We start from the raw sequence: 81,597 nt of genomic DNA, 5'->3' as shown, positions 1-81,597 counted from the left end.
GGCTACGCCCTCCACCGCTGCCGCAACGCCCGTACTCTCATCCTGATTGACACGTGCTCTCATCTTGTTTGACGCGCGGCTGATAGCGGCCCCTCCGCGCATCAGCGGGAGTCGTGCAATGCTGGCCGGGAAACGCGACCGGGTCGGCCTGCCGCCCCCTGCGCTATTGTCCGTAACTCAACGTCGCAGGGTTACTGGTCTTGAAAACCAGATACCACGGTGAACGAAGTCCTCCCCCCATGGAGTGCGGTTGAATCAGGACCGGACACTGATGGGTCGTGGGGTCGCACTGCAGCACCTCTCCTGCCGTACTCGAATCGGTACCAGAGATGGGTACGAACAGGTCACCCCCCGGCCCGAGAATGATTGCCTGCGCAGGGGCTCGGGGAGGATTGGGATGCGGCTTGTTCGCTTTGGCATCCAGTTCGATTTCGTCAAGAAGGCTGCCCATCTGCCCGTCAATTTTCAGCAGCTTGTCGGTATCGGTCGGGGCAGCCGGGTCGATGCGAAAACTCGTAACCCAGAGGTTGCCCGTGCTGTCGATGACGAGGCCCTCTGGGCGATGCAAATCAGAAACGGTGTGATGGGATGCAAGCACCTTGTGGAATATGAGTTTTCCGTCAACATCAACATCGGGGCCAAAGGTCAAGATGTAACCGGCGACCGGGTCATAAGGTGAGTCTTTTGGGTCGAGGCAACCGACCGCCGAGACGTACAGCGTACCGTCGGGGCCGAAGACCACGCCGCGCGGATGAAACACACCGTCGTCGAACACCTGCGGGTTCGCCGTCAGAGTGTGCTGAAAGGCGCCCGAATCACTGTATACGTTGATGCCTCCTGCATCGGCACATTTGCCTGGCTTGCCGAGCAGACTGGCCACGTAGAAGCTATGGTTCGTCGCGCCGCGCACAATGCCGCGCGGTGCGAAGGGTGCATTGTTATCGCTTGATGCGACCAGCTTGCCGGAAAAGGTGCCCTTATCGTCGAACACCAGAACTTCACCGTTTTGCCCGGTACTCACGTTCTGGTTCACGACCACGAGCTGATTGTTCACAAAAATCATTCCCCTTGGCCCGTTTAGTCCGGCGCTCTTCGGCGCAACGAAAACTGACGTTGAGATTCCGCTCGGGGAGAAACCGACCTGCTTGATGGAATCATCACCAACATCGCCAATGAACAGTGCGCCCGTGGTTGGCGGAGGCGGAGGCGGTTGATTGACGACTTGAGCTTTAACGCCTGTCTGGCCGGCCGACGTACTCATCGCAACAACTGCCGACAGCAGCATGGAGCGCAGCACATTACGGCATTCGGGCCAGCGTTTCGCTTGCAGGGAGCCACAGCGCGAAGAAGTCAGAGAACTTGCAAACATTTGATGCCTCCATTCGTATTTACTACTTGGTGTGGACAGCAAAGTCATGCAGGGCCGGGCTCACCTAAGGTGCCCTATCCTCCGTTTGCCGACGTCGAGGATGCCGAATTGTCGACGGCGGAACCGGCGGGACCTGAGTTGTCACCGCCACATGCAGTCATTGTCGTGGCGACAAAGAGAGCGATTGCCGTTGCGTGCAAGGCTCTTTTGATAAATGAGAGCAAATCATTCATAGCGGACTCTTTCGGGCAGATGAGACGAGTTGCACGTTGCTATCCACTGCAGCAGCCCCACTTGCGTTCTTCTCAGAAAATACAGGTGCGGGCCTTCGCAACGCGCATGTTCACTCACCGGCGCACGGGTAGGAGCGCGCGGGACGCGGATTCACGGCGTGACAGTCAGCGTATACATCACGTTGACCGTAAAGCCGGCGAACGGGCCAGAGCTCAAAGCGCCTCCGAATTGCACCGTGTGCGTGCCAGGCGGTAGCGGCTTGAGCATCACATAGTAGCCATCGCTGGTGGAAAAGCCCGTCCCGCCTCCGGGAGCTTTAAGAATATTGTTCGGGGGTAACGTAAAAAGGAAAAAATCGGGAGATTGGAAACGAAAGTTTTGCAGCCCATTGGCCGCCACACCGTCAATCGAGACGTTCAGGGTATCTACCCCAATCTCGTTGGCGAAGCTCTTTGCGCACGCGCGGCACGACGCTTCATCTGTGCAATGAAATGGCGGGTCATCGCGCGTCGAACACTCGACGTTGATGAGCGGAAAGAAAATTGAATTTGTCGACGACACGGTGCAGCTGCGCGTAACCGGTTGTCCGCTACTAGAGCCAGCGAGGTACCATACAGGGACAGGGGTGGGTGATTGGTTAGCTGGTTGGTTAGTGGCGCAAAACTGACCCGACGTGTCGTTTTGCGGATTTCTGTTGGCCGGTATTGCTAACAGCCATTGCCACCAAGCCTGAGACCATTGCGCATAGCTAGAGCCGGAAATTTTCTGACCCGGCGCAAAAACCGCTGAATTCGCGCCTTGAGCGAAGACCGTTGGTGGGCAGGAAAGGCCGAGGATGAGAGCGGCCATCGATAAGGCGAACGTGAGTCCTCGATACTTCGGGTTACGGTTCATGCGTACCTCCATTGGACACTCAAGCAAGTGTGCGCGACGCCCCGTTGGGCGAGCGGGCTGCGGGTGGGTCAAACCCAGGAACCGACTCCTTCAAGGCGACCTCCATCATTCCCAAAGCCTGTTCTTTGAGGAAGGCCGGAAATCGTGTGGACGGTGCTCGAAGAGGCTAATCGTCTGAGCCATCCAGTCCAACGCTTCGAGCATCTGCGGCGTTTCATTTTCCTGGGCTAGCTGACGAGAAGGGTGTATGCGATGCCATGAAGGAACGCGCTGCCATTGGCTGTGCCACCAAACTTGCCTCCGCCACATCCGGTTAACGCGGTCGCAGACAGGATGAGTGTTGATACAAGCAATGTTGTCCTGATGACATGGATTAAGCCTTTCATGGTGACCTCCGTCATTCGTAATCCTGATATTGAGGAACGCCGGAAATCGGTCGGGACGTTGCTCGAAGGCAGCCGCGGGCAACGCGATACCGGCAGGCAGCGGCGCAACAGGTTGGCCGGAAGGGGTAGCCGGACTACTGTGTATTCGAGCAGAAGCAGACTTCCACGTGCCGTCGGCTCAGGTTGAGCGGAAGACAGAGCTTGAGAGCATTGGCCCGATGTGAAAATCGACAGGTCGAGCAGCGCATGCCCTGAAAGAGAAGTAGGCCCTCGAAATTAGTCTTGGTAATTCCGTTGACAGCAGACTGTTTAATCTGAAGTCGTTCACCAGGCACACAGTATAGTTCGCGCGTGTTACCAAAAATTACCGTCCTTATCTTTTTCCGATAGTCGCTGGGTCATGGCGGAGGATTACTACCAGGACTGGCCTGAAGGGCGCCGCGTGAGTCGCGTGCCTTCCAAAAAGTGCCTGGTGTTTGCAAAGCTGGAAGGAATAGGGACGTCGAATGTGCTAGGGAACATCGCTTTTGGTCGCGTGTTTTATCTAAAAATCCCTGATGCAAGGTTCTATAACGTTCTTAAGGACTGCGACCCGTATCGGGGTTTCGAACCGGTTTATGAAACGACGTCAATCATTGTTGCGCTGTATGTGACCGGTCTCACGCGAAGCGATAAGCACATGTCCGGGCAACAAAATGCGTCATCTGCATCGACCTCGACGAGTGCCTCTCCGGGCACATCGACCAATGCCGCTCCCAGTCTTATTTCTCTCCTGACTAACAACACACCGGTGGCGCCCGCTACCGCTTATCAACTGCGTGCTACCCACGCTGTCATCATCCCGCCTCAAAACTGACGCTTTCGCCGCCTATGCTCTCAACGTTGCCCCAGCAACGTTCCATACGCATCGCACGCCTTCACATGGAGAGAGACATGTCGACGAAATGCATCGCGTTTTCAAACAATGACGTGATTCTGGTAGCCTGGTCGTTCGGGGCAGAAGCTTGAGAATTGTGTCGGCTGCGACGTCCGGCGGATTGCGGCCGAGGCGGCAGACATCCGTAGCGGTGAACCGCGGGGCCAGTCGCTCCCCGCCATGGCGGCTTCGCCGGCGACCCGAACGCAGGCAGGAGCGGGCGGACCACCGCGCAGGCGCCTATCCAGAAACTTTTCTGGAAGGACCTGTCCGTGACCGACCTCGCACCAGTCGACCAGATAGTCATAGGTGTCGATGTCGTGCGCTTTCACGAAACACTGGATGTTCTGCTGGACCGAACACCAGGAACTCCATCGATCTCTATGGTCTGGTCGGGGCAGGCTTCTATCCCTAATAGCCCCTTTAGCACAATCAAGAATTCCGTTTCGGAACATCGCATGCATGTGCGTAGTTGCAGCGATCCATTGCCGCAGCGGCGCACCGGGACCAATGGACCGATCACGCGACGCGGAGGATTTTGGCAAAGGTCCGCTATCTGAGTGGACCCGACGTTTCAGTGTCCGCCTGAGCGCTCCGGCGAAGGGCCGTTTGTGGCCGACCAGCGCCCGACGACCGGGCGCGACGATCATGTCGGGCGCGTGCACGATGCAACAGGCATAACCGACCCTGAGTTGCCGTTCGATTCTCGCGAAAGCTGCCGTTCAGTCAGACACTCTGGTTACTGGAGCCCCGCTCGCAGCGGCGCCCAGGTAGGCGCCGCCCGCCGTGTAGCGCCGGTATTCGAGGATCCGGCGAGTGAAATGGCCGCTGCGGCCTCACTGAGCCGAGGTCTCCGTATAAGGTTAGGTCAGGCAATCTAGCGAAGTTACTTCAGGTGAATGAGGACGGATCCCTCCAATAGCTCCGGTGCGCCCACGCCCGTGCTTCCGGCGTTTTTCGCGATCCAGTCCTTCGCCTTTTGCACGCTTTCATCAGTGCCTGCCTTGTCCTGGCAAACAGTCACTGAGAATCCGCCATCGCCGCTGCGTGCGAGCGTGTAGCTGACAAAGCCTTTGATCGAACGCATCAGCTCTTCGACCTCAGCCGTGCGCTTCTCCAGCAGATCGAACAACTCTTTTGCGCCCTTTCCGGAAAATCTCCTTACAACAGTTTGCATGATTGCATCCTCCTGTTTGATGGACCAGCGGGACGAGCATGCCGCACGAACCATATGTACAGCGTGCAATTGCTCTTTCCGGCAGCGTGTAGCGCGTGGAAGTCATTGCGAAGGCCGTGCATCTGATTTCCCCGATCCATACAAAGTGTAGTAACTGTGTCGTCGTAGTAAGCTTGGGAAGCGGTGCAAAATCCAGGCGCCTTCAGCCAGCGTCCGCAATTGGCCGGTCCTGCCCGCTGGCGAACGCTGGCTCCTGGCCGCCGCCGCCCCGTCGGCGAATGCGCCAAACCGACCCATTCGAGCCATTCAGTCATCGTTGGCGTCGGTCCGCTTTCCCGCCGGTGCGAGACGTTCGCATGTAGCGCTGCAATCACTAGCATCAGTACCCTCCCAGCAGCGAGATGGAGCGGTCCGGCAGTTCGTCGGGCTCGCAGGCTCGCCTTCGACCCGTAGCCGCCTTTGACATCTCCTCCCCCTCGACCTTCGGTCCACTTCCCGGGGTCACCGGTTATAGAACCTACCTTGCTCCGGCGATTTCGCGCCGGGGCGAGGAGGGCTTCTCCAGTTGCTTGGCATGTCCTTGTCATCGTGCCATCGCTTTCACCCCGCCGAAGTGGAGTAGTCGTATCGGTCAGTTTTCGGCTACCCATGCTGCCTTCACCCAAGACATGAGGGCTCGGCCTTCGGAGTCTGATGTTTTCGAGGCCACAACTGCGTTCACTTTTGTTACGGCCCGATGACTCGCGTGGCCCCCAAGGGGTCACCAGTCGATAGGCTTCAGGGTCTTGGTTTCCCGCCACCCCGCTATCCTGGCTACGGGGCGCCTGACTTTTACCCCGGCAGGACTGACTCCTGCTGAACACGCCAGCCTTAGCTGGACGCACATGCCTTGCCATCGATGGCAATGAATTGCCGACCGGGTGGCGGCGATACCTGCCGGTGTGCGTGCTTCCGAAACGCGCGCTCAAGCTCCTGCTCGTCCAGACCCAACAGAAAATCCCGGATCGCGACCCAGCACGGCGCCTTGCGCCATCTTGTCCCGAACAGCTGGTTCAGGTTGGCCAATTGCTCCTCGATAAACGCTTCAATTGTCCGGAGCGATTGCGATCCGGCCAGCATCGACATTACGATCGCACAAAGCAACGGTTCCAGCGCATAGCGCTTGCCCTGCGCTCGCCGAACGTCCCGCAACTCCGAAAATACGCCACCGAACATCATCCGCGTTTTGCCCCCTTGTTTCGAAGGGCGACGTTAACACGGCGCAGCAGTTAACAACCCTGCCCCCCCGTTTAGCGGCTTGATTTTTCGACACCGACATGTCCAGCCTGAAAGGTCGAAGCCGTTAGTCAGACCGTTTGACCATCAACAGGAAGCGTTCATTGTGATCGCCAGCGCGTCCGCCTTGCCAGATTTCGCGCCAACCGGCAGGCGTCGTAAGGCGAGCGTTGGCCTTGTCGAGCAGCAGAAGCACGCTGCAGCGCGAGGCTTGCGAGAGATCGGCAAGCTGCACTGGACGCAGGTTGATGAAGTAGTCGAGCATTGCGCGTTCAGAAATCGCCGACACCGTACGACCCAACGCAGGAATAGGGTGCGCGGCCGGGTGTCGGGCGGGGCAAGGCCTCGCGTAGTTCGGCAAATGGCGTGCGGTAGCTGCGCGCCTCGTTGATCCAGGGCAGAAGCAGCGTCGTGAGCGTCCCCCACACGAACGTCAGGCCAGCGAACCCGAGCGTCAGCGCGCCAAGTTCGCGGCGAAGCGCGATCGCGGCAATCCACAGTGCCGAAAGCAGAAGTGCAACAAGCACCAGCCAGGGCGAAAAAGCCAGTTGATAGTCCAGCGGCAGCCATGTACCGATCGGGCCGGCGGCGACGCGACCATAGCCGGTCAATTGCAAGCCCCAACGTACCCAGAGGAACACACCCAGCGTGCTCATCAACACAATAGCTAGCGTCCCGCACGTCTTGCCTATCCGGCTCGGCAGAAGCACGCCTGCACCCAGGACGGCCAGCGCCGGCAAAATTGGCAGCGCATAGACATCGCGATATACCGAGGAGATGAGGAGCGTCGCGACGAAGAGCAAGACGTAGCACCAGAGCAGCGCGAACTCCGGGTGCCCGCTGCCATACCGGCGCCATCCCTCGGCGCGCAAGGTGGCGATCAGTGCCGCCACGGCAAGCCATCCTGCCGGGAATGTCACCACGATCAGACCAGCCAAATCTTCCAGACGCGCTTTGCGTTCCCCCCCCAGATGCGCGAAGCCGAAGAAGCGTCCGAAATTGTTGTTCCAGAGCCATTCGATAAACAGCGGATGCGATGTGTGCCATAGCAGCGCCGGCCAGATCACCACCCAGGGCAGCGCGGCCAGCACCGCACACGCGAGCGCCGCGGCGTAGCGTCGCGTGCGATATGCGGGCAGCATCAGCGCAGCAAGGCATGTCAGCGAGAGCACGCCCACCACGAGCAAACCCTTGCTGAGAAAGGCGATGCCAGCGCCGGTGCCGAGCAGGAGGCCCAATAGGCGGACCCGATTTTCGACGCGCGCGAGCCTCGCGAGCGCCGCCAGCGCGAGCGCGGCGCCAGCCAGTTGCGGCACGTCTGCCGTGAGTTTGTGCACGGGCTCGATGGCGCCCAGACTGCCGAGCATCAGCATGGGCGCGAGCCAGTCGAACGATACCTTGCCGTGCATCTCCTGAGCTAGCCGACCCACGCACGCGCAGGCCAGGAGCATCCACGCCAGCACGGCGATCTGCGCGCCCGGGAAAATGGGCAACACGCCCGAGGCAAGGCGCGCGGCTAAAGCACCGCTCCAGTACATCAGGGGCGGCTTTTCGACGAACGGATCGGCCGCCACGTGAGGCACGATGAAGTTGCGTCCCCGAAAAAAATTAAGCACCATGCCGACCGAATAGGGTTCGTCGGCTTTCCACGGGTCGCGGTCGAACATGCCGGCAGCCAGAAACGCAAACAGCAGCGCGGCGCAAAGCCAGTAGACCGCGCGACTACGGGGCGACGTCAGGGATATGGACATGGACATCTGGGCAGACCGTCGGACGGGTCGGTACAATCTCGAGACGGGCAGCCACAGAAGAAGGCGGAGCAGGAAATGACCTGCGAGCGCTGTAACTGCGAGCGACTGTCTCCAGCATAGAACAGATCATGCACGGCAGAGCATCAACGCCATCAGCAGCAACAGGTCGGCACGCAATTGCATGGCACCGTTGCGTTGGTGATCAAAGGCGCGGTCAACGCGGAGGTTGCGATCACCGCAATAGCGCGGACTCGGCTCCTCCGGGTCCATTGTGAAGCTGCGCGACAGGCGACGGCTCGGCCGGCCTGCGGGCGAATTGACACGGCCAAACCCACCAGCCATGCGCGACATCTTCCAATCGCTACGCGCCCGGTTTGTTGCCCCGTTCGGATCAGCTTCCGTCGGTGAAACCGAGGATACGGTCGGCGCGCGAAGGTCTGTAGCCAGGTGGCAACCTGACGCTTGAGTGTCAGTGCAATCGTGCGGACCATTGACTGCTTGTGGCCGATCGCGGAAGCCGCAATCAAGCGGTGAGGCCTGCTTTCGCCTCCGTCAAGCCGGGTGCAGTAGTTTGCCTCGGGAACAGCGCCGCCAAAGCGGCTCAATTCTGGATGTTTTCCTCGCAATCGTTCCAGTACCGCAGCGGGTCGCGATGTTGTGGATAGCGTAAGTTGAGCCACGCTGACAGCCTGGTCCAATCTGGATGATTGGTACCGGTCTGAGCGGACCAGATCGATGACCGCTCAAGAATTTGACCGTTCCCGCGATCACGGACAAGCAGGCTGCCTAGTCCGCTTGAACTGTTCGCTTGTGACTCAATAAGATACCGCGGCAGAATTTTGAGTTCAGCGTCCGCAGCCCAACCGTATAAGGCGCGGACCACGCCAGACGGATCTCTCAGCTCTATGGGGCCGCTTTCCGGGCGAACGGCTGTCCATCCTTCGGGAAACTCGGTGACAACCTCGTTTTTACCTTCCCTCACCCACTTCACGCGCCATGCCCGGACCATCGCCTCGCGCATGCGAGACACCGACTCGTAGCCAACAGGCAACTCGATCGCCATCGGAAGCGTAATGAGGTTGTCTTTCCAGAGTTTGGTTTCGTCGTCGACGCGCTCGACCACGTCGAATGCTCCTGCTTCGAATGGGTTCTCGGGCCGGCCCGATACTCTCACGTTGCCACCGGGCAATCCCTCGAAAAGGCGCTCAGCATCATGGCGGGTAAGTTTTGTCTTTCCTTTCTTCATGGGTCTTCCTACAGCAAGGTTGTTGTCTCGCTGACGCCTGGGCCCTCATGATTCGGCCACTGCCGGCCGCGCGTTTCCCGCCGACTTCGTCAGGGGTTCGCATCCTCCGGCTTGGGGCTCCAGGCCGCAGCCAAGCGGCTTTGTACAGCGACGAGTTGGACATCGGTGGTCGCCACCAGCCACAAACGTGAGTGCTCTGCGATTTGGCGGTTGTGGTCCTTCAACGGTCCCATTGTGGCAGCGGACTTCCAGGCCACCGGGCCAATTCGGCTGCTCCGGCCCGACGGCGCACCCACCAGCAGGCAGTAAGGTCCAAGAGGAAGCGAGACGAACGGAAGGGCCGGACTGGCGCGCACGCGCCAGTCGATGAACGGCGCCTCGTTGATGAGCAACGGAGTGGGCAAGCCGTAAAGCACACTGAAATCGTACAGCGACAGTTGCTCGCGCGCGCCCGCGTAGATACGCCGGATATCGTCGACAACCGCAGCGCGGATTTCATCGTCGAACATGGGCTCCTGCGCATAGCGTGCAGAGGCTTCCTGAGCGTCAATCTGATATGAGCTGAACAGGCCAAGTTCCACGCAGTCGTGCACTGCGCGCTGGACCTCCACCATAGAGCCGGCTTCCTCCGGCTTGCCCAACTGCGCTGCCCTCAAAAACCGCGCAAGACCCGCCTCCTGGATCGGAGGACCCTCCACGGACGCATCGTCGTCAGCATCCTTGTCGAGCGGCACGAAAATGTATTCTTCGGCCGCGAAGCGCGACTTCTTGCCTTCGTCAAACTTGATTTCGCCATCGATGCAGTCCAGATAGCGAGTACCGATTCGGCCATGCTCCCAGACCCAATTCTTCAGGAGCGGACGTAGCGGATGCAGCCTGTCGTGATTAGCCATGGGTGTCTCCAACTGCCCAAGTATAGATCCAAGTGGCCGATTGCTCCGTTGGGATCTAGTCTGGCAACGTTCGAACTAGACGGACAATCCAGAGATACTTTGCGCCTTCGTGTCATGGCCAGCGGCGTCGCGAACGACAGCAATCAGCCGAGCAACGGCCGTTCATGCACCTTCCGCGTACGGCTCTAACTGGCCGAACCCGGGCCGATGGATAACGCGCCAAGCCGACCCATCCAGCCGCACGGGTAGTTGCGACCTCAAGGCAACTTCCACGGGTCAAATGGTCCTTTCGTAGTGGCGTCAAGGTTTACCGGTTGGTTGGAAACCTTGGTACCAGACAGCGACACATCACCCATCAGCCCGGCGTTGGTCATCACAATTGCTTGAACCGGTGCGGTAGCCGTTGTCGTATCGATCTGGCCGTTTGCCCTCGCCACCAACTGACCAGCCTTTCGAGTTGCAGACCTTCAGCATCGCAACCGTAAGCTGTTAAGCGAATCATGGGTCATGAAGAGGAACATGACTGCCTTGAATCCCGCGCCTGCCTGCAAGCCGAATGAGCCCGCCGCCGTGCTGTAGTAGCCAACCGTTTCCCGCCTACACGCAAAGCGCCTTGACCATATTCTCCCCCGGCGACGAATTCGGCCTTGATCACAGCCGGGAATACCAGTACGCAGCGTTGACCTTCGCGTCGATTGCATGACGCTTCGCTGCATTGGACTCTGCGGCAACCGCCTCACTCATTGTCGCTGGCAATCTGGACAGCGACAGTCCCACGATCGGTAGCGCTGCAGCACCTGTCATTGCCGGTCCACCCGGGGGGCATCGGGTCGGTCATCCTGGGGGTGCAGAGGGTGTCGCCTCTCAACGCAGCGCGGTGAACGTCGGCGGCGAGCGTTCCCTCGGTTACTGTTTCTCCTCCATATACCGGCGCCGCCACTCGCTTGGCGGCATGTTCTGCCATCGATTGAATGCGCGGGAAAAGGCGCTAATTTCAGAATAGCCGAGAAGAAAGGCGAGTTCAGAGATCTGAATAGCAGGATCGCACAGATACTCGAGCGCCAAGGTCTTGCGCACTCGGAGCAGAACTTCCTGATAAGTGTAACCCTCGATTCTCAGTCTGCGCTGCAAAGTCCAGTTCGGCAGGTTCAGAGCTTGTGAGATTTCATCGAGTGTAGGCTCATGGCCGTTCAGCCGCTGACGGATTGCGATACTTGTGCGCTCAACAAGCGTCTGTGCCTGTAGTGTCGCTAACCCGAAGTGTTGGAGATTGTGCTGCATCAGGGTGAGCAGGCGTGCGTCATGCGCGGGCATCGGCTGGTCAAGGACGGCACGCGGGAATACCAACGCGTTGACCGCTTGTGCGAACTGCACCGGGGCGCCGAACTCCGCTTCATGCGCACGTGCGCCTTCAGGGCGCGCATGTTCGAACATCACGAGTTCGGGTGTCCAACCTGCGCCGTGTGCGCGGCGCAGGATGTTGACGAACATGCCGAGCGACAATTCCGCATCCTGACGTCGCGAGACGATGCCAGGATCAACGATCCGGTATTCGAGGCGTGCCCACTTGCCTTGCTCGGTGAGACGGAGCATAGACCGTTGCTGATGGTGGTGGAACATGTCGCTGACCTTCATGAACGCGTCGCCGACGGTTGCGGACGCGAGCGCCATATACCCGAGCATTCCAAGTTCTTCGGGTTGGAACTGCTGCCCGTAACACAGGCCGAAGTTGTCGTTGCCTGTTGCGTTGGCGGCTTGCTCGAAGATCGTGCAGTACTGTTCAAGCCGCATACTCGACACCGGACCATCGAGCGTGGCACTGTCCGTGCCTGCAATGCCGAATACCCGATCCGGATCGCCGCCCTCCCGTTCGATGAACGACGCGAGGCCACTGGCCGCCGCCGACAGGATGGCCGCGCCACGAGTGGGAGGAGAGGAGGCAGATAAGTGGACCATGGACACTTCTCGTGTCGAGAGGTTTTTAAGTTCCGTCGCCCCCTTATTTCACGACAAAAAATCCCAGTCAACCCATCGTATTCAGGAAGTCCCGGCCCAGTTCAGCGGTTTCGGCCACCCACTGATCGCCGAGGCTGCGCGCGAGATCCGTTTCTGCGTGCGAGCCCATCCATGCGAGCAACTGCAGGCGGCGTTGCATCAGAAAGGTCGGAAATTCATCGCGTTCCGTCTGGCCAAGCGTTCCGTGTGCCACATAACCCTCGGCCCACTCGTCCATGAGCCGGTGGCGGTCCACTCGATGCTCGATAAAGCTCAGTCCGGTTGCCATGTCGTGCAGAAACCAGCCGAGGCCGCTGTCGTCGAAGTCGATGATTGTCGTGCGCTCGCCATCGACGAGCAGGTTGGCGATTCGCAGATCAGCGTGAATCAGGCCGAAACGGTCCGGTGTGCGGCCGAACGCGTTGAGTCGCAACCTTAGCAGGCGCTCGGTGTGGTCTAGTACATCGATGTGCTCGGGCAGCAGCCCAGGTGCGGCGCGCCAACGCCCCCATCGCGCGCGGTCTCCGACCATATCGTCGTGATCCCAGGTGAAGCGCTCGAAATACGCGGGACGGCACCATTGCTTCGATTGCGCGTGCATGCGCGCGCTCAGTTCGCCGAGCCGGCGCATCGATGGTTCCAGTTCGCGCTCGTCGGGAAACTCGCCGTTGATCCATTCGAACAGTGCGACCGAGCGGGGGCCGATCGGTGTTCCGGCGATGTCCTGCAGTTCTTCTCCATCAAGGCCGGTGACCGCGCATGGCGTATCGATGCCGGCGTCGCCGAGCGCCGCCATCCAGTCGAGTTCCGACTGCAGCGCGTTACGCGTCTGGTAGTTCGGACGATGGATACGTAGCGCGCCGCGCCAGACGGAACGCGGATCGACGATCTCGAACACCGTGTTCTCGGAGTGGCTCAGCAACCGGATACGGCTATCGGCGGGAAGGCCATAGCGGGGCAGGGCGGCGCGGGCGATCTCTTTAAGCGTTGCAATCAGGGTCAAATATTCTGCATCGGTACGTGCGTTCACGGTTTCGAACTCCAGTCCAGGAACATGCGTGCATCTTCCCGTCGGTTCCGCGTGATCCGTTTGACTTCAATAAGCAATCCGTTGACCTTTGAATGCAGACGCGCCGCCATCTGTCTTGAGCGATCAAGCAACTGTATTGCGATGTCAAGCCGTACCGTGACCCAGCGCGCGATGATGCATCCACGAACAGATTCAAGGAGATTGCTGTGCTTAGTTCGGTCGAAGGCAAAGTTGTCGTCGTGACAGGGGGGACCCGTGGTATCGGGAGGGGAATTTCGGAACTTTTCGCGGGCAAGGGCGCGAAGGTCGCCGTGCTCGCCCGTCAGGCAGAGGCGGCACAGGCGTGTGCCACTGCGCTGCGCGATCGTGGCGGGAAGGCTGAGGGCTTTGCCGCGGATGTCGGGGATCGCGCGTCGATGGATGCAGCGATCGCGCAAGTTGTCGAGCGCTTCGGCGGCCTCGACATTCTTTGCGCAAATGCCGGAATCTTTCCGAGCGCGCCACTCGCCGGGATGACGGCCGGGCAATGGGACGAAGTTCTCGGCATCAACGCGCGAGGCTCGCTTTTTTCGGTCCAGGCTTGTCTGCCGTGGCTCAAGCGTAGCGAGGCTGGCCGCATCGTGCTGACTTCGTCGATCACCGGGCCGGTGACAGGCTATTCGGGATGGTCGCACTACGCGGCGAGCAAGGCAGCTCAACTCGGCTTCATGCGCTCGGCCGCGCTCGAACTGGCACGCGATCGCATCACGATCAATGCGGTGCTGCCAGGCAATGTCTTGACTGAAGGTCTGCAGCAGATGGGAGAGGACTATCTGCGCGGGATGACGCGCTCGGTACCACTTGGCCGGCTCGGCAGCGTCGAAGATATTGCAAATGCGGTGCTTTTCCTCGCGTCGCGCGAAGCGGCGTTCATCACCGGACAGGCACTGATTGTCGACGGCGGGCAGACTCTGCCGGAAAGCCTGGATGCCTTCTGATGAAGGCGGCTGCACAACGATGCCTGGCGGAGTCCGTATGAATTCCCCCAACAACATGCTCGTGCTCAACGCGTTCGATCCCAACGCGACGCGAGCACTGAAAGATGCTGAGCGCGTCATGGTCGAGCGTCGTCGCAAGTCGTTTGGCGATGCGGTTCCACTGTTCTACCAGGAGCCGGTGCATTTTGTTCGCGCATCGGGTGTTTGGCTCTACGACCAGGAGGGTCAGCCTTACCTCGATGCCTACAACAACGTGCCGTCCGTCGGCCACAGCCATCCACATGTCGTGCAGGCGATTGCGGAACAGTCCACGCGGCTCAACACGCATACACGCTATCTGTCCGAGGTGGTGACCGGCTACGCGGAACGCTTCCTCGCGACCTTTCCCGCCGATCTGTCGAATGTGCTGTTCACGAGTACCGGCACGGAGAGCGTCGATCTCGCGATGCGCATCGCGCGCTATCACACGGGGGCCGCCGGTTTCATCGTCACGCGCTTCGCGTATCACGGCCACTCAAGCGCCGTTGCGGAGATCACGCCGGCTTTCGGCCCTGGCGTTGCGCTGGGTGCGCACGTGCGCACGGTGCCGGCGCCGGACGGCTACCGCGGCGATCCGGACGTCGGCACGACGTTCGCGCGACATGTCGAGGAGGCGATCGCCGATCTGGATCGGCACGGCTTTGGCTTCGCCGGGCTGGTGCTCGATTCGATCTGTTCGAGCGACGGCCTGTTCGTCGATCCGCCGGGCTTCCTGCGGGCCACGGCCGACGTGGTGCGGCGTGCCGGCGGTCTCTACATTGCCGATGAAGTGCAGCCGGGGTTCGGTCGCATGGGTAGCGGGATGTGGGGCTTCGCACGTCATGGGCTCGTGCCTGATATCGTGGTGACAGGCAAGCCGATGGGCAACGGCATGCCGATCGCGGCGGTGATCGCGCGGCCGGACGTCATGGCGTCGTTCGCGCGGCAATCTGGCTACTTCAACACGTTTGGCGGCAACACGGTGTGCTGCGCAGCGGCAGCGGCGGTACTCGACGTGATTGAACAGGAACAGCTGATCGCGCGTGCAGCGCGCGTTGGGCAATACCTGAAGCAGGGGTTCAAAAAACTGATGTGCAACTTCAACGGCATCGGTGACGTGCGTGGCGCAGGACTCTATCTCGGCGTCGACTGTGTGAAGCCCGGTACGCGCGAGCCGGACACGCAACTGGCGCTGCGCCTCATCAACGAACTGCGCCGCCGCCGTATCCTGATCAGCACTTGCGGGCCGGCAGGCAACGTACTGAAGATCCGGCCGCCACTGCAGTTCGACATCGAGCACTGTGACCTGCTGCTCGACAACGTGGCCGAGATTTTGACCTCGGGCCGAAGTGACGATTCTGGTGGCTGGACAGATTGGCGCGGCATCCAAAGCGTGCGCAGGAGAGCATTACCCTAACCTGGAGGCGGCGCGATGCCGTACGGCTTCGACGTTCGAGTGCCGCTGTATCGGTATCGCCCCGATCTGCCCGAATGGCTCGACGTGGTGCTCGAAACAGCGCTCCAGAGCGTGCCGAACCAGCGCTATCAGGACATCGGCGAAGTCAGCGTCGATATTGAGAGATAGCGTTGGAGAGCGGCGGGTCTCGGTGGCGGTTCAGCCGTTCGAACATCTTCACTATCACGACGATGAATGTCAGGACCTGGCCGGTTTCGCGCGGACGGAGGAGTGCCCAAAAGCAGCCGCACGAACTCACCAGTCCGCGCGGCATGCGCCGGTCCCGCTAGATCTCAGTCTGCTCGGAGATCTCGAGGGCATCATCGACTTCGATCCCCAGGTATCGCACTGTACTTTCCGGCTTGCTGTGGCCAAGCAACAGCTGCACGGCCCTGAGGTTCTTTGTGCGCTTGTATATCAATGTCACTTTAGTGCGGCGCATCGAGCGATACGCCAGGTTCAGATGGACCTCCTCACACAGCCGCCGTTCGGAGCGGATGCCGAAGCAGTACCCGACGATCAGCATGCGAATCATCAACTCCGGATCGATCGAAGGGCGCCCCGTATGACTGTAAAACGACGCCATGTGCTTACGGAGATCTCCGGCGTCGAAGAAATGATCTATGCCGCGTAACAGATGGCCTTTCGGAACATGATCATCAAGGTTGAACGCGTAAAACAGCTGCTCCTGATCTCCGCTTCGCTGACCCATGATGACGATCCACTCCCGTCGATTGATGGATTCCAGGATAGCGAACAATCCGACTCTCAGGGGGAGACTCTCAGGGGGAGTTTTTCAACGAAATAGGCCATCAAGGGTCATTCGTGAACACGTGTCTTCGGCCGCACATGAGTCGGCTATGCGACAGCAAGCAGCCATTCAATCAGTGACGGCAGTAGAACGTCATATCACGCGACGCCCCTCCGAAGGCGACGAGCGCCCGCTGCGATCGTTGTCAGCCACTGGCCAATATCCCTATCGACACGATCCCAACGCTTGTCGCCACGCCATCGCAACGAACAGGAGGCGCATCGATGTCCGCGTCCTCTGAGCCCTACCCGGATAGCGGCGGGGGCCTTTACCTGCGTATGATTTGATAACAGGGCAACGCATATCCTACGGGATTCGCCCAGCAGAGCAGCGCGTCGGCGGCAACGGGCCAGGCGCAGCGAAACTTCCGCATTCCTCGACCGGAGCCGTCCCGATGGACTTTAACGTCGGCCTATTCGAAGTCCTGTTGCTCGTATCGGTATTGGTAGCGATGCTTGTGCGGCGCTTGCACATGCCATACAGCGTCGGTCTGGTTATCGCCGGAATCGCCCTCTCTTTGCTGGCGTCTTCCAGGTTCCCTGCGATCCCCCTCAACGAAGATTTCATCTACAACGTTCTGCTGCCGCCGCTCATTTTTGAAGCCGCGTTCCACATGCGGTGGGGCGAAATTCGCAAAGACTTCGCGGTCGTGCAGACGTTAGCTATCGTCGGCGTCCTGGTGTCGGCTGGCGTGACGGCACTAGCCATGCATTACCTGGTGCATTGGGAATGGATTTCCGGCCTGCTTTTCGGCATGTTGATCGCTGCCACCGATCCCGTCTCTGTCCTTGCAAGCTTCAGGGAAGCCGGCGTGTCGGGCCGCTTCAGGCTTTTGATGGAGGCAGAGAGCCTGTTCAACGACGGGACCGCGGCGGCCGGCTTTCGCGTCGTGCTGGCATTCGTCGGCGGTGCGCACGTTCATCCGGGCGACGTGCTGAAGATCTCCGCTATCGTGCTTCTGGGTTCGGTCTTTTGCGGCCTGCTCATTGGCAACGTGGTGCTGTCGCTGCTACGCCGCACCGACGATCATCTGGTCGAGATCGCGTTTGCAATGATCGCGGCCTATGGTTCGTTCCTGCTAGCCGAGAACCTTCATCTGTCCGGTGTGCTCGCAACGCTGGTTGCCGGGCTGGCCATGGGCACGCGCAACGCAGTCAATCCGATGACGAAGAGGGGCCGTGAAGCGGTAGAGAACGTGCTCGAATACGCCGTGTTTTCCGCGAATTCGTTCATCTTTCTTTTCATCGGAATTCAACAGGCGCAGCGGGAATACGAAACGATGTGGGCCTCGATCGGCATCGCCATCGTGGTCGTGATCTTAGCCCGGGCGGTGGCCGTTTACCCTTGCTGCATGGTTTTCTCCCGCACGTCGTTGCGCATCGACCTGCGGCATCAACATATCCTGTTCTGGGGAGGAATGCGCGGCGCTCTTGCCCTGGCGCTCGCGATGGGCTTGCCACCCGGCGTGCCACGCCGCGAGGAAATCGTCACTGTGTCCTTTGCCGTCGTCGCCTTTTCCATTTTCGTGCAGGGTACGACGATGAGAGCGCTGCTGCGGCACTTGCATGTCGTGTGACGCCCGGACCAGGAGCAGCGCAGTCGTCAGTGGAGCATCGTCACCGGTGTGGAAGTCAGGCGCCAAAGCCTCGCGAGGACGGTCCATTTGTGGAAGAAGCCGAGATGGCTCGCGTCGAGAACCACGATATCCGCATGCCCCTTTGCCGCGCACTGCGCGATGGTCCGCTCCGCGGGCCCAAATACGCGTTTCCATGTGTACGGGACACCAGCATCATCGAGAATCGCCCGCGTCTGCATGAGCGCATCGAGCGCCGCCTCCTTTTCCCGTCTGCGCAGCATCGCCGGGGAATGAAACGCTACGGCACGACTTAGCGTCACATCATCGAGCACTTCGACGATCTCGACCTCGGATACGCATCGCTCCGCAAACAGAAACGCTCCGTGACGCGCCGCTTCGGTCGCCCCTTTGGCACCGAGCACGGGAATAAGCAGTTTCAGCACACCAACCTCCACTCCATACCTTTCAGCTTGATTGAAGCACGGACTTCACCAGGATGATGTAAAAACTCGCGGAGCAACGCATAAAAATGTCGTCAATATCGACTGGCATGCGATTCACGGCGGACTATCGGCGACATTCGGTGACCGGCTCTGTGACGCTCCTGTCCCGGGAAGCTCCGGGACTTCGGTCTCCGAAGGCGGTGCTTCGTCCGCAGGCAACATGAACCAGAAACAGGCCCCGAGCACCGTGCCCGTCATATCGGTACGATTTGACGCGCCGATCCTGCCCCCGTGCGCCTCGACGATCGCGCGGCAGATGGCAAGTCCCAGACCGATGCCCGGCAGTGCCGATTCCTTCTCCCCACGGGTGAACTTGTCGAACACCCGCGATTCCATTCCCGCGGGCAGGCCGGGCCCGCTATCCGAGACTTCGACGCGCACGTAGCGGTGCCCGTCGTCCTGCATCATGGATGCATCAATGGTTAGCGGCGTTCCTGCGGGCGTATATTTGGCCGCATTCTCGAGCAGGTTCACAAACAGCCGTTCGACGAGTACCGCATCGAGCTGCACGAGCGGAAGATCCGGGGGCACACGAGCCTGAATCTTGCGTTCCCCCAGCATGCGCCGGCTTGCGGCCAGCGCGGAGCCGATCACCTCCTCGATCGACGACCACTGCCGGTTCAGCCGCATGCTGCCTTCCTGAAGACGCGCCATGTCGAGCAGATTGATGACGAGTCCATTCATCCTCAGCGCCTCCTCGCGGATCGCGTCCGAGAGCCCCTGTGCCTTGGGGCCGCCCGCCATCGCGGCGCCCTGGTCGGCGAGCACCGATGCCAATCCCACGATCGCAGTGAGCGGCGTGCGCAGGTCATGGGAAATCGCGGAAAGCAACGAGTTGCGTAATCGTTCGGACTCCATGCTGACGAGTGCGTCCTGCGCGATTTCGACGTAGTGCACCCGCTCGAGCGCGAGCGCGATCTGCGCGACGAAGGTGTCGAGCATGCGCCGCTGCTCGGGCACCGCGAATTCCGCCATCCGCTCAGACACCAACGCGATCACGCCGCGCGTGCGCATAGGCGCCTTCAGCGGCAAGTACAGCGCAGTAGCAGCAGGAAGGGTCTCCGTGCCGTGACCGGCCTGTTTCTGCTGGTCGTAGACCCACTGGGCGATATCGAGGTCGACGTCGTCGAGCGCGGTCGCCGGATCGGGGTTCTCGACCTTGTGCCGCACCTTTTCCGTGCTATCGGGCAGCAGGATCGCCGTGCGTGCCTGGAACACTTCGCTCACGTGACGCATGCCGATCTCGATGATCTGGTCCGTCATCAGGGCGCCACCCAGTTCGCGCGTCATCGCGAACATGGCCCCCGTGCGGCGCTCGCGCAGCGTGGCGAGATGCGCCTGGCGCTTGAGGCTTGCCGTCAGGTGGCTGATCGTCAGCGATGTCATCAGCATCACGGCGAAGGTGAGCAGATATTGTGTGTCGGCGACCGTAAACGACATGCGTGGCGGCACGAAAAAGAAGTCGAACGCGGCCACGCCGAGAAACGAGAACAGCACCCCAGGCCCGCGCCCGAGCCGCGAGGCCGTGAAGACAGCGCCGAGGAGGTAGAGCATCACGAGATTGGTCTGCGCGATCCGGTCGAGCAACAGGGCAGCGATCGCTGTAATGGCCGCACAGATCGCGACGGCCCAGGCGTAGGAGCCAGGTGCGGAACGGCGAGCGCCCGTCGCTGGCCCCGCAAACCCGCGCATGTCGTCGTGGCGCTCGGCGGCTTCGCGCACCGCACCGGAGTTGACCACCGTGACGTCGATATCGCGCGCCGACCAGACCATTTGCTCTGCGAGGGACGGCCTGAGGCGGGCGCGCCATCCCCTCACCGATGACGCACCCACCACCAGCTTCGAAACATTGCGCATGCGAGCGTACGCAAGCACCGTCGGTGCGACTTCGTCGCCCTGGAGCGTGACCGTTTCAGCGCCCAGCTCGGACGCGAGCTTGAGCGCGTCGAGCGTGCGCTTGCGAACGGCATCCGCCAGCCGCTCGAGCTTTGGCGTCTCGACATAGACCGCAAGCCAGTCCGCTTTCTGGTTCGAAGCGAGGCGCGCCGCCGCGCGCACGAGATTGCTGCTTTCCTGCCCGGCGCCGACACACACGATGATGCGTTCGCGAGCCTGCCAGATCCGCTCTATCGACTGATCGGCGCGGTACTCGCGCATCTGCGCATCGACACGGTCGGCCGTGCGGCGCAACGCGAGCTCGCGCAGCGCGATCAGATTGCCCTTGCGAAAGAAGTTGCGGACCGCATGCTCCGCCTGCTGCGGCATATAGACCTTGCCTTCGCGCAGCCGGTCAAGCAGTTCCTCAGGCGGCAGATCGACAAGCGTCACCTCGTCGGCGAGATCGAATACGCGGTCGGGTACCGTTTCCCAGACGCGGATGCCCGTGATCTGCCCGACCACGTCGTTCAGGCTCTCGAGATGCTGGACATTGACCGTCGTGAACACGTCGATGCCGGCATCCAGCAGTTCCTGCACGTCCTGCCAACGCTTCAGATGCCGGCTGCCCTGGACGTTCGAATGCGCGAGCTCGTCGACGAGGATCAACTGCGGCTTGCGCGCGAGCGCGGCGTCGAGATCGAACTCGGCAAGCAGGCGGCCGCGATATTCAATGCGCGCCGGCGGGATGACCTCGATCCCTTCGAGCAGCGCGAGCGTCTCCTTGCGCCCGTGGGTTTCGACGATCCCCACGACGACGTCGGCACCTTCGTCCTTGCGGCGCCGTGCAGCCTGCAGCATCGCAAACGTCTTGCCGACACCGGCCGATGCGCCAAAGAAGATCTTGAGCCGCCCTCGCTGGCTCTTCTCCTCGTCGCGCTGCAGCCGGTCCAGCAGTTCGTCGGGATCGGGCCGGTTCATCGCACGTCTCCTTGCGAGTCATCCCTTTGGAGTCGTCCCTTAGTCCTGCTGTCGGGGCACGCGCGTTGGCTATGTACCGCCGCGCAGGCAGACACTCAATGCATCGGCTTGATCTCGTCCAGCGCGAGGTTCAGCCTCAGCACGTTCACGCGCGGCTCACCGAATAGGCCGAGCTGCCGTCCGGAGGTGTGCTGCGCGATCAGTCCGTCGACCTGGTCGAGCGTAAGCCCACGGGCTTGCGCCACGCGCGCGGCCTGATACGCCGCCGCAGCCGGTGTGATCTCGGGGTCGAGCCCGCTGCCTGACGAAGTCACCAAATCGACCGGAACAGGCGTCGTGTTCGACGGATCCGCGTCATGCAGCGCAGCAATGCGCCCCTTCACTTCGTCGGCGAGCGCGGGATTCGTGGGGCCGAGGTTCGAGCCGCCGGAGTTCTGTGCGTTGTAAGGATTCGGCGTCGTGGCCGAGACGCGGCCCCAGAAATAGTACGGTGCATCGAACTGCTGCCCGATCAGCGCGGAGCCGACCGGCTTGCCGTTCTTCTCGATCAGGCTGCCGTTGGCCTGACGCGGGAACACGGCCTGGGAGACCGCCGTCACCACGACCGGATAAACGCCGCCCGTGATTACCGTCAGCAGCAAAAACAACACCAGCACGGGACGCAGATAATTGTTCATGATTCAGACCCACCCAAATGCGGTAAGCACGACATCGATCAGCTTGATGAACGGAAATGGCAGCAGAATCCCGCCAAGCCCATAGATCAGCAGATTGCGGCGCAAGACGGCTGCGGCGCCGAGCGCACGGTAACGGACACCCTTGAGCGCGAGCGGGATGAGCGCGACGATGATGAGCGCGTTGAAAATGACCGCCGAGAGGATGGCAGACGACGGGGACGTCAGGTGCATCACGTCCAGCACGCGCAGGTTCGGATAAGTCGAAGCGAACGCCGCCGGAATGATCGCGAAGTACTTCGCGACATCGTTCGCAATCGAGAATGTCGTGAGCGAGCCGCGTGTCATCAGCATCTGCTTGCCGATCTCGACGATCTCGATCAGCTTTGTCGGGTTCGAATCGAGGTCGACCATGTTGCCTGCTTCCTTGGCCGCCTGTGTGCCGCTGTTCATCGCCACGGCGACGTCGGCCTGTGCGAGCGCAGGCGCATCGTTGGTGCCATCACCTGTCATTGCGACGAGACGCCCTGCGCCCTGATGTTCGCGGATCATCTTGAGCTTGGCTTCCGGCGTCGCTTCGGCAAGGAAGTCGTCGACGCCGGCCTCGGCGGCAATGGCTGCAGCGGTGAGCCGGTTGTCACCGGTGATCATGACCGTGCGGATGCCCATCTTGCGCAGTTCGGCAAATCGCTCCTTGATGCCGCCCTTGACGATATCCTTGAGCTCGATCACGCCGAGGACGCGCGCCGGGCCGCTGCCGGTACTGCCGTGGGCGCCCGGCTTCTCGGCCACGACCAGCGGCGTGCTGCCGCGTCTCGCAACATCGGTCACAGCCGTGTTGACTTCGCCAGGATAGCGGCCGCCGCTGGCCTCGACATACTGCTTCACAGCTTCGGACGCGCCCTTGCGGATTTCACGTTCCGGCAGGTCGACGCCGCTCATCCGCGTCTGCGCAGTGAAGCCAAGGAACGTGGCGTGCAGCGCGCCCATGTCGCGCTCCCGGATATTGAAGCGCTGCTTGGCAAGCACAGTGATGCTGCGGCCTTCCGGAGTTTCGTCGGCAAGCGACGCCAGTTGCGCCGCGTCCGCCAGGTCCTGCTCCGAAACGCCAGGAGCCGGTATGAAGGCGGCCGCCTGCCGGTTGCCCAACGTGATGGTGCCCGTCTTGTCCAGCAGCAGCACGTCGACGTCACCCGCGGCCTCAACGGCGCGCCCCGACGTCGCAATCACGTTCGCCTGCATCATGCGGCTCATGCCCGCTACGCCGATTGCAGAAAGCAGCCCGCCGATGGTGGTGGGAATCAGGCAGACCAGCAGGGCAACGAGTGCCGTAATGGTCACGACGTGGCCTGCCTGCGCGGCTGCCACGGAGAAAATCGAGAACGGCAGCAGGGTCGCCGTCGCGAACAGCAACACGAGCGTGAGCGCCACCAGCAGGATCGTCAGCGCGATCTCATTCGGTGTTTTCTGACGCTTCGCCCCTTCGACCATCGCGATCATCCGGTCGAGAAATGCCTCTCCGGGATTCACCGAAACCCGTACGACGATCCAGTCCGACAGCACGCGGGTGCCTCCCGTCACCGATGAAAAGTCGCCGCCCGATTCGCGGATCACCGGCGCGGATTCACCCGTAATGGCCGACTCGTCAACGGACGCAACGCCCTCAATGACCTCGCCGTCAGCAGGAATGGTGTCCCCCGTCTCAACCAGCACCACATCGCCTTTCCTCAGATCGGTGGAGGCCATGACCGTGACGGGCGATTTCGGATGCGGGTCGCTGAGCTTTTTCGCCGTCACGTTGTGCTTAGCGCTGCGCAGCGACGCTGCCTGCGCCTTGGAGCGGCCCTCGGCAAGCGCTTCCGCAAAGTTGGCGAAGAGCACGGTGAACCACAGCCACAACGCAATGGCGAGGATGAAGCCCGCCGGCGCCTCGGCCTGACCGGCGAGCGCGGCAAACCAGAGTATCGTCGTCAGGATGCTGCCGACGTATACGCAAAACATCACGGGATTGCGCAACTGCGTACGCGGTTTGAGCTTTATGAAGGACTCGGCGATTGCGGGCTTGACGAGCACGGGGTCGAACATCGAGCGCGCAGCCGTGCGTGCCTGACCAAGATTGTCCGGGCGATGGGCAGGCGGTTGAGTGAGCGTAGTCATGCTTTCCTCGTACTCAGTGAGCTGCAATCATCGACAGATGCTCGGCAACGGGCCCCAGTGCAAGCGCAGGCACGAACGTCAGCGCGCCGATCAGAAGCACGGCCCCGAGCAGCAGCACGACGAACAGCGGACCGTGCGTCGGTAAGGTCCCTTCTGTCACGGCAATGCGCTTCTTTTGGGCGAGCGAGCCCGCGACGGCAAGCACCGCGACGACCGGCACGAAGCGGCCAAGCCACATGGCGATAGCCAGCAGCACGTTATAGAACGGCGTATTGACGGAAAGCCCGGCAAACGCGCTGCCGTTATTGTTAGCGGCCGAGGTAAACGCGTAGAGAATCTGGGAGAATCCGTGCGGGCCGGGATTGGAGATACCCGCGGTACCCAGCGGTGACAGCACCCCGATCGACGCGCCGACGAGCACGATCATTGGCATGACGAGGACCGCGATCGACACCATCTTCATTTCGTACGATTCGATCTTCTTGCCGACATATTCAGGTGTGCGACCGATCATCAAACCGGCGATGAACACGGCGAGAAGTGCGAATACCAGCATCCCGTAAAGCCCGGATCCCACGCCGCCATAGACGACCTCGCCCAGCTGCATCATCAGGATCGGTACGAAACCGCCCATTGGCGTGAGCGAATCGTGCATGTTGTTGACCGCGCCGCACGATGCTGACGTCGTGGCGACCGTGAAGATGCCCGAGTCGGCAATACCGAACCGGACTTCCTTGCCTTCCATGTTGCCGCCGGTCTGCAACGGCGACCTGGTCTGGTCGACGCGCAACGAGGTGAACAACGGATTGCCCGCCTGCTCGGATGAGATCTCACCCCAGCATCCGATCGCGAATGCGATGGTCATGGCCGCAAGCACGGCATAGCCTTGCCGTTTGTCGCCGACCATGCGGCCAAAAACGATGCACAGCGCCGCGCCAATGCACAACATGGCGATCATCTGGATGAAATTCGCCAACGGCGTCGGGTTCTCGAAGGGATGCGCGGAGTTGCCATTGAAAAAGCCGCCACCGTTGGTGCCGAGCATCTTGATCGCTTCCTGGGAGGCCAGCGGCCCCATCGCAATCGTCTGCTTGTCCGCCTTCATGTCCTGCATCACGGGGTTGCCCTTTGCATCCTTGAGCGGGTTGCCCTGTGCGTCGGTCTTTGGCACCTGGTACGTCGTGACCTGGAGCGTCGGTACGTCCACGTATGCCCTGAAGTTCTGGATCGCCCCCTGACTCACGAACACCAGCGCAAGGACGAACGCGATCGGCATGAGGATGTACAGCGTGCAGCGCGTCAGGTCGACCCAGAAATTGCCGATCGTCTTTGTCGTGTGGCGCGCAAACCCTCGTATGAGCGCAACGGCCACGGCAATGCCAGTAGCAGCGGAAAGGAAGTTCTGAACCGCGAGCGCCGTCATCTGCGTGAGATAGCTCACCGTCATTTCCGGCGTGTAGTTTTGCCAGTTCGTGTTGGTGGTGAAACTCACTGCCGTATTGAATGCGGCATCGGGCGTCATGGGGCCGAAGCCTTGCGGATTCGCGGGCAGCCATTGCTGCAGGCGCAGGAATCCATACACCGCCAATGCGCCCAGCGCGTTGAACAGCAGGACCGCGAACGCGTAGTGCTTCCACGACATTTCTGCGTCGGGATCCACCCCAGCAAGCCGATAGAGGAGATGCTCGACCGGCCGTCCGATCTTGCGGACGACGACAGATGTGCCATCGAACACCGAGGTCATGTAGTGACCAAGCGGAATGGCGATGGCAGTCAGGACAACGATGAAAAGTACGACATGGAGTACGTTGTAGGTATTCATTCGAGTTCCTCCGCGCGCAGTAGCGCGTACACGAGGTACACGAGCAGGAGAAGCGTCGCCGCGGCGGCGAGCCAGATCATCCACGCGGTCATGGCCGGCCTCCCGGTGCACGCCCGTAGAGTTTCTCGCAACCGACGACAAGCGCGGCACTGAGCCCGAGGAAAGCGACAATGCCGACGATGTAGATCAGGTCCATTTCTTTTCCCCTGGCTGATCGGAAACGATGACGCGAAGTCAGACCTTTGTAATGGTCATGAAAAGACTAGGCAACCGGGAATAAAAAAGCTGTAAATATTGAATATATGGGAAGGGTGGCCAACGATAGGAACCTGCGCGGCAGGTGCGTGGCAAGGGGCGAATTGCGTAAGCTGTTTAATTCATCGGCTTTGGCTCTCTCTCTATGGCGGAAGAGCCTGAATGACCTTTGCGTGTGATGTACGCGACCAGCGACAGTGGGACGGAACTGGTGCAAAATCCGCGCACGGATGGCTGCGATTTGCAGTGGTTTTAAACGACCCAAGCTTGGTTAACATGTCGAACCCAACTAACGCCAGCGTCGAACCGGCTGACCAGCGCGGAAAGAACACAAGTCCTCCCCATGCGCCGCCGTCCGCCCACGCAGCCACCGCTATGGCATCGCTCGCACTCGCCGCGCTCGGCATCGTCTTCGGCGACCTGGGCACGAGTCCTCTCTACGCATTGCAGGAAGCGTTCAATGGTGCGCGTGGCGTGGCCGCGACGCCGGAAAACGTGGTGGGAATCGTTTCCCTCTTCCTGTGGTCGCTGATCCTCATGGTGAGCGTCAAGTACGTTCTCGTTCTGATGCAGGCCGACAACCACGGCGAAGGCGGATTGCTGGCACTGCTCGCATTGCTGGTGGGAGAGCGTACCGGACGAGAGACACGGCGGGCTGCGCTGCGTTGGGTGTTCCTCGCGATGTTCGGTACGGCGATGCTGTATGGCGACGGCGTCATCACGCCGGCGATCTCCGTGCTCAGCGCGGTGGAAGGGATCGAGATCGCGACACCGGCCTTCTCGCACTATGTCGTGCCGATCACGGTGGTGATCCTCGTCGCGCTCTTCGCCGTTCAGCCCCTCGGGTCGGGCAAGGTCGGGGTGGCATTCGGTCCGGTACTAGCCATCTGGTTTGTCGTGATCTTCGTCCTCGGCGTTGCATCCATTGCGGAAGCGCCCGGCATTCTTGCAGCGTTCAACCCCATCAACGGTGCCATCTTCTTCATGCACAACGGTTTCCGGGGCTTTCTCGCGCTGGGAGCCGTGGTGCTGTGCCTGACCGGCGGCGAGGCGCTGTACGCCGACATGGGGCACTTTGGCGCCAGACCCATACGTCTGGCCTGGTACGGGTTGGCACTGCCCGCGCTGACTGCCAGCTATCTCGGACAGGGCGCGCTTCTGTTGCGCAATCCCGGCGCAGCATCGCGGCCCTTCTATACGACCGTCCCCACGTGGGGACTGTATCCCATGGTGGTCCTGGCAACGCTCGCGACCATCGTCGCGGCGCAGGCACTGATTTCCGCAGTCTTTTCTCTCACGCGACAGGCGGCACAACTCGGCCTTTCGCCTCGCGTGACGGTCAGGCACACGTCGTCGAGCACGGCCGGACAGATCTACCTGCTCGGTCTGAACTGGCTGCTCATGGCCGGGACCATTGGCGTGGTACTGCTCTTCCGCTCCTCGGACAGTCTTGCGGCGGCGTTTGGCATTGCGGTGTCGACCACCATGGCGATCACGACCATGCTTTTCGCGGCATTCGCGCACGTGCGGTGGAAGTGGCCTGTGTGGCGCGTCGGACTCGTCGCCGGGGTTTTCATGGTGGTGGACGCAGCGTTTGTCGCGGCCAATGCGTTGAAGTTTGCGGACGGCGGCTGGCTACCTCTCGCGATCGGCGGCCTCACGTTTCTGGTATCGACAGCCTGGCTGGTCGGGCTACGGGCGATGCGCCGCTCACGGGGTGATTCGGGCTTGCCGCTCGACGTCTTTATCGCAAGTCTCGCGAGAGACACGCCATACCGCGTTACGGGCACAGCCGTGTTTCTGATGGCCGCCGGTGACTCGGTGCCCACCACACTGCTGCACCACCTGAAGCACAATCAGGTGCTCCACCGGCAGGTGATTCTGCTGACCTTGCTGACCGAGGAGATACCACGCGTATCGCAGGAGGACCGGTTCGATGTGCAGTGCTTCGATCAGGGCTTCATTCGCATTGTGGGGCGCTACGGTTATCTGGAGTCGCTCGACGTGCCGGACCTACTTGAACAAGCCTTGCAGAAAGCCGGACGAGAGGCGTACGACGCGATGACCACCTCGTTTTACCTCGGGCGCGAGTCGCTCACGGTATCAAGGAAGCTGAATCCCGGCCGCCGTTTGCTGTTGAGTCTCTTTATTCTGCTGCGCAAAAATGAACTGGACGCGACCAACCACCTGAAGGTGCCGCCTAACCGTGTAGTCGAGATGGGGGCGCGGCTTGACCTCGAGTGAGGGAGGCGTGTGCGATACGATCGCCGCGGGCGGTGGCAAGCGCAGTCTAACCGGCGCCCATCTGGCTTTCGGTCGCGAAAGTGCGTCACGCGCACAAGCCGTGGCGGCTGACAATAGAGCTAGCCAGGTCTCGTACGCTACCGCCGCTGATCGCGCAAATATCTGAGTGGCCGGTGTGACGTCCTGAACGGACATCGAGACTACACAAGCTTGAATGACCGAAGGGGGGCGCAAGTACGCATCCGCTGAGAGTTAGACCCGAAATTCGTGGTCGTGGAGGTTTGAATGACGGGACTGCGCCTGAAGCTGCCTCACGAGGGGCGACACCTGAGCGTCAGCAATGGCCGAATTCCGTGCGTAGCTTCTTCGTCGGGATCCGGAGTATTGCGGGCGTTCCAATGGCAGGTTTCCTCGCTTGCTGATCTGCAGCTTCGGGTTGGCAAGCGACTGCCCGTGCTGTTTGTGTGCGCAAGTCGGAAGCGACAGCGACTCATGGGCGCTTGACGAGCCTTTCAAACGTCGCTCAGCACAATTGACCGTGAAAAATACCGCTTGCAGGCCGATTATCTTGCCGCTATCTTTGCACTGTTCGATGAGCTGCAGCGGGAGAGACCGTCACTGCGAAAGCGTGTGACGGCGCCGACGGAGCAACCGCCCCGGAAACTCTCAGGCAAAAGGACCCCTGCGGCGAGAACATCTGGAGAGCGGCGCGAACGCGCCCACCGAAGGAGATTCCTGCCCGCCGGATCGAGCGCGCGGCAGGAAGAAACTCTCAGGTCCATGGACAGATGGGGCACTGGTGTCGGAAACGACAGTGCTCAATCTAATCGGGACCATGTCATGTCACGAATCGCCATCATTGGCGCCGGAATTACCGGCGTCACGACCGCTTACGCCCTTGCAAAACGTGGTTTTCGCGTTGCGGTGTTCGAACGCCATCGTTATAGCGCGATGGAGACCTCCTTCGCGAATGGCGGCCAGCTGTCCGCGAGCAACGCCGAAGTCTGGAACAGCGCCGCCACGGTCCTCAAAGGCCTGCGCTGGATGCTCACGCGTGACGCGCCGCTGCTCGTGAATCCGCTGCCAGGTTGGCACAAATACACGTGGATGGCCGAGTTCCTGCGGCAGATCCCAAACTATCGCGCGAACACGCTCGAGACGGTGCGCCTCGCGATTGCGGCCCGTGAGCACCTGTTCGACACGGCGCGCAAGGAAGGGATCGAGTTCGACCTGGAGCAGCGCGGCATCCTGCACATCTACAAGGACCGCAAGAGCTTCGACACGGCCTCGAAGGTCAACGCCATCCTGAACGAAGGCGGACTCGATCGCCGGCCCGTGACGGCAGCCGAGATCCGGCAGATCGAACCGGCACTGGAGGGCGCTTTTTTCGGCGGCTTCTTCACGCCATCCGATTCCACCGGCGACATCCACAAGTTCACGCGCGGCCTTGCGAACGCGTGCGTGCGGCTCGGCGTCGAGTTCCATTACGACACGCAGATCGATGCAATCCGGCGCGGTTCGGACGGCGCTTTCACGCTCTCCACGCTGGAACAAGGTAATTCGCATGACGAAGCGTTCGACCGAATCGTCGTCTGCGCGGGCGTGAACAGCCGTGCATTCGCGTCGATGTTGGGCGACCACGTGAACGTTTATCCGGTAAAAGGCTATTCGATCACCGTATGTCTCGACGACGAGATCAGCCAGCGCGCCGCGCCGTGGGTCAGCCTGCTCGACGAGAGCGCCAAGATCGTCACGAGTCGGCTGGGCGCCGACCGGTTCCGCGTGGCCGGAACGGCCGAGATCAACGGCTTCAACCGCGACATCCGCGCGGATCGCGTCGCGCCGCTCGTCGAGTGGACCCGAAGCCTGTTCCCGCAGATCAACACCTCGCGCGTGATTCCGTGGGCGGGCCTACGGCCGATGTTGCCGAGCATGCTGCCGAAGGTCGGCAGGGGACGCATGCCGGGCGTGTTCTACAACACGGGGCACGGGCACCTCGGCTGGACTTTGTCGGCGGCAACGGCGGAGAACGTCGCCGCGCTGATCGAGGGCGCCGCCGGCAGTTCACGGGGAGTGCGCCTCGCGGTGTCCTGAGAGCAGCCTGCGGCGCAATGGCCGCCCGCATGCCCACGGCGTGCGAGCGCCATTTCATGCGTCTTCGCGGTTGCCGGACATGCCGCGCCGCCTTTACCTGCGGCGTGCAGGCTTCGTTTCGTCCTCGTGTTTGCCCGGTCGCTCGCTCAGCCAGACTTCATGCAGATCGACCATGAACGCCTGCAGGATCGAAGGCACAGCGGAAGCCCGGCGCGTCACTGCGCAGAACGGCGACTGCATGCCAAATTGCCCGGGGCCGATTCGCCGCATTTCGTCGCGCTCGACCCAACGTGTTGCGTAGTGGTTAGGCAGGAATCCGATATACGCGCCGGAAAGGATCAAGATCGCCTGCGCCTCGACGTTGTCGACGGTCGCCGCGGCTTTGCTCGCGCTGAGCATCTTCAGATCGTGCTGCTGCAGGTAGCCGCGCGCGGCGATGCGGCTCGCGGCGATCGCTTCGGTCTGGTCGCCGCCTTCCCGTGCGCTCGCAAAGAGCGGGTTCCCCCTGCCGCAATAGAGACCGTCGGGCTCGAGATAGAGCTCGGTGTAGTTCAGGCCTGGCACGTGTATCGGGAAATGCCCGATCGCGACATGCAGCCTGCCGTCCAGCACCCGCTCCTCGAGTTCCGCTGGCATGCCGATATAGACGTCGACGTGCACGTCGTCACCGCGCGAGACGAACTTCTGCAACGCCTGCGGCAGCGGCGAAGCGGTATCCGTCACCGTGTTGTCGATGATGCCGAGGTAGAGCCTTCCCGCGATATGTTGCTTTAACGCGTCCGTTTCCATGCAGAACGCCTCCACGGCGACCTGCAGGCGCTGGGCTGCCTCATAGGTCGCGAGTCCGTGCTCGGTGAGACGGAAGCCGCCGCGGCCGCGCTCGCACAGCTTGAGGCCGAGACGCGTTTCGAGCGTGGTCATCTGCTCGCTGATGGTCGACTGGCTGACGTTCAGGGTCGCCTGGGCCGCGGAGAAGCCGCCGCATCGCACGACATGCATGAAAACCCTGATTAGCTTGAGATCCACGTCCTGCAGTTGAATCATTGCCTGCGTTCCCCCTGATCGCTTGCTTCGGAAATTCCGATATGAACATCTGATCCCTGGGATTTCTGTTCAAAAAGATTGCGCACATAGTGTCTCAAAACGGCGGCCCGACAAAAACCGGGTCGTACACCGATCCTTGGCTGGATGACCTGGCCATTCACACACGGAGACACTCATGCCGGGCAACACGTACGAAACCGGGCGGCTCGACTTACCGTTCGTGGGACATTGCACGTTCGCGAAATCACCGGTCTGCCTCGACTGGGACCGTATCGATGCCGACGTGGCGATCCTTGGCGCGCCGAACGATATGGGTACGCAATGGCGTTCGGGCGCGCGCTTCGGGCCGCGCAGCATCCGCGAGGCGTCCACGCTGTTCTCGTTCGGCCACTCGGGCGTGTACGATCACGAAGACGACGCGCTCTATCTGACGCGCGACCAAGTGCGCATGGTCGACGTGGGGGACGCCGACATCGTCCATACCGACATGGCCGCGAGCAATGCCAACATCGAAAGCGCGGTGCGCAAGATTCTCGCGAACGGCGCGATGCCTGTGACGCTGGGCGGCGATCATTCGATTCACGCGCCCGTGATCCAGGCGTTCGAGGGACGCGGTCCGATCCACATCGTGCACTTCGACGCGCATCTGGATTTCGTCGACGAGCGGCATGGCGTGCGCTACGGGCACGGCAATCCGCTGCGGCGTGCCTCGGAAATGCAGCACATCAGCGGCATGACGCAACTCGGCATCCGTAACGTTTCGTCGTCGAACCGCAGCGATTACGACGCCGCGCGCGCAGCGGGCTCCGACATTCTCTCCGTGCGCGACGTGCGCCGGCTCGGGGCGGAGGGCGTGCTGGCGCGGATTCCTGAAGGCCGGGCCTACTACATCACGATCGACATCGACGGCTTCGATCCGTCCATCGCACCGGGCACGGGAACGCCGAGCCATGGCGGCTTCACCTACTACGAAGTGCTCGAAATCATCCAGGGACTCGCGCGCCGCAGCCACGGCAACGTCGTGGGCATGGACCTCGTGGAGGTGGCTCCCGCATACGACCCGGCAGGCACTACGCCGATTCTCGCGGCACAGCTGCTGCTGAATTCCATCGGCTTCATCTTTCACGCACGCAGCGAGCATCGGCGCTGAGGCATCGACACCGGCAACGGCACGCAAACCCAAATGCGCGGTGCGCTCACACGACGCCGCGCCAGATCAGGAGACAACCTTGCAATCCATCGTTAGCAATTATCTGGAGCGCTTCGGTGTGCGCGAAGAGACCCGGCGCTTTCTCGAGCAGCCCCAGCGCATGTTCATCGACGGCGCCTTCGTGCCGGGCGGCGCGGGCGAGGTGCTCGACGTGGTCGAGCCCTCCACGGAGGGCGTCATCACGCAGATTCCGCTCGCCACCAGAGGCGACCTCGATCGTGCAGTCGCGGCGGCGCGCGCGCAGTTCGACGGAGGTGCCTGGCGGCGTCTGAAGCCGCTCGAACGCGAGCGCCTGCTGCACCGTCTCGCCGACCTGATCGAAACTCACGCGGACGAGCTCGCCGAGATCGAGTCGATCGACGTCGGCAAGTCGGTGGCGAATGCGCGCGACGTGGATGTCCAGGGAACCGTCGATACCTTCCGCTATTTCGCGGGCTGGGCCTCCAAGCTGCACGGGCGCACCGTCGAGCCCTCGCTGCCCGGCAACTACCTTGCCTATACGCGCAAGGAGCCGGTGGGTGTGATCGGCATCATCGTGCCGTGGAATTTCCCGCTGCAGACGATGGCGTGGAAGCTGGCCGCGGCGCTCGCCGTAGGCTGCACGGCCGTGATCAAGCCCGCGGAGCTGACCTCGCTCTCGACGCTGCGCTTCGCACAGCTCTTGCAGGAGGCCGGCATACCGGACGGCGTGGTGAATGTCGTAACCGGGCTCGGCAACGTGATCGGCGCCGCGATGGCGCGGCATCCTGGCATCGACAAGGTGACGTTCACGGGCTCCACGGCGGTGGGCCGAGACGTTGGCAGCGCGGCCGTCGAAGGCATCAAGCGCGTCACGCTGGAGCTGGGCGGCAAGTCGCCGGTGCTCGTGCTCGACGACGCGGACATCGAGGCTGCCGCGCGTGCGGTCGCAAACGGCATGTTCTTCAACGCCGGGCAGGTGTGCGACGCGGGCAGCCGCGTCTACGTGCAGCGCAACGTCCACGAGCACTTCCTCGCTGCGCTGATCGACTACACCCGCACGCTCAAGATCGCGCCGGGCCTCGATCGCAACTGCTTCGTCGGTCCGCTCGTTTCGGCGCAGCAGAAGGCGCGCGTGACGTCCTATGTCGAGGCAGGCCGCCGTGAAGGCGCGGAGCTGGTGTACGGAGGGCGCAATGTGGAAGGAACGGGCTATTTCGTTCAACCAACGATCTTCGCGCATTGCCGCCCGACCATGCGCATCGTCAAGGAGGAAATTTTTGGGCCTGTGCTCGTGAGCGCGCCGTTCGACGAGCTTGGCGAGGCTGTGGCGCTCGCTAACGACACACCCTATGGTCTCGCTGCCGCGATCTATTCGCGCGACCTGAACCGCGTGCACACACTGGTGCCGCAGCTGCGTGCCGGCAGTGTCTATGTGAATGCGCATGGCACGATCGATCCGGCGATGCCGTTCGGCGGCGTCAAGGAATCCGGCTTCGGCAAGGACCTCGGCGCCGAGCAGTTCGACTCCCTGATGGAGACGAAAGCCGTCTGGATCACACTGAACGACGCGTAACGCAGCGCCGGTGATCAGTCGTTGGCACGCGGCGGGGCGGCCCGGTCTCACGGGCCGCATCCCGGGCGTTCCGACCTAACGCAGCATCGTCCATTACGACATGGGGCACACGATGGAAGCAAACGACAGAGTCGCAGCACCAATCGCCGCCGCAGGCGAGCACGGCGCGATCGAGGGGCATTCGATCGACTTCATTCCGGAAAGCGAGCGGACGGACCGGCTATCGCGTCAGGGGCCGTTCTGGTTTCTCGGCAACTTCACGTTCTTCACGATGACCATTGGTTTCGTTGGGCCGAGCGTAGGTCTGAACGCGCTCTGGACCACCGTCGCCGGCACGCTGGGCATCATGTTCGGCACGTTGTTCATGGCGTTTCATGGCTCCCAGGGCCCGCATCTGGGCCTGCCGCAGATGATCCAGTCGCGCGCGCAGTTCGGCTATCGCGGCGTAGTGCTCGTGCTGCTCGCCACGCTGTTCGTGTTTGCGGGCTTCAACATCGTCAACCTCGTGCTGATGATGCAGGGCCTGAAGGCACTGTTCGGCTGGGACCCGCTCAAGGTGGCCCTGACTGTCACCGTACCCGCCGCAGTCCTCGCAATTCTCGGACACGACTGGATGCATCGCAGCTTCAAGTGGGCGCTGTATCTCTCACTGCCGCTCTATGGCATCGTCACCCTTGCTGTGCTGCTGCACTGGGTGCCCGATCTCCCGTTGCCGGCGGCTGCGCCCGGCATGCCGGCCCCCGCGCCGCTTGGCTTTAACTGGACGGGGTTCATCACGCAGTTTGCAGCCGCGGCGAGCTACAACATCGCCTACGCCCCTTATGTGTCCGACTATTCGCGCTATCTGCCGAAGAACACGCCGAGCGGCCGGCTGATTGCCGCCGTCTTCCTCGGGGCGTCGCTCTCGGGCGCCTGGATGATCGCAGTGGGCGGCTGGCTCGGAGACCACCTGCACGCCACCGACGTGCTCGTGGCGCTCAACCAGGTGGGCAGCGACCTGTCGCCTCGCCTCGGGAGCGTGGTGGTGGCGGTCACGATCGTGGCGTTCCTGCCGGTGATTGCAATGAACATCTACAGCGCCAAGCTCACGGCAATCACAGGCCTCGATTCGTTCAGGAAGATCGAGCCCACCGCCCGCGTGCGCGTTCTGGCGATCCTCTTCGTCGTGCTGCTCCAGCTTGGCGTCGCGCTCAGCATCTATACGTCCGGCAAGGGGCTCTCGGTCCTGAACATCTATCTCGTCGTGATGCTCTATTTCCTCGTGCCCTGGACCGCCGTGAACCTCACCGACTACTTCTTCGTGCGCAAGGGCCGCTACGCCATTCCGCACTTTTTCCTGCCGCACAAGAACATCTACGGCACATGGGGCGCGCGTGGCCTGATGTCGTATGCGATAGGGTTTGCCGCGATGATCCCGTTCTTCTGCATCTTCGACGGCTCCAGCGAAGTCTATGTCGGCCCGTTTGCGCGGGCGATGGGCAGCGTGGACCTCGCGTGGCTGGTTGGGCTGTTCGTCTCGGCCATTGTGTATTACCTGTTGAGCCGCTCGCTCGATCTTCGCCGCGAGGACGCGCTCATCACGCAAATCGAAAAGGCCATGCCTCAGTACACCACGGGCGACCAGCGCTTCTAGGCGCACTATCGTACGGATTACGAATCAAGGATTGATCATGGAAAGCGGGCAATACGACTACATCATCGTTGGCGCAGGATCGGCAGGCTGCGTGCTGGCCAACCGGCTCACCGAGGATCCATCGGTCAGCGTGCTGGTGCTCGAGTACGGCGGCAGCGATCGCAGCATCATCATCCAGATGCCGAGCGCATTCTCGATGCCGATGAACACGCGCAAATTCAACTGGAAATATCAGACCGCGCCGGAGCCGCATCTGAACGGACGCCAGCTGCATTGCCCGCGCGGCAAGGTGCTCGGCGGTTCGTCGTCGATCAACGGGCTCGTCTACGTCCGCGGCCACGCTTACGACTTCGACGAATGGGAGGAGCTGGGCGCGCGCGGCTGGGGCTACCGCAACTGCCTGCCGTACTTCCGCCGCGCGGAAACGTACAAATTCGGTGGCGACCAGTATCGCGGATCGAACGGCCCGCTCTCCACGAACAACGGCAACAACATGAAGAACCCGCTGTACGGCGCATGGATCGATGCGGGCGTGCAGGCCGGCTATATTCACACCGACGACTGCAACGGCCACATGCAGGAAGGGTTCGGCGCGATGCACATGACGGTGAAGGACGGCGTGCGCTGGTCCACGGCGAACGCCTACCTGCGCCCGGCGATGAGCCGGCCCAACCTGCATGTCGTCACGAATGCGATGACGCGGCATGTGATCGTCGAGGGCAAGCACGCGGTCGGCGTGGTCTACGACCGGGGCGGCGTCACGCACACGGCGCGCTGCCGCGCCGAAGTGCTGATCTCGTCCGGGCCGATCGGCTCACCGCATCTGCTGCAGCGCTCCGGCATCGGGCCTGCCGACGTATTGCGCGAGGCGGGTGTGGACGTCAGGCACGCATTGCCGGGCGTCGGCATGAATCTGCAGGATCACGCTGAGATCTACATCCAGTACGCGTGCAAGGAGCCGGTTACGTTGAATGGCCAGATGGACCCCTGGCACAAGTTCCTGATCGGATTGCGCTGGCTGCTGTTCAAGGATGGCCTGGGCGCGAGCAACCATTTCGAGGCAGGCGGATTCATCCGCTCCGAGGCGGGGCTGCGTTGGCCCGACATCCAGTTTCATTTTCTGCCGGCCGCGATGCGATACGACGGCGACAAACCGTTCAGGGGCCACGGCTTCATGGTGCTGACCGGGCCGAACAAGCCGAAAAGCCGTGGTCACCTGCGGCTCACGACGGGGGACCCTTACGTCCATCCCGAGATCCAGTTCAACTATCTGGACCGTGAAGAGGATCGCGAGGGCTTCAGGCGTTGTGTGCGGCTTACGCGCGAGATTATCGGCCAGCCGGCGATGGACCGTTTCCGCGACGTCGAACTGGCACCGGGCCCAGCCGTGCAGACCGACGACGAGATCGACGCGTTCGTGCGCGCGAATCTGGAAAGCACCATGCACCCATGCGGCTCGTGCCGAATGGGTGAGGACAACATGGCCGTGGTGGACTCCGAGTTGCGTGTGCGTGGCATGACGGGCTTGCGTGTGATCGACTCGTCGGTGTTTCCGACCGAGCCGAACGGCAACCTCAACGCGCCGACCATCATGCTCGCGGAACGTGCATCCGATCTGATGCGCGGCAAGCCGATGCTGCCGCCATCGGATGCGGAGGTGGGACTGGCCGAAGGCTGGGAGACGCGGCAGCGTACGCGTGAACCGAAGCGGCGAGTCAATGGTGTCGAGTACAGCGATATGGAGGCGTAAAGGCACGGCGCGAAGCGGCCCGGGAGGGGGCTTTCTGGCCCGGGCCCGGTCTTACTTCCGCACCACGAAAGCATCGCCGATCTGGCGCGCCCGCTTGACTTCATCGCTGTGCAGGTAGATCGAGGTCGTCGACACCGACGCGTGCCGAAGGTTGTCGCGCACGGTGGTGAGTTCCGCGCCGCGACCCAGCGCGTGCGTTGCGTGCGTGTGGCGCATCCAGTGCGGGCTCGCGCGGCGCAGCTTTTCTGCGAGGGGCGGGTGGTCGGCTTCGATGGCATCGGCCGCGAGCCGGAAAAAACGCCGCAGCACGCCCCACAGCCGCACGCTGCTGATGCTGGTGTGATTGTCGGCGCCGCTGTCGGCGCTGCTACCCCCGTCGAGACTGCCGATAACGGGCGTCGCCGGGTTCCAGCGTACGGGCAGGACCGGCAGCTCACGCTCGGCCAGATAGCGCGCGAGCGCCTCCCAGGCAAGCGGCGGCAGCGCCACGCGTGCGAGCTTGCCGCCCTTTCCCGTCACGCGCAGCCAGTGATCGCCGCGCGCGTCGGTCTCCACGTGGCCCAGCGTGGCGCTGATGAGCTCGCTCGCGCGCAGCCCCGTGGCGTAGCCGAAGTCGAGCAGGAAGCGCAGCCGCTGCGCGGCGGGTTTCGCCCAGCCGTATGACCACTCGAGGCCATCGGCGAGGGTGCGCGTCAACGCCCATTCGCCTTCGGTGAAGGCATGCGAGGCATCGAGCGCCGTTGCCGTGCTGCCGCCGCGCACCTTCACGCCCGAAAACGGATTGGCAAGCACATAGCGCTGTTCGACGAGCCAGCGGAACAGCGCGCCGAGAATCGAGAGCGCATGCGCGACCGAGCGGGCCGAAAGGCTGCCGTTGAACGGCCGCCATGCGGGCGACGAGCGCGGGCGCACCGGTCCGATCCAGCGCCCGCGAGGCGCGGGATGGCGCAGGAAGCTGCGGTAGGCGATGGCGTCTTCGGTCGTGAGCGAAGAGAGCGCCCGCCCGCGTTCGAGGATCGCCCAGAGGATGAGCCGCTCGGCCTCCTTGCGGTAAGTGCGCTGTGTGGCGGGCGATTCGTGCAGCGAGAGCCAGCTCTGCACGGCCTCATAGTCGTTGGAGGCGTCGAGCGTGCAGGTCGCGCGCGGGGCGCGGAACGTGCCTTCAGAACCGTCGACTTCGTGCGGCAGTTTCAGCGATTCCCATGGTGCGATGTCCCCGCGCTGGCTCGTCACGATGAGCGCGCTGGCCTTTTCGGTGAGTGCGGGCCATGCCGCGAAAAAGGCCTCGATGGCGCGGGCGCTCGCCATGCCGAGCCCGGGGACGGCCTTCCACCACTGGCGGCGGCGTGGAATGCGCACGGTGAGATCGGCGAGCGTGGTGATGCCGTGTGCGTGCAGCACCCGCACGGCGCGCGGCGCGAACCACTGCGCAATGTCGTCGGCGATCTGCGGCTCGGGAGGGCGCGCGGTGCGCAAGGTCTCGATGGCCTGCGCGACCGCCTTTGCGTGCTGCGCGCGTTGTTCGACAGCATGGGCGAGCAGGGCCGCGAGATCGTCGCGATGCGCGGTCCGCGCGATGGCCACGAGCGTGCGCCGGATGCGCCCGAGCACGCCGCGCGCGGACCTGCCGTCGCCAAGTGCGGAGGGCAGATAGCGCGCCACGGCCTGGCGAACCGGCAGGCCCTCGTACCATGCGCGCAGCACGGCGAGTTCATCGGCTGCGGGGAAGCCGGGGAAGGCGGCAGCGGGAGAGGGGAGGCGGTCGGGACGCGTTTTCATGCGCTGGAGTTTAGCGCATTAATGAATGCCTTGTGATAAGAAGACTTATCTAAATACTCCGCCGGGAACTCGCGCCGCGGTGCTCTGACCCGCCACGCAATTCGTCAAACTGGCGAAAGCCCTTTCCTGCTCGCTGAAATCGGAGCGCGGCTACGAGCGGGGAGATGCAAAGAGTGCCGTAAAGCTGATGCTGCTTGATGCGAAACAGAACGAGCAGATCCTGTTGCGCGCCGAGGGCGACGACGAGCGTCGAGCGGTGGGTCGCCTCAGCAACTTTCTGGCGGACACGAAGCGGCGACCGAGCCAGCATAAATGTCGAATACCCTTGAGGTCCGGCCATCGTTCAGGTCGCACTAGTCTGGATCAACGCAGAATCTGATCGATGACGCGTTGATTCCCGAGCGAGTTTTCCAGCGTGAAACGCGGCGTGGGGCGCTTCCCCAGCACCACTTCGGCGAAATCTTCGACCATGAGCTGGTATTGGTCGAAACCGTCGAAGGTTTTGGTTTCGATTGAAGCCCTCTCGTCGGTGCGAAGATGCACATCGGCCTGGCCGTAGACCCCCGGATTGAACGGCGCATCCAGCGCGAGCCAGCCACGTGTTCCGTGAAAGGTCATCTGCTGCCGGCGAGCGAGTTGGGTAGCGCAGTAAAAGCGCAGGTCGAAGCCGGGGAAGGCTATCCTGGCCGACGCGAACCGGTCGGTGCCGAAGCGAGGATCGATCTCGACCGTCGCGTGCACGCAATGCGGTTCGAGTCCCGTAGCAAGGCGCGTCGTCACAACGGGATACACGCCGATGTCCCGGACGCCACCGCCACCGAGGGCTCGATCGTTTTTCAGCGCGCTGGGGTCTTCGTTGTCACGCACGTAGCTCCATTGTGGGTGGTGTGCCACCATGAAGGCCTCGGCGCACAGCTTGCCAGTATGGTCGCGCAACGCGATCAGTTCCTCGACTTCGCTGGCCTGCATCGAGACCGGCTTTTCACAGAGCACGTGCTTGCCGGACTGCAGCGCCTGTTTGCTCCAGTCGAAGTGCAGCGAGGTGGGAAGCGCAATGTAGATGGCGTCGATATCCGCCGCATGCAGGACATCCACGTACTGCGCAAGGACGTGTTCGATTCCATGATGGTCTGCGAAAGCTGCTGCGCGTACAGGATCGCGCGCCGCAACGGCCACGACGCGGTTGTAGTCTGGTAATCATACTGAACTGGGCCGCGTTCGCAGCTTCAGGTTGGAGGGCGCGTGCATGGCTAGCTCTCGCAACGTTTGCGGTCGTTTTTGTGTTTCTGCCGCTGCAAAGTCAAAACGCGCTGATGTTGCCAAAAATGGTGATGAATGTGCTGGGCTTCGGTAACCGCCATAGCATCAGAAAGCCGATTCGACCCAATCGATGAACCCAACCGTTCAACCCGACTGCTTGCGAAAGAGCAGGCCCAGAAAGCGGTCTAATCGTCTCGTGCCTCGAGCGTATTGGCCCCGGAGTATCTATCGCGGATAATCATGCAGATCGCAAAAGGGGCATTAATCTCGCCGCCACACTGCCTGCGAGCGTCGTCGACGCCCTCGGCCTGAAGGAGAGCTATGACATCGAGATTTATCCGGACCGCTCCGGCCACCCAGCGACCGCAGTTCACCTCGCACGACGGCTTCGGGCACGGAGACGGGTAGCGCTCGAGCATGTTAATGTGCTCAGGGCCGAACGGCGACAGCCATGCTTCATCCTCAGACATCAGCGCCTAGCCCTCGTTGCGCAATTGCGCCTCGGCGTAACGCACCCATGCTGCGCTCAGTGAGCGCTCGCGGCACCGACGGCGCCGCGGTTCGCGCTAGCGCCCGGCGGATCGTTCGGAGGACCGTGCGACGTGCGCGACATTTCAAGCGCGAACAGCCGAACGCAGTTCGGCAAACGGAAGCGTGCGCGCGGGTCGCCGGACTCGACGCACAACAGCGACTTCGCCACGAGTTGGCTTGCGCAGTCCACCGCCTGCTCCGGCGCGAGTCCAGCGTCGTCCGCCACCTCGCACAGCGCCTCCAGCGGGAACGCGCGGTCGAAGCCGGCGATACGTTGCAATAACGCCTGCTGGTTCGCATCGAGCAACGCGTAACTCCACTCGACATTTGCACGCAGCGAGCGGTGGCGGGGCAGCGCGGTGCGGTAGCCGCCCGCCAGCAGCGTCAACGGATCGTCCAGATGCCTCAAGATGTCGTCGAGTCCGAGCGCGGCCAATCTGGCCGCCGCGAGTTCTATCGCGAGCGGCACGCCGCCCAAGCGCCGGCAAATCGCGCCGATCACGCCGAGCGCGTCGCCTTCGTCACACAGTGGTGCCTGCATTGCATGTGCGCGGCCAAGAAACAGTTGCACCGATGCATTGGAGCGCAGCGCGGCGGGGGGCGCGTCCACTGCAGGAATCTCGAGCGGGGCAACCCGGAACACGCTCTCCGGCATGATGTGCAGTGGCTCGCGGCTCGTAACCAGCAGCCGAGGGTGGTCGCCGGCGGCCACCAGCGCATCGACGAGTTCGGCGACCGCACAGATGGCCGGATCGACGTCGTCGAGCAGCAATACGCCTTGCCACTCGCTCAGGCGCGCGGCAAGGTGCGCAAGTTCGAGCGGTGCGCGCGGACCCGCGTCACAGTGCCGGCCCAGCGCTGTGAGCACCGCGGCCTTGTCGCGCGCGCCCGCGAACGAGATCGCGCGGACAGGCTCGCCCGAGCGGGCTGCGAGCAGCCGTGCCGCTTCGATCCCAAGCGTCGATTTGCCGACGCCGCCCATGCCGACCAGCGTCAGTACGCGCGCGCGCGCGAGCATCGCGCCTACGGTCTCGAGCATCGCGTCGCGGCCCACCAGCGCCCGCACGCCGGCCGGCCGGCTCCCCGCGGCGCCGCGCAATGCGTCGAATGGCGCGCGCCGGTCAGCCGCGATTTCCTCTCGACGCTGCACCAGCCGATAGCCTCGCCCGGACACGGTGACGATCAGATCGCGATCGGCACCGAGCAACTTTCTCAGTCCCGACATGTGGACGTGCACACAGTTTTCTTCGACGAACGTATGCGGCCACACAGCGTTCATCAGTTCGTCCTTGCTGACGAGGCGCCCGTTCGCTTGGGCCAGCACCGCGAGGATGTCAAAGGCGCGCGAGCCAACCGCCAGCGCCTGATTGCATCGCTGCAGCGTGCGCTGTTGCAGATCGATCCGGATCTCACCGATGGCTATTACACTGTGGCGCGGTCCGCTGTCGGGCGCCAGCGCTTCTGTGCCGGCATTCAAGGTGGCATCGGTTCGCATGGTCAAAGTTGGCTAATGATGAACCGTCATCGTATGTGCGGGCGAATTGGCCGCCGATGATCGAATCATTAAGCTTCGTTAATGTGCGGTCTCAGACGCTAGCGGCGCCACCGGCGCGTGCCGACGTTAAAAAAAATTAATTCGCCGCCAATTCGCCCCCACGCGCCGCTGGCGCATAATGGGCGGTCGCAATCCTCGGCCGCGCAATTCCGAGGCGCGTCGGCGTCGCTACGATGTCGCCGCGCCTGTCTCTCGCCGTTTCGGTAATGGACTCATCGGAGCCGGCTCGGGCCGGTCGGTCGCGCCATCCGCTTTAGAACAGCTACCCAATGAAAATTCTGGTCATCGAAGACAATGAACAGGTCGCCGGCTTCCTGCGCAAGGGGCTGGCCGAAATGGGTCATGTCGTCGACTGCGCCGACAATGGACGCGACGGCATGTTTCTGGCGGCGAGCGAGGCATACGATGCGATCGTGCTCGATCGAATGCTACCTGGCGGCATCGACGGGCTCGGCATCGTGTCGGCGCTGCGCGCCACCGGCAATAAGGTGCCGGTGCTGATCCTCAGCGCGTTGGGCGAGGTGGACGAGCGCATTCGAGGGCTGAAGGCCGGCGGCGACGATTACGTAGTCAAGCCGTTTGCGCTCGGCGAGGTGCTCGCGCGGCTCGACGCGCTGGCGCGCCGCTCCGGCGACAGTTTTGTCGAAACGGTGCTGAAGGTCGGCGACCTCTGTGTCGATCTGCTGTCGCGCAAGGTCACGCGCGCGGGCCGCGCGATCGCGCTGAAGCCGCGCGAATTCAAGCTGCTCGAATATCTGATGCGTCATGCGGAGCAGGTCGTCACGCGCACGATGCTGCTCGAGAACATCTGGGAATATCACTTCGATCCACAGACCAACGTAATCGACGTTCATGTGAGCAAGCTGCGCCAGAAGATCGACACCGGCTTCGACAAATCGCTGCTGCTCACCGTGCGCAATTCCGGCTACATGCTGACTGCCCAGGGCTGACGGGGAGCGCGCATGCTCGATCTGCGACCCTTCGAACGGCGCACGCTGTATGACGACGGTGAGTTCGTGCTGGCGCGACTGGCGCGACCCGGCAGCGCGCAGACGTGGCTGGCGCTAACGCCGCCCGCGGCGCAGCCCTCCGCCGAAAGCCAGGCGCGGCTCGAACACGCGTACGCGCTGCGCGCTCTGCTCGCGGGTCCGGCGTTGACCGTCCCCCACGCGCTGACCGAGCATCTGGGCGTCGCCACGCTGGTGCTCGACGACCCTGGCGGGGTGTCGCTGGCATCGCTGCCGGCTGGTTCGCTGCCGCTCGCGAGCGTGCTAGCGCTCGCCGCCGAACTCGCTGCGGCGCTCAGGCTGTTGCACGCGCGCGGCATCATCCACAAGGACTTGCGGCCCGCCAACGTGCTCGTCGACGTGGCGGCCCAAAGCGTCGCGCTAACCGGCTTTGGCCGCGCGTCGCGTGCGACCCGCGAGCGGCCGTCGAGCGAACCGCCGGCGCTCACGGTCGACGCGCTCGGGTACCTGGCGCCCGAGCAGACCGGACTGATGAATCGGGACGTGGACGCGCGCTGCGACCTGTATTCGTTCGGCGTGATCCTCTACGAAATGTTGACCGGGCGACTGCCGTATCGCGCGGCGTCGCCACAGGAATGGCTCCACTGTCATATCGCGCGCGAGCCGATTCCCCTCGACGAGCAGGGCCGCGAGGTGCCCGCGCAACTGAGGGCACTCGTCTACCGGTTGTTGGAAAAGTCCGCCGAGACCCGCTATCAGACCGCGCTGGGAGTGGAAGCCGACTTGCGCCGTTGTCTGCAGGCGTGGCGGGACTCGGCCTGCATCGAGCCGTTCGCACTGGGCGCGTTGGACACGCCGGAGCGACTGCTGATTCCGCAGCGGCTGTATGGGCGCGAACGCGAAAGTGCCGAGCTCGCGGCCGCCTTCGAACACGTGGCGACCCACGGCGGCGTCCAGGCGGTGCTGATTTCGGGCTATTCGGGGATCGGCAAATCGAGTCTGGTCGAGCAGTTGCAGAAGAGGCTTGCGCCGTCGAACGCGCGCTTCGCGGCGGGCAAGTTCGACCAGTACCAGCGAGATATTCCGTATGCGACGCTCGCGCAGGCGTTTGACGCGCTAATTGGCCAGCTGCGCAGCGAGCCAGGCTTCTGCCTCGCGCAGTGGCACGAACGTCTGCGCGAGGCGCTCGGCGCGAACGGCAGGCTGATCGTCGAGCTGATTCCCGAGCTTGAGCGCGAGATCGGCGTGCAGCCGGCGGTGCCCGAGCTGCCGCCGCAAGAGGCGCAGGCGCGCTTCCAGTCGGTACTGACGCGCTTCGTCGGCACCTTCTGCTCGCCCGGGCAGCCGCTCGTGCTGTTTCTCGATGACCTGCAATGGCTCGACGCCGGCACCGCCGGCTGGCTAGAAGGGCTCGCGAATTCCACCGCGCTCGGCCATCTGCTGCTGGTTGGTGCGTACCGCGACAACGAACTTGGCCCCGCGCACGCGCTGACCCGGGTGCTCGATACGCTGCGCGCCGCGGGCATGCCAGTGCAGCCGATCCTGCTCGCGCCGCTCGGGCACCCGGACATCGCGCGGCTTCTGGCCGACACGCTGCACGTGGAAACCGCCGCGGCCGCGCCGCTGGCCGCCGCCATTTTCGATCAGACCGGCGGCAACCCCTTCTACGTGGTGCAGTTCCTGCACATTCTCGATGAAGAAGGCATCGTGCGCTTCGATCGAGACGAACGCGCGTGGCGCTTCGAGATCGACGACATTCGCGGCGCGCGTTTCGCGGGCGGGATCGTAGATCTCATGATCGCCCGGATCGGCCGCCTCTCGCCGGGCACGCAACAGCGCCTCAGACAGTTCGCATGCGTCGGCAATACGGCTGCTGATGCGACGCTCGCGCGGGTGAGCGGCAAGTCGGTCGCCGAGGTTCACGCGGCGCTCGTCGAATCTGTCGAGGCCGGGTTGATCTATCGGCGCGACGACGGCTACGCGTTCGTCCACGACCGCGTGCAGGAAGCCGCGTACGCGTCGCTCGGGCCGCAACAGCGGCCACACGAGCATCTGCGCATTGCCCGCGTGCTGAGTGCGCCCGCGCAGCCCGACGCGGCGACGGACACCAGCCGCCCGGTGTTTGAGATCGCCAACCAGTACAACCGCGCGTTGCCGCTGGTGACCGATCCTGCGGAACGCCAGCGGATCGTCGATTTGAACCTGGAGGCGGGCCGCCGCGCGAAGGCTTCGTCCGCGTATGGCTCGGCGTTGACGTATCTGGCGCTCGGCAGCGACCTGCTCGGCGAGACGGCGTGGGCTGGCGACTACGCGCGCAAGTTCGCGCTGGAAAGCAGCCGCGCCGAGTGCGAATTTTTAACCGGCGCGACCGACAGCGCGACGCGCCGGCTCGAAGCGCTCGCCGCGCGCGCGGCGAATCTGCCGGACCGGGCGGTGGTCGCGTTTCTGCGCATCACGCTATTTACCGCGCTCGATCAGATGTCACTCGCGGTCGAGACCTGTCTCGACTATCTGCGGCAGATCGGCGTCGATTGGGCGCCGCACCCGGGGCGCGACGCGGCGCGGCGCGAATACGACCGTCTACTGGACGCGATCGGGGGACAGCCGATCGAAGCGCTGCTCGAACTGCCGTTGCTCGGCGACCAGGAACTGGCGGCGACCCTCGACGTGCTCACCGCGGTATTGCCGCCGGCCTTCTTCAGCGACGAAAACTTCGTATGCCTCGTGCTGTGCCGGATGGCGAGTCTGAGTATCGCCCACGGCAACAGCGACGCGTCGGCGCTAGGCTATGCGTATCTCGGAATGGTCGCCGGTCCCGTGTTCGGCGACTATCAGGCGGCGTTCGGCTTTGGCCGGCTGGGACTCGCGCTGGTCGACCAGCGCGGCCTCGAGCGCTTCAAGGCGCGCGTCTACATGTGTTTCGCGTATCACGTGACGCCGTGGACCCAACACGTGCGCAGCGGCCTCGGTCTGCTGCGGCGCGCGTTCGAGGTGGCGAGCGAACGCGGCGACCTGACGTACATGGGTTTCAGCAGTTGCTCATACGTGACGAGTCTGCTCGCAGCGGGCGAACCGCTGGTCGATCTTCAGCGCGAGGCCGACCAGCGGCTCGCGGTCGTGAAGGCGGCGCGCTTCGGACTGATCGTCGACATCATCTCGTCGCAACTGCTGCTTATTGGCCACCTGCGCGGCACCGCGCCGGCGCTTGTGGCGGAGACGAGCTTCGACGAAGCGCGCTTCGAGCAGCATCTGGAAGGCGATCCGAGCCTCGCGATTGCCGCGTGCTGGCACTGGATCCGCAAGCAGCAGTGGTTGTATCACGCGGGCGAGATCGAAGCCGCGCTCGCCGCCGGCGAAAAGGCGCGTCCGCTCCTGTGGACCTCGTCCGGGCATATCGAACTCGCCGAGTATCACTTTTACGCGGGACTGGTGCGCGCGCGCCGCCACGGCGAGGTCGACGACAGCGGCCGCTTCGCGCATGCGGACGCGCTGTTGCAGCATCGCGACATGCTGTGCGTGTGGGCGCGCCATTGTCAGAGCAATTTCGGCGGCCGCGCGGCGCTGGTGGAAGCGGAGCTCGCGCGTATCCAGGGACGCCCGTTCGACGCGCTGCGCCACTACGAAAGCGCGATACGGCTCGCGCGCGAGCACGAATTCGCGCATGTCGAAGCATTGGCGCAGGAGGCGGCAGGGCGATTCTGTCTTGCGAGCGAGCTGCCTGGCGCGGGACAGATGTATCTGCGCAATGCGCGCCGCGCGTGGATCCGCTGGGGCGCGCTTGCGAACGTCCGCGCACTCGATGAAAGCTACCCGGAACTGCTGCAGGAAGCGGCGGAAAACGTCGTGAATCATGGCATCGTCGCCGCGCGCCTGAATGTCGAAACGGTCGTCAAGGCGTCCCAGGCAATTTCCGGCGAGATCGTGCTCGCCAGGCTGATGCGCACGCTGATGACCATCGTGCTGGAACACTCGGGCGCGCGCCGCGCGGTGCTGGTGCTGCCGCGCGACGAAAAGCTGTGGATCGAGGCCGAGGCGGTGTCGCGCCGCGATGGCGCCGAGGTCGGCATCGAAAGCCGCGTGGTGACGGCGGGCGACGTGCCGCTCACGCTGCTGCATGAGGCGCTGCGCACGCGCGAACTAGCGCACGTCGATGACGCTGCGCGCGCCCACCCGTTTGCCGCCGACGACTATCTGCGCGAGCACGACGCTCGCTCGCTGCTGGCGCTGCCGATCGTCAAGCAGGCAAAGCTGGTCGGGGTGCTGTACCTGGAAAACGATCTCGCACCGGGGGTGTTCTCGCCCGCGCGCCTCACGGTGCTCACGCTGCTGGCCTCGCAAGCCGCGATTTCGCTGGAGAACGCGTCGCTCGAACACAAGGAAGCGCTGCTCGAAGAAAAGGAAGCGTTGCTGCACGAGGTGCACCATCGCGTGAAGAACAACCTTCAACTGATCAGCAGCCTGCTGAACCTACAGGCCTCGCGCGTGCCGGACCCCGCGGTGGCCGAACTCTTCAAGGAAAGCCGCAACCGCGTGCGCTCGATGGCGCTGGTGCACGAGAACCTTTACCGCGCCGGCAACTTCGCGCGCATCATGATGGCCCCGCACGTGCGCAATCTGTGCGGGCATCTCGCGCAGGCGTACGACGTTCGCCGCCTGGGCGTCGACATGCGGGTAACGGTGGACGATCTGCAGCTCGACATGAATCGCGCGGTGTCGTGCGGGCTGATCATCAACGAACTGGTATCGAACGCGTTCAAGCATGCGTTCGCCGACGGCCGCGGCGGGCAGTTGCTGATCGAGTTGCGCCAACGCGGCGACGCGCGCTGCCGTCTGTCGATCGCCGACGACGGCCCCGGCCTTGGGCGGCAATTCCGCCTGGCCAGTGCCGACACGCTCGGTCTGCAACTGGTCCACGATCTCGCGCGCCAACTGAACGGCAGCGTCGACACTGGCAGTACGCACGCCGGCGGCGCCACTTTCACAATCGACTTTCCGGCCGAGGCCGGCTGACCCTGCACGACCAGGCTGCCCCCGATGAACGCACGATGACGCCCGCACGCATATTGATAGTCGAGGACGACCGCATCGTCGCTCGCGACATTGCCCAGCAGATGACCCGCATCGGTCATACGGTGGTCGGTACTACGACGCGCGGCGAGGACGCGCTCGCACTCGCACGCGACACTCAGCCCGAGCTGGTACTGATGGACGTGCGCCTCGAAGGCGAGCTCGATGGGATCGACGCGGCCCGGTTGCTGCGCGCCCAATTCGATCTGGCAGTGGTGTTCCTGACTGCGTACGCGGACGAAGACACAGTACAGCGCGCGACCACTGCGGAACCGTTCGGCTATGTGCTCAAGCCGTTCGACGACAACCAGTTGCGTACCGTGGTCGAAATGGCGCTGTATAAGCACGGCGCCGAACGCCGCCTGCGCGCGAGCGAGGAGCGCTATGCGGTGACGCTGTCGAGCATCGGCGAGGGAGTCATCGCCACAGATCCCGACGGGCGCATCGACTTCATCAATCCGGTCGCGGAAGCGCTGACCGGCTGGCGGCGCGCGGACGCGCTCGGCCGCTCGCTCGGCGAGGTGTTTAGGCTGATCGAAGACCCCGCGAGCGACCCCGCGCTGCATCGCAGCCTGCTGGTGGCGCGCGACGGCAACCGGGTGCCGGTGGAAAGCAACGGCTCGCCAATCGTCGACGATCAACGCGAAGTGATCGGCGTGGTGCTGGTCTTTCGCGACGTCACCGAACGGCGCCGTGCGGAGGAAGCCGAGCTGCTGCGCGAAATCAACGCGCGCTTCGAGACCGCGATGTGCGGCTCGAACGTCGGCGTCTGGGCGATCGATATGCCCGATGGCGATTTCCGACGCGGCATTGCGCGCTACGCGAACGTTTGGGAATGGCTCGGCTATACCGGCAAGGCGCCGCTGCTCGACCACGAGGCGTATATGAGCGTGGTCCATCCGGACGAGCGCGCGGCGACCGAGGCGGCGATGCAGCGCTTTCTCGCGCAGCCGGACGGGGTGTTCGAAATCGAGAACCGGCTGCTGCATCGCGACGGCAGCGACCGCAGGGTGCTCGTGCGTGGCACCGCGCGCCGCGATGCGAGCGGCAAGCCGGTGGAGTTCATCGGAAGCGTGGTCGACATCACGCAACTGAAGCACGCCGAGCAGGAGCTGCGCGAGAGCGAGGAACGCTTTCGCGGGACCTTCGAGAATGCTGCGGTCGGCATCGCGCATTGCGATCTCGCTGGGCGTTTCTTGCGCGTCAATCAGCGCGCGTGCGAGATCGTCGGCTACGAACGCGACGCGTTGCTCGAGCGGCGCTTGCAGGACATCACGCACGACGGTTTCACGGCGACGACGCTGCGACGATTTCGAGTGCCGAGCGAGACGGGCGCGTCCCATTTCTCGGAAGACCAGCAGCTGTTGAGGAGCGACGGCATGCGGGTGTGGGCGAATCTGTCGGTCGCGCTGCAATTCGACGAGGCCGGACACACCAGCCACATCATCGCAATCATTCAGGACATTTCGGCGCGCAAGGCGCTCGAAGACGCGGTGCGGGTGGCTAAAGACGCGGCCGAGGCGGCAAATCAAGCAAAAGACCAGTTTCTCGCCAATATCAGCCACGAGTTGCGCACGCCGCTCAACGGCATTCTCGGCTATGCGCAGATCCTGCGGCGTGACGCCGGGCTCGACGCGCGGCAACTTTCGAGACTCGGCGTGATCGAGCAAAGCGGCGAGCATCTGCTGTTGCTGATCAACGACCTGCTGGATTTCGCGCGGATCGGTGCGGGCAAGCTCGAACTGCAGGTGCGCGACGTGCCGCTTGCGCCGTTTCTTGACGTGATCGCCGAGATTGTGCGGGTCCGGGCGCACGAAAAAGGCCTCGTGCTCCACTATCGCGCCGCGCCGGATCTGCCAAGCGCGATCAGGGTGGACGAGAAGCGGCTGCGTCAAGTGTTGTTGAACCTGCTCGCCAATGCGGTGAAGTTCACCGATCACGGCGAAGTCACGCTCGCCGTCACGCAGATCCGGCCGGGGCGGCTGCGCTTCGAAGTGACGGACAGCGGCATCGGCATCAGCCCCGACCGCTGCGACGCAATCTTCGAGCCGTTCGAACAGGCCGGCGAACTGACGCGGCGCAGCGGCGGCGCAGGGCTAGGTCTCGCGATCAGCCGTCAACTGGTACGCATGATGGGCGACGATCTCCGGATGGTGAGTTCGATCGGCACGGGCAGCGTGTTCTGGTTCGAACTCGATGCGCCCGCGGTCCCCGCGCGTAGCGCGCCGCTGGCTACGCCGCCGTCGTTGCAGATAACACTTGAGCCGGCTGAGAGGTTCGTCGTGCCACCGCCGCACGAAATGGCGCAGTTGCACCGGCTCGCACTTCTGGGTTCGATGCGCGACATCGCCGAGCGGGCCCAGAATCTGGTCGCGCTCGATAGCCGTTACGAGCTGTTCGCTGGGCGTCTGCGCGTGCTGGCCGCCGGCTACGAGTCGCAGGCGCTGCTCGCGCTGATCGAAGCACACCTGGTTCAAGATTCGCAAGCATGATTCAATCGCTCAATATCGCCCCGCCGGTAGTACTCGTCGTCGACGACACGGCGACCAATCTCGGTCTCGTCGTCGATGCGCTGGAAGGCAACAATCTGCGCGTGACGGTCGCGCGCGACGGCCGCGAAGCGCTCAGGCGCGCCGAACTGGTGCAGCCCGATCTGATCCTGCTGGACGTGATGATGCCGGAGCTCGACGGCTTCGAGACCTGCCGTCTGCTGAAGGCTAATCCGCTCACCCGCGAAATTCCGGTGATATTTATGACATCGCTCACGCGAACCGCTGACAAGGTTAGCGGCTTTCGCGCGGGTGCGGTCGACTTCGTGACCAAGCCGCTGCAGATGGAAGAGGTGGCGGCGCGGGTGAATACGCATCTGAAGCTGCGCGCGTTACAGACCCTACAGCAGGAGCAGAACGCGCGCCTGCAGGAAGAGGTGAATAGCCGCAAGCAGGCGCAGGAGGCGCTGCTGGAAATGATCAACGGCGTGCGCAACGTGTCCAACGCGATTGCCCACGATTTGCGCACCCCGCTCACTGAAGTGCGCTCGCGCCTCGAAGTATTGATTCTCGAACTGCGCAAGCAGGGCGACGAGCGCGTGCTGACAGAGCTCGAGACCGCGCTCGCGGACGTGGATCGGGTGATCAGTATCTTCAATGCGCTGCTGCGCCTCGCCGAAATCGACGCGGGCGTGCAGCGCGCGGGTTTCGTCGCCTGCGATCTCGCTGCGCTCCTCGAGGAAGCGGTGGAATTCTATCAGCCGGTCGCGGAATTGCGTGGGCTCGCGCTGACGCTTTGCGCGTGCGAGCGGCTGAACGTGGTCGCGGACCCGTTGCTGATCGCGCAGGCGGTAGGCAACCTGATCGACAATGCACTGAAGTTCGCGCGTGACAATGGCGGCGTCAGCGTGGCAGCACGCGTGATCGGAACGGGCATTTGCATCGAGGTGGCGGACAACGGGCCGGGCATTCCGGCGGCGGAAATGCCCAAGGTCACCGAACGCTTCTATCGCGGCGATGCGAGCCGCGGGACGCCCGGCGTGGGGCTCGGACTCGCGCTGGTGAAGGCGGTCGCGACGCTGCATCACGGCACGCTGAGCCTCGCGGACAATCACCCGGGGCTGGTCGCGAGCCTCACGATTCGCGGCGGCGACAGCGCTGCTGTCTAAGCGCGCTCAACGCTGCGACGCAATCGTCGAGATGTCCAGCAGCGTCGCGCACTGGCGGCCCCCGCCAGCTCCCATGCACTGAAGCGAGAGCGTCTGTTGAACGTCGCTGCGCCGTGTTTGACAAAAATTGCTCCATGCGCGGCGTCGGGGAACTCAACCCGCCGCCTCGCGGCGCCAGGTCGCGGGCGGCCTGCCGGACCATCTGCGAAAACACGCGCGTGAAGTACTCTGATCCGAAGAGCCGCAAGTGGCGGCGATCTCGGTGATCGGCCGTTGGAGCCGCCTGGCAACTCGCGCGCGCTCGTTGCGTCGCTTGAGCCGCCTGGCAACTCGCGCGCGCTCGTTGCGTCGCTTGAGCAAACACTGATACGTAGTGTGCTTGAACGCGCGGATGAAATACGTGCGCGACAGCCCGCACGCGCCGCCGATTTCCTCGATGGACACGCGCGCCGGAATACTCGCGAGCAGCATCTCGGTCGCTTGCGCTTCTCGTGCGGCGACAGACGGCGCGGCAGCGTCGGCGCGTGTCCGTACTGGTCGAGCAGATGCGTGCCGAACGCGAGCGCGAACACAACTGTTCGACTAATAGCAGATGGGCTTTCCGCCCACCGTCCAGCGTGCGCGCGAGCACCTTCGCGAGGTGACCGAGGATGCACGATGAATTCTGTCGCGTCGAGTTCGAGATCTTAGCGCAGCCGGTTCGCGGTGCAGCCCGGCGAGGCTTGGCGCGCGAACACCTTGGGTGCAAGAAGTTACCACAGCAATACGGCATTCCTAAGCCGTTCGGGCGTCGACGTGACCTTGAATTCGAGCCGCGCGGGCGCGCTGCCGCAGTCCGTTTTCAGGTAATTTAAGGCCCGTGCCCAAGGACGGTTCAGCGGCCCCGCTTTACACTCGGCCCGAGTTGCGCCGCGCGCGAACCTCGATGCCGGACGCAAGTCTGGCCGCTTACGCCTGTCATGGAGCGCCTGATGATCCCACCATTCATTCCCGGCACGTTGCCGTCCGATCTGGAAGTGCCGTTTTCGTCGCTCGAATATCGGCAACACCAGATGTTTCCGCGCCTGTCGCCAAGCGACATCGACAGCTTGCGCCGCTTCGCGCGGCCGTTGTCGTTCCGGCGCGGCGAGCGCATTTTCGAAACCGGCAAGGTTGCGCCGGGCCTGTTCGTGCTGTTGCGCGGGCGGGTGCGAATCGAGTCGCGCGACAGCTTCGGACGCTCGACGCTCGTCACCGAACACGACGACGGTCACTTCATGGCGGAGATGGCGCAACTGTCCGGCAAGCCCGCGCTGATCGACGGGATCGCGTTGACCGACATTGACACGCTGGTGATCGAGCCCGACCGGCTGCGCGCGCTGATCGTCGCCGACGCGCAACTCGGCGAGCACATCATGCGCGCACTGATCCTTCGCCGTCTCGGACTGATCGAGCAGGGGCTGGGACCGATCATCGTCGGCAACCGCAATGAAGCGCGGCTCGTGGGTCTGGAGGGTTTCCTGCGGCGCAACGCACATCCGGCCACGGTCGTCGACGCACGCACCGATCCTGATGCGCTCACGCTGCTCGAAAGCATTGCCGCGAGCGCCGACGATTTCCCGCTGGTCTTCTGTCCGAACGGCTCCGTGTTGCGTGCGCCCGACGAGGCGCAACTCGCTTCGTGCCTCGGGCTCGTGCCGGCGTTCGAACAGTCGCATGTGTACGACGTCGCGATCGTCGGCGCCGGCCCGGCCGGCTTGGCGGCGTCGGTGTATGCGGCGACTGAGGGATTGTCCGTCGCGGTGTTCGATCAGCGCGCGCCGGGCGGGCAGGCGGGTGCGAGCGCGCGGATCGAGAACTATCTGGGTTTTCCGACCGGCATTTCGGGGCAGGCGCTCGCGGCGCGCGCGTTCCAGCAAGCGCTGAAGTTCGGCGCGCATCTGGCGATTCCGGGCCAAGTTCAGTGCGTGGAACGCGACGCGCAGCGCTTCGTGTTGACGTTGGTCGACGGCCAGCGCGTCAGCGCACGCACGGTAGTGGCCGCGAGCGGCGCGTCGTATCGCAAGCCTCGCGTGCCCGGCTTCGATCAGTTCGACGGCGCTGGGATCTACTACTGGGCGTCGGCGATCGAGGCGAGGCTGGTCAAGGGGCAGGACATCGTGCTGATCGGCGGCGGAAATTCTGCGGGCCAGGCGGTCGTCTATCTGGCGAGCTTCGCGCGCAGTATCCGCATGCTGATCCGCGCGGCAGACCTGCACGCCAGCATGTCGCGTTACCTGATCGAGCGGATCGGCTCGTTGCCGAACGTGGCGCTTTGCGCCCGCTGCTCGCTGACTGGACTCGCCGGCGACGCGGCTGGTCTCGCGCGGCTACAGGTGCGCCGGCAACTCGCGAACGGCTTCGAGGATGAAACCATCAACACCCGCCATCTGTTCCTGTTCATCGGCGCGGATCCGGAGACGCAGTGGCTCGCGATGAGTGGAGTCGAACTCGACCCACATGGTTTCGTGAAGACGCAGATCGCCGAGACCGCCGGCGATCCCGCGCGATTGCCGTTGGAGACCAGCGTGCCGGGCCTGTTCGCGATCGGCGACGTGCGCGCCGAATCCTCGAAGCGCGTCGCGTCGGCGGTCGGAGACGGCGCGGCGGTGGTCAGTCAGATCCACGCGCATCTGAGCCGGCGCGAGGGGATCTGAAAAACCCGGGCGCGGCTACGGTTCCAGCAGACGCACGAGCCGCGTCTCCTCTAAGTCGAGTTCCGACTCGATCCGATGCAGCACCGCGTCGTCGACCCGGCCGTGGCGATCCAGGTCGAGCAATGCGTTTGCGGGTCAGCCCCACTAGTTCGAGTTCGACGCGCAACAACTGAGCGCGGTCCTCGATGCACGGCCTACTATCCAGATGCGCATCGGGTTGCGCTGACCCGCGCGTGGTATTCGGCGATCAGCCTTTCGCGCTTGCCGCTCGGAATCTGCGGCAGCAGGCTGCCGAACTCATTGAGCCCGGACAGTGCGGCGTCGAACGCACCCGTAGCTCGGCCACGCCATTACGAATGGTTACGACAATGCCCGGCTCGGTTCGCGCAAGCGCGCTAGCGCCCAACAAATCGCTTTGCCGCACAGCAGCCCGAACGGGATGCCGACCAGCATCAGCGTAACGAACAACTGCGTGCGTTGTCTTCGAATAATCACAAGGAAGAAGAATGTCCTCGACGCTACAGTCCTTCCCGAATGCATCGATGACTAGATCGAAGCAGACAAACGGTCAGGATCGTAGCTCATGCATCTGCAGGCACAGAAGACGCCAGCATCTGGCAGCGACGGGGGCGCAGGCCCGTGGGCATACTACCGTTTCGCGCTTCGTTGGCTAGCCATGAGTTTGGCGTTTTTCCGACGAATCTTCTGAAGACACGCGTGAAGTGCGCTTGATCGCTGAAGCCGTATCGTTGCGCAATCTGTGCGATCCCGTCAGGGAGTTCAATCAAATCGAACTGCGCGGCGGCAATGCGAAGTCTTAGCCTCCATTGATGGGGCGTATATCCGACGCTTCGTCTGAAAGTGCGAAAAAAATAAGATTTCGACAAGTTCGCGGAAACCGCGATATCTGTCATTGAAAGCTCGGCAGTCACATCGGCTTCCAAAGCCCGTAGAACGCCGTCAAGCCATGGAGGCGGCGGCTCCGGAAGTACCGCAGTCGGACCTCGTGTGGTTCTGTTCGGCTCAATGCTCATCGAGTTCCCCTCGAATTCTTTTCCTTCGCAAAAGGCGCGAGCGGCAGTGTGCCTCATTGGAAAAGAAATTTGCATATACATAAAATCAATACACTCTTGAAAAAAAATCAAGGATCGGCCGACTGCGTTTCGCCTTGTCAGGTCGGTTATGGCCTCTCTAACGAGCACCAACTGACGCCCGTCTGAACCCCACTCCAGTCTTATGACGCAGCCACGATGCGCTCAATGAAGAACTCGCAACTGGCACGGTGCAGCGGGACTCGTGGTCCAGGAGGCGCCGCTTTCTACGCTGCGCACCATGGAACTGGAAATTCTCGCCGGAATCGCGAAGAGTCCACCGGAGCGTTGCCAGCGAACTGACGCCGATGGAGAGTCCCGTCCAACTGCGCGCCCTCGCCGCAGGCGACTGGTCCGAGGTAATCGATCTCCCCAGCTTTTACGCGCTGTACGGGGCGGCGAGGGAGCGCGTGTATCGGCCGCAAGATCGTCTCGCCCGGTGCCAGCATTCCACCGGAGGGGCAGTCGCGCCGCGTGGGTAGCTCGTCCCACGGAGTTACGAGCGACAGAAACGCCGGCGCGAGAAGCTCACCCTTTTGAGGACATGAGCTGCATCGCAGTCAGCGCATAGATCGCAGCGCAATCGAGCACATCTTGCTCGACAGCGTAGTCATCGATGCCTGAGGACAGCGTGGGCTGCGGACCGTAGCAGACCGAAGTGATTCCGCGGTCGCGCCAGAAACGCGCATCCGAGCCCGGAAGTCTGACTACATAGCGTGCGGCAGCTCCGCGAACGGCTGCGACTGCACCCGCGAGGCTTTTCACGGGATCGCTATCGAGCGGCGCCCAGCTTGCAGGCCAACCCTTTGCATACTCGATGCTGATACCCTCGCAGCTTTTAGCCATTTCGTCGATGCGTGCCTTGAGAGCGGCGATCGATAGACCGGGAGGCAGGCGCAGGTCGGCCTTGGCACGAATGACGGGTGGAATGAGACTGCGCACGCTTCCTGCTTCGATGCTTCCAACGCTCGCGGATAAACGGAAGCCGACATCGTTTTCCCCGCCATCAATACCCTCGATTTCCATGGGCAAATCGGCGTAGAAGTCGTTCAGATGGTCAAGCCGGCAGATAAACTCCGCCATTCTTGCTGCGGCGGTTTGTCCCGTGAGCGCACGAGACGAATGGCCTGAGGCCCCTTTCGCGATGATATCGATCCAGAGCAGGCCCTTTTCTGCGACAGCGAAATTCATCCACCCTGGTCCTTCGCCGCTGATCAGGTAGTCACCATAAAGTTCGGGATCTTGCTTCAGTACGTAAGGCGAGCCGCGCGAGCCGAACATGACTTCATCCGATACTGCGGTGAGGCTCAACTTTCCGGCTAGCTGGGACAGACGGCGCTGGACGATCTTCATCGCGAGTGCCATCGCCGCGAGTGCGCCTTTCATGTTCCCCATGCCGAGGCCATACAGTCGGCCGTCCTTTCGGGTCAGTTCCAGAGGAGGAACCGTCCACGCCGACTCGTCGCCCGCGAGCATGGTGTCCATATGGGCATTGAATACCACATGTGCGCCGGGGCGGCTTCCTGTTAACGTGCAAACAATGTTCGGTGCCTCCGCGTCCGCCGCTACGGTTTTTGTCGGCAGGTCATGTCTTCGCAGGAATGCTTCAAGGGTGCGTGCCATGGCAGCGGTGTTGCCGGGCGGGTTTGCACTTTCCGCTGCGACAAGCGCACTGCAAAGTTCAACGAGTGTATCCCGAGAGGCATCGACTTCTTCCTCGACGGCTTGCACCAGTTGCGCATCGTAGGCTCCAATGCGAATCGCTTCCACTATTATCGGGTTCATATGAATCCCTCAAATCACGCGCCGGCCACTTGCAGCATGCTGTCGCGAACTGCATCGGCACTACGTCCGACGATCTGTTCATAAAGGGCTGGGTCAGTCGCGCCCTCCGTCCCAACCAGCATCACGACGCTCGATTCCGACAAGCCCAGCGCTTTGCGCTTTTCCGGATCAGTTGCGGCGAGCAGTACTCCCGCGAGACCCGCAACCGCTGATTCGCCCGCAACCACCCTGGCGTCGCCGAACGGGGCGTCGGCAAGCAGGCGCATGCAGCTTGCGGCCGCCTCGTCTGTCACGGTAAGAAACGCATCTGCGCCTTCCCGCAGAATCTCCCATGCGATAACCGAAACCTCGCCGCACGCGAGGCCGGCCATGATGGTGTCCAGATCGCCCGCGGCCGGAGTGGGTTTGCCCGCCCCGGCGCTACGGATCAGGCAATCGGCATTAGCGGGCTCGACAACGATGAATCGCGGGGCATCCCTTCCGTAGCTCTCCCAGAACCACGAACACAGACTTGCCGCAACGCCTCCAACGCCACCCTGCACGAAGACGTGAGTCGGACGCACGCCGGCGGGGAACTGGATCGCGGCCTCTGCGGCAATGATGCCGTAGCCTTGCATGACATCGCGCGGTACTTCCGTGTACCCCTCGTAAGACGTGTCGGAGACAACCTGCCAGACATTTTCCAACGCATCGTCGGCGGCCGTGCGCACTGCGTCGTCGTAGGTGCCCTTGACTTCAAGCACCGTCGCCCCGTAGGCTGCAATCGCGTCACGCCGCGCCTGGCTGACGTGTGCATGGACATAGATCACACACTTGCAGCCGAACGTTTTCGCCCCCCAGGCAACCGACTTGCCATGGTTTCCGTCGGTCGCACAGACGACGGTAAGCATCTCGGTAATCTCCCGATGCTCGCCACGAGTGAGGGCGGACGTGCCAGGTTCCACGCCGAGCTGTCTCGACACTTCCTTTTTCAAATATCGCAATACTGCATACGCACCGCCAAGAGCCTTGAAGCTGCCCAGTCCGAAGCGCGATCCTTCGTCCTTGTACAGGATGTTCCCAAGTCCGGCCTTCGAAGCGAGCCCTTGAAGCGCGACGAGGGGCGTGACAGCGTAACCGGGCCACGTCGTGATCTCGGCTCGCGCTTCGTTCAATGCGCGCAGGCTCAGGATTTCGCTGCGCCCGTCAAGGTGATATGGATGTTGGCGCGGCGGTTGCGGATTAAGGAGAAAGCCCAACGGACCGGGTACGAGGTTTGTCACGGGATGTTTCCTGTTAAAAGTGATTGATCAATAGCCGAGCGCGACGCCGTCGCGACGTGGATCGGCACCGCCCCTGAGAAGGCCGCGCGCCCTGTCAATCCAGATGGCCTGTCCTGTCCCCAGCGGATTCGGAGCCGGCTGAGGGTGATGGGAGAGCGCGCGCAGTCCGCTCCAGACTGGCTGAGGCACAGTGTGTTCAAGATGAAGCGTGTCGCCGTGGGCAAACATGCGGGGGTGATCGAGTGCTTCCTGGATTCCCATTCCGTAGTCCACGATGTTTGTCAGGACCTGAATCTGTCCGAGCGGCTGGAAATGCGCGCCCGTGACGCCGAATGACATGACGGCTTCGCCGTCTCGGGTCAGCATCGCGGGTATGATCGTATGCATCGGCCGCTTTCTGCCGGCGATGGCGTTAGGGTGAGCCGGGTCCGTCACAAAGCCGCAGGCACGGTTGTGAAGCAGGATGCCCGAACGCGGAGCAATCAGTCCGCTGCCGAAGTCATCAAAGATCGAGTTGATGAAGGAGACTGCGAGTCCATTCTTGTCAACGACGGTCAGGTAGATCGTGTCACGGTGAGCAGGCCCATACATTGGAGCCGCGTCGGCCATGCGGCCCTCCATCCGGATGCGGGAAATGCGCTGGTCTATTCTGTTTGCGGCAAGCATGTGCTGCACGATTGCGTCCGGGTCTTCCCTATCGCATAGATAATGATCGCGTTCGGCATAGGCCAGCCGGGCCACCTCGGTTTGAAGATGGAAACGTTCGACCGAGAGCGGACCAAACTTCGACACATCGAAGCGTTCGAGCATCGCGGCCATTCCGAGAGCGACAATTCCCTGCCCACTCGGTGGACACTCCCAGAGCTCGTACCCGCGGTATGAAGTGGAGATGGGGGTGACGTAACGAGGGTGCCAGTCCGCAAAGTCATCGGCCCGGTGATAACCACCAAGCGTTCTCAGCTTGGTCACGATATCCTCGGCGATCCATCCCTCGTAGAAAACGTCCGGACCATCCGACGCAATCGACGATAGCGCTTCCGCGAGGGCGGGCTGCCTGTGCAATTCGCCAGCCTGATAAGCGCTCCCGTCGCCATGAAGGAACACCTTCGCGGTGTCGGAATCGTTGCTCAGTTTGACCGTTTGTCCGGCCCAGTCTCGCGCAAGCCTTTCTGTGACCGGCGAGCCGTTCGTGGCCGCCTCGATGGCTGGGCGCAGAAGGGCGGCCCAAGGTTGGGACCCGTAGTCCTGCGCAAGTTGTGCCCACGTCCGAATGGAGCCGGGTACCGTCACTGCGTGTGCCGAGAGCGGATTGATTTCAGCTACGCCAGAAGCCCGGTACTCCGACGCGCTTGCGCCAGCGCATGCCCAGCCAGCACCGTCCAGTGCGATGATGGAGTTCCCAGGGCGTTTTAGCAGGACGAAGCAGTCGCCACCAATTCCAGTCTGTGTGGGTTCAACGACCGCAAGCACGGCGGCCGCTGTAATCGCTGCATCGACCGCATTGCCGCCTGCCTTCAGAACGTCGAGCGCAGCGAGGGTGGCTTGAGGATGTGAGGCGGCGGCTATACCGCGGGTGCCAAGAGCCTCAGAACGGCCGGGAAGTTCAAAATCACGCATAAGACATTTCCAGTAGGTCAGATAACAGCCAAAGACGCGTTTCGCAGATCGGTTACCAACATCGACGATGGTGCGTGAGTGATGCAAAGTGGCGGCCGCGCGTGCATGGCGGCGAGTTGGGGGGTGAGACCGCATGCCCAGAAAAGCGGAATCTGCCCACTGCCGACGAAGGACGAGCCGATATTCCGATATCGCCGATTGAGATCGACGCCGATTGCGGCGGGGTCACCCAGGTGTACCGGCGCGCCGTGCACTTTCGGGAACCGCGACGTGATCTGAATTGCGCGGATGGCGTCGACTGGCGCGAACGGCCTCATGGTTACGACCAGAGATGCACGAAAGCGGCCCGCCGGCTCCGTCTGGAGGGTTGTCTCATAGACACCGGCAACCTCGCCGCGCTCGAGAAACGGCAACGGAAGTCCGGCATCCGTCAACGCTTCCTCGAAGGAAAACGAACAGCCGAGTACGAATGTCACAAGGTCAGCGCGCCACAAAGCACGTAAGTCCTGAACCTCCGCGGTGAGTACGCCGTGCTCGAAGACGTGATATCGCGGCACATCGGTGCGAATATCGATATCGGTCCCCAGCGTTGGAAGATATGGATCGCCCACGTCTGATCGAGCGATCAACGGACAGGGTTGCGGATTCCGCTGGCAAAACAGCAAGAACTCCTCTGCATAATCATGTGGGAGGATGCAGATATTGCCCTGCACATAGCCAGGCGCATGTCCTGCCGTATAGCCACTGTAGGTGCCTTCCCGTATTGCCGCGCGCAACGCCTGGGGCGTGAGGAAGCGATCGTTCTCTGGATAAGTCATGACTGGCTCCAGGCCGAAGCTTTTTCAGTTGAGCGGGGCGGCCGTTGATTACCCGGATTCTGTCCAACATCGTCGAGCGGCTTGCGGCTCGTTTCCGGTCCGAGAACGGCCATCGACACAGCCTGAACTGCAAACAGTATCCCGCATGACTGCTCGGCGACATGGACGCGGGAAAGCCGGGAATGAGGTGATAACGGTTCATGGACGGAATCGCTCGTGTCTTGCCGGTGGGTAAGGGAGAATGTGCCGAAGATATACGGGAAATCAGTGTGCGTCCCAGCGCACTGCTGCACGCTCAACAAGCTCGACGGTGTAATACAGAACGATGCTGATGAGCGTGAGAATGATCAGAGCCGAAAATGCCAAGGGCGTGCGCGACTGGGCTGTGGATGTCATGATGAGATAGCCGAGTCCCTGTTCCGAACCGACGAACTCACCGATAACGGCGCCAACCACTGCGAAGGTAATGGCGACCTTGCACCCAACCATTATCTGGGGCATCGCTTCCGGGAAGCGCAGGCGGACGAATATCTGCCACTGTGAAGCCTGCATCGCCTTGAGCAGATCAACTCTGCTGCGAGTCGTCGCTTCGAGGCCGGCTGTAGCGCTCACCACGATCGGGAAAAAGCAGACGAGAAATACGACGACCACCTTCGGCATGGTTCCAAATCCGAGCCAAAGCATGATCAGCGGCGCGAGCGCGACCTTCGGGACCGATTGAAGGCCGAGCAGGGCCGGATAAATCGTGCGCTTCAGCAGCGGAATGTAGGCAACGAGCACAGCGAGTGGAAGCGCGACGGCGATCGCCAGTGCAAAACCAAGAAGCGTTTCATAGAACGTGACCCACGTGTTCATGGCCAGGTCGCCACGCCAGTCATACGCGGTGACGGCAATTTTCGAGGGGGCAGGCAACATCCACTCTGGCAGGTGCCATCCTCGCGCTGCCAGTTCCCAGAACAGGATCAATGCGACGAAAGTCATCATGGGCGTCGCCGAGTGCAACAGCTTTCGTGGGTTGGAACGGTTGTTCATGTCAGTTGCTCCGGCGAGCGAAGATAAGTTCGCGGATGTGGTGCGCAATCTCGCGGAATCTCGGGTGCAGTTCGGATTGAGGACCACGGGGTCGAGGCAGATCCACCGGAATGATCTCCACGATGCGGCCAGGACGCCGAGACATGACCACGATGGTGTCCGACAGCATCACGGCCTCATTGATGTCATGTGTAATCAGGAGGGCCGTCTTGCGGGTTGCTTCCCAGATGCGAAGCAATTCCAGCGAAAGTTCTTCGCGTGTCAGGGCGTCGAGCGCGCCAAAGGGCTCGTCCAGCAGCAGGACCTCAGGATCGGTGAGCAAAGCACGGCAAAGGGCTGCGCGCTGCTTCATACCACCCGACAGATTGTGCGGCTTCCGGTTTTCGAATCCCTTCAGGCCGGACATTTCGAGTAGTGCTTGCGCTCGCCCGTTAGCTTCCTGGCGTGGCAACTGGTAGATATCCGCAGGCAACATCACGTTCTCAAGGACGGTGAGCCACGGGAAGAGGACATGCTCCTGGAAAGCAATCCCCACGTCTCTCGATGGTCCATCGAGCTCCCGGTCGTAGCGCAGCGCGATCCCGTCTGTGGCAAGCTCCAGGCCGGCAAGAATCTTCAGGAGACTGGATTTCCCACAGCCTGATGCACCCACGATTGTGACGAAGGTACCTTGTGGAATATCGAGCGAAACATCGTCCAAGGCGTGAACCTGGCCCGCATCGGTGTCGTAAATCTTCGAAAGATGGCTCACATGAAACGTAGGCACTCGTGACGACGAAGGCGCCGGTGGGGACGAGCGCAGCACGCGCTCTGCCTGAAGGATAGCAACCATGTTAAATCTCGAAATATAGGAGTGTTAGTGCGGCACGAATCCGGGAGCGAACATCTCCTGAGCGGTAACTGGACGCTTAAGTTTGTAGGCCGAAGAAACAATGTCGACGGTCTTCTGCATCTTTGCTTCACTGATGCTTCCCAGCGGCCCATTCGGAAACTGAGCAAGTTCGGCTACCTCGCGTGTTTCGCCGGTGCCAATGTCGGCGTCCACCTGGCGTTGTTCACGATGAAGGATTTCGCCGGCTTCCACCGGATTGGCGAAGGCGTCGCGCATGCCCTTCAATGTCGCGGTCACGAATTTCCGGATGGTCTCCGGGTCGTTCTTGATCATGTCGTCCGAAGCAATGATTCCATTGCTGTAGAAGTCAAGCCCGGCATCCTTGTACGCAAGCCTGACAAGTTTCTTCGGGGCGACTACCTTTTCCAGGAGCGGCTCTCCAACCGAGTACTGGCAGATCGCGTCAACGCGGCCGGTGGCCAGCATCGCAGGCAGAGCGCTGCCATCGGCAATGACAAAATGAACCTTGTCCTTGTCGATGCCACTTGCCTTCGCGTAGGCACCAAACATAAGCATGACCGAACTCGTGGCAGAGTCAGCGACGCTCCGGCCCATGAGATCCTTCGGAGTCCTGATGCCGCTGCCATCCGTGGTAAAGATCGCATGGGGCGGTTGCTGGTAGACCACGGAGACCAGCTTGACGGGTACGTTGTCATTAGCCCGAGCGAGAACAAGCGACCCCGCATCGGCGAAGCCGATTTGGGCCTGGCCCGCTGCGACTTTCCTGATTGCGTCGGCGGACCCGCCGCCGCGGACAATCGTCACGTCAAGCCCTTCCTGCTTGTAATAGCCCTTCTCCAGTGCGACGTAGTAGTACGCATGCCGGCCATTGACGTTGAAGTCCGTAACGAAGGTCACATCCTTGGCTACCGCTGTGTTAGAGGTCAAAAGCGCAGAAGCGAGGAGGGGTAGCAGCGCGAGGCGGAGGGCAGCGCGAACGGGAATGCGATGGAGCGTCATGAGGTTGGCCCGGAAGTGTAGATCGTGTCCTCCTGATGCAAGCTATATGCCAATCCAATGTCTAATTCATATAAATTATTGATTTATAAAGGCAAAATACAAACCAGTCATGCCGACGGCGAATTGTGTTCAATCATTGAACTTTGACTGATTGAAACTGGTGCTCAGTGCACCATTTAGACGTGGGGAGTTCAATAATTGAACATAATCCCTATTTTTGTTCTTAGACGGGCGGCCGTGAAGTCTATTGTGATAGTTTCCGCTGGCCTGCAAATTGCATAACTCGTTTCATCAATCCATAAGATCGATCATGAAACAGTCAGCACAGGAAAAGGCATCGGGTGTCGAAGCTATCGACGATTCGTCGGGTGGCCTGAGCGAGGATCAGGGCGGGACAAGCAGCGCGCGCGGCTCGTTGCGACCAGATTCGTATTTGCGGTCCCTGGAAAAGGGGTTGGCGGTGCTTCATGCCTTTTCTCCTTCAAAGCCGCAACTCACGATCACGGAGGTTGCGCACAGGACAGGACAGGATCGCGCCGCCGCCCGGCGCGCAATGCTGACCCTTACTCAGCTTGGCTATCTGGTGCAGGAAGGAAAGACATTCAGGTTGACGGCGAGGGTCCTCGGTTTTAGCTATCAATACCTTGCGGCGCTGCCATTCTGGCAGCAGGCGCATCCCGTACTCGAGGCATTGTCCGATGAGATGAACGAGACTATCTCAATCGGGGTGCTCGATGGCCAGGACGTGGTCTTCGTTTTGCGCGTACCCGCGAAGCGGCTTCTCACGTTCGACCCCAGCACGGGCACTCGCGTGCCAGCACAGGTGCATTCCATCGGTCATGTCCTGCTAGCGGGACTCCAGGACCAGGAGTTTGAGCGTTTCATATCGAATACGACATTCACGCGCTTCACCGCGGCGTCCATCGTCAATGACTATGACCTACGGTGCGTAGTCGCGACCGCAAGGCAGCAGAACTGGGCGTTCGCGTCGTCACAGCATGAGGAAAATCTCGGAGGCGTGTCGGTTCCGCTACGCGACGCAAGAGGTCAGATGCTGGCCGCGCTGAACGTCAACTTCATCATGGACAGTGATTCGCGCCGCCGTGCAGTGGAGGACCTGTTGCCGCGGCTTCAACTAGCTGCACGGCGTATTCAGGAAGCGATGCCAGAACAAGCCATAAATCGGGGCCGCGCGTATCGATAGGTACCTGGAACATGTTGTCTCGTCACACGAAGACGGAGCGCGGGCAGTTCTCGTTATGCCGGTCAGGTGGAGGGCTGTGGCGGACTGACTGGCTTGTGAAAAGTGTCGGCCACACGCCAAGGCAGGAGCTCGTCGATGCGCTTGGCACTGTGACCAGCGATATGGGTTGCACATAGTCGAGGTAGGGACGCTGATCGATGTCATTCAGTGTGCAAGTGCCAATCAATGCGTACATCGCGGCTGCCGTTTGCCGCTGCTGTCTGAGCCGGCGAATAAAAAATTCTTCCGGCCCAGGCTTACACAACGCAGCGCGTTCTCCGCGATGTTGTTGTCGATCTCGAGCGTACCGTCTTCGCAATGCAGCGTCAGTGCGCTCGACGGATTCAGTTTGTAGTTGATGGCCTTGGCCGTATCGGAATTCGACGACTGCGTTTTGAGCTTTGCAACACATATCACTTCAAATTGGTGTATGACGGCGAAGGCGGAACATGGCTCCGCAGCCCCACCGCTATACGAAGGTTTCGGTCACTCCATCTTTTTCGTGAGACCGCTATGCGATTGCATAATTGCGAGCCCGGTGGGTCCAGCGATATTCTGGAACGCAACGGTTGCCGCGCCATGCGGCGACTACCGAAGCCCATCAGGAGCGTTTCAGAACATGAATACCTCGCTTGCCGAAAATCACGCTTCGCCGCTACAGCCCGGCGCCCAGGCGCCGGACTTCACATTGCCGGCCACGCCGGATCAGAAAATGTCGTTGTCCGAATTGCGCGGCACGCCGGTCATCATCGCTTTTTACCCGGCCGACTGGAGTCCAGTTTGCGGCGACGAACTCGGCTTGTTCAACGCCACACTCGACATGTTCAAGCGGTTCAGGGCGCAGTTCGTGGCCATTTCCGTGGATAGCGCGTGGTCGCACGCCGCCTTTTCCGCGCAGCGCGGTTTTCACTTTCCGCTGCTGGCGGACTTCGAACCGAAAGGGGCGGTCGCCAAACGCTACGGCGTATATCGCACGGCAGAAGGCGTGAGCGAACGGGCGCTTTTCGTGCTCGACGGGGAAGGCGTCGTGCGCTGGTCGGAAGTCTCGCCGATCAGCATCAATCCGGGCGTGGACGGCGTGCTCGACGCCCTCCAGCACCTCGTCTCCAGCACGCAACAGGACCTGTCATGAGCCATCTCACTCCGCCCGTGGGCGACGCCGATCATGCGCAGGGCGCCGCGGATGCGCCGGTCACGCTCGTCGAATACGGCGACTTCGAATGTCCGTATTGCGGCGCGATGTATCCCGTCATCCGTGCCGTTCAGCAAGCAATGGGCGAGCGTCTGCGCTTCGTGTTCCGCCAATTTCCGCTCGCTTCGATGCACCTGCACGCGCTTCATGCGGCTGAAATGTCGGAGGCCGCGGCGGCGATCGGTCGCTTCTGGGAAGCGCACGACATGCTCTATGAAAACCAGAACGCGCTGAACGACGGGGCGCTCGCGACCTACGCCTCGCATATCGGTATTCGCCCGAGCGACTTGAAGTCGGCGTTTGAAGGCGCGTATGACGAACGCATTCAAGGCGATTTCGACGGAGGCTTGCGCAGCGGCGTCAACGGCACGCCGACCCTGTTCATCAACGGCCGGCGTTATGACGGCGATCGCGACGCCGGGAGCATTCTCGAAGCGCTCAACGCCGCCGCGGCCGGCAAGTGAGAGGGTAGACGGTCAAGCCGGGTCGAGCACCCGGCCCTGGCTTGCTGCGAGGGGCCACGCGTGACTTGCGACGACGCTTACTTTGGCGGCAGTGCCGTCTTGCTCTCTGCGCAGGCGATCGAACTTACGCTGCATGTCGGCAACTTCGCCGCATGCGGCGAGCCGCTCATGGGCGAAGACTCTCGTCAGCGCGAACATTTCGAAGCGGGTTTTCATGCCTTCTTGCCGGCGCAGCAAAAGCGACTTTTCCGCGAGCAAGGCAAGCGCACGCTCCACGGACGCAGCGTCATGCCGGGAATCGGCAGCGATCCGAACGGCTTCGCGCGTATCGAAAGGGCGCGGAAAAATGGCAAGCCGCCGCAGGACCACCCGTTCCAGGTCGCAAAGCGCCTTTTCGCTGCGCAGGAAATTCGCTTTCAGCGTGCGCTGATGCGTCGGCACATCCTTCATGCGCGACTCGAACTCGAGCATGCGCCGCTCGAAGTCGCCCTCGAAAGCTTCGAGGCCGACTATCGCGGCGGTTTCGGCGGCGAGTTCAATGGCGAGCGGTACGCCGTCGAGCGAATTGCATACTTTTCGCACGACGGCCATGCCGGCTTCGCTCATGTCACTGCCTCCGCTCAGCGCAAAGAAACGCGTGAGAAATAGTTCGACCGCAGCGCATTCGAGGGCGCGCTTCGCGTCTGCCACCGGTGTTAAATGCGAGAGCGGCGGGACGATCACGCGCGCCTCATAAGAGAGGTTCAGCGGCACGCGGCTCGTGACGAGCATGTGGATGCCGGGGCAGTCTTTCAGCACGGCGTCCACGCAGTGCGCGACCGCATCCACCTGTAGCTCGCAGCCGTCGAGTATCAGGAGCACCTTCTTGGCACTGAGCGCCTGCGTCAACGACGCCAGAGAGTGTGCGAGGTGCGCTGAACCTCCAGGCGTTGCGTCAGTGATCTTCGCAACGATGCCCTTAAAGCACGAGACGGAATCGAGCGAAACGATGAATACCCCGTCACTGAAGTTTGCCAGCGCCTCGAACCCCAAAGCCACGGCCAATCGCGTCTTGCCGATACCGCCCGTTCCGAGCAGCGTAAGGAGCCGTGTTTCGCCTACGCGCGCCGACAGCGTGGCCGCGGCTTGCTCGCGGCCCAGCATTTTGCCGGGCGTGCGGGGCAGGTTATGACGTGTTTCTCGGGTCTTTGCGCGCGAGGCTCCGCCGGTTTCTGGCGTTCCTTCGCAATGCTTCAAGCGGTAGCCGCGCCTGGACACCGTCTTGATCAGGTCGCGGTCTCTCCCAAAGGCGCGGCGAATGGCGGAAATGTGTACGTGCAGGCTGTTTTCCTCGACCACGCAATCCGACCACACTTTTTGCATGATTTCGTCTTTGGAAACGAGTTTGCCATTCGCGAGAATCAAGACTTCGAGAACGTCGAAAGCGCGTGTTCCCAGCGTCATTTCCGATCCTGCCCGATAGACTTTTCTCTCCGTCAGATCGATTTCGACATTTCCGATGCGTTTCATCATTCCATCCGGTCGGGTTTGCAATAGCCTTCATGCGTCTGCGTCGCAATGCTAATGCGGGCGCGTAATAATCGGAATACTATCGGTCGGGAAGCGCGCAGTGAATACGCACGGAATCGGTCATGAGATTGCGCTGCGCGCAATACGACTAAAGGAAAGCCGATTGCGCCGCGTTACCCATTACACGCACTTAACAACCGCTCGGCGTTAGGTGTAACCTCTCCATTACAAAGTCATCGCGCGGCATGCGCATCATAGAGCCATGGACAAACTCGTAGCCCTCAACACCCTGCTCGAGGTCGCAGACGCCGGAGGATTCGCCAAAGCGGCAAAGCGCATGGGGGTCGCCACTTCGTCGGTGGCGCGCCTGATGGACGCTCTGGAAGCGCAACTGGGCACGGCGCTACTCACACGCACGCCACGCCGCGTGAGCCTGACCGACGCTGGCGCAACCTATGTCGAGCAGGTATCCAAGGTGCTCGACGGTTTGACGGAGGCTGACGAAAGCGTCCGCGACAGCGGCGCAGCGCCAATCGGCGTGCTACGCATCACGATTCCCACGACCTACAATCGCGTCGTGCTCGCACCACACCTCGCCGCGTTTTTGCGCGAGCATCCCAATGTGGCGCTCGACATTGTCGTTGCCGATCATATGATCGACCTGGCGCTGGAGCGTATTGATATCGCCATCCGCATCGGCCTGCCTTCCGATAACCCTAATCTCATAGTGAAAAGGCTGGCGGACAATCCGCGCGTGGTAGTGGTGAGCCACGAGCATCTGGAGCATAACGGCATGCCGCACACGCCCGCCAATCTGACCGACCATCAATGTCTGCGCATCGCGTACGGCGGCAGCTATCGCGCCCGTCAAACGTGGACGTTCATGCGAGCGGGAGAGCAGGAGCGAATCAACGTGCGAGGGCGGCTCGTTTCCAATAGTCTCGACATGCTGCTCGAGGCCGTGCTCGCGGGCCAGGGGTTCGCACTATTGCCGGAATGGCAGGTCAGAGAGCACATCAACGCGGGTCGGCTCACGCATCTGTTCGCGGACTACCGCGTAACGCCGCACGGCGACGAGGCCGTCGCGTATGCGGCGTATCTGCCTAACCGGCGGCACTCGCGGAAAGTGCGGGCGTTTCTCCAGTTCATCGAGGGCAGGGTGGCATAGGGCATTGATCGACTGGCGACTGCATCACGCGATCACGCTACTGTGTTATTGCGCCGAGGCCGAAAGACTGCGCCAGTTGCTTGCCTCGCGCAATGAGCGGGCCCAGTTTCGTGCGCCTCTCCATTGCCCATGTTCCGAGCGCGGCTTCGATATGGTGGGCTGCGTTGAGGCCACTCAAGGATTGTGCAAGCGTGATCGCGTCGTCGGCCGCCTTGGAGGTGCCAGAGGCCGTGTGCGGGCGAACTGTGCACGCGGCGTCGCCGATCAGAGCGACGCGTCCCACGGCAAACGACGGACTCAATGCGTCGAAAATCGCCTGAATGAATGGCGCCTGTGTGTGCTTCATCAATTGCTGCAAGACAGGCGGCAGCTTTTCGCGCGCGCAATCGAGCAGATACGCGGTTGCTTCGACCGAAAGCCCTCCGGGGCTCACGGAGGCATGGTGGCGATGTCCTTCGCGATCCGTTAGATAGCGGCTCAGCGCTGCGACGTCGGGTTCGTTTCGATACCACAGCCAGTTGAATCGCCGCTCGCCCGATTCAATCGCCCCGTTCAGCCCCGGAATGGGAAACGTCATGAACAACGCACCCCGTTCGCGCAGGAGCGTGATGCCGTTGTCCAGTTCGGCGACCAGATGTGCGGGAAGCTGCGTTTCTTCAACTACGCCGCGCCAGGCGGCGTATCCCGCATACGACGATCGATAATCAGGGAAAAGCGTGGCGCGTATTCTGGAGCCCGCGCCGTCCGCCGCAACCAGCAGATCGGCGCTGACCGTTTCACGTCCGTTGATTTCAATTTCCACTCTGTGTTTGAAGTTTCGCACCTTCGTGACCGCCTCGCCATATCGAACGACATCGACCGGCAGCATCTCGCTCAACGAGCGATAGACCGAGTCCCACGACGAAAACGGCACAATTTCGCGCCCCTCTTCTATGAGAGAGCCATCCGAAGCCAGCCATCGCCGCCACTCGACCGGCACGGCAAGCGTCTTGCGCGTAGCATGACCGTGCTGCTCCAGAAAGCGCATCATGTGGCGCAGGATCGCCACGCCGCCGCCGTGACCGCGCATGCCGGCGGCCGTGCGCTCGAATATCGTTACGTCGTGGCCGAGGCAACGCAGCGTCAGCGCGGCCGCCAAACCCGCAATCGAGCCACCGACAATGGCAATTTTCATATGCGTCACCCGTTCGGAGTTTCAGACGCTGTGCGCGGGAATGCGCATCAACTGGTTGCCGAGCATGATGCCTCGCGTCGTCATGGCGCGCCCCACTCGCATTTGCTCTGCGTTCCAGCGCGAGAGCGCCCGGTTGATCGCGTCTTTGCCCGCGTGCTGCGGCAGCTGCGCCGCCTCCAGTTCGCGCGCCAGGGCGTAAGCGTTGGCGGCTGCCTTGGCCGTGCTGCCGGCAGTGTGGGGGCGCGGAACCGAAGCGGCGTCGCCGGTGAGCAGCACCCGGCCGTAGCGCATCGAGCGCGTCTGCACGTCGACGATGGGCTGCATGAACGGAATATCGGTGGCATGCACGAGCGCGCGGAACGTCGGCCCGAGCAGCGTTTGCGCTTCGTCTTTCAGGCGGTCGATGTTCGCTTGCTTGGCAGTCCCAGGTGGAAGGGAGAACGGTCGCTGCACGCCGTTGCGATCCACGAGCAGGTCTTGCAGTTCGTCGGTGTCGTAGCGTCGGTACCAGACCCAGTTCCAGCGGCGGCGGCCGGGCTCGGTTGAGTCGTCCTCGCCCGGGACCATGTAGCTGAGCGCAGAGTGTCCCACGCCGTCCGAGAAGGCGAAGCGATCGCGCAATGTGTCGGCGGCGAAGGCGGCCAGGTCCGGTTCCTCGATCAGTCCGCGCCACGCGACATAGCCGGCATAGCGGGGTTTCGTGTCGGGTTCGAGCAGCGTGCGCAGCGTCGATCGAACGCCATCCGCGCCGATCAGGAGGTCGGCCGTGTGCCGGTGGCCGCTTTCGAAGTGCGCCGTGACGCGCGCGCCATCGTCCTCGAAGCGGGCACAGCGCTCGCCCGCGTGCAACGTGCCGTCCGGCTGCGCGCGCTTGAGCGCCTTGTAGAGCAGGCTCCACGACGTTTGCATTTGCGGCATGTAGAAGCGGCTTACGATGCGATCTGATTCATCGAGGTAGATCCGGTCGCCGGAGAGCACGCCCGGAGGATGCGGCACGGCGACGTCCGCGAATTCGAAGGCGTGGGTAACGTCGGGCTGCAACACGACGCCGCCCCCGCGGCTTTCGAGTTCGTGGGCGGAAGCCTCATACACGGTCACGTCCCAGTTGGCCGCTCGCAGCGCCGCCGCGGTGACGAGTCCGCCCAGCGATCCGCCTACCACAATGGCCTGCGGTTGAGTATGACGGCTCATACGAATCTCCCTTGAAGCGCCTTGGCGAAAATCACTGGCGGTTGTGCACCGTTCACGATGAATTTGTCCACGAGTATCGTCGGGACCGAGCGGATGCCGAGCGCGTCGGCTTTCGCGCGCGAGGCATTGACGTCGATGTCGCCCGCGTCGGAGTCGAGGTAGGCGCGGGCTGCGCCGGCGTTGAAACCCTGGTTCGCCGCGAGATCCACCAGCGTGTCGAGCTCGCCGATATCGCGGCCTTGCGCGAAGTACGCGTCGAAGATGGCGTCGTACAGTCGTTCGGCCTGCTCAGGCGTGCCCGCACCGAACGCGTGATGGAGCAGGCGATGGGCGAGGCGCGTATTGGGCGTGAGTTCGATGCGGCTGAAGTCGAAATGGATATCGGCGGCCAGGCCTGCCGCCGTCACGGCCGCATCGAGCATGTCTGAATGCGCAACGCTGCCGAACTTGCGCGTGCGGTAGGCGCGGCGGTTCATCCCGCCACGCGGCATTCCCGGGTTCAGCTCGAACGGCAGAAAGGTGGTGTCATAGCGGTTCTCGTAATCCGCCATCTTTGCGCCGGCCTTCAGGTTGCGATGGCCGATCCAGCACCAGGGGCATATGAAGTCGTACGCAAGTACGAGTTGTGTGCGTTCCACGAAGCGTGCTCCAGACAAAAAATGCGTCGTATGCAGGCTATACGGGAAGGCGTGAGAACTGAATGCCATGACCGCGCAACATCAGATTGCGTGGCGCGCAACTTTGCGCGTGCGAGCAGGCTCCAGGTCCTCGCAGCGCGCCGCCACGCGCCGGGCGTCGCACCGCACATCTTGAGGAACACCCGGCTCAGGTGACTTTGATCCGAAAAGCCGCAGATCATCGCGATTTCTGCGAGCGGCCTTTCCGTGGTTTTGATCAGCACGCGCGCTTCGGCAATGCGCTGTTCGAGCAACCATTGATGCGGCGGGGGGGCCGTGGTTCGCGCAAACGCACGAATGGAATAGGCGCTCAAGAGATTGCACTCGCTCACAATGTCGGCGATCGCGTTGCAGCTGTTCGAGCGCAGCAGTAGAAGTTCTTTTGCCCGGGCTTGCTCATGCCCGGACAGGTCTCGCGCGATGCCGCTCATTGCTCAATAAACCAATTCGATGGCGTTGAGAGGCAATGGCTTAATTTGGGGCTAGGTTACTTATAACCTGATAACCCAGACACATTCCGTGGTTTTGAATGCGTCTGGAAGCGAGACAAACCGGCGTTTTGAGCACTTTTGTTCCGAAGGATCAGCAAAGTCTGCGTCAAAAAACGGTGCACGCGATGACTTATCCCCGTTTCAGGCCGGTTTGCGTCGCAAGCGCCATCGTGGCCCGGTGTGCACTTTTATTCAAGACTCCTTGTTACACAATGCTTACAATCCGGTCGCGGGTCTTTGATGACAAGCTTGACTGATCAGCATCGGCAGTAATCGCGCCGCATCGTCCCGCGGCTCAAGGGGAACATCCATGATCAAAATTGGCGGGTTGCTCGTCAACTTCGAGCAACGTCAGATTCTGCGCAGCGGCTTGCCGCTGCGCATAAGCGCGCGCGCGTTCGACATTCTGGAAGTGCTCTTTCGGGCCAATGGTTCTATCGTGACCAAAGACGACATCATCGATTCGGTCTGGCCTGATCAGATCGTCGAGGAAAACCGCCTGCAAGTGCATATCGCGGCGTTGCGTAAGGCGTTGGAGGCCGATCGCGAGCTCATCAAAACTGTCACGGGCCGCGGTTATATTCTCGTTCCTCAAGCGCCGCGGGCGCCGCGAGGTGCTCTCGCCTCGAATCTGCCAGGCCGCCCGACGACCCTGGTGGGCCGCGACGCGGATGTCGAAAACGTGGTCGCGAAGCTGGCGGAGTCGGCCGTCGTCACGCTCGTCGGCGCTGGCGGCATCGGCAAGACCGCGCTGGCGATTCGCGTCGCTGAGGTCGCGCAGGCGCATTTCGCCCCCAACGTTTGTTTCGTCGAGCTGGCCTCAGCGAATTCGCGCGAGTCCGTGCTCGCTACGATGGCCCTGGCCCTTCAGGTGGGGCCCGCGGAAGCGTTGCAAGACACGCGCGCACTGCTCGCAAGAATGCAGCCGGAAGGTGTGCTCCTTGTGCTCGACAACGCCGAGCATGTGGTCGAGGAAGTCGCGGAACTCGCCGAGAATCTCGTCTCCTACGCGCGTTGGCTACGCGTGCTCGTCACGAGCCGCGAGCCGCTCACTATCCGCGCTGAGACTGTCTATCGGGTCGAGCCGCTGGCAGTGCCCGCTACTGAGGATAAGGTCGAAGCCATGCTCGATTATGGCGCGGTTCAGCTGTTTCTTCAGCGCGCGCGCGATATCGCGCCGCGTTGCGCAGGGGACCAGACCAGCGTCCGGGCGGTGGCGGACATCTGTCGTCAGCTGGAAGGTTTGCCGCTCGCGATCGAACTGGCGGCGGCGCGCGTAGCGACGCTCGGTATCGAAGGCGTGGCGGCGCGGCTCGATGACCGGCTCAATCTTTTGAGTGGCGGCTTGCGTCTTGCTCTGCCGCGCCACCAGACCTTGCGCGCCACCTTCGACTGGAGCTATGCGCTGCTCGACGCCGAAGCGAAGGGGCTGTTTCGCAGCCTCGCGTTCTTCGCCGGTACGTTCGCCTTCGACGCCGTGTGTGCCGTGGCCACCGAGCCCGGCGTGCCGATCGCAACGGCCATAACGGCGCTCGGCGAACTGGCCGCGAAATCGCTGCTCACGGTCGAGTTTCATGGTGCGATCGCGCTGTACCGGCTCACGGAGTCGACGCGCGCGTACGCAATGGAGAAACTCCGCGACGAAGGTGAGGTCCAGCGCGTCGCGCAGCGCCATCTGCGTCATTTGCAGCGCCAGATCGAAGACCGCTCGGCCCTCGTGCCGCATCGAAGCAAGAGCGCGCAAGCGCAATCCTCGCTCGACGCAGCGCGCAGCACCTGGGATTGGGCGTTTTCATCCGATGGCGATGCGGCGCTGGGTGCGGCACTGGCGGGCTCACTCGTGGGCACGCTGCTCGACGCGTCGCTGGTGCACGAGTGCCGCGAGCGTGCACACCGGGCGCTCGAGACGCTTGATGCGCTGCCCAAGGGCGCCGTGGACGCCACATGCGAAATGCGCGTGTGTTCCGCGTACGCGGCCGCGCTCCTGATGACGGATGGCGCGGCCGCCGCCGCCGCCGCGCTTTGGCGCCGGGTGCTGGAGCGGGCCACGGCTTGCGCGGACGCCATGTTCGAGGCGCGCGCCATGTGGGGCCTGTGGAATGCGGCCATGACCGCGGGCGACATTCATGCGTCGCTGCGCTTTGCCACGCGTTTCGAGGCGCGCACGCAGCGAGGCGGTTCCGTGTGGCAAAAACTCTGCGCGAGCGCGACGCTGGCGGCATCGCTGCATTGCTTCGGCGAACAGGAACAGGCGCGCGAGCGGCTGGAACGCGCGCTCGCGTCGCTCGAGGTGAGCGGGCCGCAAAGCCGCGCCGACACCGATCTCGGCATCGAGCCGCGCATCTTCGGCACGGGCACACTCGCGCGCATCGCGTGGATGCAGGGGGAAACCGCGCTCGCGCTCGACCTGATCGAACGCGCGATCAACCTCGTGCGCGCGGACATGCTGGAGCCTTCGCTCTGCCATCTTCTTGCGGTCGTGGCGGTGCCTATTGCGCTCGCGTGCGGAGAGTCGGATCTCGCGGCGAGCCATCTGGCGTTGCTGCGCTCGCAAGCGGCGCTCAACCGTTTCGGGGGGTGGGAAGACTTCGGCGAATGCCTCGCGGGCCAGTTGGCGCTGGACGCGGGCCGCCGCGGAGAAGGGATCGCCCGGCTCGAAGCAGGGTTGGCCAGCCTGGAGGCACGTGGATTCCGCAGGCTCACCTCGCCCCTGATCGTAACGCTCGCGCAAGCGTTGGTGCTGGAAGGGCGGCTCGACGAGGCGCTGACGACGATTGAGGCGGCGCAGCGGCGCACCGCCGCGGATGGCGACCACGCGTTCGCGGCCGAACTGATGCGGACGAGCGCCCTGGTTGACCTCGCGCGTGCGCGGGCGGGTTACGCAGCCGGCGACAAGACGCGCGCGCGCCTGGTCGAGGCGGCCCATAGCAAGCTTGCGCAGGCGATGGCGCTGGCGCGCGAGCAGGGCGCATGGCTGTTCGAACTGCGCGCGGCGCTCGATCTCGGTGAGTCGCTCGCGCAGGACGGCGCGCTTCGCGAGGCCGATGGGTTGCTTGCGCCGTTTGAGCGCTTCGGCGCGGAGCAAGCGGCGCAGGGAGCACAGGGAGCGCAGGGACGGCACCCACGCCTGCCCGAAACGCGCAAGCTGGCCGCGCTGCGCCACAAGCTCGACACGCCGGGGCTGCGCGACGTCGACATGGCCGACGCCATGTAGCGTGTGGGGAACACCTGCACCCGGCTTTCTGAAGATCGGTTTCAGGATTACTCAGGTTTCACAAAGGACATGGCTTTTCCGCGTCGCTAAGCTGCGGTAGCGAAATCGGGGTGCAGACCGTGCGACGTTTCACGGTCTGTGCGCCCATCCCTCAACAGCACGAACGCAGTGAGCTCGCCCGCGCTTCCGTGGCGAAGCAACGACGGAGAACCCATGACTGCGCAGCACACCAATACGAATACGATTCTCACCTCGCGCCGCCGCATGCTTTCTGCAGGCGCACGCGCACGGCACGCAGATCTTTTTCAAGGACTGGGCACGGGCACGCCGGTGGTGTTTTCGCACGGCTGGCCGTTGTGCGCCGATGCCTGGGACGCGAAAATGCTCTTCCTCGTGAACCAGGGCTAGCGCGTGATCGCCCATGACCGCCGCGGGCACGGCCGCTCCGGCCAGCCCTCCTAGGGCAACGACATGGACACCTACGCCGACGACCTGGCCGCCGTGCTCGACGCGCTCGACGTGAAGGGCGCGATGCTCGTGGGCCATTCGACGGGCGGTGGCGAAGTCGCGCACTACGTTGGCCGCCACGGCGAAAAGCGCGTGGCCAAGGCGGTGCTGATCGGCGCGGTTCCGCCGATCATGGTGAAGACGGCAAACAACCCGAACGGTCTGCCGATGTCAGTGTTCGACGGCATTTGCGCAGGTGTGGCCGCGAACCGGTCGCAGTTCTATCTCGATCTCGCCACGCCGTTCTACGGCTTCAACCGCCCGAACGCGAAGGTCTCGCAAGGCCTCGTGCAGGAATTCTGGCGCCAGGGCATGGCCGGGTCGATCAAAGGCCAGTACGAGTGCATCAAGCAGTTCTCGGAAGTCGATTACACCGACGACCTGAAGAAGATCAGCGTGCCCACGCTGATCCTGCACGGCGACGACGACCAGATCGTGCCGATCGACGATTCGGCGAAGCTCTCGGCGAAGATCGTCAAGAACGCCACGCTCAAGATCTACCAGGGCGCGCCGCACGGTATGTGCAGCACGCACGTCGATCAGGTCAACGCGGATCTGCTCGCCTTCCTCAAGGCCTGACGATCGTCGCGCCGCTCGTGCGCGATGATCCTGGCTGAAAAGCGGAAGGGAAAGTGATTCAAGCCGCGCCGTCAATTCGGCACGGCTTGAATTGCGTCGTTTCGCGCCCGGAAAAGCCATCATATATTTTCAGGCTTTACACAGGACTTTCAGCTGCATATTCCATAGAGTGGGGCCCTTGCGAAGTTCTTGAAAACCGAAGCGATATTCCGGATGCGAGGAAGGGCGAAGTCTGCTCTCGCGGTGTGATGCGAGTCTTGCGCGCAATTCGAACTGCAAACGAATCTACTCAAGACACAGGAGAGAGCGTCAATGGGCGCATCCGAGCGACCTCGGCGTATTGCCGACCTGGTGATCTACAACGGCAAGATCGCGACGCAGGACGAGCGCCGCTCGTTTGCCACGGCGCTCGCGGTTGCCGACGGCAAGATCGTCGCGTCCGGCAACGAGCGCGACGTCATGCAATGGGCGCGCGACGACGCGCGCCGCATCGACCTCAACGGCCGCACCGTCATTCCCGGTCTGAATGACTCGCACTTGCACGTGATTCGCGGCGGCCTGAACTTCAACATGGAATTGCGCTGGGACGGCGTGCCTTCGTTGCGCGACGCGCTGGAGATGCTGCGCGCGCAGGTCGCGCGCACGCCCGCGCCGCAATGGGTGCGCGTGGTGGGGGGCTGGAACGAATTCCAGTTCGCCGAGAAGCGCGGCCCCACGCTTGAAGAAATCAACGCTATCGCGCCGGACACGCCAGTGTTCATCCTGCACCTCTACGACAGCGCGTTGCTGAACGCGGCGGCGCTGCGCGCCGTCGGCTACGCGCGCGACACGCCCAATCCGCCGGGCGGGGAGATCCAGCGCGACCGGCGCGGCAATCCCACCGGCATGCTGATCGCGCGACCCAATGCGGGCCTGCTGTACGCCACGCTCGCCAAGGGCCCCAAACTGCCGATCGACGACCAGATGAATTCCTCGCGCCAATTCATGCGCGAGTTGAACCGCCTCGGCGTGACGAGCGCGATCGACGCGGGCGGCGGCTACCAGGCCTACCCCGACGACTACGCCGTCATCATGGAACTCGCGCGCCGCGAGGAACTCACGATCCGCATTGCCTATAACCTTTTTACGCAGAACGCGAAGCGCGAGATCGAGGACTTTGCGCGCTGGGTGAAGGTCACGCGGCCCTGCGAAGGCGACGACTTCCTGAAGGTCAACGGCGCGGGCGAAATGCTGGTCTTTTCTGCCGCTGACTTTGAGGACTTTCTGGAGCCGCGCCCCGATCTGCCCGAGGAGATGGAGAAAGAACTGGAAGGCGTGGTGCGCCTGCTGGTACAGAACCGTTGGCCATGGCGGCTGCACGCGACCTACGACGAGTCCATCAGCCGCTTTCTCGATGTGTTCGAGCGCGTGAACGCCGACACGCCTTTCAACGGCCTGCGGTGGTTCTTCGATCACTGCGAGACGATCTCGGATCGCAACATCGAACGTATCGCCGCGCTTGGCGGCGGCATCGCCGTTCAGCACCGCATGGCTTTTCAGGGCGAGTATTTCATCGCGCGCTACGGCACGCAGGCCGCGGCCCAAACGCCGCCCGTGCGCAAGATGCTCGAAGCCGGTCTGCCCGTGGGCGCGGGTACGGACGCTACGCGCGTGGCAAGCTACAACCCTTTCGTTTCGCTCTACTGGCTCGTTTCCGGACGCACCGTGGGCGGCACGCCGATGTATGCGCCGCGCGACCGCCTCGAACGCATGGAGGCGCTGCGCCGCTATACGGTGGGCAGCGCGTGGTTCTCGAACGACGAATCGAAGAAGGGCGCACTCGTGCCGGGCCAGTTTGCCGACTTCGCTGTGCTCAGCGAAGACTTCTTCACGATCGAAGAAGAGTCGATCAAGCATCTGACTTCGGTGCTGACCGTCGTGGGCGGACGCATCGTTTATGCCGACGCGGAGTTCGACGCACTGAGTCCGCCCGCGCTGCCCGTGAGCCCGTCGTGGTCGCCCGTGGCCGAGTTCGGCGGCTATGCGCGCTACAAGCCTGTCACCGCGCTCAATGCCGCCGTGTCCGCGCAGTCGTGCAGCGACGCCTGCGTGAACCTGTGCGGCATTCACCAGCACGCGCACGGCTGGGCGTGGCGCAGCGACGCTCCGGTATCGGACCAGAATGGTTTTTGGGGTGCGCTGGGTTGCAGTTGCTTCGCGTTCTGAACGGGCGCGCGGACATGAAACGCGTCGGCGTCCCCGTGCCGCGCTTGCGGCAATCACCGAAAATAACGATCGAGACATCCGGAAGGACTTCTATGCAAACAGCGTCGTGGTGGACGGTCAGCGAAGTCGCGGGCGTGCGGATTCCGCGCACGCCCGTGGCGACCGCGGCTGTCGAAAGCGCATGCGCCACGTTGCCTCCCATCCTGCTCGGGCATGCAAACCGGGTGTTCATGTTCGCGATGCTCAGAGCGCAGCGCTGGGACATGGAATATGACACGGATTCGCTTTACGTCAGTGCGATGTACGCGAACATGGGCCTGAGCCCCGCGTATTCGTGTTCGACGCTGCGCTATGAAATCGACAGCGCCGACGCAGCCCGCCATCTGCTCCACCACTACGGGGCGAACAGCCAGAAGCAGCATGACGCGTGGCTGGCGATCGCCCTGCACACGTCGCCCGGCATTCCGGCACGAGTGACGCCGCTTTCGGATCTGCTCGCGGCGGCGGTTCGCACCGATCTTATCGGCACGAACCTGCATCTGTACACGGAGCACGAGCGGGCAAGCGTGCTCGCGGCGTTTCCTCGGGGGAAAGGCTACAAGCAGGAAGTCATTTGCGCCTTCGGGCGCGGGCTCGCTTTTCGGCCGCAGACCACCGTCGGCAACCAGTGCGCCGACGTGCTGGACCGGATCGACCCCGACTACCGCCGCATCAATTTTTGCGGGCAGATACTGGGTTCGCCCTGGCTGGAGTAGGGGCTGCGTCTTTTTTAGGCCTCGTTTTTAGCCCGCGTTCGCCGTTCACGGCCAACGCCTGGAGAAGGCTATATGTCGTCCATGAAAACCATTACGCTCACAAGCGAGACATCATGCAGCAACGAACACTGAACGCACGAGCGCGATTCGCGGGAAGCCTGCTCGAATCGCTGCTGGGCGAGAACGGTATGCTTGCTTTCGTCGCGGGCTATGTCGACACGCTCGGCTTCGTGGCCCTGTACGGTCTGTTTACCGCGCACGTCACGGGCAACTTCATCCTGATCGGCTCAGGGCTCGCGGGGGTGGGCAACGGCCTTTCGATCAAGCTGCTCGCGTTTCCGGCGTTCGTGAGCGGCATTGTCGTCGCGTGCCTGCTTGACGACAAGCTGCGCGGTCGCCCCGAAAGCACACGTGCGGTCGGCCTTTACATCTTGCAGATCGCCTTCCTCGTTGCCTTCATGCTCGCAGGCATTCTCGCCGCGCCTATCACGAACGCAA

General features: G+C 62.6%; 60 protein-coding genes, 5 pseudogenes and 1 riboswitch (1 of these 66 cut by a window edge). Of the genes and pseudogenes, 26 read left to right on the top strand and 39 right to left on the bottom strand.

Annotated elements, in window-relative coordinates; all coding sequences use genetic code 11:
- Positions 1-163: 163 nt before the first annotated feature.
- The 3 genes from VSR34_RS22340 to VSR34_RS22330 all read right to left on the bottom strand — a co-directional run bounded on the left by VSR34_RS22340 (position 164) and on the right by VSR34_RS22330 (position 2,883).
- On the bottom strand, positions 164-1,369 hold the full coding sequence (locus VSR34_RS22340) for a hypothetical protein (RefSeq protein WP_342963582.1): 1,206 nt from the start codon (positions 1,367-1,369) through the stop codon (positions 164-166).
- 384 nt (positions 1,370-1,753) lie between these two features.
- Entirely contained in the window at positions 1,754-2,497 is a 744-nt protein-coding gene (locus VSR34_RS22335; protein ID WP_342963581.1) for a hypothetical protein, read from the bottom strand.
- A 227-nt stretch (positions 2,498-2,724) separates the two neighbouring features.
- Positions 2,725-2,883: a hypothetical protein gene (locus VSR34_RS22330; RefSeq protein ID WP_342963580.1), complete on the bottom strand. Its 159-nt coding sequence runs from the start codon at positions 2,881-2,883 to the stop codon at positions 2,725-2,727.
- Between the two features lie 400 nt (positions 2,884-3,283).
- On the opposite strand from VSR34_RS22330, the gene VSR34_RS22325 reads away from it, so the two are divergent.
- Positions 3,284-3,739 (top strand): hypothetical protein, encoded by a 456-nt coding sequence (locus tag VSR34_RS22325; protein WP_342963579.1) that lies wholly within the window; start codon positions 3,284-3,286, stop codon positions 3,737-3,739.
- A gap of 946 nt (positions 3,740-4,685) precedes the next feature.
- Here the strand turns inward: VSR34_RS22325 and VSR34_RS22320 are convergent.
- From VSR34_RS22320 to VSR34_RS22280, 9 genes are all read right to left on the bottom strand, one after another.
- Complete coding sequence (locus VSR34_RS22320; RefSeq protein ID WP_342963578.1) at positions 4,686-4,976, bottom strand: hypothetical protein; 291 nt, start codon at positions 4,974-4,976, stop codon at positions 4,686-4,688.
- Positions 4,977-5,846: 870 nt separating this feature from the next.
- Positions 5,847-6,194, bottom strand: coding sequence for a transposase family protein (locus VSR34_RS22315; protein ID WP_342963577.1), 348 nt, complete (start codon positions 6,192-6,194; stop codon positions 5,847-5,849).
- Between the two features lie 124 nt (positions 6,195-6,318).
- Positions 6,319-6,516 carry a hypothetical protein gene (locus tag VSR34_RS22310; protein ID WP_342963576.1) on the bottom strand — a complete coding sequence of 66 codons (198 nt, stop codon included), beginning with the start codon at positions 6,514-6,516 and terminating at the stop codon, positions 6,319-6,321.
- Between the two features lie 7 nt (positions 6,517-6,523).
- Entirely contained in the window at positions 6,524-7,825 is a 1,302-nt protein-coding gene (locus VSR34_RS22305; protein ID WP_342963575.1) for a hypothetical protein, read from the bottom strand.
- Positions 7,826-8,128: 303 nt separating this feature from the next.
- Entirely contained in the window at positions 8,129-8,353 is a 225-nt protein-coding gene (locus tag VSR34_RS22300) for a hypothetical protein (RefSeq protein WP_342963574.1), read from the bottom strand.
- A 250-nt stretch (positions 8,354-8,603) separates the two neighbouring features.
- Complete coding sequence (locus VSR34_RS22295; protein WP_342963573.1) at positions 8,604-9,248, bottom strand: hypothetical protein; 645 nt, start codon at positions 9,246-9,248, stop codon at positions 8,604-8,606.
- A gap of 89 nt (positions 9,249-9,337) precedes the next feature.
- A complete protein-coding gene (locus VSR34_RS22290) occupies positions 9,338-10,141 on the bottom strand; it encodes a hypothetical protein (protein ID WP_342963572.1) in 804 nt (267 codons plus the stop codon).
- Between the two features lie 906 nt (positions 10,142-11,047).
- The gene (locus VSR34_RS22285; protein WP_342963571.1) at positions 11,048-12,097 is read right to left on the bottom strand and encodes an AraC family transcriptional regulator; all 1,050 of its coding nucleotides are present in this window, start codon (positions 12,095-12,097) and stop codon (positions 11,048-11,050) included.
- A gap of 67 nt (positions 12,098-12,164) precedes the next feature.
- Positions 12,165-13,166, bottom strand: a complete 1,002-nt coding sequence (locus tag VSR34_RS22280) for a phosphotransferase (protein WP_342963570.1) — start codon at positions 13,164-13,166, stop codon at positions 12,165-12,167.
- A 206-nt stretch (positions 13,167-13,372) separates the two neighbouring features.
- On the opposite strand from VSR34_RS22280, the gene fabG reads away from it, so the two are divergent.
- The 3 genes from fabG to VSR34_RS22265 are packed head-to-tail and all read left to right on the top strand — an operon-like array spanning position 13,373 to position 15,746.
- A complete protein-coding gene (gene fabG, locus VSR34_RS22275) occupies positions 13,373-14,143 on the top strand; it encodes a 3-oxoacyl-ACP reductase FabG (protein ID WP_342963569.1) in 771 nt (256 codons plus the stop codon).
- 37 nt (positions 14,144-14,180) lie between these two features.
- Positions 14,181-15,578, top strand: coding sequence for an aspartate aminotransferase family protein (locus VSR34_RS22270; RefSeq protein WP_342963568.1), 1,398 nt, complete (start codon positions 14,181-14,183; stop codon positions 15,576-15,578).
- A gap of 15 nt (positions 15,579-15,593) precedes the next feature.
- Positions 15,594-15,746 (top strand): hypothetical protein, encoded by a 153-nt coding sequence (locus tag VSR34_RS22265; protein WP_342963567.1) that lies wholly within the window; start codon positions 15,594-15,596, stop codon positions 15,744-15,746.
- A gap of 157 nt (positions 15,747-15,903) precedes the next feature.
- Here VSR34_RS22265 and VSR34_RS22260 read toward each other — a convergent pair.
- Together VSR34_RS22260 and VSR34_RS22255 are read right to left on the bottom strand one after the other, a co-directional pair.
- Positions 15,904-16,062 (bottom strand): annotated as a pseudogene (locus VSR34_RS22260) (integrase); the annotation flags it as partial.
- Positions 16,063-16,332, bottom strand: a pseudogene (locus VSR34_RS22255) (transposase); the annotation flags it as partial.
- A gap of 490 nt (positions 16,333-16,822) precedes the next feature.
- Between VSR34_RS22255 and VSR34_RS22250 the strand changes: the two are divergent.
- The gene (locus tag VSR34_RS22250; protein WP_342963566.1) at positions 16,823-18,004 is read left to right on the top strand and encodes a sodium:proton antiporter; all 1,182 of its coding nucleotides are present in this window, start codon (positions 16,823-16,825) and stop codon (positions 18,002-18,004) included.
- 26 nt (positions 18,005-18,030) lie between these two features.
- Here VSR34_RS22250 and VSR34_RS22245 read toward each other — a convergent pair whose 3' ends face one another.
- The 6 genes from VSR34_RS22245 to VSR34_RS22220 all read right to left on the bottom strand — a co-directional run bounded on the left by VSR34_RS22245 (position 18,031) and on the right by VSR34_RS22220 (position 26,108).
- Positions 18,031-18,447, bottom strand: coding sequence for a universal stress protein (locus VSR34_RS22245; protein ID WP_342963586.1), 417 nt, complete (start codon positions 18,445-18,447; stop codon positions 18,031-18,033).
- 114 nt (positions 18,448-18,561) lie between these two features.
- Positions 18,562-21,363, bottom strand: coding sequence for a sensor histidine kinase KdpD (locus tag VSR34_RS22240; RefSeq protein ID WP_342963565.1), 2,802 nt, complete (start codon positions 21,361-21,363; stop codon positions 18,562-18,564).
- A 95-nt stretch (positions 21,364-21,458) separates the two neighbouring features.
- The gene (gene kdpC, locus VSR34_RS22235; RefSeq protein ID WP_342963564.1) at positions 21,459-22,040 is read right to left on the bottom strand and encodes a potassium-transporting ATPase subunit KdpC; all 582 of its coding nucleotides are present in this window, start codon (positions 22,038-22,040) and stop codon (positions 21,459-21,461) included.
- Positions 22,041-22,043: 3 nt separating this feature from the next.
- Complete coding sequence (kdpB, locus tag VSR34_RS22230) at positions 22,044-24,194, bottom strand: potassium-transporting ATPase subunit KdpB (RefSeq protein WP_342963563.1); 2,151 nt, start codon at positions 24,192-24,194, stop codon at positions 22,044-22,046.
- A gap of 13 nt (positions 24,195-24,207) precedes the next feature.
- Positions 24,208-26,016 (bottom strand): potassium-transporting ATPase subunit KdpA, encoded by a 1,809-nt coding sequence (gene kdpA / locus VSR34_RS22225; RefSeq protein ID WP_342963562.1) that lies wholly within the window; start codon positions 26,014-26,016, stop codon positions 24,208-24,210.
- On the bottom strand, positions 26,013-26,108 hold the full coding sequence (locus VSR34_RS22220; RefSeq protein WP_254343476.1) for a potassium-transporting ATPase subunit F: 96 nt from the start codon (positions 26,106-26,108) through the stop codon (positions 26,013-26,015). The genes kdpA and VSR34_RS22220 overlap by 4 nt, the downstream gene beginning before the upstream one ends.
- Before the next feature lie 325 nt (positions 26,109-26,433).
- Between VSR34_RS22220 and VSR34_RS22215 the strand changes: the two genes are divergently transcribed.
- Together VSR34_RS22215 and VSR34_RS22210 are read left to right on the top strand one after the other, a co-directional pair.
- A complete protein-coding gene (locus VSR34_RS22215; RefSeq protein WP_342963561.1) occupies positions 26,434-28,515 on the top strand; it encodes a KUP/HAK/KT family potassium transporter in 2,082 nt (693 codons plus the stop codon).
- A 593-nt stretch (positions 28,516-29,108) separates the two neighbouring features.
- Positions 29,109-29,207: riboswitch (glycine riboswitch) on the top strand.
- Positions 29,208-29,355: 148 nt separating this feature from the next.
- Positions 29,356-30,609, top strand: coding sequence for a D-amino acid dehydrogenase (locus VSR34_RS22210; RefSeq protein WP_342963560.1), 1,254 nt, complete (start codon positions 29,356-29,358; stop codon positions 30,607-30,609).
- Positions 30,610-30,702: 93 nt separating this feature from the next.
- Here the strand turns inward: VSR34_RS22210 and VSR34_RS22205 are convergent, their stop codons facing one another.
- Positions 30,703-31,653, bottom strand: coding sequence for a LysR family transcriptional regulator (locus tag VSR34_RS22205; protein ID WP_342963559.1), 951 nt, complete (start codon positions 31,651-31,653; stop codon positions 30,703-30,705).
- A 175-nt stretch (positions 31,654-31,828) separates the two neighbouring features.
- Between VSR34_RS22205 and speB the strand changes: the two genes are divergently transcribed.
- The 4 genes from speB to betA all read left to right on the top strand — a co-directional run bounded on the left by speB (position 31,829) and on the right by betA (position 37,780).
- Entirely contained in the window at positions 31,829-32,803 is a 975-nt protein-coding gene (speB, locus tag VSR34_RS22200) for an agmatinase (protein WP_342963558.1), read from the top strand.
- A gap of 79 nt (positions 32,804-32,882) precedes the next feature.
- Positions 32,883-34,397: an aldehyde dehydrogenase family protein gene (locus VSR34_RS22195; protein WP_342963557.1), complete on the top strand. Its 1,515-nt coding sequence runs from the start codon at positions 32,883-32,885 to the stop codon at positions 34,395-34,397.
- 112 nt (positions 34,398-34,509) lie between these two features.
- Positions 34,510-36,030: a cytosine permease gene (locus VSR34_RS22190; protein ID WP_342963556.1), complete on the top strand. Its 1,521-nt coding sequence runs from the start codon at positions 34,510-34,512 to the stop codon at positions 36,028-36,030.
- A gap of 37 nt (positions 36,031-36,067) precedes the next feature.
- Positions 36,068-37,780, top strand: coding sequence for a choline dehydrogenase (gene betA / locus VSR34_RS22185; RefSeq protein WP_342963555.1), 1,713 nt, complete (start codon positions 36,068-36,070; stop codon positions 37,778-37,780).
- A 51-nt stretch (positions 37,781-37,831) separates the two neighbouring features.
- Here betA and VSR34_RS22180 read toward each other — a convergent pair whose 3' ends face one another.
- The 3 genes from VSR34_RS22180 to VSR34_RS22170 form a co-directional block, all read right to left on the bottom strand.
- Positions 37,832-39,559: a site-specific integrase gene (locus VSR34_RS22180; protein ID WP_342963554.1), complete on the bottom strand. Its 1,728-nt coding sequence runs from the start codon at positions 39,557-39,559 to the stop codon at positions 37,832-37,834.
- 363 nt (positions 39,560-39,922) lie between these two features.
- On the bottom strand, positions 39,923-40,735 hold the full coding sequence (locus tag VSR34_RS22175) for a Gfo/Idh/MocA family oxidoreductase (protein WP_342963553.1): 813 nt from the start codon (positions 40,733-40,735) through the stop codon (positions 39,923-39,925).
- A 610-nt stretch (positions 40,736-41,345) separates the two neighbouring features.
- Positions 41,346-42,827 (bottom strand): winged helix-turn-helix domain-containing protein, encoded by a 1,482-nt coding sequence (locus VSR34_RS22170; RefSeq protein WP_342963552.1) that lies wholly within the window; start codon positions 42,825-42,827, stop codon positions 41,346-41,348.
- 347 nt (positions 42,828-43,174) lie between these two features.
- On the opposite strand from VSR34_RS22170, the gene VSR34_RS22165 reads away from it, so the two are divergent.
- The 5 genes from VSR34_RS22165 (at position 43,175) to VSR34_RS22145 (ending at position 55,273) form a co-directional block, all read left to right on the top strand.
- Entirely contained in the window at positions 43,175-43,855 is a 681-nt protein-coding gene (locus VSR34_RS22165) for a response regulator transcription factor (RefSeq protein WP_342963551.1), read from the top strand.
- Positions 43,856-43,867: 12 nt separating this feature from the next.
- Complete coding sequence (locus tag VSR34_RS22160) at positions 43,868-48,883, top strand: AAA family ATPase (RefSeq protein WP_342963550.1); 5,016 nt, start codon at positions 43,868-43,870, stop codon at positions 48,881-48,883.
- A gap of 35 nt (positions 48,884-48,918) precedes the next feature.
- A complete protein-coding gene (locus VSR34_RS22155; RefSeq protein WP_342963549.1) occupies positions 48,919-51,432 on the top strand; it encodes a PAS domain S-box protein in 2,514 nt (837 codons plus the stop codon).
- Complete coding sequence (locus VSR34_RS22150; RefSeq protein WP_342963548.1) at positions 51,429-52,598, top strand: hybrid sensor histidine kinase/response regulator; 1,170 nt, start codon at positions 51,429-51,431, stop codon at positions 52,596-52,598. The genes VSR34_RS22155 and VSR34_RS22150 overlap by 4 nt, the downstream gene beginning before the upstream one ends.
- A gap of 971 nt (positions 52,599-53,569) precedes the next feature.
- Positions 53,570-55,273, top strand: a complete 1,704-nt coding sequence (locus VSR34_RS22145; RefSeq protein WP_342963547.1) for an FAD-dependent oxidoreductase — start codon at positions 53,570-53,572, stop codon at positions 55,271-55,273.
- A 15-nt stretch (positions 55,274-55,288) separates the two neighbouring features.
- On the opposite strand, the pseudogene VSR34_RS22140 reads toward VSR34_RS22145, so the two are convergent.
- The 9 genes and pseudogenes from VSR34_RS22140 to VSR34_RS22100 all read right to left on the bottom strand — a co-directional run.
- A pseudogene (locus VSR34_RS22140) lies at positions 55,289-55,457 on the bottom strand (sodium:proton exchanger); the annotation flags it as partial.
- Positions 55,458-55,854: 397 nt separating this feature from the next.
- The gene (locus VSR34_RS22135) at positions 55,855-56,418 is read right to left on the bottom strand and encodes an AraC family transcriptional regulator (protein WP_342963546.1); all 564 of its coding nucleotides are present in this window, start codon (positions 56,416-56,418) and stop codon (positions 55,855-55,857) included.
- Positions 56,419-56,892: 474 nt separating this feature from the next.
- Positions 56,893-58,149 (bottom strand): M20/M25/M40 family metallo-hydrolase, encoded by a 1,257-nt coding sequence (locus tag VSR34_RS22130; RefSeq protein WP_342963545.1) that lies wholly within the window; start codon positions 58,147-58,149, stop codon positions 56,893-56,895.
- A gap of 14 nt (positions 58,150-58,163) precedes the next feature.
- A complete protein-coding gene (locus tag VSR34_RS22125; protein ID WP_342963544.1) occupies positions 58,164-59,411 on the bottom strand; it encodes a diaminopropionate ammonia-lyase in 1,248 nt (415 codons plus the stop codon).
- 27 nt (positions 59,412-59,438) lie between these two features.
- On the bottom strand, positions 59,439-61,028 hold the full coding sequence (locus tag VSR34_RS22120) for a gamma-glutamyltransferase family protein (RefSeq protein ID WP_342963543.1): 1,590 nt from the start codon (positions 61,026-61,028) through the stop codon (positions 59,439-59,441).
- 17 nt (positions 61,029-61,045) lie between these two features.
- A complete protein-coding gene (locus VSR34_RS22115; protein WP_342963542.1) occupies positions 61,046-61,846 on the bottom strand; it encodes a putative hydro-lyase in 801 nt (266 codons plus the stop codon).
- A 264-nt stretch (positions 61,847-62,110) separates the two neighbouring features.
- Positions 62,111-62,878, bottom strand: a complete 768-nt coding sequence (locus VSR34_RS22110) for an ABC transporter permease (RefSeq protein WP_342963541.1) — start codon at positions 62,876-62,878, stop codon at positions 62,111-62,113.
- Position 62,879: 1 nt separating this feature from the next.
- Complete coding sequence (locus tag VSR34_RS22105) at positions 62,880-63,710, bottom strand: ABC transporter ATP-binding protein (RefSeq protein WP_342963540.1); 831 nt, start codon at positions 63,708-63,710, stop codon at positions 62,880-62,882.
- Between the two features lie 24 nt (positions 63,711-63,734).
- On the bottom strand, positions 63,735-64,730 hold the full coding sequence (locus tag VSR34_RS22100; RefSeq protein WP_342963539.1) for an ABC transporter substrate-binding protein: 996 nt from the start codon (positions 64,728-64,730) through the stop codon (positions 63,735-63,737).
- Positions 64,731-65,040: 310 nt separating this feature from the next.
- Between VSR34_RS22100 and VSR34_RS22095 the strand changes: the two genes are divergently transcribed.
- The gene (locus VSR34_RS22095; RefSeq protein ID WP_342963538.1) at positions 65,041-65,934 is read left to right on the top strand and encodes an IclR family transcriptional regulator C-terminal domain-containing protein; all 894 of its coding nucleotides are present in this window, start codon (positions 65,041-65,043) and stop codon (positions 65,932-65,934) included.
- Positions 65,935-65,996: 62 nt separating this feature from the next.
- Here VSR34_RS22095 and VSR34_RS22090 read toward each other — a convergent pair.
- Positions 65,997-66,378, bottom strand: a pseudogene (locus VSR34_RS22090) (transposase); the annotation flags it as partial.
- Positions 66,379-66,592: 214 nt separating this feature from the next.
- On the opposite strand from VSR34_RS22090, the gene VSR34_RS22085 reads away from it, so the two are divergent.
- Both VSR34_RS22085 and VSR34_RS22080 read left to right on the top strand, forming a co-directional pair.
- Positions 66,593-67,105 (top strand): redoxin domain-containing protein, encoded by a 513-nt coding sequence (locus VSR34_RS22085; RefSeq protein WP_342963537.1) that lies wholly within the window; start codon positions 66,593-66,595, stop codon positions 67,103-67,105.
- Positions 67,102-67,629 carry a DsbA family protein gene (locus VSR34_RS22080; protein ID WP_342963536.1) on the top strand — a complete coding sequence of 176 codons (528 nt, stop codon included), beginning with the start codon at positions 67,102-67,104 and terminating at the stop codon, positions 67,627-67,629. The genes VSR34_RS22085 and VSR34_RS22080 overlap by 4 nt, the downstream gene beginning before the upstream one ends.
- A gap of 12 nt (positions 67,630-67,641) precedes the next feature.
- Here VSR34_RS22080 and VSR34_RS22075 read toward each other — a convergent pair whose 3' ends face one another.
- Positions 67,642-68,235, bottom strand: a complete 594-nt coding sequence (locus tag VSR34_RS22075) for a hypothetical protein (protein ID WP_342963535.1) — start codon at positions 68,233-68,235, stop codon at positions 67,642-67,644.
- Positions 68,236-68,856: 621 nt separating this feature from the next.
- Between VSR34_RS22075 and VSR34_RS22070 the strand changes: the two genes are divergently transcribed.
- Together VSR34_RS22070 and VSR34_RS22065 are read left to right on the top strand one after the other, a co-directional pair.
- Positions 68,857-69,165 carry a hypothetical protein gene (locus VSR34_RS22070; protein WP_342963534.1) on the top strand — a complete coding sequence of 103 codons (309 nt, stop codon included), beginning with the start codon at positions 68,857-68,859 and terminating at the stop codon, positions 69,163-69,165.
- A 235-nt stretch (positions 69,166-69,400) separates the two neighbouring features.
- A complete protein-coding gene (locus VSR34_RS22065) occupies positions 69,401-70,306 on the top strand; it encodes a LysR family transcriptional regulator (protein ID WP_342963533.1) in 906 nt (301 codons plus the stop codon).
- 37 nt (positions 70,307-70,343) lie between these two features.
- Here VSR34_RS22065 and VSR34_RS22060 read toward each other — a convergent pair whose 3' ends face one another.
- From VSR34_RS22060 to VSR34_RS22045, 4 genes are read right to left on the bottom strand one after another with little or no spacing between them, the layout of a single operon-like run.
- Positions 70,344-71,480 (bottom strand): FAD-dependent oxidoreductase, encoded by a 1,137-nt coding sequence (locus VSR34_RS22060; protein WP_342963532.1) that lies wholly within the window; start codon positions 71,478-71,480, stop codon positions 70,344-70,346.
- 21 nt (positions 71,481-71,501) lie between these two features.
- Positions 71,502-72,671: an FAD binding domain-containing protein gene (locus VSR34_RS22055; protein WP_342963531.1), complete on the bottom strand. Its 1,170-nt coding sequence runs from the start codon at positions 72,669-72,671 to the stop codon at positions 71,502-71,504.
- Positions 72,668-73,309 carry a DsbA family oxidoreductase gene (locus tag VSR34_RS22050; RefSeq protein ID WP_342963530.1) on the bottom strand — a complete coding sequence of 214 codons (642 nt, stop codon included), beginning with the start codon at positions 73,307-73,309 and terminating at the stop codon, positions 72,668-72,670. Before VSR34_RS22050 ends, VSR34_RS22055 begins: the two co-directional genes overlap by 4 nt.
- Complete coding sequence (locus tag VSR34_RS22045; protein WP_342963529.1) at positions 73,237-73,779, bottom strand: AraC family transcriptional regulator; 543 nt, start codon at positions 73,777-73,779, stop codon at positions 73,237-73,239. Before VSR34_RS22045 ends, VSR34_RS22050 begins: the two co-directional genes overlap by 73 nt.
- Positions 73,780-74,149: 370 nt before the next feature.
- On the opposite strand from VSR34_RS22045, the gene VSR34_RS22040 reads away from it, so the two are divergent.
- From VSR34_RS22040 to VSR34_RS22020, 5 genes and pseudogenes are all read left to right on the top strand, one after another.
- Entirely contained in the window at positions 74,150-77,053 is a 2,904-nt protein-coding gene (locus tag VSR34_RS22040) for a winged helix-turn-helix domain-containing protein (protein WP_342963528.1), read from the top strand.
- 271 nt (positions 77,054-77,324) lie between these two features.
- A pseudogene (locus VSR34_RS22035) lies at positions 77,325-78,139 on the top strand (alpha/beta hydrolase).
- A gap of 312 nt (positions 78,140-78,451) precedes the next feature.
- Positions 78,452-80,344, top strand: coding sequence for an amidohydrolase (locus tag VSR34_RS22030; RefSeq protein ID WP_342963527.1), 1,893 nt, complete (start codon positions 78,452-78,454; stop codon positions 80,342-80,344).
- Positions 80,345-80,436: 92 nt separating this feature from the next.
- Positions 80,437-81,099 (top strand): phosphohydrolase, encoded by a 663-nt coding sequence (locus VSR34_RS22025; protein WP_342963526.1) that lies wholly within the window; start codon positions 80,437-80,439, stop codon positions 81,097-81,099.
- 113 nt (positions 81,100-81,212) lie between these two features.
- Positions 81,213-81,597, top strand: the 5' portion of a protein-coding gene (locus VSR34_RS22020; protein ID WP_342963525.1) for a YoaK family protein. It continues 356 nt past the right edge of the window; the window shows 385 of its 741 coding nt (coding positions 1-385); its start codon is at positions 81,213-81,215; its stop codon lies off the right edge, out of view.

Source organism: Paraburkholderia sp. JHI2823, assembly GCF_038900695.1.
Taxonomy (GTDB): Bacteria; Pseudomonadota; Gammaproteobacteria; order Burkholderiales; family Burkholderiaceae; genus Paraburkholderia; species Paraburkholderia mimosarum.
This window is presented reverse-complemented; position numbering and strand designations above follow the sequence as displayed.

Bases quoted from the DNA above. Each gene is read 5' to 3' on its own strand.
- VSR34_RS22340 (WP_342963582.1), bottom strand. From the start codon at position 1,369: ATGTTTGCAAGTTCTCTGACTTCTTCGCGCTGTGGCTCCCTGCAAGCG.
- VSR34_RS22335 (WP_342963581.1), bottom strand. From the start codon at position 2,497: ATGAACCGTAACCCGAAGTATCGAGGACTCACGTTCGCCTTATCGATG.
- VSR34_RS22330 (WP_342963580.1), bottom strand. From the start codon at position 2,883: ATGAAAGGCTTAATCCATGTCATCAGGACAACATTGCTTGTATCAACA.
- VSR34_RS22325 (WP_342963579.1), top strand. From the start codon at position 3,284: ATGGCGGAGGATTACTACCAGGACTGGCCTGAAGGGCGCCGCGTGAGT.
- VSR34_RS22320 (WP_342963578.1), bottom strand. From the start codon at position 4,976: ATGCAAACTGTTGTAAGGAGATTTTCCGGAAAGGGCGCAAAAGAGTTG.
- VSR34_RS22315 (WP_342963577.1), bottom strand. From the start codon at position 6,194: ATGATGTTCGGTGGCGTATTTTCGGAGTTGCGGGACGTTCGGCGAGCG.
- VSR34_RS22310 (WP_342963576.1), bottom strand. From the start codon at position 6,516: ATGCTCGACTACTTCATCAACCTGCGTCCAGTGCAGCTTGCCGATCTC.
- VSR34_RS22300 (WP_342963574.1), bottom strand. From the start codon at position 8,353: ATGTCGCGCATGGCTGGTGGGTTTGGCCGTGTCAATTCGCCCGCAGGC.
- VSR34_RS22295 (WP_342963573.1), bottom strand. From the start codon at position 9,248: ATGAAGAAAGGAAAGACAAAACTTACCCGCCATGATGCTGAGCGCCTT.
- VSR34_RS22290 (WP_342963572.1), bottom strand. From the start codon at position 10,141: ATGGCTAATCACGACAGGCTGCATCCGCTACGTCCGCTCCTGAAGAAT.
- VSR34_RS22285 (WP_342963571.1), bottom strand. From the start codon at position 12,097: ATGGTCCACTTATCTGCCTCCTCTCCTCCCACTCGTGGCGCGGCCATC.
- VSR34_RS22270 (WP_342963568.1), top strand. From the start codon at position 14,181: ATGAATTCCCCCAACAACATGCTCGTGCTCAACGCGTTCGATCCCAAC.
- VSR34_RS22265 (WP_342963567.1), top strand. From the start codon at position 15,594: ATGCCGTACGGCTTCGACGTTCGAGTGCCGCTGTATCGGTATCGCCCC.
- VSR34_RS22250 (WP_342963566.1), top strand. From the start codon at position 16,823: ATGGACTTTAACGTCGGCCTATTCGAAGTCCTGTTGCTCGTATCGGTA.
- VSR34_RS22240 (WP_342963565.1), bottom strand. From the start codon at position 21,363: ATGAACCGGCCCGATCCCGACGAACTGCTGGACCGGCTGCAGCGCGAC.
- kdpC (WP_342963564.1), bottom strand. From the start codon at position 22,040: ATGAACAATTATCTGCGTCCCGTGCTGGTGTTGTTTTTGCTGCTGACG.
- kdpB (WP_342963563.1), bottom strand. From the start codon at position 24,194: ATGACTACGCTCACTCAACCGCCTGCCCATCGCCCGGACAATCTTGGT.
- kdpA (WP_342963562.1), bottom strand. From the start codon at position 26,016: ATGAATACCTACAACGTACTCCATGTCGTACTTTTCATCGTTGTCCTG.
- VSR34_RS22220 (WP_254343476.1), bottom strand. From the start codon at position 26,108: ATGACCGCGTGGATGATCTGGCTCGCCGCCGCGGCGACGCTTCTCCTG.
- VSR34_RS22215 (WP_342963561.1), top strand. From the start codon at position 26,434: ATGACCTTTGCGTGTGATGTACGCGACCAGCGACAGTGGGACGGAACT.
- VSR34_RS22210 (WP_342963560.1), top strand. From the start codon at position 29,356: ATGTCACGAATCGCCATCATTGGCGCCGGAATTACCGGCGTCACGACC.
- VSR34_RS22205 (WP_342963559.1), bottom strand. From the start codon at position 31,653: ATGATTCAACTGCAGGACGTGGATCTCAAGCTAATCAGGGTTTTCATG.
- speB (WP_342963558.1), top strand. From the start codon at position 31,829: ATGCCGGGCAACACGTACGAAACCGGGCGGCTCGACTTACCGTTCGTG.
- VSR34_RS22190 (WP_342963556.1), top strand. From the start codon at position 34,510: ATGGAAGCAAACGACAGAGTCGCAGCACCAATCGCCGCCGCAGGCGAG.
- betA (WP_342963555.1), top strand. From the start codon at position 36,068: ATGGAAAGCGGGCAATACGACTACATCATCGTTGGCGCAGGATCGGCA.
- VSR34_RS22180 (WP_342963554.1), bottom strand. From the start codon at position 39,559: ATGAAAACGCGTCCCGACCGCCTCCCCTCTCCCGCTGCCGCCTTCCCC.
- VSR34_RS22165 (WP_342963551.1), top strand. From the start codon at position 43,175: ATGAAAATTCTGGTCATCGAAGACAATGAACAGGTCGCCGGCTTCCTG.
- VSR34_RS22160 (WP_342963550.1), top strand. From the start codon at position 43,868: ATGCTCGATCTGCGACCCTTCGAACGGCGCACGCTGTATGACGACGGT.
- VSR34_RS22155 (WP_342963549.1), top strand. From the start codon at position 48,919: ATGACGCCCGCACGCATATTGATAGTCGAGGACGACCGCATCGTCGCT.
- VSR34_RS22150 (WP_342963548.1), top strand. From the start codon at position 51,429: ATGATTCAATCGCTCAATATCGCCCCGCCGGTAGTACTCGTCGTCGAC.
- VSR34_RS22145 (WP_342963547.1), top strand. From the start codon at position 53,570: ATGATCCCACCATTCATTCCCGGCACGTTGCCGTCCGATCTGGAAGTG.
- VSR34_RS22130 (WP_342963545.1), bottom strand. From the start codon at position 58,149: ATGAACCCGATAATAGTGGAAGCGATTCGCATTGGAGCCTACGATGCG.
- VSR34_RS22120 (WP_342963543.1), bottom strand. From the start codon at position 61,028: ATGCGTGATTTTGAACTTCCCGGCCGTTCTGAGGCTCTTGGCACCCGC.
- VSR34_RS22115 (WP_342963542.1), bottom strand. From the start codon at position 61,846: ATGACTTATCCAGAGAACGATCGCTTCCTCACGCCCCAGGCGTTGCGC.
- VSR34_RS22110 (WP_342963541.1), bottom strand. From the start codon at position 62,878: ATGAACAACCGTTCCAACCCACGAAAGCTGTTGCACTCGGCGACGCCC.
- VSR34_RS22105 (WP_342963540.1), bottom strand. From the start codon at position 63,710: ATGGTTGCTATCCTTCAGGCAGAGCGCGTGCTGCGCTCGTCCCCACCG.
- VSR34_RS22100 (WP_342963539.1), bottom strand. From the start codon at position 64,730: ATGACGCTCCATCGCATTCCCGTTCGCGCTGCCCTCCGCCTCGCGCTG.
- VSR34_RS22095 (WP_342963538.1), top strand. From the start codon at position 65,041: ATGAAACAGTCAGCACAGGAAAAGGCATCGGGTGTCGAAGCTATCGAC.
- VSR34_RS22085 (WP_342963537.1), top strand. From the start codon at position 66,593: ATGAATACCTCGCTTGCCGAAAATCACGCTTCGCCGCTACAGCCCGGC.
- VSR34_RS22080 (WP_342963536.1), top strand. From the start codon at position 67,102: ATGAGCCATCTCACTCCGCCCGTGGGCGACGCCGATCATGCGCAGGGC.
- VSR34_RS22075 (WP_342963535.1), bottom strand. From the start codon at position 68,235: ATGAGCGAAGCCGGCATGGCCGTCGTGCGAAAAGTATGCAATTCGCTC.
- VSR34_RS22070 (WP_342963534.1), top strand. From the start codon at position 68,857: ATGCTTCAAGCGGTAGCCGCGCCTGGACACCGTCTTGATCAGGTCGCG.
- VSR34_RS22065 (WP_342963533.1), top strand. From the start codon at position 69,401: ATGGACAAACTCGTAGCCCTCAACACCCTGCTCGAGGTCGCAGACGCC.
- VSR34_RS22060 (WP_342963532.1), bottom strand. From the start codon at position 71,480: ATGAAAATTGCCATTGTCGGTGGCTCGATTGCGGGTTTGGCGGCCGCG.
- VSR34_RS22055 (WP_342963531.1), bottom strand. From the start codon at position 72,671: ATGAGCCGTCATACTCAACCGCAGGCCATTGTGGTAGGCGGATCGCTG.
- VSR34_RS22045 (WP_342963529.1), bottom strand. From the start codon at position 73,779: ATGAGCGGCATCGCGCGAGACCTGTCCGGGCATGAGCAAGCCCGGGCA.
- VSR34_RS22040 (WP_342963528.1), top strand. From the start codon at position 74,150: ATGATCAAAATTGGCGGGTTGCTCGTCAACTTCGAGCAACGTCAGATT.
- VSR34_RS22030 (WP_342963527.1), top strand. From the start codon at position 78,452: ATGGGCGCATCCGAGCGACCTCGGCGTATTGCCGACCTGGTGATCTAC.
- VSR34_RS22025 (WP_342963526.1), top strand. From the start codon at position 80,437: ATGCAAACAGCGTCGTGGTGGACGGTCAGCGAAGTCGCGGGCGTGCGG.